Origin of the sequence: Paenibacillus sp. J14 (assembly GCF_000518465.1) — a bacterium.
In the GTDB taxonomy this organism is placed as follows: Bacteria; Bacillota; Bacilli; order Paenibacillales; family Paenibacillaceae; genus Fontibacillus; species Fontibacillus barengoltzii.
This window is the reverse complement of record NZ_JADQ01000003.1, coordinates 57,672-173,014: the sequence shown is the minus strand read 5'-3', so window position 1 is coordinate 173,014 and position 115,343 is coordinate 57,672. Positions and strand designations below refer to the sequence as shown.

Sequence of the window (115,343 nt, the reverse complement as noted above, 5' to 3'; positions counted from 1 at the left end):
CAGCAGCGAAAACCTGATTCTGTATTTCGGCTCTATGCTGATCGGCATCTTCGTTGGATTTTCCTGCTCCCGGCTGCTGCTGATGATCTTGTTCCAGATCATTGGACTTGAGGCTGCGGCAACGCTGCGCTTCTCCTCGCAGGCGCTGATACAGACCGTCGAGGTCTTTGCGGCGATCTACCTGCTAATTATGCTGATGAACTACACGTTCATCAAACGACAAAGCATTTTGTCGCTGTTCCGAGCGACATCCACTACGGAGAATGTGTATCGTAAAATGCCCTTATCCGAAATTGTCATCGGCATTCTGGGAATCGGGCTGATCCTTTATGGTTACCGGATTTCGGCGGATCTGTTCAGCGGCGACTACACGGAAATGCGAGAGCTCTTCCTCGCCATGATTCAGATTCTAGGTTCGGTGATCATCGGTACGTATCTGTTTTATAAAGGTTCGGTTAGTTTTATTTTCAATTTGGTTCGGAAGGCGAAAGGGGGATATCTCTCGTTAAATGAGGTGCTGTCCCTATCCTCAATTATGTTCCGTATGAAATCTAACGCGTTGCTGCTGACTATTATCACGACGGTGTCAGCACTGGCCATTGGTTTGTTGTCGCTCAGCTACATTTCTTATTACTCAACGGAAAAAAACGCTCAACAATCCGTACCTAATCATTTCGCGCTGTTAGATCCTAAGGACGTGGGTGCCTTCGAGCAGGCTCTGAAGGCGGCTGGCATCGAGACGCAGGAGACCCGGCGCCAGGTGGTTATCGCCGAAGCCGACCTCTCCAACCTGATTGGATCTGCGCTAAGCGGGCAGAATAGCCAACTGACAACGTTGGCCGTCGTAGATGAACAAGAAGTTGCCGGGGTGAATCTGGAGTCTAAAGAAGCGCTGTTGGCTGGTTCAAGCAATTTGCTGGAGCAGTTCATGGGATTGCGGTCAAAAGGGGAAATGACGATACAAGGGAACTCCCAATCCATTCCCGTGACTGTGATCGATACGATGAAGGATGCGATTGTATCCCTCCATTTTTCTTCTGCATTGCCGTCAGTCATCCTTGATCATGCCGACTTTGAGCAACTCATGCAAGATATGAATCGGGAACTTCAAAGCTCCTACCAAGTCTATTATGGGATCGATGTTGCGAGTCCCGACTTGATGGAACAAGCTTACCAGCTCTATCAGGAGTTAGACTTCGACAAGAAACCAGGCGCGATGTCTCAAACCGAGATCATTACGGAACAACGAAGCAACATGGGATTGATCATGTTTATTGTGGGTTTCCTCGGGTTAACGTTCCTGATCACTTCAGGCTGTATCCTATACTTCAAGCAAATGGGCGAAGGGGAAGAAGAGAAGCCAAGCTACACGATCTTACGCAAGCTGGGATTTACGCCAGGCAACCTGCTCCGAGGCATTCAATATAAGCAGTTGTTTAACTTTGGCATCCCGCTCGTTGTAGGTTTGTCGCATAGTTATTTTGCCGTCCGCTCCGGCTGGTTCTTATTCGGGACGGAGCTATGGATCCCGATGATCTTGGTCATGCTGATTTATACCATACTGTATTCGATTTTCGGATTGTTGTCGGTCCTTTACTATAAAAGAGTGATCAAAGAATCGTTATAGAACAAAGAGTATCCAAGCAAAGCAAGGCGGAAAAGTCCTCATTGGACATTTCCCGCCTTATTTCATGGGGTTAAGGTTTCTTTGGAAGACCGTAAGCTTCCCGAATCAGTGCAAAATAGGTATCGGCTAACACAACTTCAAATTCCGGTCCCAACGCTTCCGTGATCGCTACTACGTCCGACGGTCTCATGCTCCAAGCATTGACCCCTACAGAAACGAACATCGGCGAGTTCCCGTCCCAGGCAGCCTTCGCATCATTCAAAATGTTGATTCCATCTCTGACGGTGGCCGTGCCTTTGAAATATGAAACTGGTAGATTGCCGTTGACGATCTCTACGTAATTTTCGCTTCCGCCGCCAAGGAACAGGCCAGGGACTTTTAAATATTCCACATAGGCTTCGGCTTTAGACCCGGTGAGAGGAACGTCACGGGCGTCTTGACGGTTGATGACAAAAGGATACGACATGCCGGATTTCTTCAAATACGGGTAAGAATCCTTCATGAACTGGGCAAAACTCTCTTCCGGCCAAACCTGCGGACTGAAATAACCGGCTCCGGAAGGTCCGGCTACCAGCAGGTCATTCTCCGTAGCGGTGGACTGGTAATAGTCTAGGATTGCAGGGGCTGCATCAACGAGCAGCGGGCTGGCTGACCAGTTCATCGGCACTTGACCGCGGGCAGGATCCTCCCAAAGATTGCGCATATGATTTTGATCGTACTGCAGGTTATCTCCTTCACCAAACGTGAAGGTCACGTAGATTTTGTTGTTCAGCTTCGGTGTTACCGGCTTGATTGGCTTGACCGGCTTCGCTTTCGTCCCCGCCATGACCGTCATATTATGGAACCAGTCGGAAGGCAGGACATAAACGCCATAACTAGAGGTCAGGTCAACCCCGGCGATTTCGCCTTCAACGTCATTATCAAACCATCCCAAATACGGTGTTCCAGGCTCTACATCCGCTAAGATCTGTTCGAACAACGCTCTTTGTTCAGGTACTCCGCTGGAGAGCCAGAACACCATCGCTTTGTTGGCTACTGCATAATCGCGGAGGTAACCGAACGGCTCCTTCGTTTCCGAGGACAGCGGCTTCACATGGCTGGCAGAAACTTTAAATTGATTCCACATTTCGACGTTAACCGTTAAGTGCTGAGTCCCTGCCGGCGGAACAAATTCGTAGACAAAGTAGTTGCCGTTGTCGGCAAACCGGTGGTCTGCTCCCGGCAAAAACTTGGAGCCGTGACGGTCATACAAATACGGTTCTTCTTCCGGCGTACCGGTCTCAAAATGAACAATCTCCTGACCGTCTGCCAATACGCTGATCTCATGAACGGCAGGGCCCCAACCGTCCTGGGTGTATGCATCCTGGAACCGCAGGTAGACAGCCTCTCCGCCTAAGAACTCGGTCAAATCCAGTTCATACGTTCTCCGATTGCTGGCATCCCGGATTTGCTCCGGTTCGGTGAGCACCGTGCGGAACGAATCCCAGTTATCCGGAGGGAGCGGGATGGACGTATTCGGACTGAGACCTACCAGCATCCGCTTTGTCGTTTGACTCCATAAATGCTCGTACTGCCAAGTATAAGCCTCCATCCGATCTTCGAATTTCCCTTGCAAGTCCTCAACGACGCGCAAACGATAGGGGGCTGCAGCCAGTTCTTGGGCCAATTCTGGGCTCGCTACAACAGCGTCTTTCAAACCGGCGAGGGTCGTCGCTACATTAATTGAATCGGGCACGGCCGGGTCATAGATGATGATACCCTTAACCTCCTTGGCATACGCCTTGACAATGTCCAGCGGGTTTTCATGAATCTGATAAGGCACCTTGATATCGTTTAACCAAGGATCTTTCTCATTCTGCTGCACGTAAATTCGGGGTTCCTTGCGGTTAACGATCCCTTGAAGCGTTGTCAGCAGAAGCTCGATGTCCCCGGGCTTGTTGTACACTTGAGCTACATCCAAGCGCTTAACTTTGGCGAAGGTAGGGAGCTCCTGATTCTTCGGCCATACGATACCGCTCTTCTTGTTTAGATCCGCTGAAACCGAGCTGTCTGCGGAGGCTCCTAAAGGCAGGGTTAACGTACATACGACTGCTAAACCAAGCGTGATCCATTTGCGCAACATTATTTCGACACCTCTCTTCTTAGGATAAAATGCGAAGTGACTTGTCCCAATCAATCCTTCGATATACCACCTCCTGATCGATTTGGATGGGATTGGAATGGCTTACAAGCTATATTTAATATATGTTATTGTATATTTCAATAGCTTTGACAAAACTTCATAAGGATCGATAAAACTTTGCATATTCAGCGATGAGTTGACTTCATTCTAATGCGTTATCCGTCATCCTAGAGTCAAATCTTCGTCATTCAAAACACCAATCATTAAATATAGCAAATATATCCTATGGATGAATCTCACCTGGATTGAAATCGCTTGGTTTGATCGAAATTGCATGAAAAATGGAGATACAGGAGACGCTATTTTAGCGAAAAGGGGGATATAAATATGCCAAATCAGGAGCACCAAAACATCGAAACGGATGGGGATCCGCGCACGATCTATGAAGATACGAGCCCGCACATCCGAACTGGCTTTCTGCCGGGGCAGTCGGATGTGACCTCCGCCGAGCCCGAAAACAGCAATTCGGAGCAAGATCAAACGCAGTCTTAATGGAAACAGGCCTTTCTCCAAAAGGAGAGGGCCTGTTTTGTTATGAGATCTGGGCGGGAGGGAACGGTATTCGCTTGTTCTATTCTCAAATGCTGGAAATATTGATATACTGGGGGTAATCTGGGCTACTAATTTATGGGCAGGTGAAATTATGAAACCGATTACAGTCTACGATATTGCCAAAGAAGCGAATGTATCCGTTGCTACCGTGTCACGCGTCCTGAACAATACCGCACCTGTGAAAAAGGAAACCCGGGAACGCATCAACGAACTCATTAACAAATACCAGTTTCAACCTAATGCGCTAGCACGAAGTTTGTCGAAGAAGGAAACGGGGATGATCGGCATTATTCTTCCGGATATTACAAATCCGTTTTTTCCCGAAGTGTTGTCCGGGTTTGATCTGGAAGCGCGTAAGCAAGGGTATACTTACTTTCTGTGCGACACGGTCTCAGCCAGCGTGGACAGCGAAGAGCAATATGTCCGCGAATCGCAATATTTAAATGCGCTCGCAGAGAAACAGGTGGACGGGATCGTCATGATGGGAGGACGGGTAGATTTGGCCAAACCTGACACGCAACTGGTTGAGGAGGTAGCTGAGATCGGCAAAAGGCTGCCGGTTCTGTTGGTCAACGGCCGACTTCCTAAATCTGGCCTGAATCGTGTGGCCGTGGATGAACGGCATGGCGCGGAATTGGCGGCTGAGCATTTGATTGAACTCGGGCATCGCGACATCGCGATTGTAGGCGGCTACCGTCAGATGTCCAACACCCAGCAGCGGACGAGCGCTTTCTTGAAGAAAATGGTGCAGTCGGGGCTCGAGGTGCGCAAAGAGTGGGTGATGCATGGTGGTTTTTCCGTCGACAGCGGCATGATGTTTATGAATCAATTGCTTCAGATGCCTAAGCGGCCGACGGCGATCTTCTGTCTGAACGACTTAGTTGCGATCGGCGTGTTAAAGGCGGCGGTTAAAGCAGGGTTGCGTGTCCCTGAAGACCTCTCGATTATCGGATATGATGATACACCGTTTGCCTCCTACAGCACTCCAGAACTGACGACCATTTCACTGCATGCTCATGAGCTCGGTCGAACGGCGGGGGAAGTCCTGCACCAGATGATTACGAAGTCCAAGGTGAACAAAACGACCTTGCTGAAGCCGGAACTGGTTATTCGCGAGTCTACTGCGGCTCTTAACTAGGGTTAGGAGCTTTGCACCCGCCTCCGAAAAAAAGGAATTGACAACTTAAATTAGGCTGGGCTAGAATAACTGCAAGAAAGCCCTTACATTTCATTCGCAGGTAATTCTTCCTTTTTTCACCCTCCACTAAATGCAACGAAACTTTACTTCTTTTATCAACTCCGAAGAGAAGCATCAATCCGAACAATTCTTGGCGTAACAACCGAATCTTTGCGTTTGATTCAATGTGAAACCCGTTTCACTCTAATTTAATCGCTTAAAATGTAACGGGTTTCATGAAATGGGATTCATTAAAATTTAATAATACAGACGCTAGGAGTGGTCGCTATGAGTACGCGTATCGAATCCGAATCCGTTGTAAGTCTATCTGGCCAAGCGGTTAACATCCGTGGGGAGAGCGTGATCCTGCTTTGTGCTTCACTCTTTTATTTCCGGATTCCCCCCGAGTTATGGCAAGAACGGCTCCAGCAGGTGAGAGAAGCCGGCTATAACTGCATCGACGTCTATTTTCCTTGGAATTTCCATGAGCTTCAGGAGGGGACCTGGGAGTTCACCGGGATGCGGGATGCAGATCGGTTTTTGCAACTAGCCAGTGAGGCGGGATTATGGGTGATCGCCCGCCCTGGACCGTATATTTGCTCTGAATGGGATGGCGGCAGCCTGCCTGCGTATTTGTACGCCAAAAAGCCGGCTCTACGAATCAGAGATAATGATCCAGCGTTCTTGCAGCATGTGGCTAGGTGGTATGCGCAGATATTACCGATCCTTCATCGTCATGAAGTGACGAACGGAGGCAGCGTTATTTTCGTTCAGCTTGAAAATGAACTCGACTTCTATGATTGCTCCGACCCGGCAGGTTATATGGCGGCACTGCGAGACATGGCTGCAACACATGGTTTAACCGTTCCGCTGATTGCTTGTGCCGGTCAAGGCGGCTTAGTGCAGGCATCCGGGTTAACGGAAGGCATTGTGCCGACCTGTAACTTCTATCCGAATGATCGGGATCCTGATTTCGAGCACAAGGTGTTGCATTATCGGGAGGTGCTTCACAGACTGGGTCTTCCGCTGCTCGTTACCGAAACGAACCGGAGCCATTACTTGCTGCGCAGACTGCTGTCCGCTGGAGCCAAGCTGTTAGGTCCTTATCTGCAGGCGTCGGGCACCAATTTCGGCTTCACCAATGCGACGAATAACTGGGGGAAGCCGCTGGCTTTCTTGACCTCGGATTATGATTTCGGAGGCATGATTTCGCCGGAAGGCCATCTCCGTGAAGAAGTGAAGGAGGCGAAGCTTCTCTCCAGGTTAATTCGTGCCTATGGCCGTGCGATTGCAGAATCTGAGCCGGATTCCGAGAGCAAATGGTCTGTTGCTGGCGAGAAGGAGGGGGTATTTGGTCCGTATGTGCTGCGTCTGAAAGGCGGCGGAGAGCTGATTTTTGTGACCAATGGTGAAGAGCGGTCCAAGCAAATCAGCTTGCACCATGAGGATGCGAGCCAGGCTTCATCTACGGGGACATTGACCTTGGCTGCTTCGAGATCCTTGGCGCTGCCAGCAATGGTGCCGCTATCGAACTGGGGAGTTCCAGGACATCTCGTATCCTCCACAGCAGAGCTTTACATGGCAGAACAGCAGAAGGACGGGGTGGTTCTCGCGTTTCACAAGGAGGGGGATAACGCGGAGATCATCCTATCCGTTGATGTTGCCAATAATCCAATGACTGAGGGGATGCAGGTCATTCATCGCGAGGGTCAGCTGATCTTGCAACTGTCTGGAGCCGAGACGGCGTTATGTCGGTTTGAACTGAAGGAAGGGCAACGTTGTACGGTCATTGTCACAAGCCGTCTCAATGCGCTTCGGACCGAAGCGATTTATTTGGATGGGAGCATCACCATAACCGAGGATCCACCGGTCTCGAATGAACCTGACCCTGCGCCAGCAGCACTCGATTGGCGGTTTGTGGCGAGGAAGGGCTGGAAGGCGCCAATCCAAGCTGCGACGGCACAGACGAAAGGGGCGAAGGCCGAATTCTTGGAACGGCTTGGCGTTTACCGCGGATACGCCTGGTATGAGGCCGAGACCAATTGGGATGCCGATAAGCACCAGATGCATGGATTTCTGGTGCGTCAGGCAAGTGATGTCGTTTCGCTGTATGCGGATGGGACGTACCTCGGTACATTTACTCCCGGTGGAGCCAGCATGTTTGTCCCAGCAAGCGGACGAGAAGCGAAGAAGCTGCAAGCACGAGTGGAGATTTGGGGCCACAGCAACTTCGATGACCTCCGGCTCCCGGCACTGCGCTTGCCTTCCCTGAAAGGGTTCAAGGGGATTGCGACCATCACCGCTGTCCACAACATTACCTCGAATTGGCGCGTGCATCCGAAGGTCGACCGTTCGTGGCAAGACACGCTCACACAGCCGGACGAAGCGCTATGGCCCGTCGTTAGTTTTGGAAGCTGGTTGTCTGCGGACTATCCGTCCCAAATGATCTTCCGCAGAACGTATATTCCCGGGGCTGGCGGAGATTCGTGGACGCTGCATTTTCAGAACTTTCAAGGGTATGCGCGGCTTTGGGTGAACGGTATTGATGTCGGCCTTATCCATCCGCTGGATCCATTTATCGATTTGAAGCCGTTTGTTACCCCGGGACAGGAACTGCTCCTAGAGGTCTATTTGGAACGAACGATGGGACATCACACCGGTCAAGTGTTGGTCTATGAAGGGATTGAAGCTTCGGCGTATACGATCATGGCAGCGGAGGAAGCTGAGCTGAAGGCTGCAGCCGATCAAGAAATTGCCAACGCAACTCCGCTTGAATTACCGTTGACACTGACCTCCGGTGAAGCCGGATGGTTATTCGCTTCCATTCCGAATTCTGCACAAGGCAAAGGTTGGAGGGTCCGTGCCGCAGGCTCGGGATTAAAGCTTACGGTGTTTATGGAGGAGCGGATCGTCGGCAGGCTGTGGCTGCCAGGAGGGGAAGGAAGGCCGATGATGACCGGCGGCAGCGCGGACTCCTTTTATTTGCCGGGTCCATGGTTTCAGGCAGGCCAAGCGCAGCTGTCAATTTTTCTCGAAGCCGTGGATGAACAGGATGCAGGCAGCTTAGAGAAGCTGGAGTTTATTTCCGTATAGAAAGGGGGGAGGCCTATGGAAATCCCGACACCAACAGAGGTTCGCCAGCGGCCGCAGCTTTATCGGATGCGTCAACAAGGATGGTTCAAACGGTTATGGAGCAATAAAACGCTGCTTCTGATGTGTCTGCCGGCGATCATCTTCTTTATCATTTTCGCGTATTTGCCGATGCCCGGCTTGTATCTGGCTTTTATCAAGTACAACTATACAGATGGGATATTTAAGAGTCCGTTCGTGGGGTTCGATAACTTCAGATTTCTTGTAATGACGGGGGATTTGTGGCGGCTGACGTTTAACACGGTGGTTTATAACTTGGCCTTCATCCTGCTAGGGAACGTCTTGCAGATTACCGTTGCGGTGTTCCTGAACGAACTTCGTCTCAAATGGTTTAAAAAGCTAACTCAAACCTTGATGTTCCTGCCGCACTTTATTTCGGCGGTTCTGATTGGTCTGATCGCTTATAACGTGCTGAGCTACGACTATGGTCTGCTCAACAGCATTTTGACTTCGCTGGGATTTGATCCGGTAAAGACGTATTCGAACGCAACGATCTGGCCGTTTATTATCGTGCTGACCTACTTATGGCAATCGACAGGGTATGGATCGATCGTCTATTTTGCCGCCATTATGGGGCTGGATAACGAAATTGTCGAAGCAGCGGAAATCGATGGGGCCGGCGCCTTCCAGCGCATCCGATATATTGTGCTTCCTTGGCTGAAGCCCACCTTTATCATTCTGCTCCTGTTTTCGCTGGGCGGCATCCTGCGCGGGAACTTCGGCTTATTCTTCAACCTGGTGGGAGCCAACAACACCGCGTTGTACGCGACGACCGATATCATCGAAACGTATGTGTTCCGCGCTCTTATGACCAACTTCAACTTCTCGATCGGGAGCGCCGTCAGCCTCTATCAATCCGTGTTTGGATTTGTGGTGGTGATTACCGCCAACTGGCTGGTCAAGAAGGTTTCGCCCGACAACTCACTCTTCTAGGAGGTGCAAGGCATGGATGACGTTCATGAAACGCGAAGTATCCGCACCGATCTCGGCGGTATCATCGTCAAAATCGTCGGCTACTTGTTTATCGGCTTCTTCGCCTTATGTTGTTTGCTGCCCTTCCTGCTGGTCCTTGGCACATCCTTTACGTCGGAAGCGGCGATCAAACGGTTTGGTTTCAATTTCTGGCCCCGGGAATTCAGCACCTTCGCATACAAAATCGTCTTCGAAAATCCGGATCTCATCATCGGCTCATATCTTGTCACCATCGGTATCACGATCTGCGGTACCGCGTTGGGGTTATTCTTGGTGGCGATGACGGGGTATGCACTGCAACGGCCCGATTTTGCTTACCGGAACCGCATCTCTTTCTTTATCTACTTTACGACCCTGTTCAGCGGCGGACTGGTTCCGTTTTACTTACTAGTGACACAGTATTTGGGCCTGAAGGATAACTACTTGGCTGTCTTGCTGCCTGGTCTGCTTAGTCCATTCTTAATCATCATGATGAAAAGCTTTGTTCGTTCCATACCTCATGCGATCACGGAATCAGCCAAAATCGATGGGGCGGGGGATTTCACCATCTTTATCCGCCTGATCTTACCGATGACAACGCCCGCTTTGGCCACAATCGGCTTGTTTATCGCCTTGGGGTATTGGAATGAATGGTATAACTCCATGTTGTTCTTATCCCCGGACATGAAGTACCGCCCGTTGCAGCTGTTCCTATATAACGTGATCACCAGTGCGGACTTCATCCGAAATTCAGCCGCTGCGTCGAACGTGGAACTGCGTGATGTGCCGCTTGAATCGATGAAGATGGCGACGGCGATCGTGGCGACGGGGCCGGTGATATTATTTTATCCGTTTGTGCAGCGCTATTTTATCAAAGGCATCACCGTTGGCGCTGTCAAAGGCTAAGGCTTCACAATTTCAAATAGATGAGGGAGGTTGTGTGAATGGTTCGATGGAAGAAAGCGTCAATTTGGGTCATGGTAAGCCTGCTGGTATTGCTGTTGGCGTCCTGCGGCGGCTCTAACAACAATAAAGGAGCGGGCAGCGATGCGCCAAACAATGGGGGCAATGCGGCGAATACTGGTCAAGAGACGGATACGGGAATCGACACGTCCAAGTTCGTGAAGATCAGTTACCTCGTTTTGGGGGATAAGCCTAAGAACGGGCAGTTCGAAAAGGTGCTTGCCGAAGTCAACAAAATCATGAAGGAAAAAATCAACGCCGAGCTGGAATGGAAATGGATCGAATGGGCGGATTGGCAGACCAAGTACAATCTCGCGTTAGCCTCCGGGGAACCGATTGATCTGATTACGATCGGTACGGACTGGTTGGACACCTGGGGCAATGCGCAGCGCGGCGCCTTCATGAACCTGGATGAACTCCTGCCGAAATACGCGCCGGAAACGTGGAATTCCATCCCGGCAGAGGATTGGGAAGAAAGTAAATATGACGGCAAAATCGTTCTGATTCCTGAAAACGATTACACGCAGTGGGTTAACCACGGTTTCTTCTACCGCGGCGATTGGGCGAAGGAGGCTGGGATTACCGAGCCGATTAAGGATTGGGAAGGCATTGAGAAGTACTTGCAGTACATTAAAGACAACAAACCGGATGTGATTCCGTGGGACGCAGCGTCAGGCACGCAAACCTGGGGGGGATTTATCCAATCGTATACGGATGAACTGGAGCTTCCGATCTCGACGGGCTTCATGCCGGTATTTACGACCAAATCCTATGAAGAGCGCTTTACTGCTGTAAGTCCCATCTTTGAGGACGTATTCTTGGATTACGCCACGATGATGAAACGATGGGCGGATCAAGGCTTCTGGCGTGAAGACGCCCTAAATAACAAAAATAACAACCGCGATGCGTTGAAAGCCGGCTTGTCTGGGCTGGATCAACACCATACACAGACGTTCTCTGGACTTCGCGTCGAAATGGATAAAGCACAGCCGGGTTCAGAGTTGCAGATGTTCCCCTTCTCCCGGACACGCGGCACAAACCTGATGGAGCTGTCGATTACCCATGGCGGCACCTCCGTAGGCGCGCACAGCAAAAACCCAGAACGCGCGCTGATGGCCTATGATCTGATTCGTAATAATGAGGAGATTTATCATCTGATCAACTATGGAATCGAAGGCGTGCAATACGTGATCAAAGATGGCAAACGTGCTCGTCCTGAAGGTTATGATGAAGCAAGAGACGGCTTTTATTCCGATTTCTGGGGCGGCCGCGTCGACAAGTTTGAGATTCCTAGCGAAACGACGTGGGATCAAATCGAAGAGACGTTGTATGCGGAATACGATAAGATCAAGAAGCCATATGTGTACGGTCGCTTCGTATTTGATAAAACACCAGTAGAAGCCGAACTAACCGCAATCTCGCAGGTAACCGGGGAGCTTGGGCCGGCCATCGTGATGGGGAAAGCCGGAGACCCCGCGAAGGCGGTTGAAGAGTTCCGCAACAAGCTGAAGCAGGCCGGATACGATAAAGTGCTAGCCGAGCTGCAAAAGCAGTTGGACGCTTATAAAGCTCAGATCGGTGAATAATTGTTAGAAGAAAAAAACAGAACAGACCCGCAAAATCGCGGGTCTGTTTTTTGTGCTGCAAATAACAACTTCATTTTTTGAGCAGATTAATATGATCGAGGTCTGTACTGCTGTTAAATATAAATTCCAGCTTGTAATCGCCGCGGATATAAGTCAGCTTGGTTTGTTCCAGGTTCCCGTTGTGGATCGTACTGCTCGCGTCGGGGGTAAACCAGTTTTGCTTTAACATTTTTATGGTGATGCCACCGATATTCGTTTGACGTTCCACGTTGGTACCGAAATAGCGCATTTCCTGAAGCGTCCCATGTGAATAGGAAAAAGCGTATCCCGGATTGCCCATGTTCGCGCTGTACAAGTCAAAAGCCAAGTTTCCTTTGCCCTCGATGGAAGGCTCACCGAACAGTCTAATGACGTCCTTCTTGCTGCTTTTGCCCACTGTCAAGCCGGCAACAGCCCCGGGGAACTGACCTGTTAATGCGGGTTTATAGAAGCTGTTTAAGGTTTCCAAGGCATGAGCGGATTCTTCCTGTTGAATCTGAGCTGCCTTGAGTAGCGTTGGCTGTGCGTCGACAACACTGCTGGAGGTCGCCCAAGTGGCAGCACCCAAGATTCCTACGGCAAGAAGCGCGAGGACGACTTTAGGTTGGATGATTTTATGGTACATTAGAGAACTCCTTCCGGTCCAATGAAGTATGACGAGGTATATCGTTCATCCACATTCCATATCATAGGACAAACTGCGAGTGAACAAGTGTCGATATCGTTAAATAGAGATTGCAATTTCGCAAGAAAATGGATTTACATTTTTCAAAATGAGGCATATACTAAAACTATAAAGTTGCACACAGGAAACTTTAATGGATATAGACAACTTTAGTAGACGCAAGCGCAAGGGAGGGATTCACATGATGGAACAAAGTATTGCGCAACAAACGACTCCAGTCACCTCGAAAGGATTGGATCATCAAACGTCCGCACATGCCGCACTAGACGGCAGAACGAAAGGGATGAAACGGCTTCTTCCGTTTCTTGGACCTGCGTTTATCGCTGCGGTTGCTTATATCGATCCCGGTAACTTTGCTACGAACATCACCGCAGGATCGAAGTACGGCTATCTGTTGTTATGGGTGATTTTCGCTTCGAATTTGATGGCGGTGCTAATTCAGTCGTTATCAGCGAAACTTGGGATTGCCACGGGCAAGAACCTGCCCGAAGTTGCTCACGATCGATTTCCGAAGGGGGTATCGATCTTTCTGTGGATTCAAAGTGAGTTGGTCATTATCGCTACGGATCTGGCAGAATTTATTGGGGCGGCGTTAGGGCTTTATCTCTTGTTTGGTATTCCGATGCTGCCGGCGGCCGTGATCACCGCGATTGGCTCTTTCGCCATCCTCGAGCTGCAGCGTCGGGGATATCGTGCACTGGAAGCGGGTATCGCTGCCATGGTGTTGATCGTTGTTTTGGCCTTTGCCTTTCAAGTGATTGCGGCGAATCCGGATTATGCAGCCGTTGGAGCAGGCATGGTAACTCCCCGCTTTGATGGGGTGGACAGCGTTCTGCTGGCTGCAGGGATCTTAGGGGCAACCGTGATGCCTCATGCGATTTATTTGCACTCCTCGTTAACCCAAAATCGGATTGTGGGACGTAATGAGGCAGAGAAGAAGAAGATTTTCAAGCTGGAATTCATTGATATCGTCTTGGCGATGTTGATTGCCGGGGCCGTGAATATGGCGATGGTTGTGGTTTCTGCAGGGCTGCTCTTCAAAAACGGTCTTATCGTTGAAGATTTGGATGTCGCTTTCCATCAATTTGGCACAATCGCCGGACCGGTTACTGCCATTTCCTTCGGGCTGGGGCTGCTGATCGCAGGCCTGTCCAGTTCTTCGGTGGGGACGATGGCTGGGGATGTGGTGATGCAAGGGTTCATTAACAAACGCATTAACCTGTATGTACGGCGGGCGATTACAACCATTCCTCCGCTGGCAATTATTATATCTGGCGTGAACCCAACGAATGCTCTGGTGATGAGTCAGGTGGTATTGTCGTTTGGGATTGCATTTGCACTCATTCCTTTGATCTTGTTCACCTCCAACCGCAAAATTATGGGCTCCCTGGTGAATCATCGGGTGACCACCACGCTGGGATGGATGATCTCCGCTTTGGTCGTAAGCCTGAACCTGTTCCTGGTTGCTCAGATGCTGTTGTAAAGGGGTAGCCGCAAGGACTTCGATTTCCACGTTGAGGCGGGGATAGAGGTCCTTTTCTTGTTTCACAGGGACAAGCTAGAAAAAAACAAAAGCGAAAGAGTACCGACTGCGTGTGTGGTCTCTTTCGCCGTCTGCGTTAGAAGCACGTGAACGAGCGAATCCGATTTAAATCGATGCCGAAGTATCCCCAGAAGAACCCAAACCACCGGAATCCGGCAATCGAATTCCGTCCGACGAATACCGGGAAGAACCAGAATTGCTCCCCATTGTTCAGCCAGACATAGGTATTACGGAACAAGCAGCGTCTGATCCCGCCGGGATCGATAGCAAACGTGCCGACTTGCATTTGTGGGACAAATTGTGGTGGTGGAGAGGTTGGCGGTTGAATACCTCCAGGTGCTCCTCCCGGAGTACCGGGGAATCCTCCCGGACCTCCTCCTGGAAATCCCCCTGGAAACCCCGGCCCGCTAGGTCCCCCCGGTATTCCTGGAATCCCTCCGCCAGGTCCCGGCACTGGAAAAAATCCCATATGTGATCGCTCCCTTCAATGTATAGGCATAATCATCATATGCAAATGCGGAGAAGGCGGCTGGGCGAATGCCGAGGAAAGGAATTAAATTTTCTTTATTCTCCTTTTAACTCTAGAAACTGGTAAATTCGCGATTTGTATTGCTCCATGCTCTCGCAGCAGCCATACATCCGGTTGGCAATCGTCTTTCCATTTCCGAAGAAGAAGCGTTCGAACTGGTTTTGTCTGCCTCCAAACGCTCCGCCGCCCAGCTCCCAGGCCAGTCTGAAAAGGGCGATGCGATCCTTGGCCGGGCTGGAAATCCCCTGTAAATAGGCATTGAGGTACGCTTCGTTCTCCGAAAAGAAGTCTGCCCCAAACGGGTTCATGATCAGCTGGCTGGCGCTAATCGTACGGATCAACCGCAGCGCTTCTTCATGCAGATCGGGAAATTGGATGCCTGCGGCGGTCAGGGGGGCCAGTGCTGGAACGAAGTAGCCGGATGAGGTGAATGTCCCGTCAGTCTCAGCCGCCACCCGTAATGCTTTTAGATTCTCCAGCATCGCCATGAGTTTGGTGATGGATTGGAGGAACGTAGGCTCGCTATCCGCATTCTGCTCCTCGGCTAACACTTGCAACAGCCCTAGGAAAAACTCCGTTTTCGCAATGTACCGTGTGAGGATCTGGTGACCAACGTACGCATGGAAGTGCCCTTCACGAAACAACCGATCGCACAGCTCCTCTTTCCCAAAGAAAAATACCCGATCCCGCGGTACGAGAACTCGATCAAAAATCACCATCGTATCCATTTCCTCAAATCGACTGGAGAGGGGATGATCATAACTTGAATCAAACGCATGGCTCTCTCGACATATAAAGGTAATTCCCTCCACATCATTAGGCACGGCAAAAGCGAACGCGCTGGGATTGACCTGCCCGTCTCCCAACATGAACGTTGGCGTGGGGAGGACGAGGATTTCCTCGCAGGTAGGTCCCTGGGTCGCCATCAGAAAAGCTCCGCTAACGACAAGACCTTCAGGTTGGATCTCCACCACCTTGGCGGCCAGGGATTCTTCATGATCCACCGGTCCGGACATTTTGCTGATCATCGGCTGCACGAAGGCATGGGATAACGTGATATCATGCTCCCGACAATATTCGTAATACGTGCGCAGATTCCGTCCATACTCTGGCATGGCGGCCTCCAACAAGGAGCAAGCCGTATAAAACGACATCAATGCCGTGTTCATATAGTCGGGGGAACGACCGAGGAATCCATGATGCAAACCGGCCCATATCTCGGACATCCTCCTTCTGCGAACTAAGTCATCGGGTGTGGTCGGCGGCAAAAATGAAAGACCCACTCGCTCCTCGGTGGTTGGTGACACATAAGTCATGATGTCTCGCAGGTCGTCCTCGCATTGCTTGTCGTACATCGCAGCCTGCGTCCGGATCAACCCCCGAAAGGCAGGGTGCTCGGATAACGGAACGCTGACACGTTCGCCGTTGTACCATAGCCGGATGCGCTTGCGGTTGATCCGTTCGATGTACTGTTTTCCGTTTTTGATGGGCATCGTCTTCCTTGTCCCCTTTACACGTAATGAGTGTGGTTTGTATATATAGGGCTTGCTGAACACTTAAAAAAAACAACAAAAACCGCATAACAACAAGGATTCTAAGGCCCATTTGTCGAAATCATATGCAAAGGAAATGTTTGAAAACCACCTAAAACCTTTGCAGATGGAGTGACGAAGATGTTTAAGCCGACCGCGCACCTCGATAATCAATTGATCCTGCCCGGCGATTTCTTTCTGCCCTTTGGCGGAAAGCTGGACGAGGACAATCGCTGGGTCCAGTTGGCGCGGTTGGTGCCGTGGGCGGAGGCTGAGAAAACATACGGTCAATTTTTCAAAGACACCTTTCGCGGCCAGCAAACGATCAGTCTTCGGATGGGGCTCGGTGCGCTCATCATTCAGGAGCGAATGCAACTGACCGACAGAGAAACGTTGGAGTCGATCAGCGAAAATCCTTACATGCAATACTTCATTGGTCTGCCTGGATTCGTCATGAAGCCACCGTTCCATCACTCCATGATGACGCATTTCCGCAAGCGTCTGACGGACGTGCTGGCAGAGTTGAATGAGATCGTCGCCACCGAAGGTGCGAAGGAAACGAAAGATGATGATGACAGCAACGACGCGACCGGCGGCGGTAAAGGCCAAGGGAAGCGCTCGAAGAAGCGCGCCTCTGATGAAGAAGTCGAGCAGCAAACCATGTTTGCACAATCGCAAGTCGCATCGTCAGAAGCAGCGTCTCCCGTGGAGTCGATGGCTACAGAGTCAGAGGTTCCTGAAACGAATAAACTTGTTTGCGAAGCGCATCCGAAATCGACCGCAGAATGGGAAGCCCCTGAGCAGCCGAATCAAGGGACCGTGCTGGTGGATGCCACCTGTGCGCCGGCGGATGTGGCGTATCCGACCGATCTGAATCTGTTGAATGAAGCGCGGGAGAAGCTCGAAGCGATCATCGATACGCTGCATGAGCCGGTCATCGGACAAATGGCGAAACCGCGCACGTACCGGGAAAAAGCGCGCAAACAGTTTCTGGCCGTTTCCAAGCAACGCAGACCGGGGCCGAAAGTGATTCGCAAAGCGATCAGGAGGCAACTCGGTTACGTTGGACGGAACCTCTCCATCATCGCCGAGCAAGCCAAGTCGCAACCGCTCACGCTACTTGGCCGCAAAGCCTATCGCGACCTGCTGGTGATTCACGAACTGTACCGTCAGCAGCTTCACATGTACAACGAGCGTTCCCACCAGATGGAAGACCGGGTCGTCAGCATTCATCAGCCGCATGTCAGGCCGATCGTGCGCGGGAAAGCCAAGGCGCGCGTCGAGTTCGGAGCCAAGATCGCGGTAAGCATGACGAAGGGCTACGCGTTCCTTGATCGGCTATCTTGGGATAACTTCAACGAGAGCACGACGCTCATGGACGTGATCGAGAAGTATCGCAGCCGCATGGGATTCTATCCGGCTGTCGTCCAAGCGGATCAGATCTACCGCACACGCGAAAACCGGAGATTCTGCAAACAGCATGGGATTCGGCTCAGCGGACCGGCACTGGGACGCAAGCCGAAAAACGGCCCGACAAGCGAAGATAGGCAAGTGGCCAAACAGGATACCGGAGAACGAAACGCAATCGAAGGCAAGTTCGGAGAAGGCAAGCGCAAGTACGGGCTTGGCTGTATTCGAGCACGCCTCGCAAAGACAAGTGAATCCGTGATTACGCTGCAACTTCTGGTGATGAACCTGGAGCGCAGGCTCCGCGTTCTTTTTTGCCTCATTTTTACGCTGCTATCTCGCAGTCGCCTAGCCATGAGTTTCGGTTAAAGAATCGTTCAGCAAGCCCTATATAGTGCAGGGAAGTTTAGGAATGTGCCTCCTAAAAAACACAGGATCTTGCGCGATTCGCAAGACCCTGTTTCATTTTCCGTTAACTGGTGAAGATGTGGTTTCCGATTTGAAGCTTCTGCGGACGCGACCATATCCATTTGCTTGTCGCTGTTTTTGGATTGAAATAATATAGCGAACCGTAGGACGGATCCCAACCTCTAACCGCATCCAGTGCAGCCAGATAGGCTGTGCGATCCGGCGTTAGCCAGATTTGCCCGTCGTCGACCGCCGTAAAGGCGCCCGGTTGAAACACAACCCCGTTGATCGTATCAGGGAATAATGACGATTGAATCCGATTCATAACGACGGCACCTACCGCCACTTGTCCAGTATATGGCTCACCTCGAGCTTCACTATAAATCACGCGAGCCAACAGATCCATTTCGGTTTGATTCAGAGAATATTTTCTCAGCGCCTTCCACGTTTGGGGCCCCGCCACACCATCTACCTGGAGCCCATAACGCGACTGGAACGTACGCACGGCTTGTTGCGTTTTTGTCCCGTAATATCCAGTAAGCTGCTCATTGAAAATGCCCAACGCCTTCAGTCGATATTGAAGATCCCAAACATCGCCGCTCGTGGAGCCCAGCTTCACCGTACCGGAGGCTGCGGCCGCTGGTGTTGGTGTTGCTCCGCCCAACAAGCCTGCCGAGAGCATGATCACCAAGAGTAAAAGGAATCCTCGGAATTTATTCATTTCGGGTGACCTCCTTTCCCTACAACATTGTAGGGAAGAGCGCAGGGCGGGACAACCTACAACTTTTGGCATTCAGCGGGAAGTCAGGGAAGGAGTGAGAATAAAAACCCCCTTCAAACCTTGAAGGGGAGAACCGGTTCCAACTAGCTGGAGCTGTGTCTTCTCGATTTGTAATAGCCGGAGCCCACGCCCCCTTTCTTTTCCCCGCATCCTAGACTTAAGTCTAGGTTGGATACAGACTATCGCAGGTTTTGGTCGTTCCGTCGTTTAGACTATTATAAAAGATAATGGTCTCGGAAGAAGACCCAAATAAGCCGAGGGATGCATGGATGACGATAATGAAGGCAAACACGGAACAAGTGGACAGGTGGTATCAACAGGCCGAGAGTCAAGCCGCACGTTACTTTGACGTATTGCAGGAACACATCCGTTCGAAGAGTTACGTGCCCAGACTGCTTGATGATTTCATAGGGTGGAAAAAAAGGCACCTTCCGCGTCAGAAATGGCTCCCGATCTGGCGACGCGGTGTCAAATCGCCCGAATCATCGGAAGGTTCCCGGTTTTTCGCATGGCTGGCCCGTGCAGGGAAGCTGGATGATTATTTGGAGCGTAGCGTTTCCTATATGTATTTGCGGGATCTCGGTCAGGATTTATCCGATCCCCGAACCCGTACCAAGATCCAACGCATGGTAGGAAGGTTGAAGAAGACGCTTGTCTCACCGGAAGAAGCAACAGGCGGAACCGGATTCTCGCAAGAGATGATGAGCCTCGCTTCCGTCTATCGCTGGGCGCAGCGAGAGGGCGTCGAGGAAGCGGTCATTTGGGTAATGGAGCGGTTGAAGGGGGTGCGAACCTATCTCCCACCGGAAATGAACGCCGAGGAAGCCGAGCGTAAGCTCATCAAAATCATCTTGGGCGTCGTCGTACACGTGATGGACGAAATGGATGATCAAACTGAGACAGGTTGTGCAGAACGTTCACGCCGGCTCGGAGAGGCAATCAAGCTGGGATATTATTACGGGCTGACCTACCCGTTTATTGATGATCTGCTTGATTCCGGAGCCTTAAATGCTGATGAGCAGGACCAATATTCGCGGATGATCCGCAAGACGATCCGAACGGGGATTGTCCCTGAGCTTGGGGAGTGGAGCGGTCGCCATCATGAGCTCGTTCGATATATTCATACGGAGCTTCGAGAAGCGTATGAGTTTATCCGTGGTTATCAGAATCCGGACACGCAGAACGTATTTTTCGAGCAATCCAATATCTTCTTTGAATCTCAAGACGCCGATCGCTGCAAGACATTGGATGATGCACATTATTCTAACGAGGAACTATACCTGCCTATCATATTAAAATCCGCCTCGTCACGATTGATCGTTCGTTCTGTGATTTCCGCTCCGAAAGATGAGGGGTTTGACCAGCGTGTCTTCTATTATGGCCTTTACAATCAGTTGGCTGACGATTTTGCAGATATGGCCGCTGATCTTGAAGCGGGTGCGGTCACCCCTTATACGTATTATTTGACCTACCGGCATGAACGACCGGATTTGATCAATCCGTTTGAGTTGTATTGGGTGGTCATTTCGCATTTGATCCACCATGTCTACCGTTCGGAACCCCAAACTCGCGAGATCATTTTGGCACGCGCCATTAATGGACTTAAACGATACCAAAGACGGGTTGGAGCGGACCGATTTCATGAAGTGATGGCGATATTTACGCTTGGACATCCGGAGCTGGAGGGGCTGATTCAGCTTCTGGTTCATCGTGCGGTGGATGTCGATTTCTACGACAAATGGCTGCGAGACCAACTGCTGATTACGATGCGAACGAGCCGGCAAGAGCAAGAAGCGTTTGCTGAGCTTGTTCAAATGGCTCGCAAGCACGTAAATGCGATATTGCCAATCCCTAGTGCCGCATCTTCTTCAAATAGAGAAGATCCCCTTCTGGTGGAGACGGCCAATTACAGTCTGGAAGGAAGCGGGAAACGGCTCCGACCGATCATCGCTTGGGTGATGGGCGTGCAGGTCTACGGACTAGATCCGGCTGCATTATCCCCGTTGTTCCGGGCGCTCGAATACATGCATACCGCTTCTCTCATCTTTGATGACTTGCCGTCTCAAGACAATTCTCCATCCCGCCGCGGCAAACCAACGCTGCATGAAGTGCATAACAGTGCCATTGCGGAGCTAACAGGCATCTTCTTAATTCAGAAGGCGGTGGAAGAGCAGGCATCCTTGAAAGGTTTTGACAATGAATCTGTGCTGGTATTGCTGCAATACCTATCCCGGAAAGCCGGAGAGATTTGCATGGGGCAAGCGATGGATTTAAACGCCAAAGGCAAAGTATTAACCGTAGAGGAGCTTGACCGCATTTGCTTCTACAAGACGGGGATTGCGTTTGAAGCCTGTCTGGTGGCGCCGGCCATATTGGCACGGGCGAACGAAACGGAAATCGCCGTTCTCAAGAAATTTGCTTATCACACTGGCATCGCTTTTCAAATCAAAGATGATCTGCTGGATGGGGAAGGGGATTCGCGTTTACTCGGCAAACCGACCGGGAAGGACATCGAAAACGGCAACTCGACTTATGTGACTGTGTTGGGGACGGCTGCGGCCAACAAAGCGATGTGGGAGCATTATTGTTTGGCGATGGAAGCGCTCCAGGAGCTTCCCGAACCTCCGTCTTTTCTTAAGCAATTACTGCATTACATCATGAACCGGAAAGCATAAGCCAGTTGTCATTAGAGCCATTTGCATTGCTGTCAAACCTTGAACTCCTATCCTCATTATGTTAAAATACGACTATCTTTAATGAGGGAGCTGAAACGGATGGATATTTCTTGCTAAGAAGATGGAACCGTGATGCGAGCGTCATTCTCATGGTTTATTTCTTATGCAAGAAAGATATCTCATCCTTTCACTCCAATCGTATATTCTGAATCCATCCCCCGATGGCAGGGGAGGATTTTTTGAATATTTTTGGGCTGCAGGAAAGGGTTCTTTCTTGCAGTCCATTTTTTTATGCAGGAGGGATGTTGTTCATGTCATTAATTCATGTGAACCATCTAACGTTTGCCTATGAGGGCAGTTACGATAACATTTTTGAGGATGTCAGCTTTCGTATCGATACCGATTGGAAGCTGGGGTTTACCGGGCGGAACGGGCGAGGGAAGACGACCTTTCTGCATTTGCTGCTCGGCAAATACGAATACAGCGGACAAATTTCCGCGGATGTCAGCTTCGATTACTTCCCGTTTGAGGTTAAGCATCCGGAGAAGCATACGCTGGATGTTGTAGAGGAAATTGTTCCGTACTATGAGCTGTGGGAGCTCATGCGTGAGCTTTCTTTGCTGCAGGTGTCGGATGATGTGCTGTACCGTCCTTTCGAAACCTTGTCCAATGGGGAGCAGACCAAGGTGATGCTTGCCGCCTTATTTTTGAAGGAGAATCACTTCCTGCTGATCGATGAACCTACGAATCATTTGGACATGGAAGCGCGAGAGCTTGTGGGGAATTATTTAAACCGCAAGAATGGGTTTATCCTGGTTTCTCATGACAGGGCTTTTCTGGATCGTTGTGTGGATCACATTCTGTCCATTAACAAGACGAACATTGAAATTCAGAAGGGCAATTTCTCCGATTGGTGGGAAAATAAAAGGCGCCAGGACAACTATGAGCTAGCCGAAAATGAAAAGTTGCAGAAAGACATCAAACGCCTGTCGGAAGCAGCCAAACGGACGAGCAACTGGTCGCATAAGGTGGAAAGCTTGAAAAATGGCACGCGAAATTCCGGCTCCAAGGTAGATAAGGGGTACATCGGTCATAAAGCGGCCAAGATGATGCAACGCTCCAAATCGATTGAACAACGACAACAGAATGCGATTGAGGAAAAGTCGAAGCTGCTCAAAAATATCGAAACCTCGGACAGTTTAAAAATCGCCCAGCTGCCTTACCATAAAACGCAGCTTGCCGAATTCGACCGTGTTTCGATCTACTACGGTGAGAACCAGGTGTGCCAAGAGATCAGCTTTACGATCGAACGAGGCGACCGCATTGTGCTGACGGGCCGCAACGGCTCCGGGAAATCAAGCATGCTGAAGCTGCTTTGCGGGGAGGACATCGCTTATTCCGGTACGGTACGCCTAGGAAGCCAATTGAAGATCTCCTATGTGTCCCAACAAACCTCGTGGCTGCAGGGGAATTTAACCGATTTTGCCAGAGAGCATGACATTGATGAAAGCTTGTTTAAGGCTATTTTGCGGAAATTAGACTTCTCCAGACTGCAGTTTGAGAAAGATATGGCGGATTACAGCGGGGGACAGAAGAAGAAGGTGCTCATCGCCAAAAGCCTCTGCGAAAAAGCGCATTTGCTGGTTTGGGACGAACCGCTGAATTTCATTGACGTCATCTCGCGCATGCAAATCGAAGACTTGCTGCTGAGCTATGAGCCGACGATCTTGTTTGTGGAGCATGACCGCGAGTTTTGCGAGCGGATTGCGACCAAACACGTACAACTCTAAAGAAACACTTTCAACCGCGTTCATCGCGGTTTTTTATTTAAAAATTTTCAAATTCCGAATTGTAATTTTAAGAACAATATCTTATTATCATATCTATGATAATGATTCTCATTATCAGAATTATCGCTGAATGGGAGGTGAAATTCTGAATACTACCGCTGCGAATCAAAAGATGGGGAGTCTCTATTACCCCTTTATCCTCCTATTACTCGTCTTAATCGGGGTGTCTGCGGTTTTTTCCGTATCCATTGGTCAAGTCCATATTCCATTTAAGCAAGCGATGACCATTATGCTGAACTTCTTGTCACACGGTCAATGGGGGTCGCTGGAGCATATCGATAACCAATCCTACCTGAACATTATTTTGCAAGTTAGGATGCCTCGTGTCATCTTTGCTCTTCTCATCGGCATGGGACTCGCCTTGTGCGGAGCCGTGATGCAGGCCGTGGTGCAAAACCCGCTCGCGGATCCATACATACTGGGCATCTCGTCCGGCGCTTCGCTGGGGGCCACATTCGCCATTCTAATCGGCTTTGGCAGCGGCGCGCTGTTGTCTCAGTTCGGCGTTGCTTTTGGTGCCTTTGTTGGTGCGATGATCGCGTCGATCGCCGTGCTGATTCTCTCCAGCATTGGAGGCAAAGCGACATCGGTGAAGCTCGTGTTATCCGGGGTCGTGCTCGGCGCATTGTGCAGCTCCTTCTCCAGCTTGATCATTTACATCGCCAACGATGCCGAAGGGATCAAGTCCGTGACCTTCTGGGCGATGGGCAGCTTGGCTTCCTCCAGTTGGGACAAAACACCGATCTTGGCAGTGATCGTGATTCTAGGCTGCGGGCTGTTCCTGTTTCAACACCGCGTGCTGAACACGATGCTGTTAGGCGACGAATCTGCGATAACGCTTGGGATCAACTTAAGCATCTTTCGCAAATTGTACATGATCTTAACTGCGTTAATTACGGGTACGATGGTCGCTTACGCGGGCATGATCGGATTCGTCGGGTTAATCATCCCGCATATCGCCCGTGGCCTATTTGGTGCGGACCACAAGCGATTGATGCCGGGGACGTTGCTTCTAGGCGCACTGTTCATGATATGGTCGGATATTTTGTCCAGAACGTTGATCCATAATGTGGAATTACCCATCGGGATCATCACGTCGGTAATCGGGTCGCCTTTATTTATCTATATGATCGTGAAAAAAGGTTACAATTTCGGAGGTTAAAGCATGGAATTGACCGCGAAACACTTGGAGATCAAGATCGGAAAAAGAGAAATCGTCAAAAATGTTTCAATCCACGTTAAAAACAAACAGTTTGTCGGACTAATTGGCCCCAATGGATGCGGTAAATCGACGCTGCTCAAAAGCATCTACAAGAGCTTGGTCCCGCAGAAAGGCACCATTTTTCTGAATGATATGGATGTATTAAAGACTTCAGAGAAAAAGGTATCACAACATTTAGGCGTGGTCGGTCAATTTAATGAGATGCATTTCGATCTAACGGTGCAGCAAATGGTGATGTTGGGCCGGACACCTCACAAAAAATTGCTGGAGTCGGATAAGCAAACGGATTACGAAATCGTAGACGATGCTTTAAGGAGAACGAATCTGCTCGATTACAAAAACCGCAGTTATTTATCGCTCTCTGGGGGCGAGAAGCAACGGGTTATTCTAGCTAGAACGATTGCGCAACAGCCCAAATTCATGATTTTGGATGAACCGACGAACCACTTGGATATTCGTTATCAGCTAGAGATTTTATCTTGTGTAAAATCGCTTGAAATCGGTGTGTTGGCAGCGCTGCACGACTTGGAAATGGCCGCGCATTATTGCGATTACCTGTACGCGATCAAGGACGGCGAGGTTTATGCGCACGGCAAGCCGGCAGAAGTCCTGACACCGGAAGTGATTGAATCACTTTATCACATCAAATGCCAGACCTATATCAATCCGATTACGAACGGATTAAGCTTCGCATATGGAATTTAGAGGGGAGAACAAAGGATGAAGAAGAGAGTATGGTTTGCCTTAAGTTTAACATTATTGCTGGCATTAACGGCTTGTGGTGGGGGAAACACGAGCACGGGCAGCACGAGTACAAGCAGCGGCTCGGCGTCCGCACAAAATCAAACTGAAAATCAAGCTCAAAACCAAGCTCAGAATCAAGAAGCAGCTGCCACGCAATATCCCTTAACGATCGTGAACTACACAAAAGCGGAAGGCGGTACGGAGTGGAAAGAGAAGGAGCAAGTCTTCGACAAAGCTCCTGAACGGATCATGGCAAACACAAGACCCACCGCTGAATTTCTGTTGCATTTAGGGTTAGGCGATAAAATTGTCGGGGTTGGCGCAAACTTCGGTGCACCGGACCCTGCAGTGGAAGAGGAATACAACAAACTGAATATTCTGAGCGATGGATACGTTGGGAAAGAAGTGACCCTGGGAACGGATCCGGATTTGGTCTTTGGGCGCGGCGGTTTGTTTGAGAACGCCGATTGGGGTGTCGGCACCGTTGACGTGTTAAATGATATGGGCATCAATACGTATGTCTTAGAGTCTTCGATTACCGGGGGGACCTATGAATCGGTCTACAAGGATATCGAGAATTTAGGGAAAATCTTCAATGTGCAGGATAAAGCCAATGCATTTATACAAGAATTAAAAGCAAGACAAGAAGTGATCAGCACCAAACTGGCGGGCATTACCGAGGAAAAAACCTTCGCTCTATTATTTATGAGTGATCCGAATGAAGTCAGCGTCTACGCCGCCCATGCGGAAAGCTTCTTTAACGATGCGTTCCATATGGTGAAGCTGGAGAACGTCTTCGAAAATAACAGCAGCGACGAGGTTAGTGTGGAATCGCTGATCGGGGCCGATCCGGACGTTCTGATCGTACCAGATTGGAGAACCTATGACGGATCGGATCCTAACACGCTCAAAGAGGCGCTGTATAACAATCCGAAATTGTCCAACATGAAAGCGATCAAGAACAAACAGATCTATGCAGTTGACTACAACTATATGTTTGGTTATGGTTACAACACGATTGATGGCATGGAGCAGTTGGCGAAAGAAATGTATCCGGATTTGTTTAAATAAAATATAGGGAGATGCAAAAAGAAGGCAATCCGCATTTGCGGTTTGCCTTCTTTATTCTTGGTATATTACGCTTCAACCTTTTCCATTTTGGCTGCTTTGGCAACTTTTTTGACGTGGATTTTCTTCATCACGAAACGGGCGATCGGTTGAGCAATCAACATCTCAATCCAGAAAGCGATGCAGAAGTTTTTAGGCCAATGATGAAAGAACCCTTGGATCGGATCGAGACTGATATGACGTTGTCCAACCCACGATCCAATGACCGTCAAGCAGATCGACAATACAGAGACACTGAAGAAAATATTAAACAACGTTTTCGCATTAAAGCTGTCCGTCGGTTTCGTAAATTTAGCCATCAGTTTGCCTACAAGAGGTTTTGCTACAAAGTTGACCAAACACAGCACAATTATCCACATCAACGGGAGGATTTGCAGCGTCTTCAGGTAATTTGTCTTCGAGAACCCCATTTCAAACCCCATAATCAGCGGAGCGATGGTGTTGACCGAGATAATCGATACGATCAACATGTAAATTAGGCCTTCCTTTGCGTTCCAAGGTACTCTTATTTCATTAGGCATGGTTTCATCTCCCAAATCTCAAGTATTTCAGATGGCAGACGAGCAGATTTTGCACAAAAAAACGCACAGCCACCTCAGATGGCCCTGCGTTTTTGCTGCACACTGATACAAATATTTTAGCATTTTGTGAATGGATGATCAATGTTCAATTTTGTATCGTAGTTCTAAAACTCGATAATCGCAGCGTGGAGGCCATCAAAATGAAAAAACCGATGATTGGTGTATTGCCCTTATATGATGAACACAAAGAGAGTTATTGGATGCTCCCCGGTTATATGAAAGGTATCGAAGTGAGCGGCGGAATCCCCGTCATGTTGCCCCTAACGACAGACTCCGAGATCCTCTGGAACCTGGCCCAAACGATGGACGGCTTTCTTTTCACTGGAGGTCATGACGTAAATCCCGAGCTTTATCACGAAGAAACCATGGAGGTTTGCGGAACCCTCTGCAAAGACCGAGATACCATGGAATCCGTTCTATTTCAACATGTTCTTCAAATGGACAAGCCGGCATTTGGGATATGCCGCGGATTGCAGTTGTTTAATGTCCTGCTGGGAGGCGCGTTATACCAAGATCTTCCGTTGCAGTTTCAGCCCGAGACCCGTTCCTCGATTGTACATAAGCAAAAGCCGCCGTATTCTCAGCCCGTCCACCAGTTGAAATTGGCGGAAGGCACGCAGCTTCACCAAATTCTCCAGACGGATTCGCTGCGAGTCAACAGCTACCATCACCAAGGGATTAAAGAGCTGGCGAAGCCGCTGGTTGCCGCAGCAACAGCGGAAGACGGTTTAATTGAGGCGGTGGTGATGCCAAATCAACGCTTTATGATAGCGGTACAGTGGCATCCTGAATTTATGTATCAGGAAGATGAACCTAGCTTTAAACTATTTACAGCGTTTGTGAAAGCTTGTCAGGGAGAAAGATAAGTTCGTTTCGTCAGACTTAAACCAATGTACCGTGGCGTACACAGCTGACATAGCGTGTCGTGATTGCGATCAGGAAAGAGGATTTAGTATAATGTTCGTATTCTTGTAAATTCCAAAATTATCTAATCCTCGTAAAGGCAGGTGCATGCCATGAAATTTAGTGAATACCGATATGAACGGCCCGATGTCCAAGCTTTCCAACAGAGATTTAAGGAGCTTCTTCAAGGATTTGCAAGTGCGGAGTCTTACGAAGAGCAAGACCGGATCATGCGGGAAATCAATCAACTTCGCAGCGGCTTCGATACGATGCAGGAGATCGCCGGTGTTCGGCACACGATCAATACGAACGATGAGTTCTATAAAGCGGAACAGGACTTCTATGATGAAGCAGGCCCGGTTGTACAGGAATCGATTACAGACTACTACCGGGCCTTAGTTCACTCAAAATTCCGTGCCCAACTGGAGCAAAAATGGGGGCGTCAGCTGTTCCGGCTGGCCGAGCTGTCGTTAAAGACGTTTAGCCCTGAAGTCATCGAGGATCTGCAGCGGGAAAACAAACTGACCACCGAATACGCCAAACTGATCGCCTCCGCGAAAATCCCGTTTGAAGGGGAAGAACGCAACCTTTCCCAACTGATTCCGTTCCAGCAATCCACGGACCGAGAGGTTCGCAAGCGTGCAGCCGAAGCGGCGTACGGTTTCTTGGCCGAGCATGAGGATGAGCTTGACCGGATCTATGACGAGTTGGTGCAAGTACGGACCAAGATCGCCAAGAAGCTGGGATTCCGCAACTTTGTAGAGCTTGCATATGCCCGGTTATCGCGGACGGATTACGATGCCGAGAAGGTTGCGAACTTCCGAAGCCAGGTGCTCAAGCATATTGTGCCGGTTGCCACCAAGCTGAAGGAACGGCAAAAGCAGCGGATCGGCGTGGACCAGCTGCTGTACTATGATGAGAGCTTTGCTTTTAAATCCGGGAATGCAGTGCCGAAGGGCGATCCGGACTGGATTGTGAAGAACGGGGCGAAGATGTATCGCGAGTTGTCTCCGGAGACCGATGAATTCTTCACCTTCCTGACGGAAAATGGGTTGATGGATCTGGTCGCCAAGCAAGGGAAACGGGCCGGCGGGTACTGTACTTTTATTAGCGATTATAAGGCACCGTTTATTTTCTCCAACTTCAACGGCACATCCGGCGATATCGATGTGTTGACACATGAAGCGGGGCATGCATTTCAAATGTACGAGAGCCGCGGCTTTGAGGTGCCGGAGTATCAATTCCCAACGCTGGAAGCCTGCGAAATTCATTCGATGAGCATGGAATTTTTCACCTGGCCTTGGATGGATTTATTCTTTGAAGAACAAGTCGATAAGTACCGGTTCGATCACTTGGCAAGTGCCGTCATCTTCATTCCTTACGGCGTGGCGGTCGATGAATTCCAGCATTACGTGTATGAGCATCCGGAGGCAACGCCGGCGGAACGCAAGCAAGCTTGGCGGGAAATTGAGCGCAAGTACGTTCCTTACCGAAACTATGCGGATAACGCCTATTTGGAACGGGGCGGATTTTGGCATAAACAAGGACATATCTTCAATTCGCCGTTTTATTATATCGATTATACCCTGGCGCAGATTTGCGCGTTTCAGTTCTGGAAGAAGATGCATGAAGACCGCGAAGCGGCGTGGGCTGACTATTTGCGCTTATGCCAGCAAGGCGGCAGTCAATCCTTTACGGAGCTGGTTCAAACGGCCGGCTTGATTTCTCCGTTTGAAGACGGTTGCGTCACCTCGGTGATCGGCAGCATTGAAGCGTGGCTGGACGGGGTGGACGATAGCGCACTCTAATAAATTACCTATTCGACGTTTGCAAACGATTTGATTTGCAGACGTCTTTTTCTTTGAGAGATAATAAAGCAGATAAGACTTCATCGCCTGGAGGAATGAACGATGGATTATGTGAAACTAGGGAATACAGGATTAGACGTATCCCGAATTTGCCTGGGTTGTATGAGCTTTGGTGAAGTGGTGCCGGGATGGCATTCCTGGGTGATGGATGAAGAGAAGGCGCGCCCGATCATCCGAAGAGCGCTTGAGCTGGGCATCAATTTCTTTGATACAGCCAACGTGTACGCAGCGGGGACCAGCGAAGCGATCACAGGGCGCATTCTTAAGGAGTTTGCGAACCGTGACGAGATTGTCCTCGCAACCAAAGTATGGGGACGCATGCATCCGGGGCCAAACGGGGCCGGGTTATCGCGGAAAGCTATTTTAAGTGAAATCGACAAAAGCTTGAAACGGTTGGGTACCGATTATGTGGATCTTTATATTATCCATCGCTGGGATTACAACACGCCAATCGAAGAAACGATGGAAGCCCTGCACGATGTGGTGAAGGCGGGGAAAGCCCGGTATATCGGTGCTTCTGCCATGTATGCCTGGCAGTTCCAGAAGGCCCAGCATATTGCGGAGAAGAACGGTTGGACCCGGTTTGTTTCTATGCAAAACCACTACAACTTGATTTATCGGGAAGAGGAGAGGGAGATGGTGCCGCTCTGCCAAGATCAAAATATCGCCCTAACGCCTTACAGCCCGCTTGCTTCCGGACGTTTGATTCGCGATGCCTCGGTCACCACCCAACGCTCGGAAACCGATGTGATTCAAAAATCCAAGTATGATTCCACCGCAGCGGCGGATCGCTTTATTATTGTGCGTGTAGCAGAGCTGGCGGAAAAACGCGGTGTTCCTCGAGTACATATTGCGCTGGCCTGGCTGCTGCAGAAGGAACAGGTCGCTGCACCCATCGTAGGCGCAACGAAAGTATCGCATTTGGAAGATGCAGTGGGGGCGTTATCGGTCAAACTCAGCGAAGAGGAAATGGCCTATCTCGAAGAACCGTACGTACCGCATCCGGTGGTGGGGGCTGAGTAAGGGTCATCTCGCCGGATCGTACAGTTTACGCAAGCGATACGCGTTCATCGCGAATTCACGCAGCTCTTCCAGGATGGTGTAGTTCGCCCAAGCGCCCGCAAGCGCTCCAATCCCAGGCACCATCTGGAGCATTTTCCGGAAGTCGATTGCATCGCGATATTCAATCTGAAAGGTCTCCCAGTCCAATGTGTTGGCATATGGGGTATCGCTTGCCCATTGCTCTTGTTCGATATGCCACTGCTTGATGGAGTGTAGGATCTTAGCACGGTTATGCGGGCTGGCGAACGTCATTTGAAATACTTTGAGAATAAACACACGTTCGGAAAATACTTTCGTGTCATATCCATAGACATGAGCCAGTTCGAAAAGAAATTTCATTTTTATGGCAATGAATGCCGGAAAATCTACCGCATTCAGCACTAGACCGCCAGCTCCGGTTCCTGCGCCTTCGGCTACCGCAATTTTTTGATATAAGCGAAACAGTTGGTTCGCTTCTTGATCCGCGGTTTCCAGTTTAATTCCGCGCTGGACCGGACGCTTTGGCGTATATTCCGCCCCAAATAGCGCCGTGCGCACGATGGTGCGTATGGTGGTCGTAATGATCTGGTGCATTTTCGGCGGGATCAGTTGATTCACTCGCTGACTGATGGACTTTGACGTTTTCTCTAACCATCCCGCCGGCTTAAACATGTTGTGCTCCCATACGGCGATTTCCTTCCGCACCTGCTGTTCGTAACTCACCCAATCGCCCCCTTCAAAAGATCTCAGTTATGTTTAGTGTATCGAAGATCATCTTGAAATTGTATGGACCGAAGGCGGTTTGGGTTCCTTGACTTTAGTCCAGGATATCAAGGTGATTTTTTAGGGGGTAATGATAATAAGCCTAGGCATCCGTAATGTCATAACGGGCACGCCCCGTCTCTACTGATATGGTGTGACCGTCGATATGGGCTTGCTTCAACTCTTTTACCGGAATGAGATACGTATCCTGGGGAAGAGGAACCTCCGTGCCGCCAGGTTGGATGATCCAACCTTCACCCCGCAAATACAAGACAGGCCCGCCGGTATAATCATCAAACATATGGCTGTGATCGTCATGGATCCCTTTCTGTTCTAATTTCAGTTTGATCTCGTCGAGATCGCCTTGTTCTAGCTTGCGGATATGCAAATTGCCGCCGATATGCGCCTCAAGCCAATCCATCACAGGTTGAAGCTGCTCATTCATCTGCATCGGCTTCCTTTCGTTTGCTGTTTGCGTTTGACATGAGGGGGCCGCAGGATCCCTGAAAACCATCATTCATTTTCAGATCATTCAAGTGTTCGCGCATGTCTTCATCCCCCGGCAGATCCGCTGCCAGTTGGACCATTGGCGGACGAAACTCCACATGCCCGCGTTTGCCGGCTTTGCTCATCTTATTTGCACTCCTTCCACCATCTATAAAGGATAATACGGAATGTACGTAGTATGACCTTTGGTTGCCGAGCTTATCCTTTGTCTTTTTCCAGCAGTTTCAACAACGGACGTAACGCAACTATACAAACAACGGAAGCGTCTAACCTTTTACAAGACAACTAGAGAGGTAGACAGATGAAACTTAAAATGATGACGATGGTAGGTGCTGTTCTCAGCTCCATGTTTATTTTGGCAGGGAGTGCTGCAGCTGAAGAACGGTTTTCGGATCTCCAGCATGTGAAATGGGCGGAAGACAGCATTACCTATATGGCGGACAGGGGAACTGTTGCTGGAGTTGGAAATGGGAAGTTTGCACCAGAGAAACCAGTGACTCGGGCGCAGGCCGTAACTTTTCTCGTAAGAGAGCTGTATCCGGAGCAACTGCAATCCGGGGCGGTAAGCCCAAGTTATACGGATGTACAATCAACCCATCCTTTTTATCATGAAATTGGCATTGCCAAGCACTATGGGCTGGCCAGCGGGTTTCCCGATGGTTCCTTCCATCCAGATGCAGCGATGAGTCGTGCGGAGACCGCTGCATTTTTAACTCGCGCATATGCGCTTACGACAGGGGGGATGTCGGTTAGCTTAACAGATGTTCAGCACCATTGGGCGGCTGAGCCCATTCAACTCATGAGCTCCAATGGACTGATCGGCGGGTATACCGATGGCACGTATCGGCCAGATCGTTCCGTTACGCGGGCAGAGTTTTCGGTGTTTCTCGCCCGGGTGATTCGCTTTGAACGTGAAGCGGCCATCGCGTTGCAGGACTGGGACAAGTTGATCTCCTATATGACATTGAGCGAACAAGTGGGCCAAATGTTGATGCCTGACATCCGTCAATGGAATGGCCAAGCGACCACTACTGTAAATGAAGGATTAAAACGCACCGTTCAGGACTTGGATTTGGGCGGGATGATTCTTTTTGATAAAAACATCGTGAATGCCCGTCAGGTCGTGCAGCTCACCCATGATCTGCAAAAAGAAGCCGGAGAACTTCCGCTCTTTCTTGGCATTGACCAGGAAGGCGGCGTGATTAAGCGCATCCCCGGGGGGACGAATCTGCCAGGTCAGATGGCGCTGGGCGCATCCGGAGATCCGATACTGGCTAAAGCGGCGGGAAAGCTCACAGGGGAGGAGTTGCGGGCGCTGGGATTGCAGGTCAATTTTGCTCCGGTCCTCGATGTGAACAGTAATCCAGATAATCCCATCATCGGGATGCGTTCCTTTAGTGCGGACGCGGATTTGGTATCACGACTTGGTCTCGACACGATTCAAGGGCTGCGTCAAGCTGGGGTGATCGCAGCTGTGAAGCATTTTCCAGGGCATGGGGATACGACCGTGGACTCCCATTTGGGCTTGCCCGTCTTGACGCATAACCGGGAGCGGCTTGATGCGGTGGAGCTGAAGCCGTTTCGGACCGCGATTGAAGGCGGTGTGGAGATGATCATGACCGCACATATCGCCTTTCCGGCGATTGAGAATGAGCATGTGAGAAAAGCAAGCGGTTGAACGAGCTGTTAATGCGGGCGTTGATATTATTCTGATGCCGCAGGATCCGGAAGCTGCCCATGAAACGCTGGTTCAAGCAGTGAAGAAGGGGCGGATTCCGGTGGAAACGATCCACAAGTCAGTGAAACGTATCTTGGAGTTGAAAGCGAAATACGGATTATTTGATGAAGAGGATCCCCTTACTCAGAAGTTCAGCGCGCTCAAAACGATTGGTTCTGAGGAACATCGGGCGGTAGAGCGGGAAATTGCAGAGCGAGCAGTCACGGTCCTCGCCAGCCGTGATGGTGCAAATCCTGATTCCATTCAACCAAGTGACAGGGTTGTTATTGCGGCATCCGATCAGGAGCAAGCGGAGCAGCTCCAAAGACAGCTGACCCAAGCTGCCGGCAACCTGTCGCTAAAAACGGAGATTGCCGTGATGAGTCAAGGCAATACATCAGGGGCGCTTCAGACGATAGAGCAAGCGGATTATGTCATCTTAGCCTCCTATCAGTTCCGTAACGTAGCTAGTGAGTTCGGATGGTCCGATATTCAAACGGTGGTTGATACGCTAAACAAGGCAAATAAGCGGTACGTGCTGTTATCCCTTGGCAATCCGTACGAAACGATGTATGTGCAGAATGTGCGCTCAGCGCTTGCCGTTTACGGAACACAAGAGCCCAACACCCAAGCGGCGATCCAGGTGCTGCTTGGTCAGTTAAAGGCAGAGGGAGTCTTGCCATTGGGCGCGCAATCGAGGCAAAAATGAAAAATATAAGAAATGAAAAGAAAGAGATAATTTATTTTCTACCCTCGGTCGATATAAATCATAGAGAAAAAATTTTGTGGAGAGGGAAATCATTAACATGGCAGAGCACAAGGATCAGGAGAATGAAATCAAATCCAAGGAAAAATATACCACAACCCTGGAAATCACCTCCTTATCTGGGGAGCGAACCTTTCGACAAATCTCCTTCTTTAAAGAGGTTGGACAAGCTCCAAACATGGGAGACTTTATCCATCTCATCAAAACAGAGCTAGGGGAAGAAGTTGAAATCAGAGATTTAGCTCCCTACTGGGTGTTCAAAACCGTACTTGGGCATCCTACGAACATCAAAAATATTCGCGTCGTGCGAACGATGAAGGATAATACTTTTCAGAAGGTGACCTTGCTTTGAGATAGATTGAGGATGGATAACCCGTGCATGTGCGCGGGTTATTTTGTTTTTCCAGCCGCAACAACAAACTCCTTAAAAATAAGGAGTCAAACATAAAAAATCGAAAGTACCGGATCAAACGAGGCAATTTTATAATGAAGGTAAGTTTTCGAAAACGATAGATTCACCAGCTTTGTCTATCAAAATGACGTGCTATAATAGGGCGAAACTAAATGGAAGCCGAAGGTGAAAAGTTCATGAACTCCATTTTGCAACCGATTACAGCACGCTTGCGCAATCTGCGCCTGGTTCACAAATTGTTTATCGGCTATATCCTGCTGATCTGTATTCCGTTTGCCGTATTTGGATTTATCTTTTATAGACAGATGTACAACAATCAGCTGGATCACTTGAAGAGCGGGAAATCTCAGATGTTAGAGCAGTCTTACCGGAACTTGGAGGTCGATCTGACGAAAATCGAAGCGATGCATGCCCTGTTTCAAAACAACACCAGCCTGACGGATTACTTGGGAGGATTCAGCGCAACCGATTGGGCGGAGGCGTACAGGTACAAGCGGGAGATTAGTCCAACCTTCTCCTTTGCCTACATTTCCAACCAGCTGGTCGACAAAATTACCATGTATAAAGCGAATCCGGATCTTCCAATTCTTTCCCCTGAAGTTCAGGATATCGCCAGATTTACTGATACACCGCAGGCTGAGGAAGTTCAGCTTCTTACTCCGAACAAGGGGCTTTGGGCTTACGAGAAATCGGATTCGCTGAACGTGCTTCCCGCGATCCGCTATTTGCACAAGATGTACAATAACAGCTACACCCGTTCCATCGGCGTCTTGCAAATCTCGTTAAACGATGGCCTCTTTAAACAGTTCTTCGATGCCCAGCAGAGCCCGGAAGACGTATGGAAGATCGTGGCGGATGACAGCGGGAACCTGCTGTATGAAGAGCCGGACAGCAAGCTGAAGGAACGGGAGAAAAGGGAGATTCTCCATCAGCTGCCGCAAGCGGGGATAACCACCTTCTTCACGAAAGATCATCGATACTTGATAGGTGCCGCGAAAATAGAACGTTTTAACCTGACGGTGGTAAAGGTGTATGACACGCGAGATGCTCTGGATTTCTGGCAGACGACTGGACTTTCGCTTGGTGTGGGAATCCTCCTGCTTACCGGGTTATCCGTAGTCTATTTTACGATCGCCACGTCGATTACCTTGCGAATTGTCCGGTTCTCCCGCCACTTAAGAAGAGTGGAGGATCCGAAGCAAGCCGTATACTCCGGGGAAGGGGGTTCGGATGAAATCGGATTTCTGATTTCTTCCTACAACTTGATGATCGGCCGGGTGGATGAATTGACACAGATGGTGAAGCAAACGGAACTGCTCAAGAAGGAAGCGGAGATCAAAATGCTGCAGGCGCAAATCAATCCCCACTTCCTGTACAACACGCTGGAAACGATGTGTATGCTGGCTGCGCTGAACGAAGATCATGAGGTCGCGGAAATTGGCCAAAAGCTGGGGAAGCTTCTCCGATACAGCTTGTCCAAAACGAAGGACGTCAGCACCTTAGGTAAGGAACTGGAGAACGTTCGACATTATCTCGACATCCATCAAGTGAGGATGGGGGATAAGCTTCAAATCGATTTCCAGATTGATATGGAAGCGCTTCAGATTCCTTGCCCAAGATTTATCCTGCAGCCTTTAGTTGAGAACAGCCTTCTCCATGGGTTCAAAAACCTTAGAGGGCCGGCAAATCTGCGTTTGGAAATGACCCAGCAGGCAGCCGGTGTGGTGTTGAAAATAGCGGACAACGGAACCGGGATCCCGGCAGAACGGTTGTCACGCATTCATGAAGTATTGGAGGGCGTTCTGGCGGTCAACCAACTCTCTTCTTCCGGCGGGATTGGCTTGCATAACGTGAACGAGCGGCTGAAAGCTTTCTATGGAAATGAAGCCGGGCTTGCGATTCAAAGCATTGAAGGGCAAGGAACGACGATAACGACCTTTCTTGGACGTGAAGGAGGACGCCATGCTTAAGCTGATGATCGTGGACGACGAGGCTATTATTGTCAAAGGCATGCAGCATCTGATTCGTAAAATGAAGACGCCATTCACGGATATTGTAGGGGTTAGCGACAGTGTCGAAGCGCTGCGGATCGCAGAAGAGTTCCAACCGGACGTCCTGATTACCGATATCCAAATGCCGGAGCTGGACGGACTGGATTTGATCCTGGCCGTTACCGAGAAGCAGGCGGCGACTCGTTTTGTGATTTTGACTGGCTATGAAACCTTTGAATATGCCCGGAAGGCGATCCGTCTTCAGGTCAAAGATTATTTGCTGAAGCCGGTGGATCACCTGGAGCTGTCCAACCTCTTAAATCGATTGTCGATGGAGATTGTTGAGGAGCGGAAAACGCTCAAGGAGGAGAACACGAAGCAGAAGTCCGGCCAAGTCAATCATCCGGGAAGCAATTACAACATCCGGAGGTTTAAGAACTTTATCCAAAGCAACTATATGCGGGATATCTCGCTGGAAGACGTCGCGGAATATCTGGACCTTCATCCGAGTTATGTATGCAGTCTACTAAAGAAGGAGACGGATCAGACCTTTGTTCAGTATTTGCGAAGCCTGCGGATTGAGAAGGGCAAAGTGCTCTTGCGGGAACTGCCCCATCTTCCGTTAGAGCAGGTTGCCAATGCGATCGGCTTTAAAAGTCAGGCTCATTTTTACAAAGTGTTCAAGCAGGAATGCGGTGTGACGCCGGGAGACTACCGGGCGATGCAACAGTAGAACTTCTTAGCAAACCGACTTCCAGACACAAAGGGTGAGGCATGTGAACGTAGTAGAAATTGAAAAGCGTACCGTGAACTGGAGAATCGAAACCGGACACCGCTTTCGCGCACTGTGGAAGTATCGCTGGCTTTATCTCTTTATGATCCCGGGAATCGTGTACTTCATTCTCTTTAAATATGTCCCGCTGTGGGGGCTGATCATGGCTTTCAAGAATTATCAGCCATATGCGGGTCTGATGGGGAGCGAGTGGGTTGGTTTAAGGCATTTTGAAAGATTTTTTGGCATGGATGAGTTTTGGCAGTTGTTCCGCAACACGCTTCTGCTGGGCTTGTACAATACGGTGATCTTTTTCCCCGTCACCATCATTCTTGCTTTGCTGCTTAATGAAATTCGCAGTGAGCTGTTCAAAAGATTTGTCCAGACGCTGGTATATGTTCCGCATTTCCTATCCTGGGTGGTCATCGCTGGGATTACCTATGTGCTGCTTTCCACTGAAAACGGTATCATTAACAGCTGGATTACGAGTTTGGGCGGACAACCGGTAGAGTTTCTGACGAGTACAACTTGGTTTCGCCCGCTGATTATCCTTCAGCTCATTTGGAAGGACGCGGGGTGGGGAACGATTATTTTCCTGGCTGCTTTGGCTGGAGTAAATACGCAGCTGTATGAGGCAGCGAAAATGGACGGGGCGAACCGGTTCCGGTTGCTCTGGCATATTACGCTTCCGTCCATCCGCAGTGTGATCGTGATTCTGTTCATCTTGCGATTAGGCACGTTCCTGGATCTTGGCTTTGAACAAATCTTTCTGATGCTGAACGCGATCAACCGCGAGGTGGGTGAGGTGTTTGACACTTACGTATACCGCGTGGGCCTCATGCAGGGGCAGTTCAGCTACAGCACGGCGGTCGGGTTGTTTAAATCCGTGATCGGATTTATTCTGGTCATCCTCGCCAATAAAATTGCCAAATGGTTTGGCGAAGAAGGCATCTACTAGAAGGGAGGCAAGGAAATGCATACGCATCCAACCAAGTGGAGCCGGTTGTTTGACAGCTTCAATTATGTGCTGCTGGGGCTCGTGGGGCTGGCGATGTTTTTGCCGTTTGTGTATGTGCTGATCACATCTTTTTCAAATCAAAATGTCGTATGGCCCACGCAATTCTCCTTGGAACCCTATCGGTATATCTTCTCCACTCAAACGTTTATCCGCAGTATCGGCGTATCGGTGTACATTACCGTGCTGGGAACGTTTCTGAGTTTGTTAGCCACGGCGCTGATGGCTTATTCGCTGTCGTTTAAGTTTTTGCCGGGGCGCAGCGGGATCCTGCTGATGGTGCTGTTCACCATGGTGTTTCAGGGCGGGATGATTCCAACCTATTTCGTTGTAAAAAATCTTCATATGCTCGACAGCACCTGGTCTTTAATGATTCCAGGGCTGATCAGCGCCTTTTATCTGATTGTGATGCGGGATTTCTTCTCAACCGTGCCGATGGAGCTGATCGAATCGGCGAAAATTGACGGTGCGCATGAATTAACGGTGCTGTTGCGGATTGTACTCCCGCTATCCCTGCCGGCGTTGGCTGCCTTTGGGTTGTTTTACGCTGTAGGCATCTGGAATCAATACTTTAATGCCATTTTGTACATCAATGAACCGGATTTATGGCCTGTTCAGGTCATTCTCAGACAGATCGTCATTCTGGCCTCTGCTGGCTTAGGGGCGGGGGATGGCGGAGAAAGTGTGGCCTATTATGGCCAAGGCGTCAAAATGGCGGTCATCGTCGTATCGACGCTGCCGATCATGATCGTGTACCCGTTTCTGCAAAAACATTTCGCGAAAGGGGCTCTGTTAGGTTCGGTAAAAGGATAACCGGCAGAGCTCTTCAAAAGGGAGGAGATATCGATATGTTGCAAAAACCACTTCGTTGGAAAAGCTGGTGCCTCGGGGCGCTCGCCCTTATTCTGACCGGTTCGCTGCTTGCAGGGTGCGGCTCCAAGGAAAACAGCGCAGATTCGAGCAGCAGCGCCGCATCAAGCGATCAACCGCTGAAGATCAAAATGACCCTGAATTTTGACGGCAAAGAGGTTCCGTCCAAAGATAATGAAGTTGAGAAAGCGATCGAGCAATATACGAATACGGATTTAGATATCACTCATATTTCAAGCAACGATTTCTGTACCAAGCTCCCGGTGATGATCGCTTCCGGCGAATTGCCCCAAGTGCTTGCCAGCTGCGGTGCGCCCAATCAATCCTATCTCATTACGGCGGCCCAAAACGGCGCCTTCTGGGATATTACGGATCTGATTAAGGAGTACAAAAATCTGTCCTCCATGCCGCAGCTTGTCTATGACAACGTCTCCATTGACGGCCGGTTGTACGGGATTCCGCGTTTCCGTCCAGTCTCCCGGTACACCTCGGTATTCCGTCAGGATTGGCTCGACAATCTCGGGATACAGCCGCCGCAAACTATTGATGAGATGTACGAGGTCCTTAAGGCATTTACCGAGCAGGATCCAGACCAAAACGGCAAAAAGGACACGATCGGCTTAACGGCCATGATCTCCAACACGTCCTTGTCGTTTGATCTTGGGGTTGCCTTCGGCGCGCCAAACAACTGGGGCGAAGTGGATGGAAAGTTCGTGAAGGCCGAAGAGACACCCGAGTATCTGAACTATCTCAAGTTTATGCGCAAGCTGTTTGAGGAGGGCTTGATGAACAAGGATTTTGCTACGATTGATGTAGGTCAAAACGAAGGGAACTTGGAGAATGGCAAAGCGGGCGTGATTAATGCTACGACCAATAACGTATTAGGCTTCCAGACCCGCGTTGAAAAAGTAAACCCGGATGCTAAGCTCAATTTTGTCAGCGCTTTGGAAGGACCAAACGGAAGACGAGTTGCCGCCGACCGCGGCTCCAACGGGATTCTGATGTTCCCGAAATCCAGCGTCAAGAGTGAAGCCGAACTGAAGCAGCTGCTCACCTTCTTCGACAAGCTGGCAGATAAGCCCATGGCAGATCTGCTGGAATGGGGGATTGAAGGCAAGCATTACGAAATGAAAGATGGCAAGCCCGTTCGCACGAATCAAGAGCAGTACGACAATGAAGTATCGTTCCCTTACAATAAACCGCTGGTGACCGTTCCATTAACGGACATCAAAACTCCTGGTGATTTGGATCCGATCTCTGAGAAAGTGCTGCAGGTCGAGAAGGACAATGAGCAATATGCGATCAAGGATCCGACCATGAGCTTAGTGTCTGATACATGGGCAGAGAGAGGCGCAGAGCTCACGCAGATTCTGCTGGATGCCAAAGTTCAGTTTATTATGGGGAAAATCGATGAAAACGAATGGAAACGGCAAGTCGAGAAGTTCAAGCAATCTGGCGGAGACAAAGTGGCTGAAGAATATGCGCAAGCCTTCGCCAAAGCTCATTAATCAAGGAAACTGCGGGATGAGTGGAAATCGGAAAAATGCTTTGGAGGGAAATACTCATGGAACTTGAGGCGCAAAAACGACAAGCAGATCCTTGCTGGCTGCGATATGCGGCTGTGGATCACCCGGAAATGTTAGAGCAATACCAGAAATGGTGCAGGGAGCTGGTCACGCCTACAAATCCAAGTCCACTTCTGACAAGTGTGATCTACGAGCTTCAGAAGGGGATGGAATCGATGTTGCATATGAAACCTCAGTGCGTCCACGATCCCGCCGAAAAATTCTCGGTATGGCTTGGAGTCAGAGGACAATCGGATCAATTCGACGAAGCGCTAGCCCCGCTGGCTGAAGCATCCGAAGACAGTTATGTGATCAAAACGTTGTCTCAGGACGGAAGGAAACACCTGCTTATTGCAGGTGTTTCTGAGCGGGGTGCCTTATACGGGGCTTTCCATCTGCTTCGCCTGATGCAAATGGGGGAATCGATTGAAGCGTTGAATATTCAGGAATCTCCCGATAACGGTCTGCGGATGATCAATCAGTGGGACAACCTGGATGGCAGCATTGAACGCGGGTATGCGGGAGGCTCTATTTTTTACAAGAACAACGAGATTCAATCGGACCTGACTCGCGTGCAGGAGTATGCCCGGATGCTAGCTTCTACGGGAATTAACGCCATCGCCATCAACAATGTGAATGTGCATGAGCGTGAATCATGGTTAATCAAGCAGCCAATGTTAGCCGAGGTGGCGAGAATTGCGGACATCTTTCGGAAATATGGGATCACCACCTTTCTCAGCATCAACTTCGCCAGTCCGATCGTAGTGGGACATCTGCCAACCGCCGACCCGCTAGACGAGGATGTGATCGCATGGTGGAAAAAGGCAGCCGATGACATTTACGAGGTCATTCCCGATTTCGGTGGTTTTCTGGTCAAAGCCGATTCTGAGTCCCGCCCTGGTCCGTTCACCTATGGCCGGAATCACGTCGACGGAGCCAATATGCTGGCCGAAGCGCTGAAGCCGTATGGCGGCCTGGTCATTTGGCGCTGCTTCGTCTATAACTGCTTCCAGGATTGGCGAGACCGTACAACCGACCGGGCCAAAGCAGCGTATGACCATTTTAAGCCGCTGGACGGACAGTTTGAGGACAACGTGATTTTGCAGATCAAAAACGGTCCGATGGACTTTCAGGTTCGAGAGCCGGTATCGCCGCTGTTTGGTGCCATGCCGGATACTAACCAGATGCTGGAGCTGCAAATTACCCAGGAGTATACGGGTCAAGCCAGACATGTCTGTTATTTGGTTCCGCAATGGAAGGAAATTCTCGCGTTTGATACGTATGCTCAAGGCGAAGGATCTGAAGTTGCCAAAATCGTATCCGGTTCGCTGTATGGCCGGAAATTAGGCGGTGTTGCGGCGGTTTCCAATATCGGCGATGATCGGAATTGGACGGGGCATATTCTGGCTCAAGCCAATCTATACGGGTATGGACGTTTGGTCTGGAATTGCAACCTATCAGCGGAGCAGATCGCTCGAGAATGGATTGCGCTTACGTTTGGCAGCGGGTCTACTCAACGAACAGAGGTGATCCTCAACCTCTTGATGACCTCGTGGCTGACTTATGAGCAATATACCGCCCCGCTTGGCGTGGGATGGATGGTGAATCCCCATCATCACTATGGGCCGAATGTGGACGGATATGAATACTCCAGATGGGGTACGTACCATTTTGCAGATCGGGACGGGATCGGGGTGGACCGCACGGTGAAGTCAGGCACGGGCTATACGGCCCAATATCGTGAGCCGAATGCGAGCCGCTATGAATCGCTGGAGACGTGCCCGGATGAACTGCTGTTATTTTTTCACCATGTCCCTTATACCCATCGGCTGCATTCCGGCAAAACGGTGATCCAGCACATCTATGACACCCGCTTCGCTGGCGCGGAGCAGGCGCAACAGTTTCTGGACGCTTGGTTGACGCTGGAAGGGCAGATGGATGAAGAAGCGTTTGAGAACGGGCGGAGCCGTCTTCTGGAACAAGCGGAGCATGCCCGGGAGTGGCGGGATCAGATCAATACGTATTTTTACCGTAAATCCGGGATTCCGGATGAGCAGGGGAGAACAATTTATTAAATTCATGATGCAATAAGAAAGCGAGAGCAGATGGGATGAACTCAAAAATTCTTTTTAATGAGGGATGGACTTTTGCCAAAAGAAGTGTGGAACCTTCCGAGGTCCAACAAACGGCAATGGCAACTGAGGTTCAAGAGACCCTGAATCGATCGGAGCTGCAGGGGCTTACGTTTGAACCGGTTGATCTGCCCCATGACTGGTTGATCTATGATACGCTGAACCTTTATGAGAACAGCATCGGTTGGTACCGTAAAACCTTCTTTTATTCCGGCAGTACGGAAGAACAGGAGGTTGTGCTCGCTTTTGACGGCGTATATATGGATTCGACGCTCTATGTGAACGGTAAGCGGATCGGGGAATGGAAGTACGGGTACTCCTCGTTTGAACATGAGATGACAGAAGCGCTTGTGCTTGGGGAAAACGAAATCCTGGTTAAAGTCGTTCACTTAAGTCCCAACAGCCGGTGGTATTCCGGGGCGGGGATCTACCGTAATGTTTGGCTGAAGACCCGCAGCCGCAGCGCTTATATCGAAACGAACGGGATCTATGTATCTACCCGACGCGCGGGGCAGGAATGGCATATGGAAATCGAGACGGAGGTGCGGATCGAACCAGAGCGCTATCCAGAGTTGATGCTGACACACAACCTGGTTTACAAAGGGGTTGTCGTGCAAACCTCATCAGCAACACTTGTACCTGCAATTCAGCCGGGGACGGGGATTCAAAACGTTCAAACCCTGAAGCTGGCTGCTCCTCGGCTTTGGAGCCCTAATGATCCTCATTTGTATACGCTCATTACGGAGCTTTCCTTACCAACGTCAGGGGAGAGCGCAGGGAGGGAAGCGTCTTTAGTTATTGAAAAGGTGACCCAACCCGTGGGGTTCCGCGAAGTGATCATGGATCCAGAGAAGGGGCTTTTCATCAACGGAGCTCCCTTGAAGCTTAACGGGGTCTGCGAGCATCATGATCTTGGAGCGTTGGGAAGCGCCTTTAACCAAGAGGCGTTAAGACGCAGGTTTCGCCTGTTGAAGGAGATGGGCGTGAACGCGGTCCGTACCGCTCACAACATGCCTGCCCCAGAATGGATGGATCTGGCAGATGAAATGGGGCTGCTTGTGGTGTCAGAAGCGTTTGATACGTGGGAGCGACCGAAAACGACGTATGACTATGCCCGTTTTTTTAAGGAATGGGCCTTGCGGGATGTAGAGAGCTGGGTCAGACGGGATCGGAACCACCCCAGCCTGTTGATGTGGAGCATTGGGAACGAAATCTATGATACCCATGCAGATGAGAGAGGGCAGGAAATCACCCGGATGTTGATGGAAGAAGTGCATAAGCACGACCCTAAACAGAACGGGAAGGTGACCATCGGTTCAAACTACATGCCTTGGGAAAATGCCCAGAAATGCGCGGATATCGTGAAAGTGGCCGGATATAATTATGCGGAAAAATACTATGAACGCCATCATGCCGAACATCCGGACTGGATCATTTATGGCAGTGAGACATCATCGGTGGTGCAGAGCCGGGGGATTTATCACTTCCCGTTGGAGCAGTCGATTCTGGCGGATGACGATGAACAATGCTCCGCGTTAGGCAACAGCCCAACCAGCTGGGGAGCCAAATCCGCGGAGGCCTGCATCGTGGCAGAACGGGATACGCCTTTCTCGATGGGGCAATTTCTGTGGACGGGGTTTGATTATATCGGGGAACCGACCCCTTATCATACGAAAAACGCTTATTTTGGCCAGTTGGATACCGCGACTTTTCCGAAAGATTCCTATTACATCTATCAATCGGCATGGACGGATTACAGGGAGCGGCCGATGGTTCATCTCTTTCCGTACTGGGATTTTAGTCCGGGTCAACTCATTGATGTTCGAGTTTGCTCCAATGCCCCAAACGTCGAGTTGTTTTGGAATGGGGTCTCTCAGGGAAGCAGGACGATTGATCATCAGCACGGACGCGAGCTTGTTCCCACATGGAAAATCCCTTATCAACCCGGGGAAATTAAAGCGATTGCTTATAATGAGCAGGGCGAAATTATTGCAACGGACGTACAAAGATCCTTTAAAGATGCTGCACGCATCAAACTTAAATCCGATAAATCATGGTTACTGGCCAACGGTACTGATCTGGCATTCATTGAAATCTCTATGGAGGATGAAGAAGCTAATCCAGTGCAAAATGCGAACAACCGAGTGACTGTAGAGGTCACGGGAGCCGGGCGGCTCATTGGATTGGATAACGGAGACAGCACGGACTACGATCCGTACAAAGGCACGAGCCGGAGATTGTTCAGCGGAAAAGCGATGGCCATCGTAGCGGCTAACCCAACTCCAGGCACGATCGTCGTGAAAGTCAGCTCGAAAGGGATGGAAAGTCAGAGCATCAGTCTTGAATCTCGGCCGGTAGATCCGGGTTCCATCACAGGGATTTCCGCTCACCTTGGAAATCAGAATTTGCCGATTGTGATGGGGGATAGGGATGAAATTCCGCTGCGAAAAATCGAGATCCTCACGTTATCCGGACAACAGCTGACGGCCAGGCTTTCCGAAATCCAACTGGAAGCCAAGCTTTACCCGGCGAATACCACCTACACGGAAGTGGAGTGGAGCGTTGTTAACGATGCGGGGATTCCATCTAACCTTGCTCAAATCGAGGCGGATGGACGTCAAGCGAGACTACATGCTCTGGGGGACGGGCGCTTCCGCGTTCGTTGCACGAGCCGCAACGGTACAGACAAAACCAAGCTGATCTCCGAGCTGGAGTTTCAAGCAGCGGGGCTGGGTGAGGCGCAGAAAGATCCATATGGCTTTATCTCGGCAGGATTGTACGATTATCACTATGGCGAGATCGGAAACGGCAATGAAAGAGGCGTGGCAACCAGCAGAGACGGGGAATCTCGGGTCGGCTTCCGGAATCTTGATTTCGGCCTACACGGGTCGGATGAAATTACGCTGCCGATCTTTGCATTAACCAGCGAGCCTTATCTGATTCAAATCTGGGAAGGGATGCCAGATGAAGAGGGCAGCGAGAAGATTGCAGAAGTGATATATCAGAAGGAAACCCGGTGGAATGTGTATCAGGAAGCGACGTTTCGTTTGAAGAAGCGGCTTCGCGGCATCTCTTCCATTTGCTTTGTGCTGCAGCAGAAAATTCATCTCAAAGGGTTCTCATTCACTCGCCAAAATCGGGCTTTTCAACAGAACGCGGCTGCGGAATGTGATCATATCTACGGGGACAGCTTCCGAATCGAAGGGACCAACGTGGAAGGGATTGGGAACAATGTGTCGCTGGAGATGAAGCAGCTAGACTTTGAGGAAGAAGGAGCAACAAAGCTGTTGATTTGCGGACATTCACCCATTGATAAAAATACGATCCATGTGCAGTTCACTGCAAATGGCAAAGAACACCGTCAGTTAATCGAATTTACACAAACGGACGGGTACGAGATCAAAGAATTCCCGTTAGAGCGCGTGACAGGCGTTCAGGATGTGACGTTTATCTTTTTGCCGGGCAGTCATTTTGATTTCAGTTGGTTTCAGTTTGTAAAGTAGAAGATAACAGAATATATATTATGTTAACAATGGATCGACTTTTGCAGAACAATTCATAAAGATTGATTTCATCCTATAAAATGAGTTAAAGTTAGCGGTGGAGCCGATCCATCGTTTTTTTATTGCTGTCCGTTGAGGGGGGATATTGATGACAAACAAAGTCACACTCAGTAACTATAGCTGCCTTTGGCCTCAGGAATTTGAGAAAGATCGTCATCGCATACTGACTTTGCTGGGGGATAAGGTGAAGCGAATTGAACATGTAGGCAGCACATCAATTCCTGGCATGGCGGCGAAGCCGATTATAGATATTGCGGTGGCGGTAGAGCGACTGACTATAATCGATGATAGTGCCATCTCGCTGCTTAGCCAGATCGGCTTTGAATACGTTCCGAAAGAGGAGTTCCCCTATCGGCTGTTCTTTCGAAGAGGCGAGTGGGGGAAGGGCACGCATCATCTCCATGTGTATGAATATCAAAGTGAAGATTGGAAGAACATGATTTTGTTTCGAGACTATTTAATTAAGTATCCGGATGTTGCGGCTCAATATTTGAACTTAAAGCGTGAATTAGCCGAGATTTGTTCTGATCGACAAACGTATACGTTGCGTAAAGCACCGTTTATTCAGAACGTAATTGCATTGGCGAAAGAAGAATTCAATCGAAATGGAATCTAAGTGATTGGATTGTAAATATTACAAACTAAAGACAATCAAGAGCTAATCATGAGCTTTGACAGAGTTCATTATGATATCGATATACATATGTACAAAATACGGGTTTTGTGAAGATGTCATAACGAGAAGGCCGCAGGAGCCTGATTAACTGCTTCCCGGCGATCTTGTATGCTTGGATTTTACTTATCCATATTAATGACAGCTTTACGCATCTCTTCATCCGTTAAGTGTGTATAGATCATCGTAGTTTGAATCGAGGCGTGGCCTAACTGGTTCTTCAGCCGCGGCACATCGTTATTCTCCTGATGATAACGCGTTGCGAAAGAATGACGCAGTGCGTGTACGGTTAATGCCGGCTTCCCAAAAGCCTTCGCATATTTCTCGATTAGCTTTTCGATTGATCTTGGCGTTAATCGCCGGTTTTTGCCTTTACGTCCGATCGGTGCGCCCATAAATAAGTAGGTTTCGGATTTTTCCGGTTTATACCGCGCTTCACGAATATTTAAATAATTTTCCAGATCCAACTTCGCTTGTTCACTGAAATAGACGTATTGTTCCTTGTTCCCTTTGCGAATGACTCGTACCAAGCCTTTGTTCATATCGAGATCTTCCAGGTTGATGCCGGCTACTTCAGATAATCGTAATCCGGATCCCAGAATTAAGGATACGATAGCAGTATCCCGTTCGCGATTAAATTCGTGAAATTGATATAATCGTTTGTTCTCCCGGTTTTGCTCACCAAAATCATAAGCCACAAACTGCCGAAACAGCTCAAAATCATCGGCCCGCAAAATTTTGCCTTCAATCCGGTTGGCGATCGTTTCTTGGCTTTCTTTCAGCGCATTAAATTCAATCTTGGCCATCACATTACGCTCAAGATAAGGCTTCAGATCCGCGGTTTCCGCTTTATTCTGTAAATAATCAAACAGTGATTTAAGCGCTGATAACTTACGGTTGATCGTTAATTTGGAGTTGCCTAACTGATATTCTAGGAACGTCAGAAAGCTTTCGATTTCTCGAACCGTCAATTTTTCGAGTACAGACAGTTCAACTTCTTTCCGACTGGGAGCTGCGAATCGTTCAGCCACGAGCCAATCAAAGAAAATGATGTAATCATGACAATAATTCAGTAATGTGGTATGCGACAGTTTCCGTTTGCGCGTATCGATATATTCAGTCACGTACCAAGGCAAATCCGTTAATTTCTCATCAATGCGGCTCATATAATGAGCTTTGGTCGTTTTATCCATGTGGAACGCGCACCTCCTGTTTCTAGAATAATCCATATCTAATTATTCGTCAAATTATTATTTTACGTAATTATAAAGAGTGATGAATAAATCTCCGCCCACCTACCTCACTCTCTTCTGAATGATCTAAATCAACCTTCCACCAATGAAAAAATACTTATCAAAGTAGGCCTTCCTCTCCCTCAATTGTTACTCTTTAGTGACTATGTAACCCAAAAGTGTGTACTTTTCCCAAGATCACTCCTAGTCCATAATGACACTTGTGGCCACAATTTTATGAAATGATGAGGAGTGTGCGATGATGTCCACAATTACAAATCAAGTTATTCTCAATATTCGGTTCAAAATAAAACCAGGAATGAAAGAAAACTTCCGAGACCGTTTGTTCTCATTGATAAATGACTTCAGAAATGAGCCTGCTTTTATCAATGCCATTGTATCTGATGATATCGACCAGCCGAATGATCTCGTCATTTACGAGATCTGGCAAGGGACCAGGGAAACCTGGATTCAGAATGAACTTCCGAAGCCTTACCGTAGTGAGTATGAAGAGGCTCTTGCAGACCTCATTGATGATCGAACAGTCAGTTGGCTTGACCCGATCGGAGAATGGGGTAGCCAACTGACTAGTGTAACTCGATAAAGATCCTATTGAATTAAAACACGGGACAATGGACAATACATGTTGATTTGTCCCGTGCCTGTTGATTTTAGAACGTTCCTGATCACTCTAGATTCAAAATCGTAATCTCGCCTGGAACGTAGGATTGCTCCGCGTAATCCTCTCCCCAATCACACAGTAATTTCAAAATGGGTTCGAGGGATCGACCTAATGCTGTCATTGAATATTCCACCTTAGGCGGTACTTGGTTGTACATTTTTTTACTGATTAATCCGTCTGCTTCTAGTTCCCGCAGTGTTTGAATCAGCATCTTTTGCGATATCTGATTTATGAGACGCTTTAGCTCCCCTGTGCGTTTAGGCCCTTTTAACAAATAATACAGCACAAGCCCCTTCCACTTTCCTCCGATGAGATCTAGAGAAATTTCCAGTCCACAGTTATAAGTTTTCATTTCATACCGCCTCCCCACATGGTTCAAGTTGAGTTATTTCAAGTTGGTCAGATTAACTTCGTAACAACGCTTTTGGGAAGCACGGCCTGATTATAGGTAAAAGGGTAAGTTTCCACGTTATAGAGTAAATGGCCACAGGTGCTGTAGCATTTATCATATTTCAAATATTAGCATGTTTTATGGAAATAAAAAAAGCCGCATTTACGCGACTTTAAGTGTATATTTCCTTTTATCTCCCGACTAATATCATATATTTATAGCTTAGAAATCCAGAGTTGTGGGACTAGCTTAAAGGCTTCACCTTTGCGCTCTAAATAAGCTAAACCTGGAAACTCTAAATGGTTTCCTGCTACTAACTGTTTCCGATCAGCTACTTCAACAAATACTTTCTTTCTCGTGGCTGCAGCGAGATCTGGATCGACGTCGTGGATTACTCCAGCGGACGGCCACGCAGGTTGTATTGCTGGCAGGTGTACAATATCTGCCCAAATGAAAACCTCCACTCCCTCGCTTTCTACCACATAACCGGTATGTCCAGGAGTATGTCCCACTAGTGGCACAGCTGTAATGCCAGGAGCAACTTCTCCGGAAGTGATTTTTACCAAACGCTCAAGGTAAGGTTTTACGGATGCTCGAACCATTTCAAAAAACGGTTTAAGACTTTCCGGTGAACGTTGCTCACCTTCTAAAGTGAGCCAAAAATCTATTTCATCTTCGTGAACTACAAGTGTAGCATTCGGAAAAACGGATTCTCCGTTCTCATCCACGAGTCCTCCACAATGATCAGGGTGCAAATGTGTCATTAAGATTAACCCGATTTCTTCCTTTTTCACGCCTGCTTTTGCTAAAGAACTTGTAAGCCATCCTAATGTAGGACCAGCAGATCCTCCCATACCGGCATCGATTAAAATTGGAGGATGATCATCGCCCCGAATAAGAAACATGTTATGAGTAAAAATCGGATTATCAGTTCGGTGCGCTTCGCGCTGAAGATAAATCCTCACTTCTTTCGGGATCGAGTGAACGGTGTCATAATCGATTGGATTATATCCATCGCTTAATGTAGTAAGTGTCTTACTCCCAATCTTCCAATTTAGGTAAGCCCCCCAAGTCTTCATCCTTATTGATCAAAGAAAACCCTCGCTTTCTAAAAGACAATTTAATAATTAAATTATTGAATTTCTAAAGTATGACGAACAAAGGTCTCAAACCCAGTACGAGTAATAATACGCTCTTCCAAAGGTTGCAACATGATGATCCGTTCTGCGTTAAGATCATCTGACATAATCACAAAGGCTTCTGCCATATGGTCAGAGAAACCAGCGCCTAACATCTCTGCTTTCACATCAATCGGGGAAGCTTGTACATAGGATGCCCCTTGGACACCAGTTACTTGACCAATAATATCGGCTGCTTCAGTTAAAGTAAGTTCATCAGGGCCTTGAACCTCGCGAGCTTCGAAACCTTCTTTCATGGGTTTCAATAAGGAACTCGCAGCAACCGCTCCAATGTCGCTTGTCGCTATCATTGGCAATCGCAAGTTTCCTCGTAACTGACTGCTTGCGTTCCCCGTGTTATTAATCGCGGAGATTAATGGGATTGCATTCTCCATAAACCAACCTGGACGCAAAACAAGTACACGCAGCGAACTTTCTGCTTGTAATCGATTTTCCAGTAAGCGAAGTCCAGCAAGGGGTCCGGATGCATGTTCATAATTTGCCCCCCAACCACTTAAAGCTACGATATTACGTACGCCGTTTTGAACTAGTGCAGGCACAATGGCATCGATGACTGCTTGCTGATAAGCTGGGAAGTCTTCACTGTCAGCTATAAAGCCCGGTTGAAGCATAACATAGGCTGCTTCTGCTCCCTGAAATGCGCGCAGCATTGCTTCCTTATCCGTTGGTTCAGCTACAAAAGCCTCAGCTCCTCTTGAAACAAAAGGCTGCAACCGATCAAGACTGCGTCCCACAACTCTAATTTGGGCTCCTGCTTCCAATAAATTTAATGCAACAGCTCGTCCAGTATTACTTGTTGCCCCTGTAACGACGATCATGAGGACTTCCTCCTAATATTTGTATTCTGGCGTACTTCAAATTTTTTACGCCATTCACTTCAAGTTAAAGTCAATTGATTGGCTCGTGACTAAGTATAGAAGCAATCAACTTATTTGGACAAGGAGGCGCTTTTTCTTCTGATAGTCACTTTTTTGTAACTACATCAACTCCAACCTCAAATCGCATAGATCACTTCAGATGATTCTTTAACCTAAAAGGACTTTAAGGTATACTAAGCATCATTAATAATTTGTGGGAATACTTAGATGGAATTTCTGTAGGAGTATTCTGGGGGGAATGACTAACATGAACATGGAAACATCTGAAATTGACCAGCAGGTTTTGAATGAGATGAAGAGTGAATGTGATATCAATGTCAATGAAACTCTAAAAATCATCGGTGGAAAGTGGAAACTCAACTTATTATGGACTATTCATGATAAAAGCAAACGGTTTAATGAACTTCGAAGAGAGCTCACCGGCATCTCTCAAAAAATGCTCACGCAACAACTTAGAGAGCTGGAAGAAGCGGGATTGATCGAAAGACGTGTCATTCCCGACAAACCCCCTAAAGTCGAATATTCTCTATCCGAATACGGAAATACATTGGAGCCATTGTTTAATGTGTTAAACCATTGGGGGCTAATGCATAGAGTTCGTACAATGAATTCTCATCCAATTCATCAAGCAAATACAGAAGAGCTTTCACAGCTCGATTCTTAATGTGGAGCCCAAAATATCAAGGAGCAAAATCGCTGGGATCTTGCTCCTTTTCTTGACTAATCGTTCTCAAATCGTTTATGATACTCAACGAAAGTTAAGTTTCAATTTCAAAGAGACGGCTCACCCAAAAGAGAATGATCATTCTAGTAGGAGAACTGTTCTGGTGAACAATCAAAAAAAGAAATGGAGCGTGTACTCAATCATGACAACCGTACTTTATATAACAGCTCATCCTTTTACAAGCGATACGTACAGCTTATCTGTTGGTGAGCAATTCATCGAAACATACAAGGAAACCCACCCTAACGATGAAGTAATTCATTTGGATCTGTATCGCATGGACATCCCGCAAATCGATGCAGACCTGTTACGTCGTTGGGGGCAACCTCCAGCAGGTCCTTCCTTCGAGGAACTCAGTGAAGAATCGAAGGCCAAAGCAATCCGAATGAATGAAATCGTAGAACAATTTATGACCGCCGATAAAGTGGTGATTGTAAATCCAGTCTGGAACTATGCCTTCCCTCCGGTTTTAAAAACTTACTTTGACGCGATCACGGTTCCTGGAAGAACCTTCACCAGAGCCAATAATGGTCGCCGAGGATTAGGGGGATTAACCGGCACGCAGCAAGGCAAAAAAGTGGTACACATTCAGGCATCCGGCACCGTACTCTCTAACGGGGAGTTCCAAGACGTTGAATTTAGCCACAGCTACATCAAAGCAACCTTGAAATTCTTAGGCATTGACGATGTTCAGGTCATTTATGTTGAAGGAACCAGTGAAAAACCAGATCAAGCCGAAGCAATTAAAGAGCAAGCCCTTCAACAAGCCATCCAAATGGCCGGAACGTTTTAAGGCATATCACCCTCTAAAAAGCACAAAGAAGTCGCATATCCTGCGACTTCTTTTTTGATTAAAGCTTCTTCCCTGCCGGAACGGTAGGATTCCAACCAACCGATGCCGCTGCTTTCTTGATCCCTTGCGGATCGGAAATGTTAAGATTTGCGTCCAATATAGAGAAAATGCTGGCTGGTCCCGATCAGAAATTCATCTTGACTCAGGCGGTAGCCGATTTCAAGCCATTTTTGATACTCCGGCTCCTCGAGCTCGTTGATTTCAGCTTCCTTGCTGCCTAAGATGTTCTCAACTCCGGCAAAGATCAGTTCTGTTAAGCCAAAGCTTGCCATCAAATTTCTAGCTTCCGGATACCCTGAAAAATAGGCCGTAGTAAACCCCTGGGTTACTTGATTTACACCATGATTTAAATAATCGAGCAGTTGATCAACGGAATCAAACGGTCGCAGTTGGGCCAGATAATCCTGAAGCGGAGCGTAATTCGAGATAAACGAGGCAACAAGAAGGCCGCCCCGTTTTAACCGATTAAGTGCTTCCTCGACCGCTTTTTTTCGATCCTTCTCCTCCACCAAATGATACAACGGCCCCATCAGCAAAATAACATCAAATTCCCCATGAACTCCGCTTAAATCTAAGGCATTCCCATGAATATAATCCTTCAGAGCAACTCCTCGTTCCTTAGCTTTAGTCCGTGCTACCTCCAGATGTCGCATAGACAAATCTAACAGAGTGACCTCATGTCCCTGCTCAGCCAAATCAATCGAATATCTGCCTGGCCCTCCCCCGATATCCAATACGCGCAATTGCTCGCCGGTAATGTATTCGTCGAGATAACGTCTTGTGATGTCGTACTCGATTCGATGTCGTTCCAACCGCTCCCATTCGTCATATTGCGTATCATACCATCGCTCGATTTCTTCCATTTCCAGCCCCCCAAACCTGTGAATATTGAAAAAGATTATAATCCCTCTTCTCCGCAAACGCCACCGCAAATATCGCAAGGATGCCCCCGCTCACCGAATGAATATTTCGTCTGGGCGCGTCTCAAACTATCGCGGAGGAACGTTCCTGGTTCTTCACCGTACAAATGAAAGGGGATGTCGATGATGACCAAATCGAAACGCACTAAAAGCATGAAAAGTCGGAAGCAAGCACAAAACCCACATGGTCCTATTAAATCGCTGGAAGAACTGGCGGATGAATACGATCAAAATCCACCGCGCAAATCATAAACCGTTTTCCAGCTAAAAAATACCACCGCCTGTCCACTGGAATTGGGCTAGGCGGTGGTAAACATTTGTGTAACATTATTTCAACGCAGACTGAATCAGCAACACCAAGCTGCTGCGCGTCACCTTGGCATTAGAGGCAAGGCCAGCCAGATTCGCTTCTTTGCCGGAGAGGACAGCAATCGCTTCGGCGGCTTCCTTTGCAGTAAGCGTGCTTTTAGGCTGGAACGTCTTTTTCCCGAGCACTTCAAGCGCCCCTGCTTGCTTAAGCGCACTAACCGCAGTCACAGCCCAGCTTGGCACTTCCGAGATGTCGGAATATCCCGCAGCTTCAGTGGATTCCGGCACTTGGAACGCACGGCTGATCATAACCGCAAATTCAGCACGGGTTACCTCCGCTTGCGGACGGAAGGTGCCATCCCCATACCCTTTGACAATACCCGCAGCTGCAGCTTCATTGATTAGCGCAGCATGGGGATCTTCAGAAATATCCGTAAATGCAGGTGTTTCAGGCATCGTGCCTGGGGCAGTTGGCGAACTGCCGCCCGCTTCCGCTGGTAATGCGGCCCCTTTCAGATCTGTGATCCGCCCTTGCGTGAAGGCTTTTATCGTCCCCACTTTGTCGAGGTACTCATGGAACACTTCATAATCCACGAGGTTCAGCTCATAGAATCGACCGGCGTCCTTTGCTTGCTTCATCGACGCGTAGAAATCCCCGCCGCTCGCCATAAACGAGTTCGTGGCCACAATGTAGTATGCTTTGGGATCGATATCGGAATAAGTGCCATCTTCGTTTTGAATTTGGACTTTCACGATGCGTTGTCCGGATTGTGTCTTCTCACCCGTCACATCGTCGATCACTTCACCCGGTTTCGTAGAATCATAGTAGAAGCGCAGACCCGAAACTTGCGGGAAGCGCCCTTCCCCATTTTCGACACCGCTCACACCGTTCTCTAGTGCGGCGACAATTTCTTCTCCTGTCATTTTTAGTGCCGTTAGATTGTTTCCGAACGGCATGGTGGTGAGCAGATCCCCCAGGGTAATATCCCCGGCTTTAATTGAAGCGCGAATCCCGCCCCCATTTTGGATCGTGACATATCCTTTCACGTCGGATTCTTTCACGATGCTCTTCACTTTCGAGCGCATGCCATCCGCGATCAAGTCGCCGAGATTTGTCTCTTGCTTACGTACACTGCCGCGTTCGCCGTCCAAATCCGTTTCGGTCTTCCCGATCACCGTCTTCTTCAGCTCTTCCAGCGGAGCAGCATAATCCTTCAGCTTGGCTTCAGCTGCAGCATCGCTCTGTATCACATAGTTATCGGCATCATCTTTGGCATCCAGCGCAATTAACTCGCCTTTCCAAGCGGTTAGTTTTCCTTCGGAGTCAAAAGTGACATCCAGTTGACCTAAATTTTGATTATATTCGCCGGTCTGCACGATCAACGTAGGTTCTTCATCGGCATGATGGACCTCCGGAGCATTCAGAACGGTATGGGAGTGGCCGCCTACAATAATATCAATCCCATCGACGGCTTCAGCCAGTTGTTGGTCAACGGTATACCCTAAATGAGACAACACAACGATTTTGTTGATCCCTTCGGCTTCCAAAGCATCAACTTGCTTCTGTGTGCTTTCAACTTCATCCGCGAACTTGATGTCAGGACCAGGCGAGGATAACACGGAGGTTTCAGGCGTAGTTAAGCCAATGATCCCCACCTTCTCCCCGGCAATTTCCTTAATTACGGCCGGGTAAATTTGACCTGACTCTCCTGGTTTGCCCAGCTCGGAATGGCTTAACCCTTTCAGGTCCGCATCCGCACTAAAGTCCAGATTGGCACTAACAAATGGGAACTTGGCCTGCTTAATGAACTCGGCTAATGTACTTGGTCCTTTGTCGAATTCGTGATTCCCAAACGTCATGGCATCATATTTCAACTCGTTCATAAAGTACAGATCGGCCAAACCGTTAAATTGATTGAAATATAACGTTCCCGAGAAAACATCCCCTGCATCCAGCAACAACGTGTGATCGTTTCTTGCTGTGTTGATGGCCGTCACCCTGCGAGCGATGTTGTCCAGGTGGGCATGCGTGTCATTCGTATGTAGGACGCGCAGTTCGAAGTCCTTGGCCGCTGAACTACCGGATTCCGCCGCATTTACGGACAACCCCACCGCTCCAGAAGCAAGTCCTGCAACGAGGGTACTGATCGCCAGAAACTTGCCGACGGCTTTGTTTCTCCAAACCATTAATCTAATTCCTCCTCTACCATTTTTTGATACACTACTCTATTAAATATAAGTAGAAGAGTTTTTAAAGTAAATCATTTAAATCAAATTAATGATTATAATTTACAAATTTTCATGTTTCATGACATAAAAGAATAAAAACTTGGTGAATCGGGTATTTTATGATCGGCAAAAAGACTGAACTATAAGACAACAGGAGGTTACCTAATGGACAGTCAACGCGCGAAAGAGATTGTCGCTTCCCCTACTATGATCAACGTCACTTACGATGGAGAACCGGTGTACATTCAACATGTTGACGATAAGAAAGAAACCGCTCGGATTTATCCGCTTAGTCAACCGGAGAACGAAAAAGAAGTTGCATTATCCCAACTGAATGAACAATAAAACAAAGGCAGAAGGCTCTCGTTTGATGCGAGCTCCTTCTGCCTCTTTATTTTGCAAGCCATTTAACGTAGTTTACATAACATTTGTTATGTCACTATCATTTTCGATCGCACCAGCTAATACCATCGCATTGATGCCATTCACGAAGGCCTGACCGCTCGCTTTGATAATATCGGTGTCCATGGCACGTCCTGTGTAGGCTTTTCCTCCGGCCTCAAGTTGAATGTTCACCCGTCCGATCGCTTCCTTCCCATGGGAAATGCTGTTGATCTTATAGGAGGTCAGTTTGGCATCGATGCCAGTTAACGACTTGATCGCACTATACAACGCGTCGATCGGACCATCTCCAATTGCGCTGCCCTTCCGCTCTTGTACGTTGATCTTCAAGGTGACGGTGGCCGTTGGGCATATGTCATTCGTCACGACTTGGAACGACGTGAGCTCGAACAGCGGATGAGCAGCATCGCTTGGCTCTTGATGTTCACTCAGCAGGTAATAAAGGTCATGGTCGTACACTTCTTTTTTCGCATCAGCCAATGTCAAAAACCGTTGGAACAACCGCTCAAACCCTACGGTATCCGATGTATCGAAGCCCAGCTTCTCCACCGCGTGCTTCACCGCATGCCGACCCGAACGGGCCGTCAGGATCAGTTCCATACTTTCCGCCCCCACCTCTTCAGGGGACATAATTTCATACACCTGCTTATCCTTCAACAGACCGTCTTGATGGATTCCAGAGGAATGAGCAAACGCATTGTCGCCGGTGATCGCTTTGTTCACCTGCACATCGAGCCCCGTTAAATGGGTCAGCAACCGCGACGTACGAATCAGCTCCGTCGTATCGATGTTCGTGCGACAGCCGTACAGCCCCTCGCGTACCTTCAGTGCCATCACCGCTTCCTCCAGCGAAGCATTGCCGGCCCGTTCCCCCAGACCGTTAATGGTGCATTCAATTTTCTCGGCCCCGTTTTTGATGGCGCTTAAGGTATTGGCCGTAGCCAGACCGAGATCGTTATGACAATGGACACTGAGGATCACAGAATCGTCGAGGTTTTTCAGCCGCTCGTGAATGCGCCGGATCAGGTGGCCAAATTCCTCCGGCTCCGCGTAACCGGCGGTATCCGGAATATTGATCATCGTCGCACCGGCTTTGACAACGGCTTCGATCGTCTTCCACAAATATTCAAAGTCCGCCCGCGAAGCGTCCTCGGTAGAATATTGAACCTGCGGCAGCAGTGTTTTCGCATATTTCACCGCATCGACACCCATTTGCAGAACGGCATCTTTAGAGCGGTTAAATTTCTTCTCCACATGGACGTTAGAGGCGCCAAGCACGATATGGATTAACGGCTGTTCGGCCTCACGGATGCTTTCGTACACGGCATCGATGTCGGATTTTACCGCCCGTGCCAACGCGGTAATGCCTACACTGTCTCCTACGGTTCGGGCAATTTGCTGCACCGCCTGAAAATCACCTTGTGAGGACGCAGGGAAGCCGGCCTCAATAATATCTACACGGAGGCGCTTCAGCTGCTGAGCAAACTCCAGCTTTTGCCGTACGTTTAACTTGGCACCAGGGACTTGCTCCCCATCGCGTAACGTTGTATCCAGTACGATAATGTTGCGGTAACGTTCCATCTGAAAGTTCCTCCTTGATTTTGGAATTTGGATTGAATCTATGTGAAGCGGGGTTGATTAAACCCGGACTTTAATCAACAAAAAAACCCCGTCTCTGCTATAGAGACGAGGTTGAACCCGCGGTACCACTCTAATTCATTTCACATGATGAAATGATCTCTTTCGATGGCGAACACCATCTATCCTTGTAACGGCGGAATCCCGGCTTACCCTACATATCAGGCAGCTGTTCATAGACGAGTTCAACATGACGGACGCTGCCGTTTCGCACCACCCAACGGCTCTCTGAAAGGTCAAATCACGTTTACTATTTCTAATCAACACATTTGGCAATATGGAATTATTGGATATTATATGCACCTAATAACGGATTGTCAACATAAAGAGAAGAAATCCATTATTCCGACTGGAGTTTGTCTCGAAACTCTTGAAACTTCAGCAGAGCCAACTGTAGCTGTTCTTTGTAGGAGCTCCAATTTTTCTCGTCTTTGATATAACTTGAGGTGACGTTCAGCTCATCACACTGCTGAATCAGTTCTTGAATAAGCTCCTGATTATCTTGTGCAACGGTAAGTTTATTATGCGCATCCAATTTTTCGTTCAAGGAACTTAATAACTGATTGGTCTCGTCAATGACCTCATACATGGCAGAACGAAGTTCTGCGGGCACTGCCTGATCCAGAGACGGACTATCCGTGCGATTCATCGAGTAGAAAACAAACCAACTATTTTCGGAGTACCCGTCAATTTTTCCTTGAATGTAAGCCGATTCTTCTTGATCGAGCTCCACTTGGGAGATCCGTTCCAAAATGTCTGCCAAAAGAGCGAGTTGAGTCGAATATTGATGATAAAAAATATTGTGGTACAAGGTGTACGCCTCGGAATTCGGATCATCTTTCATAGGCTGACTTGTACACGAGGTGAGAATGATCGATAGAACGAAGGCGATCAAAATTTTGGGATACATTAAATCACCTCATGATACCGAAGCGTGCATATGTTTAGGCGCCTCGTCCCACGGCACAGAAAACGCTTGCCCCTTTGCACAAAAGATCGAGGACGAGGTATATGCCGGATCGGCATTTTTATTATAGTCCTTCTGGGCGATGATCGTCTCAGCTTGATGGCAAGGCTCATAACCGCCAAATTTCAGCATGATTGAACCTTTCCCGTGCGTCATCGCTGCCAGCTCTGTTGGATAATCCATAAATGTCGCTACCGGAACGACACCTGAAATCACAGCCGTCTCTTCTCCCGTCTCCGGCGGATCAAATCGGCCATGCGCTTGCTGGATATCGGTTAACACTTTACCAAGCTGATCTAAGGGCACTTTGATTTTAAAATGATACACCGGCTCCAGCAGCACATTCTCTGCCTGCTCCAACGCCTGCCGAATCGCGCGGTACGTCGCCTCGCGGAAATCGCCTCCGCTGGTATGTTTGTTGTGCGAGCGGCCGGTGAGCAACGTAACGCGCACGTCCGTCAATGGCGAGCCGGTCAACAGGCCGTGATGCTCTCGTTCCAGCACATGTTGGCCGATCATATTTTGATAGCCTACGGACAAATCATCCGCGTGACAAGTATTTACAAACGTCACTCCGCTGCCCCGTTCGGCAGGCTCCAGCCGCAAATGGACTTCGGCATAATGCCCTAATGGTTCGAAGTGACCGCAGCCCTTCACCGATGTAGATATCGTCTCTTTATACAAAATCTCCGGCGGTCCAAACGTAATCTTCATCCCAAATCGTCCCTGGACGACCTGCTGCAAGATCTCCAACTGAATTTTGCCCATGACATGGATATGCAGCTCCTGCAGCGTTTCATCCCAGCGGGTTCCTAATGTCGGGTCCTCGGCGTCCAGCAGCTGAAAGACGCGCAGGACTTCCTTCAGATGGAGCGGCGGTTCAAATTGTACCTTCGACTGCAACGTGGGGGCGAGCTCACGGCGAATCGGGTCAACCAACGCCCCGATGCCTTCACCGGAAGATAGCGCCGTCAAGCCGGTTACCGCGAACAGTTCTCCTGCTTGAACGGAATCGGCCTGCACAAACCGCTGTCCGTTGTATTTGCGAATGGCGGTTATTTTCTCCGTGCGTTGTTCGCCTTCCGGGCCGTAGGTGAGTTCATCTCTCACTTTTAACGAGCCTTGTAACGCCTTGATGAAGGTGATGCGCGTCGCTTGCTCATCATGGCGAATTTTGTACACCCGCCCCGCAAACGGAAGCATCGGATCATACCGGGTCACTGTGAGACGATCCAGCGCCTTCAGAAACACGTCAATGCCGATATCCAGCAGCGCAGATCCCCTAAGGCAAGGAAACACATGGCCGTGTTGAACCATCCGTATGAGATGTTCGTTCCATTCGGCATCGGATAAGGTCCCTTCCAAGAACGGTTCCAGCAACGACTCATCTCGTTCCGCAAGCCGTGCCTTATCCGTCTCGTCCAGTTGGCCGGTCGTTGCCCAAGCCGACAGATCCAGCACATCTCCGCTCAGCTCGCGGCGGATATCTTCCAGAACCCGGTCCGGGTCCGCTCCGGTACGATCCGTCTTATTGATAAAGAAAAACGTAGGAATTCCATATGCCCGAAGCAGCTGCCAGACCGTTTCCGTGTGGCCTTCCACCCCTTCCACCGCGCTTACGATGATCACCGCATAGTCGAGCACTTGCAAAGCCCGTTCCATTTCTGCGGAAAAATCGACGTGTCCCGGCGTATCCAGCAAAAAGTAGGTATTATCCCCGTATCTCATTTCCGCCTGGTCGGCAAATACGGTGATGCCCCTTGCCTTCTCGATCTCGTGACTGTCCAAGAAGGCATCGCGATGATCAACTCGGCCGCGGCTGCGAATCGTTTGCGTGTGGTAGAGCAACGCTTCAGCAAAGGTGGTTTTCCCAGCGTCAACATGCGCCAGAAGTCCAATCGTCTTGAACATAGCTGCGTCCCCCGCCGCTTAGTTAGTTCTTAAAGCTGTGGATCGGCGCCGGTATCCGGCCGCCCCGCTCAATGAATGGCGCACAGTTAAAGGCGTTAACCGGCATAATCGGCGCGTAGCCCAGCAAACCGCCAAACTCCACGACCTCGCCAACATCCTTGCCGATCACCGGAATAATCCGAACGGCGGTCGTCTTGTTGTTGACCATGCCGATAGCCGATTCGTCCGCGATAATGCCCGAGATCGTCGCGGCGCTCGTGTTCCCCGGAATCGCGATCATGTCAAGGCCAACGGAGCACACGCACGTCATCGCTTCCAGCTTCTCCAGCGTCAGCGCACCGCGCTGCACCGCTTCGATCATCCCGTGGTCTTCGCTGACCGGGATGAACGCACCGCTTAAGCCGCCAACGTAGGAGGAGGCCATGACGCCGCCTTTTTTCACGTTATCGTTCAAGATCGCCAGCGCGGCCGTCGTTCCCGGCGCTCCTGCTTCCTCCAAGCCCATCACTTGGAAAATCTCTGCGATGGAGTCGCCAATCTCCGGTGTCGGAGCCAGCGACAAGTCGATAATGCCAAACGGAACGCCAAGGCGCTTCGACGCTTCCTGTGCAACCAACTGACCTACCCGTGTGACTTTAAACGCTGTCCGCTTAATCGTTTCGCACAACGTCTCAAAGTCCTTACCTTTCACTTCCTCCAGCGCACGCTTCACGACCCCAGGGCCGCTGACGCCCACGTTGATGACGCACTCCTGTTCACCAACACCGTGAAATGCGCCCGCCATAAACGGGTTATCTTCTACCGCATTGCAGAACACCACCAGCTTGGCGCAGCCGATCGAACCCCGATCCGCTGTCCGTTCCGCGGTACGGAGGATGATGTCGCCCATCTTTTTCACCGCGTCCATATTAATCCCGTTGCGCGAGGAGCCCACGTTCACTGAGGAGCAAACCCGTTCGGTAACGGCCAGCGCTTCAGGGATGCTGTCGATCAGCACCCGGTCGCCGTTCGTAAAACCCTTCTGCACAAGGGCCGAGAAGCCGCCGATAAAGTTGACGCCTACTTCCTTCGCCGCCCGGTCCAGCGCTTCAGCCACCGGCACGAACGTATCCGTTTTCAGCCCGCCGGCAGCGATCGAAATCGGCGTTACCGAGATCCGTTTATTCACGATGGGCACGCCAAATTGCTTCTCCAGGTCCTCCCCGGTTTTGACCAGGTTTTCGGCAGTCCGGGTAATTTTATCGTAGATGTTCCGGTTAAAGACGTTCATATCCTCGTGAGCGCAATCCATCAGGCTGATGCCCATCGTAATCGTGCGTACGTCGAGGTTCATCTCGCGGATCATCGAATTGGTTTCTTGTACTTCAACGCGTGAGATCATAGTGTCCCTTCCCTTCCTCAGATCCGGTGCATCGTATTAAAAATATCTTCGTGCTGCAGCTTAATTTCCACACCGATGGAACGGCCCAGCTCCTGCAATTCTTCAACCAGCGTCTCAAAGCTCTTGGTCGGTGAAGAAATATCCACGATCATCATCATATTGAAATACCCTTGAATAATCGTCTGTGAAATATCAAGAATGTTCACATTGTGATCGGCCAAATACGTGCATACCTTGGCGATAATGCCTACTTTGTCTTTACCCAGTACGGTAATAATCCCCTTCAACCCAAGCTCCTCCTTTATGTAAGACTCCCGCCAGCGCGGACGAGTCATCTGCTTCGATTAATTATGGCAAAAGAACAGCGATTCTTCAATAAGGGCTTTCACTCGGTGACGCGGAAAAATAACGCAGCTCTGCCGTCGATATGGGCTTGCCCGGCGTTGCATCCTTTGCATGGTCAGCAGGGGTGCCGGTCATCCCTTCCGTCTCACATTCCTCAGGCTGGTACTTCCCCTGCTTCAACTTCAAATCAATAAAATCAACCACCTGCTGCAAGGAGGCGATTTGTTCAACGATGCTGGCCCGGTGCCGGATCATCTTCTCCACGAGCTCCGGGTAGTCCTCGGCATTCGCATCAGCAGACACCTTCAGGAAGGGGCGCATTTCGTCCAGGGGCATCCCGGTCTTTTTCAAACAAGAAATCAGTCGAATCGTATCCAGGTCCTCCTTGTGATAAATGCGATGTCCATTCTCCTTCCGCTCGGCTCGAGGGAGAAGTGCGATTTTCTCGTAATATCGAATCGTATCCTCGGATATCCCGGTATGCTCAGCAACTTGCTTGATCGTGAAACTGTCTGGACTGATGGATTGAACCGCCATCGCTTGATCCCTCCGTTAACCATCTTTTCTGCATTATACAACTTGGAGTCAGCTCCAAGTCAATATTCGGAATACTTGAAAATCAAGACTTGACTTGGAGTCGACTCCAAGATCTACAATCGGCCTGAAGTCAGTGAAGGGCTTCATAACAGTAAAGGAGGCTCTGTGAACATGAATCATGGAAATCAACCTATTGCTTTAATTACGGGGGCCAGCTCCGGAATCGGGCTGGAGTTAACGCGGATGCTGATCCAAGAGGGGTGGCAAGTGATCGGTTTAAACCGATCGGACTGGCCGGCGGATGATCCGAAGCTGCTAAGTGCTGCTCAAGCGGGACAGCTCAGAACTTACAAGACATCGGACTTATCGGATTTTGCTAGTCTGCGGCATACGCTGGAGCAGATTAAAACGAATGAAGCGTCGATTGATGTGCTGTTTAACAATGCCGGCCGCAGCTTCCCGGAGTTGGAGTATTCGAAGCAAGGACGGGAGCTTCACTATGAGCTGATGAGCGTTGTGCCATATATCGTCACCATGGAACTCAAGGATTTGCTGAAGCGTGGCCATTTCAAAACGATTATCAATACCTCGTCCGCAGTCATCAATCGGGTTAAAGCGTTTGACCCTAACCAGCTCGAGCGTCCGGTGAAATTCCGCAAGCTGTTAGGTCCGTATGCCACCTCTAAACTGGCGCTTACTTTATGGACCAAAGCGGTTGCTCCACAGCTCGCCGAAGAGGGGATCGAGATTCGGAGCGTGGATCCGGGAAGCAACAACACCTTACGTAAAGGGAAACGTTCGGGGCTTCCCATCTGGCTGAAACCGGTGATGAAGCTCTTCTTCTCCCCGCCGACCCATGGAGCTGGATTGCTGTATGCCGCAGCACAAGGCCAACATCGCGGGCAAACCGGTGTCTTTCTGATCAAAGATCAAATCGTGGATATGAAGTTTAGTGAACAGGCCCAGACGGTGCTTCGCCGAGTCCATACCCTCTATCAAACGGAGTATCTCCGGGAGCACCGCTAAATATGCGGTGTCTCCCTAGCCCCACTCTCTCTATTCCTTGGATGGAGAAGGATCGATTTGCTCCTTCGCTTTCAACCGTTCGATAAACTGTCGGGTTTGCCGTTCCTTGCGCTTACGTTCTTTCTCTTCACCTTTTAACGCCTTCAACAAGGAAACGCACATTCCGAGCATAATGACGGCAAAAGGCAGTGCCGCCACGATCGAAGCAGTTTGCAATCCGTTAAGACCTCCGCTGATCAGCAGGACCAAGGCGATCAAGGACTGCAAAATCCCCCACGTTAATTTCACCTTATTGCGAGGATGCAGCGTCCCCTTGGAGGACAGCATCCCTAACACAAAGGTTGCTGAATCCGCCGAAGTTACGAAGAACGTAATAATGAGCAACGTAGCTACTCCCGCAATCAACGTACCTAGTGGCAGTTGCTCCAACATGAGAAACAATGCGGTGGTCACGTCTTCCTGTACCGCTTGAGCCAATCCCGCATGTTGAAAGATCTCCAAATTCAATCCGGTCCCGCCGAAGACAGCAAACCATACAAATCCGAAAGCACTGGGAATGATAAGGGCTCCAAGCACAAATTCCTTGATCGTTCGTCCGCGGGACACTCTGGCGATGAAGGTTCCCACAAACGGGGCCCAAGCAATCCACCACGACCAATAAAACAGCGTCCAGTTCCCTACCCAGGTCCCTTGAGTAAATGGGGTCATGCGTAAGCTCATGACGATGAGGTTCTGCAAGTAATCCCCCAACGTGGTCGTAAACGTATCGAAGATAAAGGAAGTCGGACCTGCCAATAACACGAACAGAAGTAATGTAATGGCAATGATCAAGTTGGTGTTGCTTAACAGCTTAATGCCTTTATCGAGCCCGGTGGTGGCAGATAACAGGAACAAGACGGTCACAACCGCAATAATGATCGCTTGGGTCATTATCGCATTGGGGATCCCAAATAAATGATTGAGCCCGCTGCTAATCTGCAGAGTGCCTAAACCTAACGAGGTGGCTACACCGAAAACCGTTGCGATCACAGCGAGAATATCGATGATTTTCCCCAGAACGCCTTGAACCAGCTTCTCGCCTAAGAGCGGAATGAAGGTCATGCTAATCAGTCCGCGGTACCCTTTGCGGAATTGGAAATAGGCGAGGGCAAGCGAAATGAGCGAATACACGCCCCAAGGATGCAGACCCCAATGGAAAAACGAATATCGCATTGCCAGTCGGGCTGCTTGCGGGGTACCTCCCTCTGCCCCTTCGGGCGGGATTAAATAATGCGACAAAGGTTCGGCCGCTCCCCAAAAGACGAGCCCGATGCCCATCCCTGCGCTAAAGAGCATGGCAAACCAGGAGAGATTCGAATATTCGGGCTCATCGTCATCATCGCCCAGCTTAATCTGACCATGCTTGCTAAACGCCAAGTATAGCGAAAAAACAAGAAGTCCCAGCGTGGTCATTAAATAAAACCAGCCGAAACTTCCGATGGAAAAACCTAATACCTGATCCGCTGTCGCTGCCAAATGGTCTGGAGCAATAGCTCCCCAGAGGACGAACAACAGAATAATCAGAAAAGAAACGATAAATACCATTTGCCTTAACCCCCAGCCTCAGTCAAAGTAACATCCTGTTACAATTGTTTGCCGAGACTGGGGAATTATGCATGACCGTGGAAGGTTGGAAATAGCTCTACCGGAACTGCCGATTCCGTTTCGCTTCATATTGCTTCTTCAGCAAAGCGAAGACAACCGCATCCACAAATTGATTTTTCTCGAAGAACGTTTCCTTTAAATATCCTTCCTCATGAAAGCCCGTCTTCTCCAACAAGTACCTGGATCGAATATTGTCGGGGTCGATATAAGCCTCAATCCGATTCAGCCCTAGATCCTCGAAGCCAAAGCGCAGTATCTCCTGCAGCACTTCCGTCATCACACCTTGGCGCCAATAGTCTGGGTTGAGCTCGTATCCGACCTCTGCTTTGAAATGCTCCTTCGACCAGTTATGAAAACCACAAGTGCCGATCACCCGGTCGCTTTCGGCCTTAACCGTAATCGCCCAGCGAAAGCCCCGCTTCTCCAAATAGCGGCTGTTCCACTTCTGGATGAGTTCCTCGGCCTCTCGGAGCTCCACGAAACGATCCAAATCGTAATATTTGGTCACTTCGTCGTTGGAGAAATAATGGAACAAATCGGCGGCGTCCTTCGTCGTCAGCCTTCTGAGTACAAAACGTTCCGTTTCTAATTGAGGGAACATTTTCATAACGACCGGTCCTTTCCTCCTAAAATAATACGTAAATCTATTATAGGTGAAGGACCGCGCCAAAAGGAAGACTTAAAATCTTCAGAACTTCCGCTGCAAGCGCACTCTTCAAGCAGCAACCGTAAGTTTAATGCCAATGCCGAAAGGATCACTAAGCCGCAGCTCATTCCCCTCCCGCGTATAAACCACCCTGGCTTCATCTAACCGGCTTACAACGGCGTCCAATGCCGGAACGTCCGGCAGCTCTACCGTAAAGTAACGAATGCCCACCGCATCCTCCGGCGCTGGCGGTGCACCTTTGCCCGCCCACAGGTTTAAGCCGATATGGTGATGGTAACCGCCGGCCGAGATAAATAACGCCGATGCGCCGAAGTGAAGTGTGACCTCAAAACCTAATACGCCGCAATAGAACTGTTCCGCTACCTGTAAATCCCCTACGTGAAAATGCACGTGGCCCATGCGCGTACCTTCCGGCAAACCGTTCCACTGCGCATGTTCGGAGAGTTGTAACAGGTTTTGGATATCCACCGGATCGGTTATCATGTGAATTTCGCCGGATGCCGTTTTCTGCCAGGTAGCGCGGGGGCGATCGGCATAGATCTCAATGCCGTTCTGATCCGGATCACTTAGGTACAGCGCCTCGCTGACCAAGTGATCCCCCTGGCCCACGGGGATTTGATGCCGGATCAAATTGCGCAGAACAAGCCCCAAGGTCACCTGCCCCGGAACTAAGATGGCAAAATGGTACAGCCCAGATACAGACTGCTCCGGCAGCACGCGATAACGGGGATCTGCCTCCAGAATCAATAAAGGATGTTGGCCGTCTACGGTTAACTCGGCCACATGACCGCTTTTGCGCAACAGCCGAAGGCCGATCACCTCTTGATAGAAGGTGAGCGAGCGCTCCAGATCGCGAACTTTCAGTTGAACAACGCCCAGTTTTGTGGCGGGATGAATCGGTAAGGGATGAGCCAAGATCGATGTCCTCCTTCATAATTGAAAACAGTGTAAAAACAAATAAATGACCGTTAAGCAGGTGTAACAGAGGATGTTACAATTGCATCGTTGTAATCAGTATAGTTACAGGAGCCTGCATTGTCAATTTTTCGCTCAAAAAAAGCCCCCTATCGTTAGGGGGCTTCACTCCGTTGACCGCTAAAGGTGAATTTCGCGTTACACGGATGGATTGTTGACGACCGAAATTTCGTTCACCACATCCTGCAGCGTTACCGCCGCAAGCGTATTTTCCATTGCCTTCTGCGCCTTGGAGAAAATCGGTTCAATGGCCGCTTGAATATTCTTACCGACCAAGCAATCGGGGTTGGTCTGATCATGGACGGCAAACAATCCGTCTTCCTCCACAACATGCACGGCACGGTATACATCCAGCAGAGTAATCTGATCCAGCTGCCGTGACAGCTTGGCTCCGGCCACCCCCGTACGGACTTCTACCAAGCCCGCTTTGCTTAGCATACCCATAATGCGGCGGATGACAACTGGGTTCGTGTTCACGCTGCCGGCAATATATTCCGATGTGCAAATCTCGTCCTTACTGATTTCAAGCAGGGACAAGATGTGAATCGCCACAGAAAATCTGGAGCTAATCGTCATGATAAGCCGCTCCCCCTTTCCATCATCATGTAACCATATTAGTTACTTGAGGAGCGGAATGTCAACCGCCTTTCTCACCATGCAAACTCGCTGAACTTCCGTACCTCTATTATTTTCCGTCGAGCAGGTTCCCCAAGCCGCCGAGCAAGCTGCCTTCATCCTTGCGGCCTGAATAGCGGGATGCGGACAATACGCGATCTGCCAAACGGCTGAACGGCAACGATTGCACCCAAACTTTGCCGGGGCCGCGCAGCGTAGCGAAGAACAGACCTTCCCCGCCGAACAAGGCAGTTTTAACTCCTTTGACGAACTCGATGTTGTAATCGACCGAAGCCGTCATGGCCACCAAACAACCGGTGTCGAGGCGAAGCACTTCGCCAGGGGCAAGGTCTCTCTCGATGACCAAACCGCCGGAATGCACAAAAGCAAGCCCATCGCCTTCAATCTTCTGCATAATGAAGCCTTCCCCGCCAAAGAAGCCGGTACCCAGCCTCCGCTGGAATTCAATGCCGACGGATACGCCTTTGGCTGCGCACAGGAACGCGTCTTTCTGACAAATCACCTTCCCGCCAAGCATTTGCAGGTCCAGCGGGACGATTTTTCCAGGATAGGGTGAAGCAAAAGTAACGGCCTGCCGTTGATACCCGGCGTTGGTGAAGACCGTCATAAACAAGCCCTCACCGGTCAACAACCGCTTACCTGCCCCCATGAGCTTGCCCATGAGACCGCCGCCTTGATTGCTGCCATCGCCAAAAATCGTCTCCATCCGGATATCGGGATCCATCATCATAAAGCTGCCGGCTTCCGCTACGACGCTCTCTCCCTGATCCAAATGGACTTCCACACACTGCATTTCACTTCCAATAATCCGATAATCGATTTCATGTGCATTCATGGAACATACCGCCTCCTGATATGAAAAATGAACTAGCTCGCAACTTCACATTGTTTTAGATATGTAATGCCATAAATTAATCTTGCTTCAAAAGCGCGCGAATCACGGCGTAGCTGATCAGGCTGCGGTCCCGATAGACAGCGGTCACCGCATCGGGGTGTTCGCCGAGGATGCCTTTCTGCAAAATCGCTGCACCAAACCCGCGCTCTACCGCGCCATTAAACGTAAACGTAACGCAGTGTTCGGCGGCAAATCCGCAGACCACGACGAAGTCGGTGTCCTGCTCACGCAGAAGCTCCTCAAGGTTCGTCTTCCAGAACGAGTTATTCCATACCTTGGAGACCCGCAGGTCGGATTCAACCAGTTTGACCTCTGGGATAACGTCGTAACCTGGAGTTCCCACACCTCCATCCTGATCTTGGACCACCACAACCGGCCGCCCTGCTTCTCTGAACAAGTCTGCGACCGCATTAATGTACTCGCAAACCTCTGGGATTTCACTTTGGATGCGTGGATGGTTCAAAAAAGCCTGCTGCATATCGATGATTAATAAGGCAGGTTTCATGCTTTCCTCCTTTGCCGCCTGTATGGCAGACGCCCAATTTCCTACATTATACACGATCCATGAACTCATGCATCGGAGTTGACGATGAAGTTTTTTTTGCGATTCGAGGTAAAAACGGTTGACCCTCACATTAATGTCAGGGTTTATAATGAACCCAAGAAAGCAGGTGATTCAAAAGCGATGAGAATTGGTGAATTGTCCAAAGCTACAGGTGTCAGCATCCGCTCTGGTACTATCCCCTATCTTGGACGAGCTGCATGAGGAGTACGGCGGGGCCGTTCACCTGCTGAAGGTTGACTGTGATGAACTCCCGGATTTGGCGTCACAATTTGGTGTGATGTCGATGCCGACCGTGATCTTCTTTCATCAAGGCCGACCAGTGGAGAAGCTGATCGGGCTGCGGCCGAAGGATGCCTACAGAAATTTGATCGCGAAATACCCGTCGTCAACCGAATCCGCCTAAAGGAAAAGAGAAATGAAAACCAGCCAGCCGCTAAAGCTCAGACGACTGGCTGGTTTCTTTGTAAGCTGCTTTTCATTCATAGACGAGAATATCACGGAGTTGCTTCGCTTGCTCAATATAAGGCCCCTCCGCCAAATTGTTAAACGCTAAATGGGTGGCACGCAAGCTGAGCAGTTGGTCGCCCGGCTTGAGGCCAAATTGCTGCCAGGTGGTCAACGGCAGCGTAAAATATCCTTTGCTATTCAAGTACACCCAGCAAAACGTCCGTTCTTTCACGATAACCGGTTCCCCTTCCGGGATGGCGAATTGCTGAAGCTGAGGAATGCTGGCGAAGATCGGGGCCAGCGGCGAGTTGGCGATCAGTTCTTTGCACAGAACGCTAAAGCCTTTGGCCGTATTCCGGCCGGTCATCAGAATAATGTTGGAATCCGGTCGAATTTGGTACTCTTGCAGGGCTTGATCCGGAAGGTAAAACGATCCGTCGGGAAGAATCTTGCTCCATGCATAAAAGTACTTCCCGCCTTTGGCTTGCACTGCCATGTACATCATCCCCCGAGCAAATTGATGATTTCTATCGAACAGGATATTCAAAAAGCCGTCCATAGCTGTTTCGCGAGATGGATCCGACTCTTTGAATGTCTACCTAATAGAATAATCATCGCCCAATCGCAGGGATGGGAGATATGATATTCATCACCTTGCAGGTCGCTGATAAGTTTATGGATTTGTTTCGGTGAGATCCTCCATTTTTTCTGCAAAATAAAGTTTATGTGCCTTAAGTACGATAATCTTCAGCATCATGTACACCGGAATCGCCAAGATCATCCCCAGAATGCCGCCAAAATCACCGGCCACCAGCAACAAAACGATCGTAGTTAACGGATGAATATTGATCGTCTTGCCATATATGTAGGGAGAGATCAGGTTGCCTTCGATTTGCTGCGCAACCACCACAACCACGATAACCCAGAGCACCATGGTCGGAGACACGGTGAATGCCACGATCACACAAGGAATTGCCCCCAGCAGTGCCCCGAAATATGGGATGAAATTAAACAACGCCCCTACTACCGCAAGAAGCAGCGGATACGGCAACCCGATCATCCAAAAACCGATAAAGCTCATAAACGCCAGCAGCAACGCACTAATCATACGCCCGGCGATAAACCCTTTGAGCATGTTGTCGATTTCATGGATGACGTTGGCTCCATCCCGGCGGTAACGACTAGGCAGCATCCGCACCAGCATTGGCGTGACCCGTTCATCCTCCTTCAGCATGTAATAGAGCAGAATCGGAACAGTACCTACGACAATGACGAAGTCGTTCAGGAAGGTCACCACATGAGACAAGTAACCGGAAATGGCTTCCATAGCCGAGTTCAAATATTCCGTGACTTTGCTCATCAGTTCCGGACTGGTTTCATTCGTCACCATAGAGAGGTAGCGATTGTCGCGGATGTCGTTGAATTGGGTCTGCAGTCCATTGATCATTTTCGGCACATTGTTCATAAATTCAATGATCTGCTTCCGCAGCGGCGGCCAGACCACGATTAAGAAGATCGTAATAACTCCGGCGAATAATAAGTAAATGAGCAAAATCGACAGTACCCGGTTCAGTTTCTTCCGTTCCAGGAACTGGACGATCGGTCGCAGCAGATAATACAGAAATCCGGAGATCGTAAGTGGAACAATTAATATGGATACCAGCGTCACCAGCGGATTAAAGATAAAACTGACCTTGGATAACAAATAGATGATGGTCAGCACCATAATAATCCCAAGTGATGTGCGATAGAACGGATGTTGCCACAAGGTTTATTCCTCCTCCCCCACTCTTCCGCTATCCAACGGAAGTCAACGGTTTAAGCCTCCGGCAGCGTATCCCACGCAGCATCCAACAAGGTATCAAACAACTCGTCGTCCTCTTCGATCCGTTCGTCAACGGCAAGGAATTGCTCCTCAATGCCCGGTTCGTTGGCATAATGAAGGCTGTAATCCCAATCCGTCCCCTTCTCACTGTAGAAGGTAATTTCATAAGCAGCCTTATGCGAGCTTACTTCGAAAATAGTCTTGCCGATGTAGGAACCATCCTCCTCCCGGCGCATTTCTGCATGAACAATGGTCAATTCGTTCATCATGTACGTAACTCCTTTTTATGGGACAGTCTCTTTGCAATATCGTACCATGTTTTGGGGGAATATCAAATGTAGAAACGAAGGATCGCCATCGCGCGGCATTCCAATTTTGCTGGCAAATGGTGTATGATTAAGCATGTAATTAATTCCTAAAGTTTGGAGGAACCCGTAGATGTCCGATTTTCAAAAGAAACTGGAAAAATATGCAGAACTCGCTGTCAAAATTGGCGTTAACGTTCAACCCGGACAAAATCTGATTATCAACACGACCATCGATAGCGCGGAGCTCGTCCGTCTTATTGTGAAACAAGCCTATGAAGCTGGCGCTCGCTTCGTTAAAGTTAACTGGAGCGATGATGTGGTCACCCGTCTTCGCTATGATATGGCTGCCGAAGAATCCTTCCTGGATGAACCGAAATGGTATGCCGGCGAGATGTTGGAATACGTAGAGAACGGTGCCGCGGTGTTGCATGTCATCTCCTCCGACCCTGACCTGTTGAAAGGCGTGTCGACGCAACGGCTCACCAATCATCAGAAAGCATACGGCAAAGCGATGAGCAAGTACCGTGAAATGCAGATGTCCGATAAATTCAGCTGGTCGATCGTAGCTGTACCTTCCAAGGCATGGGCAGACAAAGTCTTCCCTAACCTTCCTGAAGAAGAACGTGTACCCGCGTTGTGGGAAGCGATCTTCCGTACGGTTCGCCTGGATCAGCCTGACCCGATCGCGGCATGGCAGCAACATATCGAGAACCTCACGCAAAAATCCGATTACTTAAATGCGAAACGCTACAAGAAGCTGCATTATAAAGCACCAGGTACCGACCTGACCATCGAGCTGCCGGAAGGCCATCTGTGGGTCGCTGCTGAGAGCATCAACGCCCAAGGTAACACGTTCCTGGCTAACCTGCCAACTGAGGAAGTGTTCACCGCTCCGCTTAAAACAGGGGTAAACGGCACGGTCTCCGCGACAAAACCGCTGAGCTACCGCGGCACGATCATCGACCGGTTCTCGTTGACGTTTGAGAACGGCCGAATCGTGGATTACAAAGCCGAAGTAGGTGCCGATGTCCTTAAACAGCTCGTGGAGCTGGACGAAGGCTCGCATTACTTGGGAGAGGTGGCATTAGTACCGCATAACTCTCCGATCTCGCAATCCGGTATTCTGTTCTACAATACACTGTTTGACGAGAATGCCTCCAACCACTTGGCCATCGGAAATGCCTACGCGTTTAACCTGGAAGGCGGCAAATCAATGTCCCAGGAAGAACTGGCACAACGCGGGTTGAACTCCAGCTTGGCGCATGAAGACTTTATGGTTGGATCCGCAGAGATGGATATTTTCGGCATCACGGCAGACGGCAAAGAAGAGCCGATCTTCATTAAAGGCAACTGGGCATTCTAATTGAAAAAACAATAAAACCGGATGCTCTCGATCCAAGAGAGTCATCCGGCTTTATTTTATTAAGCGCCCGCTTCTTCCAACGGCAAGAGCTGCTCGCGAATAAGCTTGACGCGAGAGATTCGTTTGTTGTCGGTCTCCTCCACCACGTACGTGATTCCGCCATATTCTACGGTTTGCCCGACCTGCGGAGGCAGGATATCGATCCTTGAATATAACCAACCGCCAATGGTGTCATAGTCGTCGGAATCCAGCTCCAGGCCAAATCGGTCATTGATGGACTCGATCAGCATAAGCCCGTCGATCGAATACACATTCGTGTCCAGCTGCTCGATGCCAGGACGTTCTTCATCGAACTCATCCTGAATCTCACCCACAATCTCCTCGACAATGTCCTCCAACGTCACCATCCCAGAGGTCCCGCCGTATTCATCGATCAGGATCGCGATTTGCGTCCGTCCCCGCTGCATGCGCTTCATCAAATCACTGATCGGAATCGATTCCGGGACGGCCATAATCGGACGTATTAGATCGCGGAAATTCCGGTTTTGGGAGCGGATCAGATCTTTAATATGAATAAATCCGATAATATGATCTTTATCATGATTGCAGACAGGATAACGTGTTCTTGTACCTTCCAAGGCGATTTCCAGGTTCTCTTCCAGCGAATGCTGCGTATACAAACAGATCATTTCTGTTCGGGGGATCATAATCTCACGGGCGGTTGTATCAGCAAACTCAAAAATATTGTCGACCAGCGACATTTCCGTACTATCGATCAAACCGCTCTCGCTGCTTTCCTTCATCATCACACGGATTTCTTCTTCCGTGTGCAGCGAGTCCTGCTCCGTTACAGGCGCAATGCGAAACAGTCGCAAGAGACCGGCGGAGAGCCCGTTTAACAGCCAGATGAACGGGTACATCAACCGGTAAAAGATGCTCATCGGCCAAGCGAGCCATAACGTAATAGTCTCGGCTTTACGGACAGCGATCGTCTTGGGGGCCAACTCTCCCAGCACGATATGCAAAATGGCGATCAAGAGAAACGAAACGGCTAACGAAATGATAAAACCCGGCCGTTCACCCAAGCCCATCATCTCGAACATCGGCCCTAAAATTCGGGCAACGACAGGCTCGCCAAGCCATCCAAGCCCAAGCGAACTGAGGGTGATCCCGACCTGACAGGCTGACAAGTAACCGTCCAGCTTGCTTAACAGCTCTTTCGCGATTTTCGCGCTCCTTCGCCCCTCCTCAGCTAACGCCTCGATGCGGGAGCTCCTCACCTTCACAATGGCAAATTCAGCCGACACAAAAAGTCCGTTAAGCAACACCAATAACACCATGAATCCTACGGAATAAAGACTCGGTAAAGGGTCACTCAATACGTTTCCTATTCCCGCCGATCCGGCGGCGAATAGGTGCACCTCCTTCGTGGATTAAAATCATCAATATTCAATTGCATTCGATATGAGAAAGACAGCTTTAATTTCCCAAGGGATTCATCTCCTTTATTTCCAAACCGTTACATTCGATATATGAATTCTTCTTAATTATATTATTATACACTACACAGTCAAACGCTGCGGTATTCCTAACGAACAGGCGTGGCAGGCTGGAAAAAATAAAAAAAGGCCCCCTTGAAATCCCAAGGGAACCAGAGTGCGCTTATCGAGTTGGCGGCGGGGATCCAATCACACCAGGATATTGATAAATCAACGGCTCGTCAAACGTCGCGTAGTCGAAATTGACCATCAGCAAGACGGTCCGCACGCCGGTAACCGGATCGCTAATAATGATATGATCGCGACCAGCCGCTTCCAGCACACCTTTAAAGACTTTAGCGTTCCATTCGCTGTTGTTCTCGTAGGTCATGTAAAACGTGCCAACTTTGCCCAAATTCAGACGGAAAATATTTTCAATGTAAGATTGCTCATACACCTGCGTCGGCATTGGCATCACCATTCCGGTGGGCGTCATCGGGCTTCCGCTGGATACTTGCGGCGGCATGCCAGTTCCGGTTGTCTGCGGATATCCGCCTCCCATCGGCATCATCGGATAAGTACTTTGGCCCGCAGGATACGCAGCTGGCCGGAATTGTTGAGTAAACATGAATTCCATTCCTCCTCAAAATTAATCAAGCGATACGATAGAGTTAATAGACGGATGGACAGTCTTGCCCGGATGGAGCAAAGAAGCAATGTGCCTTATATCGGCCGGTATTTTGTTGGTTATACCAAGTGCCAGGACAATCACCCGTTGGCCTGAAGAACCATAACGCATTCGACGCGGGCCAAATTCGTTCCCCGTTAATGACACGTTGGGCCAATTTGATATCCCGGTCGCGTGCGCGTTGATAGAAATACCCCTTGATCGTTGCTTCGAATCCGCCTGGACGTTGAAACACCATCCGATTCATGTCGCGAACATCCCGAAAGTCCAAGCAATCTGCCAAGATTCGGTTCACGCCGACATTGCCGACCATCAACATCCCTTGTTCGCCTTCTCCTTCCGCTTCTGCGCGCATCAGGCGCGCCAGCAGCTTCACATCTTCGGAGTTCGCTTTAATGACGGCCAAGTTGGGTCCTCCTCCCTCTCTGCTGAACGGTATATCTTATGTGCATCTGCCTATTTTGGTGCTAGAAGCTGGTAAAAATTCGGTGTCAAGGCGAGGAGTCAAGGTTTTATGTGAATACGGTTACAATCTTGAACATTTCGTGTCTATTTCTATGGACGCGCTTACATGAATAGCATATACTGTAGTTAAATAATGTTTTTTTATACGGTTTTGCTGGTTTGTTTATAAAACGGTTGCTTCATTATACCTTTTAGGAGGTTACCTCATGAAAATCGCGATTATTGGCGGCGGCCTGGCCGGGCTTACGGCTGCTGCATACTTGTCGGACAACGGCAATACGTCTGGTACCGTGTTTGAACGGAGCCCCCAGCTCGGCGGACGGGCTTTCACCTATGAGAAATCGGGATTTACTTTGAACTATGGAGCACACGCAGTGTACGGCATCGACAGACATACGCTCCATGCGATGGAAGAAGAGCTGCATTTGAAATTCCAGAGCAAACAGGTCGATAAACGTAAAGTGATGTACGCTAAGCACGGACGGTTAACCCCTGCCCCGCTGGATTTCGTAAACATTATGAAGACGAATGTGTTGACTCCTATGGAGAAAGTCCGGTTTGTCGCTGAAATCGCGGCCGTGATCGGTAACATCCATCATTTGAAGCAGTATCGGACGCTTGGCGAATATTTGGAGCATTCCCACGCCTCGGCAGACGTGAAGGAGTTGTGGGAGCATCTCGTGTGCTCCAACTTCTTTATTACACCGGAGGAAGCTCGCAAAGTGCCGGGTTCTGTCATCTCCGAGTACTATCATAACCTCTTCCTCTCCAGCCGACCGGTCAGCTACATTCTTGGCAGTTGGGCCACAATTACCGACCAACTGATCAATAAAATCAAAGACAATGAGTCTTGGGAGATCGCAGTGAAGGAGCCGGTCGAATCAATTACGATGGAAGACGGGAAATTCGTGTTAAACACGAAGACCAGACAGCAGCTTGTGTACGATCAAGTGATCTTCGCCATGCCAGTGCAGCAGGTAACTAAACTGCTGGAGGAAACGCCTTGGGCAAGTGCACTGGATCCGTACAAGAACAACACCTCAACCGAAGTGCTTGTTTACGATGTTGGCTTCTCGAAAGTCGTTGCCCGTCCGTTCCACTATATCAGCGACATCGATCATAAAATCTTTATCAGTGACGTCTCTGCCACAGATTTCACGGTGGCCCCTGTTCATGGCCAGTTATTGCAAGGTATCGCTTACTTGAACGATGACTTCCCTGATGAGGAGCAGAAGAAGCAATACCTTGAACAGAAAACCCAGCAAATGGAAGCTCTCTTTGATACGTACTATCCAAATTGGCGCGAGTTTGTTGAAGTCAAACGCGTGTCGAAGAAAGCGATGGTAGCAAGCGTCAAAAATATTTACACCAATCAGCTGCTGCCTAACCGTCTGGCAGGTGTGCCGTTCTTCTTCTGCGGCGACGGCTGCCAAGGGAAAGGTGAGTTAGCTGAACGCGCCTTTTCCAGCGGCCGGGCTGTAGCTCAGATGATCCTGGAACAAGCGAATACCAAGGCCTTATCCATTTAATCCAAACAAAAACAGAAGCGTACACAAGAGTCGGGATCGTCCGACGTATTGAGACGCTTCTGTTTTTTTGCTGTATTCCAATCTTACTCTGCCTGCCTTTCCTGTAATTATCGTGTGTCTTTCCTTCTTCTCACTTACCCGGAGCTATGAAATTTTCGGTATTCCTGCAGCTCAGTCCGATAGGTGCGAACAGACCGCTCGAACCCATGGTAACGACGGCCTTGGAAGGTCAGCTTGCCTTCGTCTCCTTCCGCACATTGTCCGTATTCCACGCCCGACACAGCAAACTCCAAACGATCACCGCTTTCGACCTCAAAGGTCATATAATACTTCGTGTCAGAACGGTTCACCGAGGTATCGGTGTCATGGCGGTGGCTGACCTCGGTCCGTTTTCCGACGATAACGGAATGGACGCTGAGTACAGGCTGCCGATGGTTTCCAATCGCGCGAAGAAGCCCTCCTGCTGCTGTCGCAGCCAAAATTCCGACGATGACAACAAACAAGATGGGCAGCGCCGTTTCCACTACCCCAAACATTTCCGTCCACGACTGCATCGCTTATCCCTCCTTCGAGAGGTTGCTCCGTACCGCTGTTCTCTCCTTTCCCCCTAAGTATATGCGGTCCCGAAAAAAACTTGTTATTCATCCTGTCCGGAAAATATGCCACTCTTGTCCAAGATATCTGAGAGAAAAGAAAAACCTCCGATTCGTAGTTACGAATGGAGGTTATTATGGTGTGAAACCAGAACGATCTATCTTAAGCATAGTACTCAAACATCAGTTGACGGGTCTCTTCAGCGCCATCGGCTTCCATTTCGAATGCTTCGTCAAGTCCTTTCTCTGCCCAACAAGCTTTGCAAGCTTCTTCTGTCGTGCATAGATGAGCATCTTCACAGGTGTAGCAGAACTGCAGGTAATTACGGGTTACAACCTCTTCTTGAACAGTTTTCATAAGGCTCCACTCCTATCATTATGGGAGCGTTCGCTCCGATTTTGACTTGCCTGTGATTGATCTTCCTTACAAGTTAAATATATCACAAAGTCTGGAGATAGTACGTGATTTATTTCACAATATAATGAACATGATCATCCTACTTATTTTTTATACAAAAAAGCATGGCTCTTACGCCATGCTTGCTTACAACCTTCGTTTCGTTTATAACACCTGCCAGGTTCGTCCCCCATCCTTCGTTTGCATCAGGAGCGAACGCTTCTGATTCTCTTGGGCAACGAGCAGCCACCCCACTCGGGAATTAAAGAACTGAAGCTTCACAATTTCAGGGTAGTCGATCATCGTTTCAACCAATTTGTTGCTTACCGGCAACGGCTCCCAGCTCGCGCCTTGGTTTAGCGTATGATAGACGGTTGAATCTAATATCGTCCAACCTTCGTTACGCGTCAGGAAAGTCGGGGCCAGCTTCTCGTTTAGGCCGGTTTGCCAGGACAACTGAAACGGCGCTAATGTCCAGGTGTTGCCGGCATCTTCCGTAAAGTAACCATTAAACTTAGTGGAATCTCCCCGGCTGCAGCCCACAGGTATCCACCCCTCTCGCACGCTGCCTGAGAAGAAGGATACAGGTCCAACTGTAAAGCTGTCGCAGGTTTTATACTTGTCCGGATTAAAGAAATGATCGTTTTGAGTCCAAATTAATCCACCGTTCTGAGTCGTATACAACGTTGGAAGTCCTTGATTGATTTCGGTTACAAAACCATGCAGCGGGCTCGTAAAGGCCATCGAAGTTTGCGTCCCAGGGATTAATGAAGGACTGTCCTTGTTCTCAAGCAGCAGTTGCATCGGATCCGTCCCTCCAAGCAGAACTTCAAAGGTTTGGGCCCCGTCATCCGTCTCATATAAAGATCGTGTTTTATTCTCTCGCACATTGCCCTCAGAGAGCAACCATCCATGATCCGGATCGGCAAAGACCATCGCCTTCACTTCCCCTGTTCCCGGGAACGAGGTCACCTTCCAAGTGGTTCCGCCGTCGGTTGTACGGAGGACAATCGTGTCTCCGGAACCGGCAGAATTGCGCACGATAAAGCCATGATTCGGATCTAGAAAAAAGATATCCTTGCCATACTCCGGCGTCGTAGCAAACGGTACGGAGGCGGCAGGTGAGATGTTCGTCCATGTTTTGCCGTTATCTGCTGTAATATAAAGTCTCAGCTCGTTACGCGTAATCCCCCACGCTAATCCCGTCGTTTCACTGAGCAATTGAAAATCGGTGAGACGGGTTTGAATCTGGTAGCGGTTATTCGTGTTCTCCGCCGGAGCGGCGGCAGGATTCCCCTGGTTCTCGGAAGCTGCAGGATTGATTACAGTAATCGTTTGTCCATCATCCTCAGAAGGCTCGTCTAGTACCGGAGTGGCAGCCGGAGGCGGCTCTGAATTGCAAGCCGTCAGAAGCAGCACCATACCCAGGGCGGTTCCGGCAATCTTAAGCCATAGGCTCAACCTGAACCACCTCGCTTTCTGCAGTTAGATATGCTTCATTATAACATACATGTTTTTCTCACCGTTACAATCGGGGGTCGTTCCCAAAGTTAACTGAGAAATGCTGATTGGGTTTATAGACAGCGAAAGCGTACCCTTTACTCTGTAAATATTCGATAACTTGGGGCAAAACCTTTACCGTCTGCGCCTTCTCATGCATCAGAATAACCTCAGTATCCCGGTGCGTTTGCCGCTTCACTTCTTTCAGAATCGTGCTTGGGCTGTTCGGGTATTTCCAGTCCATGGAATCGACTGTCCAATCCCACATCTTAAATCCCGCTTCCGCGATATCGCCGCGGAATTTCTCACCGATCTCCGGTTTGCTGCCGTAAGGCGCACGAATCAAGGTTGGTGAAGTGCCGGTAAGCTTCTCCATCAGCTTCTGTTCCTTCGTAAATTCTGCGATGAAGTTCGTCGACCCTTTGCCATTATATAAAATCTTCTTGTTGTGCGTCATGCTGTGCAAACCTATGTAATGTCCTTCCTGCAACACCTGGTTTACGATTTTCTCATTTTTGCTTACCTGATTCCCAATCATAAAGAAGGTCCCATGAATCTGATAATGCTCTAAAATATCGAGCAGCTGCTCCGTATACTTGCTAGGTCCGTCATCAAAAGTCAGATAGATGACTTTGGGCTTTACAGTCGTTTTTGACTGATTACTCTGCTGTGCTGGAGATTTTGCTTCGACCTCAGGTAGTACAGCTGGCGGAGCAGGTGCCCGTTCGGATTCCGCCTTCTGGGAAGCACCTTCCTCCTGGCTTGGAGTCCCCTTCGGCTCCGCTTGGGTGTTATCTGGTTCTGACGGAGTGCTGTTTGAATCTGCCGGTGTAACCGTTGGCTCCGTCGTTTGCTGTGAGGACGCAAGATTAACGCTCTGTCCCTTCTCCGTTTCCCCTGCAGATGCCAATTTTGCCGGGATGACCACCTGGGTTGGTGATTTATGCGGAAGGGATCCGTTGATCATCGGGGTGACTGCTACCGCAGTCAAAGCAAGGGATGATGCCGTCAGCACGAGAGCAGCTGTGATAATCAGTCTCGTACGTCGAATCATTTTGGAATGTGTGTTACGCTCTCCATGCTTGTTACTTCGTTTCCCGTAAGGCGACATCTCATTCACCGGATTCCTCTCTCTCTTTTTCTATTTAATAGAATAATATAAAGTGAGAGTTTCGTCCTTACAGAATCGTTAATCGCTGGTTACAATGTGATAACAACTTTCAAAAAACGACACTTAGTTAACATAACAATATTTATGTTTATAATTGAAAGGGAACATAAGAAAACCGCCTTCCATTAGAAAGCGGCTCATTGGATGTAAAATCCGATATTATCTATTCATCCATCTTCAACACTTCTGACTCATAGGACTGAAAAGCATTTTCCAAGCCGATGATCACATCTTTGATCTTCATATAACCTCTGGTATACGGAATAGAATCTCGGATCTCTTCCCACAAATAATGGTACTTGCGCATATCGTCAGTCTCACATACGGCGAAATCCGTATAGTCCTTCCCAGGTAATGCTTCTGCATCGAAAAAGCGAACCCTCACATGCGGATGATATTTATCGATAATCTCTTGTAAACCCCCCGCATACTTCCTGCGTTCCTCTCGTGGTAATGCCAGCCAAGAAGGGTAAAATTCCAATAACACAATCATCATGTAATGCACTTGAAGTCCCACCTTAATTTAGAAAATGATTGTGCTTATTTTATTATTTAAAATGCGAACATTCCAGATTTTACTTTAAATTTAGAACTTTCTTCGGGTACAATGGTTGTAACCCAAATACATAACGCGCTTTCATTCTATGATGAAACGAAGCGCCCTGAAGTGCTTGCATCCTGAAGGTTAAGAAACCCACCAACGGTGCAAGCTAAAGCATGGAGAACACGACGAGGAGATGAAAAACATGAAAAACAAGATGAGTTCCAGCCGGGTTGTCATTATCGGCACCGGAGCAGTTGGTGCAACTACCGCTTATACGTTGCTCTTAAGAGAACGGGTGTCCGAGCTGGTCTTGATCGACGCCAATAAGGAGAAGGCGCTGGGCGAAGCTCTGGACATGAACCATGGTCTTCCCTTCACTGGTGGTGTAAAGCTATGGGCTGGAGATTACAGCGATTGTGCGGAGGCTGATGTCATTGTTATCGCCGCAGGCGCTTCTCAACGTCCAGGCGAGACGCGGATCGATTTGCTCAAACGAAATGCCGTTATTTTCGACAGCATTATTCAGAATATTGTGAAATACAATAATCACGGCATCATTCTCGTAGCAACGAACCCCGTCGACATTCTGTCCTACGTTACATTGAAGAAAAGCGGATTCCCGTCCAACCGTGTCATCGGCTCCGGTACCCTGCTGGACAGCGCACGTTTCCGTTACCTCATTGGACAGAACAAGAAAATTAACCCACGCAGCATTCATGCTCATATCATCGGCGAACACGGGGATTCCGAGGTTCCGCTCTGGAGCTTGGCGAATGTCGCCGGCATCGGCTTGGAATTCTCTGATGAAGATCGTGAAGAAATCTTCAATAATACGAAAAACGCTGCATACGAGATCATCAACGCCAAAGGGGCTACATACTACGCGATTGCGCTGGCGTTAGACCGCATCATCGTCTCGATATTGCAGAACGAAGGCTCCGTTCTGAACGTCTCGACATTGCTGACGGATTATAACGGTGTCTCCGATGTTTACCTTGGGGTACCGAGTATCGTTGACCGCTCTGGCGTCCGTGAAGTGCTGGATTTGAAGCTGGATAGTGAAGAGTTAACTCGGTTCCACGCTTCGGCGAATAAGTTGAAGGCGGAAATCGCCAAGCTGGATCTGTAATCCTCACCCATAAAACGCAAAAGAACGTCCGAACTGCTTATCTGCGGTTCCAGACGTTCTTTTTTATTTATTTCATCCCATTAATCATTATAATTCACTAGGTTAATTCATAAGCTGAGTGATCTCTGCACGTTCTGCTTCGCTAATCTGTCGCTGAATCAATGCCCCGCCTTCAGCTCATCAACATGTTTCACATGCTTATGGTTTAGGGCAATAAAAAATACCGACAACAGGACGAAACCGGCGCCAACGAGGAACGGGACATGTGGATTAAACCACTCAGCCAGTTTGCCTGCCATATACGGTGCGACCGCTCCGCCCAGAAAACGGAGGAAGCTGTAGGCAGCCGATGCTGTGGAACGCTCAACAGGTGCCGCGTTCATAACGGCTGTTGTGATCAGTGTATTGTTGTTCCCCAGCACTGCCCCGGCGGCAATGACAGCTATGATAATCACCCATTGATGGTTCGTCCAAATGCCCATCACAAGCATCATCAGTGCGTAGAGGGACAGCATCACTGCCATCGATTTTACCGTACCAAACTTCTCCTGCAGCTTTGGTGCAGTAAATACGGAGGTGATCGCCAACAAAATCCCCCACGCCAAGAACACGTAACCTAGTCCATGTTCATCCAGCCCCATCACGAAGGGAGCATAAGCCATCAGCGTAAAGAAACCGATGTTATAGAAGCAAGCAGTTAAGCCGAACACCACTAGCGAACGATGGCGCATGGCCAGAAACGGAGCCGCCAATGAAGTACGAGATGCCTTTGAGCCGGTACTTGCGGACGAATTAGGCATGAGGGTGCTAAGTCCAATGAAGGCGATCACCATCAGCGAGGCGACCCCAAGAAACGGTCCGCGCCACGACACCGCACCGAGCCAACCGCCAACGAGCGGGCCAACCGAGATGCCGAGACCTACTGCAGCTTCGTACAAAATGACCGCTCTGGCCGTCCCGGTGCCGGATAATGTGACGATAGCCGACAAAGCGGTAGCGACAAACAAGGCGTTTCCAAGTCCCCAGCCGCCGCGCAATCCGATGATCGTCCAGACATTACCAGCTAATCCGCCGAGCGCGGAGAAGACCGCGATCAAAATGATGCCAGAAAGCAAGGTCCACTTCATGCCAATGCGCGAAGAAAGTGTGCCTGTAATTAACATTGCGACCGCCATGACAGCATTATAGCTGGTGAACAGTAACGTTACCTCGCTGGGGGTTGCGTTCAAACTGTTCGCGATCGCCGGCAGGATCGGATCAACCAATCCGATGCCCATAAAAGCGATGATCGCGGCAAAAAAAACAGCCCAAACGGCCTTGGGGTGTTTGATAAGACTCGCCTGCTCGAGTTCTAAACGCTCCTTCGTTTCTACGTACTGAATGGTGTTTGATGATGACATAAAGACTCCTTTCCCGGGTTATAAAAATGATTTAAAGGAATGCCTGATCACATCTCCCCGACTGATAATTCCAACAAGCACTCCGTTGCGTTCGACCGGGAGCTTCTTAATCTGTTTCTTCCCTAAGATCGCCGCAATGTTCTCAATTTCCTCATCCCACGGCACGGTGTAAACTTTCTTCTTCCCGATTTCCATGACGTTGAGATCAAGCAGGCGCCGTACACGCTGTTCAAAATCTTCATGGTCTCCTTTAAACACAGCAACGTAATAAATTGAATCTACCACAACGTCGCGATGTTTACCGATGTAACGCATAATATCGCCATCACTAATGTAGGACACGATCTCATTGCGTTCATTAACGATCGGAAGTCCACTGATCCGGTATTCCATGAATCGTTCAATCACAGAACGTACCGTATCGGTTTCTTTGACTTTGTAAACGTGTTTGATCATGATCTCATGCGCTTGCATGGTTATCCCCCTCATGTAATTGTATTATACAACTATATAAATTGTTGTCAATTGCTTGAATGCATAAAAGCGCTTTCTGTTTAGGAAGCCCGCATTCATTTAATTTCTTTTCCATTCTATGATACGATAAAAATATCCTATCTGGCTGTGAGGTATTTAAAATTATGGATGACAAATCACTAGAAACAATCGAACTGGAACTTGCCGTCCTTTATCGACGAATGACTACTGTAACGGCTTCCCGCAAAAACGGGAGTCTAGACCGTGCCGCATATCTGCTATTACATCGGATCTATGATCAAGGTGCGGTAGGTGTCAAAGCTTTGGCCGAAGAATTTCAATTAGACATCTCAACCGTCAGCCGCCAAGCAGCGGCTTTAGAACATAAAGGATATGTCCGACGAATCCCGGATCCGGCGGATCGGCGCGCCTTCTTCATGGAGATCACGGAGCTCGGTTTGAAGGAGTTTACAACTTACAAGGCCAACCGGTTAGCACGGATTCAAGAACTGCTGGAAGACTGGCCGGCGGAAGACACCGTGACGTTTGCTGCTTTGTTGCAGAAATTTAATCACGAATTGATGAAGTTAAACGCAATAGCGCGAAATTAGTTTACATAATATCTATTACGTAACTTACTGGAGGTTACTCTGATGAATCACGTCGATTTACCAGTTGAAATCATCGAACGTACGGAATCCCCTCGCGGGGAAATCCAGCTCCAACGTCGCGGCGAGGAGTTTGAAATTATTAGCAACGGCACCTTTCTGATGGCGACGTATAACGGTGAGTCTGAGCGCTTGCTGGTCCGCCGCGCGTTAGAACTCGTGCCCTCCCCCGAGAAGGTGCTGATCGGCGGCTTAGGGGTTGGATTTTCGCTGCAGGAAGCCCTTCTCGATCCCCGCGTAATGGAAGCCACCGTAGTGGAGATTGAAGACAAGGTGATTGAGTGGAACCGGACGGTTTTGGCGCATGTAAACGATGAGGCCTTAGCGCATCCGAGAACACGGTTGATTCATGGAGATCTGGTCGCCTGGATTCGAGAAACGGCGGAGACCTTTGATCTGATCTGTCTGGACATTGACAACGGTCCGGATTGGAAAGTGTTTGACGCCAACGCGTCATTATACGATGAAGCCGGTCTGGCTGCGCTGCAAAGCCGGCTGCGGCCCGGCGGCTGCCTCTCCTTCTGGAGTGCTACCCCTTCCCCGGATTTCGCCCTTCGGCTCAAGGAGGCGTTCGGAGAGGTAGAGATCCGTGAGGTACCGCAAACGCACGGGGAGCCCGATTATATTTTCTATGTCCGTGGATCTCACTGCTAGTCAGCCATTCAGGAGGTGCCTCTATGCAAATTCAAAAAGTGATCGACCGCAAGAAATTGGATGAGAAGGTCGTATCCATGCCCTGGTTCGTGCAGCAGTTTATCGATTATAAGCTGCCTGATCTTTCCCCTTCTACACTTTTAGAGTATGTACGGGATTACGAACAGTTCTTCAGCTGGCTTCGAGCGGAGGGGCTAACTGCAGCGCAGACAAATGCCCAAGTGACCCTCCACGACCTGGAGATTCTACATATGGAGAGCATTGTGGGGTATCGGCTTTACTTAACCACACGAACTGAAAGCACGAACTCCAAAATTACAGTCTCACGCAAAATGTCTTCCTTACGCTCGTTGTTCCACTACCTCAGTCAAATTGCCGAAGACGAGAACTTCTACCCGCTGCTAAAACGAAACATTATGGCGAAGGTAGAGATTAAACGAATCCATAAACCGAAGGATACCGCGGCTAAACTTAAAGGCAAAATATTGGAAGAAGACGAGTTAACCGAATTTATTGCCTACATCGCCGAAGGATATGGGCGGGATGTAGCAGACAATAAACAGGCGCTTTATGCGTATGAGCTGAACAAAGAACGCGACGCCTGCATCGTCAGCTTGATTCTGAACTCCGGATTACGTGTCTCTGAGGTCGTTAACCTGAACATCGATGATTTGGATCTGGCAAATAAGCTGGTTTATGTATACCGGAAAGGTAACAATGACGAGTCATTCAAAACGCCGGTGTACTTCCGAGAGCAGTGCAGGGACGATTTAGCTGCCTATCTGACGCTTCGAACATCGCGATACCGTACACCCAAGCGGGAGAAGGCCCTGTTTGTGGCTATACCCAACGGACAGAAAGAAGGGAAACGGATGACGAAACGCGCGATTCAAGCGATGATTATCAAGTACGCCAAACGTTTCGGCAAGCCGTACCTGACGGTTCATAAGCTGCGGCATTCCTTCGCCACCGACTATTATTTGCAGAATGATATCTACAAGACCAAAGAGCAGCTCGGTCACGCGTCGACGGAAACAACCGAAGTGTACGCACATCTCACGGACAAGACGATGTCCGAAGCGATTGAGCGCCGGGTCAGCAGCTAGCATTAGGTATAATCACAGAAGGACTTCCCATCTCAACGATGGGAAGTCCTTTTTTGGCTCCGCCTACATCAAGTTATGTCGGATGTACGCTGCCATTTGCTTAATCTCATCCCGTTGAAACCGGCGGATCCCAGACGGATTAGCGGCGAAGTTCGCCTCCTTCTGGACAACCGCGATGACTTGCTGCAGTTCCTGGATCAACGGCTCGTCCTCTGTGGAGCGCAACAAGACCATTTTCGGATACCTTTCCCGCTTAAAGCCTTCAACCAGAATCAAATCATATTGAGCAAAATGCTCAATCAGCTGAACCAGCGGTGTTTCCTGCTCCTCGAACACGGCCGTTCGCCATGGCGAGGTAATCGCCGCCCCCGCTGCTCCTGCCGCTCGGAAACGAAACGAATCCGTTCCCTCTCGATCGGCTTCGAAACCGTGCAGGTCATGTTTGATGACAGCTACACGAAGATTCATATCATTAAATATCTTCACCAATCGGGTGATGAGCGTTGTTTTTCCGCTGTTTTTATAGCCGACGATTTGTACTACCGATGCCACGCCCGTTTCCTCCCTCGTCCTTCCTATGAACACATTCCATTAGAAATCGCTGCCTGGCAGCTTCAGTACGGTTACCCGCTCGCCTGCCTGCATCTCCGTGTTAGAAGGAGGAATCACGATTAGTACGTCGCTGTCCTTGATCGTGATCATTACGCCCGATTCATCCAGCTCCGCAGGAATTGCGTAGAGCTTGCTTTCCCGCACCTCCAACCGGCCGCGGACAAACCGGGTAAAGTTGTTGATCTTTCTGTAAGGACGGGCGAGCTCAGCGGTGAACTCAGGTAAAAACGGCTTCGCAACCCCCATCATCCGACCGATTGCCGGACGCACAAACAGCTCGAAGCCCACAAAGCAAGCCCCGGGATTGCCAGACAAAGCGAACAATAGCTTGCCATCCTTTACTGCGGCAGATGTGACACTGCCTGGACGCATCGTAACTTTGTTGAATAACATCTCCACGCTGTCGCTCGACAACAGGTCGGCCATGATATCATAATCACCTACAGACACACCGCCGGTGGTTACGACCAGATCATACTTGGCGATCGCTGCTTCCACCTGCGCTTTCGCTTGGGCCAAATCGTCCTCGATGGCCTCAAACAGGATCGGTTCGCCGCCTGCTTCGATAATTTGACTATACAACATATAGGTATTGCTGTTACGGATTCGACCGTCCTGAAGCGGTTCATCGATGCGCAGCAGCTCCGAGCCGGTGGAGAAGACAGCAACCTGCGGCCGTTTCTTCACCGGAACGCGGTGAATGCCAAACGTCGCCAGCACCGACAGTTCACCAGCGGACAACCTGCGGCCAGGCTCAAGAATCACATCGCCCTGCGACAGCTCCAGACCCACTGGCGTGATGTTCTTCCCGGATTCAATTTCCCGGATCAATTGGATGTAAGGCTTGCCTTCCCGAGTCACGGCCTCCGTCATCTCAAACATCACCACGGCGTCCGCTTCATCGGGTACTTTCGCCCCGGTCATGATTCGGGCAGCTTGTCCGGGTTTCAATTTCACGTTGGGAACGGAGCCAGCAGGAATCTCATCAACCACTTCCAAGTAGACCGGATGTTCAGTATGACAACCCACAGTATCTTGGCTCAAGATGGCGAACCCATCCATCCCTGAACGCCGAAAATGGGGATAGTCATGAGGCGCAGTTACCGGCTCCGCCAAAATTCGACCTAACGCCTCCGGCAAGGGAACTATCTCCGATTCGATCTCCTTAGCGTAGGACAGAACGATCGCCTGGGCTTCAGGCACGGGCAACGCTTTGCGGCGAAATTTCGCCTGGTCCGTTGTCTTCATTGGGGATCCACTCCATTCCCTTGCTGCTCCTGTAAATATTGATCCAGCATTTCGGAGGTTTTCTTGGCAATCTCCCTAATTTCTTCTTTGCTTAAATTGTCGTAATGAATTCCCATGACCACGGTAACCGTTCGACCAAGCGCCTTGGATGCGCGGCGGGCATAGCCCTCGGTTAAGGTGTGTTCTTTATGCCCCGGTACGGCAGAGGTCAATACTTCGATGTCTCCCCCTGCTTGATAAGCGGTGGACGCCGCTCCGATATGGGAGACGCCTCCAGTCATTAGCAGCAGTAAATCGCGGCCAACCGGAATCGCTTCCAGCCTAATATCTTCAAAAGCCAATTTCCGCAGCTCCTTCCACTTGCAGTATGCCCTTTATTTTAAAGGATTCCGCGGATTTCGTCCAAGGTTTGAACCCCTTCCGCCTGCATCCAGGCCGTTAGGCCAGCAATTAGCTGTTCTCCCGCTCGAAGATGCACGAAGTTATGCGTCCCCACCTGAACAACGGCTGCGCCGGCCATAATAAACTCAACGACGTCCTCTGCGCTGCTGATGCCGCCCATCCCCATCACCGGCAGGGTGACGGCTTGACAGACTTGATGCACCATCCGCAATGCGATTGGCTTAATCGCCGGGCCGGACAGACCCGCATACAGATTTTCGAACACGCTCCGCCGCTTGGAAATATCGATTTTCATCGCCGAAAACGTATTGATCAGCGAGACGCCATCCGCCTGTTCCTCCTGGCACATCACCGCCATTCCTACGATATCCTCGGCATTCGGCGACAGCTTCACGATCAGCGGCAGCGTCGTCGCTGCTCGAACCTCGCGAACAACCTGCCGGGCGATCTCCGTTTTGATCCCGTAAGCCATGCCCCCAGCTTTGACATTCGGACAGGAAATGTTCAGCTCAATCATATCCACTGCGGTTCTGCCTTCTCGTCTCCGCCATGCCGCATCCTCATCGATGAGCCTCGCGCCTTCCACATACTCTTCGATCGTATTTCCACCCAGGTTTACGATTCGAACCAAGTCCAGTTGCTCCCATCTCGGACATTCTTCACGCAGGAAAGCGTGGATGCCCGGATTTTCCAATCCCACGCTGTTTAACATCCCAGATGCTGTCTCAGCTACACGAAAACCTTCGTTCCCTCCCTTTGGATGCAGCGTCAAGCCTTTGCCAGATAACCCGCCTAGTTGATTAATATCGTAAATCGCACCATATTCCTTACCGAAGCCAAACGTTCCAGAGGCCATTACAATCGGATTTTTAAAAGAGACTCCGGCGATTTGGCACGATAAATCCGTCATGCGAACACCACCTCTTCCGCCAAAAATACCGGCCCGTCCGCGCAAGCCTTCTTCCGGCCATCTCTACATTTCACGCTGCAGACCAGGCATGCGCCGATTCCGCACGCCATCCGATTCTCTAAGGAGACGTATACGTTCGCCTGACCGCCGCTTTCCTCCTGTTTGCGCTGCACGGCATGCAGCATCGGGTGAGGTCCGCAAGCGATCACCGTATCGTATTTGCGAAAATCCACTTTCTCTAGAATTGAGCCGCCTACATCCACCGTTACGTTACCGCAGGCCAAAGCACGGAACGCCTCTACCATGTACGGCTCACGGCTGAAGCCGAGATATACGTCTGCTTGCGGTGCTTTCCTCAGCGCATAATAGAAAGGAGCAATTCCGATACCGCCGCCTACAAAGGCGATTCTTCCCACAAGCGGCGGAAACCCGTTCCCAAACGGCCCGTCCAAGGTCAAGCGGTCGCCCGGCTTCAGTTCAGATAACCGAGTCGTCCCTTCTCCCGCAACCTGAATCAAGAAATCCAGTCGATCTTCTTCAAGATCAAAAATGCTGATCGGTCGGGACAATAACGGGTAACGTTCCCCGGCGCGCAACATGTAGAACTGCCCCATTTTTCCCGTAAATCGCCCTTGTACCGACAGTTTGAGCACTCCTGGTGATATTTCCTCGTTCGCCACTACGATTGCCATAAGCTCCCCCCACCCATTTGATTACACTTCATCAAAGGATGCATTTTTTTAGCGGGATCGTCTGTGACATCTCTCACAACAGTCTTAAGCGGTAATTCGCGCGATTTTGCAACATCCATTATGATCTGCAAAAGTTAGGGGATACTAGAGAACATATATAGTTTTGGGATGAAGGGGGACTTCAAATTGCTTATACAACTGAAGAGAGCTCTGGTCTGCTGCATGACCGCTTCTCTGATCTTGGCAGGCGGGAGCGAACTGTATCCCGTCAAAGCCGATACGGCACGGGATCTCGAACTCAGGGGCCCAGCATCTCAAGGGGATCAGGCGGACAAAAAAGATCCATTTATACCTGCCGGTGCCGCGTCAGCCGATCTTGGCGAACTGCGCCGCAAATATTCAGAAACCTTCATCTTCCGGGGGCCGGAGGTGAAGCAGATTGCGCTGACCTTCGATGACGGGCCGGATCCGCGGTTTACACCGCAAATTTTAGACGTGCTTCACCGCAAAGGGGTCAAAGCCACCTTCTTTGTGGTTGGGGCACGAGCAAAGAAGTTTCCCGGCTTGTTGAGGCGGATGAGTCACGAAGGCCACCTCATCGGCAACCATTCCTATAGTCATCCGAACTTCCGTAACCGCTCCATTAAGCAGTTCCAGAGCGAGATTTTGCGCACGGAGAAAATTATTCAGAACGTCGTTGGATACCGTCCCCAATTGATTCGGCCGCCTTATGGGGAAATTAAGGAAGAACAGGTCAAATGGGCGAAGAAGAACGGTTACACCCTCGTGAATTGGAATGTGGATTCCCAGGATTGGAAAGGGATCGACGAAAATAAAGTGATCTCCAATGTGATGAGCACGGCGGGACCCGGCTCGATCATCCTTCAGCATTCAGGCGGCGGCGTCGGCTCCGACTTAACCGGCACCATTCAGGCTTTGCCGAAGATTATCGACGCCCTGCAGGCACAAGGGTATCAATTTGTTGATCTTTCTGAGCTGCTGCATACGACCAAATACCGCTGACCCGTGACGAATCGTCAATTCTCCAGATCAACCAAAAAGTCGGCCAGGATACATCCTGACCGACTTTTTGGTTCACACCGATGTTTAATTTATTACGTAAAGCTTCACATCTTGAAACCCAAACGATTTCGCATTTGCCGCACTGCCTGGAATAAAGATATCGATCCGATTGCCTTTGATAGCGCCCCCCTGGTCAGTAGCCGTAGCTACAAAAGCTTGATCCGGCAGCCCATCATGGTTATGCCCGGTTACCAACACCTTCGTGCCCATCGGAATGACCTTGGGATCAACCGCGATGGTGCCCAGCTTCAGCGGGTTGCCGAAGTAGTCAACCGCGCCCCATTTTCCATTCTCGCTAGCAGATGCCGAATACGCCGAAGCTTTCACATTAATCGTTTTCGAGTAAGTAAAGGTTTTCCCCCACGCTTCAACCACGTTCCCAGTGGACATCACTTTCAGCTTGGAAGCGGATGCGGTTGTCGTCGCTGCGCTTTCCTTCTTCTCCGGAGCAGCAGAAGCTACTCCTGCCGATTGCGATTGAACGCCCGGAATGGTGATTTTCAATCCAGCGTATATATTACTTGGATTGATGGATGGGTTGGCAGCCATGAGTTTATTCATGTCTACGCCATATTTTTTGGCAAGAAGATAAAATGTATCTCCTTCCACGGCATTATGTACCGCGTCTGCATGGACGGATATCGTCTGCATCGGAATCGTAAGGCTTACGGCAATCAGCGCCGTTGCTGCAAGTTTAGACCAAATACGAGTATTCAAGTGAATTGCCCTCCTTTTTACTGCGCCTGCGGAGTTAGTTGTCGGATTCGGGAAAAAGGATCATTCCCGGCGCATCGCCTCGATACGCTTCACCCCAAGAAAACAGTCAGCTTGACCGCTTCTGCTTTCATCTTTCGTCCCCCGCACCTCAAGTTCAGGTTTCGGCCTACTCAATATATCACAATTTTGTAACCAATAGGCCAGGTAAATCCCACCAAATGGCGGAATCCCTTGACTGGACTGGTTACATTTTTGTGTTCAAAAGTAAAAAGCGTGTAAACTTAGAGCATAGGGTCGATCCCTCCGAGGACAAAAAAAACCGCCCGAATCCTCGAACGGTTCCTCAAATTTATAATACTTTGCTTAAAAAGTCCTGCGTCCGCTGATGCTTTGGCGCCCCAAACACCTCTTGCGGCGTGCCTTGCTCCAAAATGACGCCTTGATCCATAAACAGGATGCGATCGCCGACCTCACGGGCAAATCCCATCTCATGCGTAACGATAACCATCGTCATGCCGCGCTCAGCCAGGTTCTTCATGACGTCAAGCACCTCTCCGACCATTTCCGGGTCCAGAGCTGACGTTGGCTCATCAAACAGCATCACATGCGGCTCCATGGCCAATGCGCGGGCAATCGCAATCCGCTGCTTCTGACCTCCGGAGAGCTGCGCCGGATAAGCATCCCGCTTATCCTCCAGTCCAACCGTGCGAAGCAGATCCATAGCGATCGCTTCCGCTTTGCTTTTATCGAGCTTCTTCACGCGAATTGGCGCTAGCGTAATGTTGTCGAGTACGGTTTTGTGCGGGAACAGGTTAAAATGCTGGAATACCATCCCCATTTTCTCGCGGGTTTTATTGATGTCATGTCCTTTGGCAGTGATGGAAGCACCCTCAAAGGTGATCTCCCCTTCGGTCGGAACCTCTAACAGATTCAAGCAGCGGAGAAACGTACTCTTCCCCGATCCACTCGGACCGATAACAACGACAACTTCGCCTTTGGAGATTTCCAGATCGATCCCGCGCAAAATATGGAGTTGGCCAAATTTTTTATGCAAACCTTTAACGGTGATCACTGGTCTTCAACTTCCTTTCGAACACGCCCAAAATCCGAGACAGCGTGAATGTCAGAATAAAGTACATGATGGCGATGATTAAATAAGGAGTCATCCCGTCATACGTAATCGTCACGACCGACTGCGCCTGATAGATCAGCTCAGCGGTACCGATGATCGAGACGATGGACGATTCTTTAATGATCGTGATAAACTCGTTGCCAATCGCTGGGAGCACCGATTTGATCGCCTGCGGAATAATGATGTGACGCATGGCCATCCCTTTGGTCATCCCTAAAGAACGAGCGGCTTCTCCCTGCCCCCGATCAACACCTTGAATGCCGGCACGAAAAATTTCTGCCAGATAAGCCGAACTGTTAATGGATAAAGTAATCGCGCCTGACTGAAGCGGGCTGAAATTAATATCAAACATAAATGAGAACCCGTAGTGAATAATCAACAGCTGCACCATCATAGGGGTGCCGCGCAAAAATTCCACCCACGCATGCCCTAGAAACCGCAGTATCCCCCATGGCGACATCCGCACCAGCGCGATCAACAACCCAAGAATAAAGCCGCAAAAGACACTGATCGCTGCCAAGAGCAGGGTATATTGTACACCGGCCAAGAAGTAACTGCGATATTCCATAAACATTGAAATTAAGTCCATAACGCCTTCCTTCCTCCTCCTTCACCTCAAACCTTTAAGCAAAAAAACAGAAAATAGCGAAAGCTTCGCTATTTTCTGTGGATGGATATCGTGATTATTTTTCGGCTAGTTCACTAGCTTCAGCAACGAATTGATCAATGCTGCCTGCACTAATCAAGCGATCAAGCGTCTTATTGACTTGATCCAGCAGCTCTTTGTTGCCTTTCTTAATGCCAATCACGTAGCCTTCATCCTCAGTTACCGGCTTGGCATCAGTGATAACCAGGCCTTTGACGTTTTTGACAAACGATTCTGCAACAGGACCTTCCAAGATCGCAGCATCAACACGGTTGGAGTTCAACTGCATAATGATATCATTGATTTTGGCCAGCGAAGTCAACTTCGCATTCGGGATTTCCTTGGCCATCTCTTCTTGAATAGACCCTTGCTGAACACCGATTTTCGCACCTTCCAGCGATTCCATTGTGCTGAACTTGTCTTTGTCCGCTTCACGGGCTACCACAGCTTGCTCTGCTTTGTAGTAAATTTGCGACATATCAATTTGCTCTGCACGTTCTGGAGTTGGGCTAAGACCAGAAATGACAAGATCCACACGTCCACTGGACAGCTCGTTCAGCAACGTATCGAATTTCAAGTCTTTAATCTCCAGCTCCGCGCCCAGATCCTTGGCAATTTCCTTAGCGATTTCTACGTCGAAACCAACAATTTCGTCTTCCCCTTGATCGTTCTTGATATGAAACTCATATGGCGGGAAGTCCGCACTCATGCCTACGATCAGTTTCTTAGCCGGTTCGGTTTGATCCCCACCTGCTTGAGTCTCATTTTGGTTCGCAGCTTGACCGGCGTTGTTTGCCGCGTTGCCGCTGTTATTTTTTTCCTGACCACAAGCGGCCAGCACCATAGTCACCATCAAGACCGCTATGAATAACATGCCCCATTTTTTCATGCTTTTCTCTCCTATTCTGCTTTTCTTTTTATCACACGACGATGATTACTGGGCTAATTATAAATCAGAATGCATATATATGCAAAACAATTTTCATGATATTCAAAAGTTTTCACAGAACTGCCCTTTAACACCTCGTAAATCTTATTTATCATACTTTGGTCAATTCAAATCTGAATTATGTTACCCATTTGGTTCATGCTCCTTGCTGCCTTGGGGAATAATGAACATCATCACAACCCTAGCGATTTACGAGAGGAGGCGCCAATCTGTGCTGCTTGAAGCGCTCTACCACGTGCCCCGGGACAAATGGGCGTATGCCTATGACTCATCGACGATCCATCTTCGCATCCGGACGAAACGGGATGATGTGGAGCAAGTGTTGGCCATGACCGGGGACAAATACGATTGGACAGGAACCTACCAGGAGCTGCCGATGGAAAAAACGGCTCATGATCGCATGTTCGACTATTGGGAGGTCGCGGTGCGTCCCAAGTTCAAACGTCTTTCTTATGCCTTTAAGCTTACGGCGGGAACTGAAACGGTGTACCTGCTGGACACAGGCATTCAATCGGAGGCTCCTCAACCGCCGGGGGAATGCTTTGAATTTCCGTATATTCATGAGAACGAAGTAGTCCGAGTGCCGGAATGGGCAAAGCAAGCGGTCTTCTATCAGATTATGCCGGAGCGGTTCGCCAACGGAGATCCCTCCAATGATCCCAATCCAGTTGAAGCCTGGGGAGGCATGCCGACCCGTGAAAATTACTTTGGCGGCGATTTGCAGGGGATCATTGACCACTTGGACGATTTGACCGACCTAGGTATCACAGCGATATATCTTACTCCGATTTTTTTGGCTCCATCCAACCATAAATACGACACCGTGGATTATAAACAGGTTGATCCTCATTTTGGAAACAACGACTTGCTGCGGGAGTTGGTGGAGCAATGTCATCAGCGTGGGATCCGGGTCGTGTTGGACGCGGTCTTTAATCATTGCGGGGAGCATTTTCCTCCATTCCAGGACGTCCTCAAACATGGTGAAGCCTCCCCGTATGCCGGTTGGTTTCATGTCAACCAGTTCCCGGCGAGGGTAGAGAACGGGATCCCGACGTATGATACGTTTGGGTTCTTCCCCAACATGCCGAAATTTAATACCGCCAACCCGGAACTAAAAAAGTATTTACTTGAAGTCGCCGAATATTGGATTAAGGAGATCAAGTTGGACGGTTGGCGGCTTGACGTCGCCAATGAAATAGATCATTCGTTCTGGCGGGAATTCCGTCAGGTCGTCAAACAAGCGAACCCGGAAGCTTATCTGATTGGTGAGGTATGGAGCGATTCCTTGAACTGGCTGCTGGGGGATCAATTTGATTCCGTGATGAATTACCCCTTTGCGGATAAAGTGCTGGAGTTTTTTAACGGCGGTGTAGACGGGGCGGCCTTTTCCGATGAGATGGGTGCGCTGATCATGCGATATCCGCATCAAACGAATGAAGTGATCTTCAACATGCTGGGCAGCCATGATACCCCTCGCCTGCTGACCCGTGTCGGCGGCGACAAGCGCAAGCTCAAGCTCTGCGTGGTGTTTCTGTTTACGTATATCGGAACGCCTTGCTTGTTCTACGGCGATGAGATCGGTCTTACTGGCGACGGGGATCCGGATTGCCGGAAGTGCATGGAGTGGGATCACAACAAGCAGGATCGTGAGCTGTATGATTTCTACAAGCTGATGATTAGGCTGCGAAAGCAGCATCCGGCGCTTCGTCACGGTCATTTTCGGTTTCTGCACGCGGAACCAGGGGATCCGTGTATCGTATACGAACGAATGGATGAGAAGATGCATTTTACCGTGTGGATGAACAATACCCCCAAGCCAGTCACCCTCACCCATCCGATGCAAACGAGCGATTGGCGGGACGCCCTTACCGAAGAAGCCGTGACACCAACGAACGGGGTCATGAGCATTTCCCTGGATCCTTACGGCTTCCGCATTTTGTATCGGCACATTCAAAAATAATGACAAAAAGCGGACGAGCGACTCGTCCGCTATTTCTTTAGGCTCTCATAAATGTGAATATATTGTCTTGCCGATGCATCCCAGCCGTAATCACCGGCGAATGCATTTGCTGTTATCCGATGCCAATGCTCAGGCTGGCGGTAGAACGACACCGCCCGGCGAAGCGTGTACAACATATCATGCGCGTTATAGTTATGGAAGGTGAAGCCGTTGCCTTCGCTTGTAAATTCATTATAGGAACGCACAGTATCGTTGAGGCCGCCGGTTTCTCTTACAACGGGGATTGTGCCGTACCGCAGCGCCAATAGCTGGCTGATGCCGCAAGGCTCAAACCGCGATGGCATTAGGAAGATGTCGCTGCCGGCATAGATGCGCCGAGATAACGCATCGCTGAACTTGATTTGGACCGAAAGCTTCCCGGGATGACGCCATGCCGCTTCCCGGAACCAATCTTCATATGCGGGATCCCCGGTGCCAAGCAACACAAATTGCACATCGTCTGTGCTAAGCCATTCATCTAACACCCGAATGACCAGATCCAGCCCCTTCGGCTCGACCAGACGAGTAACCATCGAGATCAGCGGCGTATCCGGTGTTTCCGGCAGGCCCAGCTCCCGCTGAAGCACCGGTTTATTGGCGCGTTTCTGCTCCAAATTGCGACTGTAACGGGCGAATAGCTCCAGATCGGTCTCCGGATCATATAGTCGGGTATCGATCCCGTTTACGATGCCTGACAACCGACCGCTGATCGAGCGAAGCAGGCCGTCCAGCCCATAACCGTAGTGCTCGGTCTTGATCTCTTCCGCATAAGTGGGACTGACCGTCGTCACATGATTGGCGTAGACTAAGCCGGCTTTCATAAAGCTGACTTGATCATAATACTCGACGCCGTCCGGTGTGAAATAGTCCCAAGGGAGCCCCAACAGATCTCCCAGAATCTCTTTCGGAAAAATCCCCTGATATAACAAGTTATGTATGGTATAAACGGTTCGAATATTCCGGTATTCGTGCCGATCGCGGTAATGCTCCTTTAACAAGAGCGGGATCATCGCCGTATGCCAGTCATGGCAATGAATAATGTCCGGCATAAACCCGGTAAGGGGAAGCAGCTCCAGCATCGCCCGATCCAGGTACGCGAACCGCTCGCCGTCATCCCAATGACCATAAATCCCTGTTCTGCCAAAATAGTCTTCATTATCAATCATGTACACGGGAACCCCTTCCCATTCCAGCCGGGAAATGCCGCCATACTTCTTCCGCCACCCCACCGGAACCGTACCGGTGCCAAGATGATGCAGACGCTCACGGTAAACTTGCGGCAGCTCGCGATATCTTGGCATGATGACCCGCACATCATGGCCCGCTTCAATCAGTGCCTTGGGCAGTGCCCCAATCACGTCAGCCAAGCCTCCGGTCTTGATAAACGGTGCGACTTCGGCCGCAGCAAACAAAATCTTCATCGTTTCACCCTCCTTCTTGGCGTTTGACGCTTCCACACGGTCATGCTCAGCGGAGGAAGCGTAACGGTCAGGCTTTGAGGCCTGCCGTTCCAAGCCGTTTTTTCGCTTAATTGCAGCTTGGGCTGCGGGTAGCCGAACCCGCCGAATCGAACATCATCACTGTTAAAGACAAGCTCGTACCGTCCAAGCAAAGGGACGCCAACACGATACTCCCTCCGCTCCTCCGGCAGAAAATTCAGCAGCACCAGCAACAGCTCCTGCGGTCGCGTTCCTTTTCGCACATACCCAATGACACTTTGCTGATCATCATCCGGAATGATCCACTGAAATCCCTCAGGCACATGATCCTGCTCCCACAGCGCCGGCTCTTGCAAATAAAAGTGATTCAACGCCTGGCAATACCCATGGATCTGCCGATGTGACTCGTAATCCAACAGGAACCAATCCAGCTCCCCTTGATCACGCCATTCGATAAATTGGCCAAATTCTCCACCCATAAATAACAGTTTTTTCCCTGGAGTGGTCAGCTGATACCCGAGTAACAGGCGAAGGCCGGCGAATTTTTGCTCGTAGGTACCCGGCATTTTGTCCAGCAGTGATTTTTTGCCGTGTACCACCTCGTCATGGGAGAGCGGCAGCGTAAAATTCTCCGAATAGGCGTACCAAATCGGGAACGTTAGCAAGTGATGACGGTGAGGTCTCTCGCGGAACGGCGTCTCGAAATAATCCAACGTATCGTTCATCCACCCCATATTCCACTTGTAATTAAAGCCAAGCCCCCCTTGATGCGCAGGGGCGGTCACTAACGGCCACGCGCTGGATTCTTCCGCCATCATCAAAGCATGCGGAAAATAACGGAACACGGCCGTGTTGAGCTGCCGTAAGAATTCGATCGCCTCCAGATTTTCGGTACCGCCCTTTTCGTTACGTGCCGCCGCCCAGGACGGCTTCTCGAAATCGTAACGAATCATGCTGGTCACGGCGTCGACTCTCAGCCCGTCGAAATGATACTTTTCAAGCCAATATATCGCGCTGGAGATCAAAAAAGAACGCACCTCGGGTTTACTGAAATCAAAACTAAGGGTCCCCCATCCGGGTTTCTCCGCTTTGGCCGGATCGGCATACTCGAACAAGGGCGTTCCGTCAAATAGACGTAATCCGTGATCATCTTTCGTAAAATGGCCCGGCACCCAATCGAGCAACACGCCAATCCCAGCCTGATGACAGCAATCCACGAAATACATTAAATCCTGCGGTTCCCCATACCGGCTGGTTGGGGCGAAATAACCGGTCGCTTGATATCCCCATGATAAATCATACGGATGCTCACAGAGCGGCATGATTTCGATATGCGTATACCCCATCTCTTTGACGTAGGGGATTAGCAAATCCACCATCTCTCGGTATGTATAAAACGAGCCGTCAGTCTTTTGCCGCCAGGTCCCGAAGTGAAGCTCATAAATGTTGAGCGGCTGTGCGTAAGGTGCGCTGCGGTTCTGAATCCACTTCTCATCTCCCCAGATGTAGTTGTCCAATTCCGTGATGATGGAAGCTGTTTTCGGCCGCACTTCCGCATAAAAAGCATAGGGATCTGCCTTTAAGCGGGTCTTACCATCCGGTCCGGTTAAAGCATACTTGTAAAAACTTCCAACCGGAACATCCGGAAAAAAGCGAGTCCAAATTCCCGAATCGGGTATCTTATATAGTACATCACGCGTCCCTTTCCAACCGTTCCAGTCGGCGACAACGGCGACTTGGCATGCATTCGGGGCCCAAACAGTAAAGCGAACTCCACGTCTTCCCCCTTCGGTTACGGGATGGGCGCCAAACGTGCGGTAGCTTTGATACAATGTCCCCTCGCGGAACAAGTAAATATCCGTGGGAGATACGGCGGAAGCCCATGCTGATTCGGTCCTGGCATCAAACAAATCTGTCACCACCTTTACACCAAATGAAAGAACGTCAATTATTTTTAGAAATTCAAAAAAAATTTCAGTATTTACATCAAAAAGATGTATTACTTTCGGATATTTTCCATATTTTATTTCATCTACATTATATCCTAATGTATGTGCCACACAGACCAAAACATGCGGGAGGGAAATGAAATGAGGAAAAAGGACTGTATTGCAATGCTTCTTGCCGGCGGAGAGGGGCGACGATTATCTCCGCTGACCACCAAGCAGGCGAAACCGGCCGTGCATTTTGGCGGACATTACCGGATCATCGATTTTCCTCTCAGCAACTGCGTCAACTCCGGAATTGATACGATCGGGGTTTTGACGCAATACGAAGCGGCTTCGCTCCATGAGCACATCGGTGAAGGAGAACCATGGAAGCTGAAGCACTCCGAGCATGGCGGGATCACTTTACTGCCAGCGTATCGGGAAGGCGTTGAGGAATATACAGGTACGGCGGACGCCATCTACAAGAATATGGCTTTTGTCGACGGTCATTCGCCCAAATACGTCCTGATCCTTTCGGGAGACCATATTTACCATATGGACTACCGTCACATGTTGGATTTCCATCTCAGTCACCAGGCCAAAGCAACGATTTCAGTTATGCCAGTACCCTGGGAAGAAGCCCATCGCTTTGGTGTCATGACGAAGGATGAACACAACCGGATTACGGAGTTCGCGGAGAAACCGGCGCAACCTGCGAGTAACCTCGCTTCCATGGGTATTTACTTGTTTGAGTGGGAGTTCTTAAAGCGCCAGTTGGAGGAAGATGCCGCGGACCCGAACTCCAGTCATGATTTCGGCAAGGACTTAATCCCTAAAATGTTGGCAGGCAGCGAGCCGCTGCACGCGTATGAATTCAAGGGGTATTGGCGGGATGTCGGAACGGTTCAAAGCCTATGGGAAGCGCATATGGATTTGCTGGTTGAATCCTCCGAATGGAAGCTTCATCGTGAGGATTGGCCCATGTTTACTCGAGAACGGCCGCTCATGCAAGGATGGGTTAAAAAACGTCACACTCCCGCCCCTTCCTCCCTCATTCATGATCACTGTTCACTCGAAGGCTATGTAGAACGTTCAGTTATTTTTGCTGGAACAGAAATTGGCCGGTATTCCCGCATCAAGGACAGCGTCATCATGCCGGGCGCGAAAATCGGCCGCAACGTCCAGATTGAGCGGGCGATTATCGGCGAAGGCGCGATCATCAAAGACGGTGCCGTCATTAAATCGGAGCATGGAGACATCAGCGTTGTGGCCCCGTACGAAACCGTGTTTGCTAAACCGGCAAGCCGACCTCAACCCTCCCGTCTGCTTCAAGAAGTGTACGACAACGCCCCTCGGCTTCGGGCCGAAGGGTTGCTCTCCTAACCCAAAAGGGACCGCTTCGAAAGAATCCATGGATGATCTTTCGAGGCGGTCCCTTTGGTTTCTAGCTGTGCTATTGTCAAAAGTTAGAGTTGGGCATATATATCAGCGTCCAACTGATACAAGTTAAATTCTCTTCCGTTGTTGCTGCCCGTTCCTTGGAGCTGATACCCTAAGCCCTCGTATAACTGAACAAGCTTCGGGTTCTGGTTCCAGCAGTCTAACCGAATGCCAGGACGACCCAGCGCCTTGGAACGTTTCGCTGCATAGCGTAAAATTTCACTGCTCAGCCCGCGTCCGCGGTAAGACAACCGGATCGTAAGCCGGTGCAGGTAACTGTAACCGGGAACGTTCAGCTCACCCCAATAATCGGGATCTGAATCCTGCAGCGTAAACAAAGCCACCGGTTCGCCTGACTCATGCAGCAGGTATATTTCACGGTCTGCCAAGTACGACCGAATCAGTTCCGGCGTAAACTGCAGCGGGTTCCATTGATTCACACCATTTTCTTGCATCCAAGTCGCGGCTTCAACTAATATCTCCTGCACTGTCTCCAAATCCTCTTCGCCTGCCAGTGAGATGTCAAGCGTTCCCTGAGCGGTTTCTAGTTGATCGATAAGCTGTGTCATAGTAAGTCCCTCTCTCCACAAGTTTCTTTCTCTCTTTTTATATCACTATTAAGGTTTTGTCTCCGATTCGGTTACAGCTTCTTCCGTTCGGGTATCGCTTAACAGCGGTAAGATGACTGAAACGGTTGTCCCAACGCCAAGCTCACTCTGAATTTCCATTTCCCCATGATGCAGCTCAACCAACTGCTGACTGATCGCCAGCCCCAGCCCGGTACCGCCGCCTTGGTGATTCACCTGGAAGAATCGATCCTTCACTTTGTTTAAATATTCCTCACTGATGCCAATCCCCGAATCGATGACATCCACTTTCACGCGTTCATCATCGATACGATCAATCACCAGATGAATCCAGCTTTGTTCATGGGAGAACTTGATCGCATTGTCCACTACGTTGAGGAACACTTGCTTCAGTCGGTTGCCGTCGCCTCTTACCAAAGCGGTGCCGTCCGTTTTATCCTCGAGCTTCAGCTGAATATGCTTCTGCTCCGCTTTGGCCCAGACGTTGAGCATCGTCTCTTGAAGCAGCTCTTTGAGGTTCACCTCTCCGATTACGAGCTTCATCTCGTTGGATTGCAGCTTCGAGAAATCAAGGATCTCCTCCACGAGGCCAATCAAACGATCGGTCTCTTTCGCGATAATCCCCATCCCGATCTTCGTCTCCTCTGGATCGAAGCCGCCGGAGGTTAACGTCTCGCTCCAGCCTTTAATCCCCGTCAACGGCGTGCGCAGCTCATGTGAAATTGATGAGATAAAATCGTCCTTGATCTGATTGCTGCGGACGATCTCCTCGGCCATATAATTCAAGGTAGCTGCCAGTTCACCAAGCTCATAACGGTAATTGCCCTTGATTCGCGCATCGAACTTCCCTCGGGCCATTTGCGCCGATACGGCACGAATATTATTAATGGGCTTAACAATCGAGTTCGCCAATCCGATGCTAAACAGCGTAACGATGGCCAGTACAGCCGCTGAAACCGCAATCGACATGAAGGTCAAGTTCAGCAGCTTGGAATTGACTGACTCCATCGAGGTGACGTAACGGACGATGTATTGCGTATGCCCTTGGATCTGCAGCGGCCTTGAAACGGCCATCACCAGCTCGCCGGTCGTCGGTTGCCGCCCGATCCATTTGCCAACGTTCCCGGCTAACGCTTGCGGAACATCGCTGGTTTGAATCGCCTTATCAGCTTGGAACGGATTGGTGCTTGCCTTCACCTCGCCGTTGCGATCCAGAATCATCAGCTCGGTATTATCCAGCTCAAAGGTGCGGAGCATTTCCGTAAAATAATCCGGATCCCCCTCCGCATTCAATCGGACGAACTTCTGGAAGTAGTCCGAAGCCCACATCGAGTGATTGGACATGTGATTATAGATCGTATCGTAATAATACATGCGAATGGCCAATGTGAAAATCACCTCGACCATAAACAAGGTTACGAATACAACGATGAAATAGTGTAAGACGATTTGCCGTCCAATCCCTTTCTTGATCATTGTCCCTCGCCTTTCCACTTATAACCGTGCCCCCACACGGTTTGCAGGAAAGCCGGTTCGGACGGATTCGTTTCAATCTTCTGCCGCAGACGACGAATATTCACATCCACGATCTTCGGATCGCCCATATATTCCTTGCCCCAGACGTGATCCAACAGGACGTCACGGCTAAGCGGGGTATTCTCCTTCTCCAGGAAAAACTGAATCAACGAAAACTCTGTCGGGGTCAGTTCAATCAGCTGCCCGTTCTTCTTAAATTGCTTGGAGATCAAATCCAGTGTAAACGGTCCGGACGTAAACGTCACCTTCGCACTGCTCTCACGGTAAACATTCACCCGGCGCAGCAGGGATTGAATGCGTGCGATCAGCTCTGTTGGGCTAAACGGCTTGCTGACATGATCGTCCGCGCCCACGGACAACGCGTAGACCTTATCCTGCTCCTGCACTTTAGCGGTGAGGAAAATAATCCCGATCCGTTCATTCGTTTCGCGGATCCGCCGGCACACCTCAAAACCGTCAATCCCCGGCACCATCACGTCGAGGAGCGCGATGTCAATGTCCGGAACGCTTTGCAGCTTGCTTAACGCTTCGTTGCCGTCCGCCGCTTCGAGTACATCGAAGCCGTTCCGCTTCAAGTTAATGACGATAAAACTACGGATAGACTCTTCGTCCTCCAAAATCAGCACTTTGCTCAATTTGGTTGCCCCCTCTTTCAAAAAACGGCTTAACGTTTAATTTCCGTCTCGCCTTTGTTGACTTTTAAATCCGTATGACTGAGGAACCCGATCGCCTTATCGGCATCCCGTGCGAGCAGCTCCCAATCTCCTTTATTGCGCTCCCATTCCGACAGCGTAAAGAAGCGGATTTCCGCGACAGGCTCATTTGTATCGATCTTGACGAAAATGAGGTGCTCATTTTTGTCGGACTTCGTATCGATCGTTACATTGCCTTGCCATTCTTTCGGGAAGTTGAAGTAGAAACGTCCAGCCATATCCATGTATTGCTGCATGACGAATTTGAGGCCTTCGTTCTCATCCCACTGGTAATAGGAGAACAGCCACGGAATTTCATCAAATGAAATATACTCCCAGCCTTTGGGCTTCTCCAACATGCCGATTTCCAGCAGTCCATCATTGTTAACGTCACCGCTGAGAATCGGATACCCTTTGAGCGTCATATCCTGTGAAGGCAACAGGTTAACAAGCTCCCCGTCCTTCATCACAATCACCGTCGAGAAGGCGGAATGGGTTCCCACCGTTGCATCAAGAATAATCCCCTTCAGGTTAGGCGTAATGTTGCCGCTGACCGCATTATAATACTCGCTAATCGGATCGTCGAGTTCCAGATGGCTTAGTTCTTTAAACGATCCATCATACTGATACGTCGTCACCGTCGTATACTGCTCGCGTTTTAAGTTCACGACCGTGATATCAGGAATGTTATCCTGATTTAAATCGTCCACCATAAAGTAGTTGTACGGTAACGCAATTGCCTTCTCGACTTCACTGCCATTGTAAGTATATACGGTTAATCCTTTCTGCAGTTCATCGGAGCCGCTGGAGAAACCAGCGATAATCTCCAAATTGCCGTCGCCGTTTAAGTCCAGAATATCAAACGTTTCGAGGACCTGGCCTTCGCCGTCAAAGCGAACCTTCAGTGCCCAGGAATTGCCCTGATGCTCTAAAATCATGCCGTGGATCCGCACCGCTTCATCCGGTGTCTCATAGAAGACAACCGCCTCCTTGATCCCGTCGTTGTTCAGGTCAGGTGTGCGAATGGAGCTGATATTGCGGACGTCCCGCGGTGAGACGATCTCTCCGCCTTTCAGTTCGGCCTTAATGACGCTGATTAGCGAGGCACGGTCGGTGGAGAGCTGCGGCGTTTGCATCAAAGACTTCGGATCGCTGATCACGCTGCAGCCGCTAAGGATTAGAAGCAGGCAAGCTCCCGCCCAAGCTAATAATCTCCTCTTCGTCAACATACTCATCACTCGTTTCATACCAGATCAATCAGGCGTTTCTCTTCCATCGAGAGCCGCCGTCCGGACACGTCAAGCTTGATCTCTCCTTCAGACAGTCCCCAGATCCGGGTGCAGTAACGCTCTGCCAATTCCAGCGGCAATGCCGTAATAACGATCTTATTTTGCTGGGTGCACAGCTCTTTTAACGTCTCCAATACGCGTTCTGCCGACTTAGGATCCAGCCCGATCACCGGCTCGTCCGCCGCCAGGAAGCTAGCCCCATGAACCAATGCCCGGCAAATAGCCACACGTTGGCGCTCGCCGCCGCTCAACTTCCCAGCTTTAACATGGGCTTTGTCCAGCAGGCCGTACTTCTCCAACTCGTCCATCGCGCCCATGTAATCGTCCGATCGTACCATCCCGGTCAGTCGGCGCAGAAGCGGAGTTTGACCCGCTTGTCCGATCAGGACATTTTTGAGCGCGGTTTTCTCCGGATACAAGGAAGGGTTCTGTTCGAGATAGGCGCATTGGGAGCGGTATTTCTGTGAACCGCGTCCGCCGCCTTCAATCACTTTATCCCCGTTCCAGGTATAATCGCCCCGGTTCCAACGTTCTCGCAGCGCCAAGCAACGAAGAAGCATGCTTTTGCCGCTGCCGCTGGCCCCTACAACGCCAATCATTTCCCCTGCACCAAACTGGACGGTAATATCGCGAAGCACCTTCTTCTTATTTCCATCCACCGATTTCTGCAAGTGGTTGACTCTGATCATGTCCGATTTCTCCTTTTACGATTAAGAGGTACTCAAGTTGTTAATCACTTTTTTGAACTAACATGAAATTTGCATTACCTTTTCTTACCCTTTAGTGTATTGGAAAAATCAACGAAAATCCATTACAGCCTGTTCATATTTACGCTTTTTTTGTAACGTTCCGGCCGAAACACCAGCCCGGATGCGGAAAACAACAGATATGCCGACCCCAGAAGCATAAACAACATCGGAGCCGCTCCTAACTGCATGGCCGCTCCACCGAGGTTCGGGCCAATGATGCTGCCAAAGTTAAAATGAAAGGATGCAATCACATTGGCCACCGGAAGTAAATGACGCGGGAGCAGATCCGCTGCATACGCCAGGCCTAACGAGAAGAACGAACCCACCAAGCCGCCTGCACCCATGAACAGTAGCAGCAACGCCATAAAGTGATTCCCCGCCAATGGAACCGCGAGAAACAGAAGTCCGCCGGTGAGTCCTGCGGTCATCAGCACTTTTTTGCGGCCGAACCGGTCGCTTAAGATGCCCAGAGGGAGCTGAAGAATCAAACCGCCGATGCCAAAGAACGGCAGCAATGCCGCGATATCCGCCGCACTAAGCCCTGAACGTAAGCCGTATATCGGAAAGTTGCTGTTCATCGAAGCTTCCATATAACCATATAGCAAGGCAGGCAGCAAGGCGAACCAAGCCATCCGGTAGATCTGCGGAACCTTGCGCGGAGCACCGGCTTCCTCCTGACGAACGGGTTCCGGTGCTCGATCTGGCAAATATATAGCGGCGAGGATCACGATCATGAGGAACAGGATCGCCAGCAAGACGAACGGAACGGCTTGCCCGTAATCCAGCAGTCGGATGCCCAGCGGTCCAATGCTGAAACCTAATCCGTAGGACATCCCATACAAGGAGATGTTCCGGCCTCTTTTGTCCGGAGGTGAAACAAGAATGATCCAGAGCTGCGAGGTAAAATGAATCGCACTATCCCCGATCCCCACAAGCAATCTTAGAATAAACCACAACCTTAGATCGGAGACCAGCGAAAACACCGGCAAAGCCAGCATAACGAGAACGACGCCGCTCAGCAGTAAGAGTTTAAACCCGGTTCGTCGCAGCAGCTTCTCCGCCACCAGCGACATGGCAAACGATCCGACATAAAGAGCTGCAGCATGCAATCCATTTACGGAGGAGGAAATCCCCCTTTCTTCCATAAATATGGACAACACTGGCAGCAGCAGTCCTTGACTGAGCCCCGCGATAATAATGACAGAGATCAGAATAAAGGTTGGGGTAAATATGCGGTGATGCCTTCTGATCGAACTTTCCAAATGAAAAACACTCCTTAAAAAACAAAGAAAAATCGTCAATATGTTGACGACTTTTCCCCAAATAATATTTTCCGAATAATCCTTTAACATTATAGTAGACAATCCACTACCGAACAAGCCATAATGAATCTGAATGCAAAGTTCTTTGGGAGGTTAGTTCAATCATGGCCTATGACGTGAAAGTGGACCATTCCTTGGTCTACGAACTGATCAGCAGCTTTATGATATATACTACACAAAAATGGGTGAACAATCTCGATGTAGGCTTGGAATGGATAGCTGAGGTAGACACTCGCCTCACGCCGGAGGAGCGACTTCAATTTGTCGAAGCAGCCAAGTACCCGTTCACAGACTACGACGTTTTGTACGTTTGGGCCTTGGAGCGAAAAGGAGCGACCGATATCCCACAATTTCTGAACGACATTGCAGAAAGCTCTGTCGAGTCCCTATACGATCGTACTAAAACCTACATTCCCACTGTGAATAGTGAGACAATCGCGCGAATTCAAAGCAACTATATCCCGCTGCTCAAATGCTGGCATCGGCTGTATATGAGCCCTATCGAGCATCAATTTCTTCCGCTGCTGGAGGAAGATGCAGCCGAGAAGCATACACTGCTGCAAAAGATGGACACCGACGCGCTGATCGAATACGCCTCCGGCGGGTTGGTGCTGGAACCTTTGAAGCCGATCTCGTTGGTCGTGTTAACCCCTTCGATCCATTTTCGACCGATAAATACATACGTTTTCTACGAAAACGTGCTGTTCATCCAGTACCCGCTCGATATTCCGGAGCTTGATGAGGATGAACCGCCGATGGTGTTAAAACGGTTGACCCGTGCCTTGGCCGAACCGCAGCGTTTGCGCCTACTCCGCTATGTTGCCGACGAACCCAAATCGATGCAAGATATGCTGAAGGATCTAGGCGAACCTAAGGATCAGCTGATGCACGACTTGATGCGACTCCGGGTCGCCGGACTGCTGCGCATCCATCTGCTCGCCCAAGATACGGAGAAGTTCAGTATCCGTCCAGACGGAGCGGCGGAGCTCCAGATGTTCCTAGAATCCTATATCCGGCTGTAGTTGTGAACTAAGCAAGGCAGTTGGCTTTGGCGGGACGCTTCCGCTTGTGTTAGGATAGAGCTATACGTAGAGACAAGCGTTTCTTGGATAAGGAGTGACCCGTAAGATATGAAAACGCCCTTGACGCAACAAATTATTTTTGATCTGGATGATACCTTAGTTTATTGCAATAAATATTTTGATCTAATTCTAGACCAATTCGCTGACCTAATGACCGATTGGTTTAAGACATTCGGTATTACGTCAAATGAGATCCGAGAGAAGCAAACGGAAATTGATGTAGCCGGAGTCCATCAAATCGGTTTTGCCAGCTCGCATTTTCCCGAATCGTTGGTTGACACCTACCGCTATTTCGCTAGAGTTACGGGACGACAGACTCTTCCGGAGGAAGAAGAACGGCTGATGAAGCTGGGGCTTAGCGTTTATGAGCAACCTATCGAACCGTATCCCGGCATGGTCGAAACCTTAAATCTACTGCGCAGTCAAGGTCATGAACTGCACTTGTATACCGGCGGAGATACCGAGATCCAACAGCGTAAAATCGAGCAGATGCGATTGGCCGAGTATTTTGAGGATCGGATTTACATTCGCCAACACAAAAATGCGGAAGCCTTAGAAGAAATTCTTCAGTCGCGGCGGTTTGACCGTTCCCGAACCTGGATGATCGGCAACAGCCTGCGGACGGATGTCATGCCAGCCCTTTCCGTCGGAATTAAGGCGATTTACATTAAAATCCCCAACGAGTGGTTGTACAATATTGTGGAGCTTCAGCATGACAGGGATTCGGAAATGCATACCGTTACGTCCTTGGTCGAAGTTCCGCTCGTGATTTTTAACCATACACATCAAACTCAAAAACAAAAACGGACCTTATAAGGTCCGTTTTTTGTCTTCGCTTAAGTTCGGGAAGGCTCCGCCTCCATGAGCTCCAGCTTGCCAGATGTGCGATCAACCAAAGCGATGCGGGCTTTGACTTCGCTTCCCTCGCGTTTGAAAGTCAACAGCTGAGTTTGGCCTTTCGTCAACAGCGCGTTTAGCATCGCCGGCGAGATTTTCTTGCCGCCGAACTCCTTCCAGATAACGAAGCCGCAGCCCTGCTTGTAGTGCGTGCAGCCAAAGCCCCTGCGACCTTCGATGATTTGACCGTCGCAGCCTTCGCGCGGGCAAGGTGCCAACGGTTGAAGGGTGCCTGCCGGCAGCTGCTTCGTGGTCGCTTGCGCTGTACGACGCCCGCCTGCTCTTGTAGAAGAGGCGGATCGTCCCGTTTTGCCGCCGCTGCTGCTTCGGCTTCCGCGCCGGCCACCCTTCTCCGTCTCTGCCGACGTGAACATCGAGGCGTCCGCTTTCTGCTGCGTTCGCACCTTCTCGATAATCGAGATGGTGAATCGGCGCACGTTCTCCATAAACTGCTCCCGCGCCGCTTCTCCCTTGGAAATCTGGTATAATCGACGCTCCCATTGCCCCGTCATCTCCGGCGAGGTCAGCAGCTCGACACCAGCGCGCCGAATTAGCTCAACGGCGGTCCGGCCTTTTTGCGTCACTGTGATCTTTTTACCCTGCATCGTGATATATCCCACGTTCTTTAACCGCTCAATCGTTGCTGCCCGAGTGGCCGGAGTACCGAGACCCGCATCCTTCATCGCTTCGCGCAGCTCCTCGTTCTCCAAATTTTTCCCGGCGCTTTCCATCGCTTTAAGCAGCGTGCCTTCGGTATAATGCTTTGGCGGCTGAGTTGCTTTCTCCTTCGCCTCGGCGTCTGTACATTGCACTGGACGGTTACGGTCGATCTCGAACGGTTCGCTGATCAGCTCTTCGGTTTCTTCTTCCTCGTCTTTCTTCTTGGCTCGTCCTTTTCCGGCTTTCGCTCCGTCATCACCAGGAAGACATACCTTCCACCCCAGCGACAACAGCTCCTTCACGTTGGTTTTAAACGTTTCGCCTTCCACCTCAGTGAGTACAGTGTGTTGTTTATATTCTGCCGCCGGATAGAAATGGGACAAGAAGCGCCGGATCACAAGATCGTAGATGTTCTGCTCCTCTTTGCTTAACGTGCCCGGACGCCGAAGCGTCGGAAGGATCGCATGGTGATCCTCTACCCGAGACGGATTGCACACCGCCTTGTTGCCGACATGCACCAGGTTCGGACGTCCGCCTTCCGCCAGCTCCTTATAGCTCGACGATTTCAGCATATGTAGCACCTTGTGCATCCCATCGATATTTTGCTCGGTCACATAGTTGGAGCTTGTCCGCGGATAGGAGATCACCTTATGGCGTTCATAGAGCGCCTGGGCAATGTCCAGCGTCTTCTTGGCAGAATAGCCGAACTTTGCATTTGCCTCCCGCTGCAGCAACGTCAAATCGTACAGCTTGTACGGATATTCTTTCGTGTCTTTCACTTCGTATTCGGTGATGCGCCCTTCCTTGCCGCGAACCTTCTTTGCAATGGCCTCCGCCTTCTCCTTATCCGTCAACCGGTCCCCTTGCCAGCTTCCGGTATACATACGGGTATCCTGCTTAAATTCCGCTTTGATTTCATAATAAGTCAGTGAATCAAAGTTTTCGATTTCCTTCTGCCGGTCATAGATCAGCGCCAGCACTGGAGTTTGGACCCGGCCGACGGACAGCAGCTCCCGATGTTTAGTCGTAAACGCACGCGTCGCGTTCATTCCGATCAGCCAATCTGCTTCACTGCGCGCCCGCGCGGCCTGCGTTAAGTTCTCGAACTCGGACGCTTCATGCAGCTCGGCAAACCCTTTGGCAATACTTTCATTGGTCAAGTCGGAAATCCACAAGCGCTTGACAGGCTGGGTTAACTTGAGCTGCTGTTGGATTAACGCAAAGATGTACTGTCCTTCGCGGGCGGCATCGCATGCATTTACAATCGTATCACAACGTTTTGCGAGCTCGCCGATCGTCTTCAACTGATCTTTTGTGCGCGGATTCGGCACAATCTTGAATCGATCCGGCAGAATCGGCAGGTCGTTGAAATTCCAGCGTTTGTACTTTTCGTCATAGGCGTCCGGTTCGGCCAAACCTAATAAATGACCTATCGCCCAAGTAATGATGTAGCGCTCTCCCTCCAGGTAGGATCGGTGGTTTTTCGCCTTCGGCTCAATTACAGCGGCGATCGTCCGTCCCATATCCGGTTTTTCGGCAATTACGAGCGTTTTCATGCTTTCGGGCCCCTCTTCCTCTGTCTCTCAAATCTAAAAAAGAGCCGCGCTACGCGCAGCTCTAGTAAGCTAGTACCTATTATAGCATATTGACCCAGGGATCGTCCTGTCAAAATGTTGCGGCTCGTTGGTGAGATTATACCAGCACCGTCGAACCCATCAGATATTTATCGACTTCGCGTGCCGCAGCTCTGCCTTCGTTGATCGCCCATACGACCAAGCTTTGGCCCCGGCGCATATCGCCTGCGGCAAACACTTTATCGACATTCGTTTTGAATTGGCCGTATTTCGCTTTCACATTCGTCCGGCGGTCTCGTTCAAGACCCAGCTCATCCGCCAGCGTCGATTCTGGACCGTCAAACCCGATAGCAATCAGCGCCAGTTGCGCTGGGAAGACGCGCTCAGTGCCTGGGATCGGCTGATAGATTTTCCGTCCAGTCTCATCGACGATCCGCTGAATTTGCACCGTGTGCAGCTCTTTCAGGTTGCCGTTTTCGTCGCCTACAAATTTCGTTGTCATGATCGAGAATTCCCGTGGATCTTTACCGAACAACGCTTTGGCTTCTTCCTGGGCGTAATCGAGCGTGTACACGTTCGGAAATTGCGGCCAAGGGTTGTTGATCGGGTCCCGTTCCAGCGGAGCTTTCGCATGGGTACCAAATTGCGTCACACTGCGGCAACCGTGGCGAAGCGCCGTCGCTACGCAGTCCGAGCCAGTGTCCCCGCCTCCGATGACGATAACATCCTTTCCTTCTGCGGACAAAAAGTTCCCGTCGGTTAACCCGGAGTCCAGGTAGCTCTTAATCGTCCCGTTTAAGAACGGCATCGCATAATGCACCCCGTTCAAATCGCTGCCTTCGATATTAAATTCACGTGGTTTGGTTGCCCCGCCGCACAGTACCACCGCGTCATATTCATCTACAAGCTGCTGGGCTTTAATATCTTTGCCGATTTCCGTATTTGTTACGAATTTCACGCCTTCGGCAGCCAACAAATCCACGCGGCGCTGTACAACTGCTTTGTCCAGCTTCATCGTTGGAATCCCGTATACCAGAAGACCGCCGATTCGGTCTGCACGTTCATAGACCGTTACTTCATGGCCCGCTTTGTTTAATTGGGCAGCGCAAGCAAGACCTGCAGGTCCGGAGCCAACAATGGCCAC

General features: G+C 49.7%; 105 protein-coding genes, 1 riboswitch and 1 other annotated feature (2 of these 107 cut by a window edge). Of the genes, 46 read left to right on the top strand and 59 right to left on the bottom strand.

Annotation, left to right across the window (positions count from 1 at the left end):
* Positions 1–1,627, top strand: partial view of an ABC transporter permease gene (locus tag M891_RS0102230; RefSeq protein ID WP_028537660.1) — the 3' portion only. It extends 311 nt beyond the left edge of the window; 1,627 of the gene's 1,938 nt are visible here — the last part of the coding sequence; the start codon falls outside the window, past its left edge; the stop codon is at positions 1,625–1,627.
* Between the two features lie 70 nt (positions 1,628–1,697).
* On the opposite strand, the gene M891_RS0102225 is transcribed toward M891_RS0102230, so the two are convergent.
* Complete coding sequence (locus tag M891_RS0102225) at positions 1,698–3,749, bottom strand: GxGYxYP domain-containing protein (protein ID WP_028537659.1); 2,052 nt, start codon at positions 3,747–3,749, stop codon at positions 1,698–1,700.
* Between the two features lie 387 nt (positions 3,750–4,136).
* On the opposite strand from M891_RS0102225, the gene M891_RS25195 reads away from it, so the two are divergent.
* From M891_RS25195 to M891_RS0102195, 6 genes are all read left to right on the top strand, one after another.
* Positions 4,137–4,301, top strand: coding sequence for a hypothetical protein (locus M891_RS25195; protein WP_157268743.1), 165 nt, complete (start codon positions 4,137–4,139; stop codon positions 4,299–4,301).
* A gap of 151 nt (positions 4,302–4,452) precedes the next feature.
* Positions 4,453–5,499, top strand: coding sequence for a LacI family DNA-binding transcriptional regulator (locus M891_RS0102215; RefSeq protein WP_016312169.1), 1,047 nt, complete (start codon positions 4,453–4,455; stop codon positions 5,497–5,499).
* Positions 5,500–5,826: 327 nt separating this feature from the next.
* Positions 5,827–8,631: a beta-galactosidase gene (locus M891_RS23170; protein WP_051416806.1), complete on the top strand. Its 2,805-nt coding sequence runs from the start codon at positions 5,827–5,829 to the stop codon at positions 8,629–8,631.
* Positions 8,632–8,697: 66 nt separating this feature from the next.
* The gene (locus tag M891_RS0102205) at positions 8,698–9,621 is read left to right on the top strand and encodes an ABC transporter permease (RefSeq protein WP_036624835.1); all 924 of its coding nucleotides are present in this window, start codon (positions 8,698–8,700) and stop codon (positions 9,619–9,621) included.
* 12 nt (positions 9,622–9,633) lie between these two features.
* Complete coding sequence (locus M891_RS0102200) at positions 9,634–10,545, top strand: carbohydrate ABC transporter permease (protein ID WP_016312166.1); 912 nt, start codon at positions 9,634–9,636, stop codon at positions 10,543–10,545.
* 38 nt (positions 10,546–10,583) lie between these two features.
* Positions 10,584–12,188 carry a DUF3502 domain-containing protein gene (locus M891_RS0102195; protein WP_028537658.1) on the top strand — a complete coding sequence of 535 codons (1,605 nt, stop codon included), beginning with the start codon at positions 10,584–10,586 and terminating at the stop codon, positions 12,186–12,188.
* 70 nt (positions 12,189–12,258) lie between these two features.
* On the opposite strand, the gene M891_RS0102190 is transcribed toward M891_RS0102195, so the two are convergent.
* Positions 12,259–12,852, bottom strand: a complete 594-nt coding sequence (locus M891_RS0102190) for a YjgB family protein (RefSeq protein WP_028537657.1) — start codon at positions 12,850–12,852, stop codon at positions 12,259–12,261.
* Positions 12,853–13,093: 241 nt separating this feature from the next.
* On the opposite strand from M891_RS0102190, the gene M891_RS0102185 reads away from it, so the two are divergent.
* Complete coding sequence (locus M891_RS0102185; protein WP_016312163.1) at positions 13,094–14,395, top strand: Nramp family divalent metal transporter; 1,302 nt, start codon at positions 13,094–13,096, stop codon at positions 14,393–14,395.
* Positions 14,396–14,531: 136 nt separating this feature from the next.
* Here M891_RS0102185 and M891_RS0102180 read toward each other — a convergent pair whose 3' ends face one another.
* Both M891_RS0102180 and M891_RS0102175 read right to left on the bottom strand, forming a co-directional pair.
* Positions 14,532–14,924 (bottom strand): hypothetical protein, encoded by a 393-nt coding sequence (locus M891_RS0102180; protein ID WP_028537656.1) that lies wholly within the window; start codon positions 14,922–14,924, stop codon positions 14,532–14,534.
* Between the two features lie 95 nt (positions 14,925–15,019).
* Positions 15,020–16,477, bottom strand: a complete 1,458-nt coding sequence (locus M891_RS0102175; protein ID WP_028537655.1) for a 4-hydroxyphenylacetate 3-hydroxylase family protein — start codon at positions 16,475–16,477, stop codon at positions 15,020–15,022.
* Between the two features lie 180 nt (positions 16,478–16,657).
* On the opposite strand from M891_RS0102175, the gene M891_RS0102170 reads away from it, so the two are divergent.
* The gene (locus M891_RS0102170) at positions 16,658–18,292 is read left to right on the top strand and encodes an IS5-like element ISPaen2 family transposase (RefSeq protein WP_009225464.1); all 1,635 of its coding nucleotides are present in this window, start codon (positions 16,658–16,660) and stop codon (positions 18,290–18,292) included.
* A 103-nt stretch (positions 18,293–18,395) separates the two neighbouring features.
* Here M891_RS0102170 and sleB read toward each other — a convergent pair whose 3' ends face one another.
* Positions 18,396–19,052 carry a spore cortex-lytic enzyme gene (sleB, locus tag M891_RS0102165; RefSeq protein WP_016312160.1) on the bottom strand — a complete coding sequence of 219 codons (657 nt, stop codon included), beginning with the start codon at positions 19,050–19,052 and terminating at the stop codon, positions 18,396–18,398.
* A 329-nt stretch (positions 19,053–19,381) separates the two neighbouring features.
* Between sleB and M891_RS0102160 the strand changes: the two genes are divergently transcribed.
* From M891_RS0102160 to M891_RS0102140, 5 genes are all read left to right on the top strand, one after another.
* On the top strand, positions 19,382–21,787 hold the full coding sequence (locus M891_RS0102160; RefSeq protein ID WP_157268741.1) for a polyprenyl synthetase family protein: 2,406 nt from the start codon (positions 19,382–19,384) through the stop codon (positions 21,785–21,787).
* Positions 21,788–22,098: 311 nt separating this feature from the next.
* A complete protein-coding gene (locus tag M891_RS0102155) occupies positions 22,099–23,577 on the top strand; it encodes an Lsa family ABC-F type ribosomal protection protein (RefSeq protein WP_028537653.1) in 1,479 nt (492 codons plus the stop codon).
* A gap of 130 nt (positions 23,578–23,707) precedes the next feature.
* Complete coding sequence (locus M891_RS0102150) at positions 23,708–24,799, top strand: FecCD family ABC transporter permease (RefSeq protein WP_232228266.1); 1,092 nt, start codon at positions 23,708–23,710, stop codon at positions 24,797–24,799.
* A gap of 3 nt (positions 24,800–24,802) precedes the next feature.
* Positions 24,803–25,564, top strand: coding sequence for an ABC transporter ATP-binding protein (locus M891_RS0102145; protein WP_028537651.1), 762 nt, complete (start codon positions 24,803–24,805; stop codon positions 25,562–25,564).
* Positions 25,565–25,579: 15 nt separating this feature from the next.
* Complete coding sequence (locus M891_RS0102140) at positions 25,580–26,674, top strand: ABC transporter substrate-binding protein (RefSeq protein WP_028537650.1); 1,095 nt, start codon at positions 25,580–25,582, stop codon at positions 26,672–26,674.
* Between the two features lie 65 nt (positions 26,675–26,739).
* Here M891_RS0102140 and M891_RS0102135 read toward each other — a convergent pair whose 3' ends face one another.
* Entirely contained in the window at positions 26,740–27,201 is a 462-nt protein-coding gene (locus M891_RS0102135; RefSeq protein ID WP_232228265.1) for a hypothetical protein, read from the bottom strand.
* A 251-nt stretch (positions 27,202–27,452) separates the two neighbouring features.
* Here M891_RS0102135 and M891_RS0102130 point away from each other — a divergent pair, with 251 nt between their 5' ends.
* The 3 genes from M891_RS0102130 (at position 27,453) to M891_RS0102120 (ending at position 31,106) form a co-directional block, all read left to right on the top strand.
* On the top strand, positions 27,453–28,178 hold the full coding sequence (locus tag M891_RS0102130) for a gamma-glutamyl-gamma-aminobutyrate hydrolase family protein (protein ID WP_028537648.1): 726 nt from the start codon (positions 27,453–27,455) through the stop codon (positions 28,176–28,178).
* 150 nt (positions 28,179–28,328) lie between these two features.
* A complete protein-coding gene (locus M891_RS0102125; RefSeq protein ID WP_028537647.1) occupies positions 28,329–30,023 on the top strand; it encodes a M3 family oligoendopeptidase in 1,695 nt (564 codons plus the stop codon).
* A gap of 102 nt (positions 30,024–30,125) precedes the next feature.
* A complete protein-coding gene (locus tag M891_RS0102120) occupies positions 30,126–31,106 on the top strand; it encodes an aldo/keto reductase (protein ID WP_028537646.1) in 981 nt (326 codons plus the stop codon).
* A 3-nt stretch (positions 31,107–31,109) separates the two neighbouring features.
* On the opposite strand, the gene M891_RS0102115 is transcribed toward M891_RS0102120, so the two are convergent.
* The 3 genes from M891_RS0102115 to M891_RS0102105 form a co-directional block, all read right to left on the bottom strand.
* Entirely contained in the window at positions 31,110–31,847 is a 738-nt protein-coding gene (locus M891_RS0102115) for an EcsC family protein (protein ID WP_028537645.1), read from the bottom strand.
* 142 nt (positions 31,848–31,989) lie between these two features.
* Positions 31,990–32,331, bottom strand: a complete 342-nt coding sequence (locus M891_RS23165) for a hypothetical protein (RefSeq protein WP_051134907.1) — start codon at positions 32,329–32,331, stop codon at positions 31,990–31,992.
* The gene (locus M891_RS0102105; RefSeq protein ID WP_028537644.1) at positions 32,324–32,518 is read right to left on the bottom strand and encodes a hypothetical protein; all 195 of its coding nucleotides are present in this window, start codon (positions 32,516–32,518) and stop codon (positions 32,324–32,326) included. Before M891_RS0102105 ends, M891_RS23165 begins: the two co-directional genes overlap by 8 nt.
* 176 nt (positions 32,519–32,694) lie before the next feature.
* Between M891_RS0102105 and M891_RS25975 the strand changes: the two genes are divergently transcribed.
* From M891_RS25975 to M891_RS0102050, 11 genes are all read left to right on the top strand, one after another.
* Complete coding sequence (locus M891_RS25975) at positions 32,695–34,071, top strand: glycoside hydrolase family 3 N-terminal domain-containing protein (RefSeq protein WP_028537643.1); 1,377 nt, start codon at positions 32,695–32,697, stop codon at positions 34,069–34,071.
* A gap of 34 nt (positions 34,072–34,105) precedes the next feature.
* Positions 34,106–34,819 (top strand): hypothetical protein, encoded by a 714-nt coding sequence (locus tag M891_RS25970; protein ID WP_028537642.1) that lies wholly within the window; start codon positions 34,106–34,108, stop codon positions 34,817–34,819.
* A gap of 97 nt (positions 34,820–34,916) precedes the next feature.
* The gene (locus M891_RS0102090) at positions 34,917–35,228 is read left to right on the top strand and encodes a hypothetical protein (protein WP_028537641.1); all 312 of its coding nucleotides are present in this window, start codon (positions 34,917–34,919) and stop codon (positions 35,226–35,228) included.
* Between the two features lie 236 nt (positions 35,229–35,464).
* Positions 35,465–37,258, top strand: coding sequence for a cache domain-containing sensor histidine kinase (locus M891_RS0102085; RefSeq protein ID WP_176222375.1), 1,794 nt, complete (start codon positions 35,465–35,467; stop codon positions 37,256–37,258).
* Positions 37,251–38,012, top strand: coding sequence for a response regulator transcription factor (locus M891_RS0102080; RefSeq protein ID WP_028537639.1), 762 nt, complete (start codon positions 37,251–37,253; stop codon positions 38,010–38,012). Before M891_RS0102085 ends, M891_RS0102080 begins: the two co-directional genes overlap by 8 nt.
* A 73-nt stretch (positions 38,013–38,085) precedes the next feature.
* Positions 38,086–39,009, top strand: coding sequence for an ABC transporter permease (locus tag M891_RS0102075; RefSeq protein WP_232228271.1), 924 nt, complete (start codon positions 38,086–38,088; stop codon positions 39,007–39,009).
* Between the two features lie 15 nt (positions 39,010–39,024).
* Entirely contained in the window at positions 39,025–39,879 is an 855-nt protein-coding gene (locus tag M891_RS0102070) for a carbohydrate ABC transporter permease (protein ID WP_028537637.1), read from the top strand.
* 35 nt (positions 39,880–39,914) lie between these two features.
* Positions 39,915–41,444, top strand: a complete 1,530-nt coding sequence (locus M891_RS0102065; protein ID WP_051416805.1) for an extracellular solute-binding protein — start codon at positions 39,915–39,917, stop codon at positions 41,442–41,444.
* Positions 41,445–41,500: 56 nt separating this feature from the next.
* On the top strand, positions 41,501–43,576 hold the full coding sequence (locus tag M891_RS0102060; RefSeq protein WP_028537635.1) for an alpha-glucuronidase family glycosyl hydrolase: 2,076 nt from the start codon (positions 41,501–41,503) through the stop codon (positions 43,574–43,576).
* Positions 43,577–43,611: 35 nt separating this feature from the next.
* Positions 43,612–47,136: a glycoside hydrolase family 2 TIM barrel-domain containing protein gene (locus M891_RS0102055; protein WP_028537634.1), complete on the top strand. Its 3,525-nt coding sequence runs from the start codon at positions 43,612–43,614 to the stop codon at positions 47,134–47,136.
* A 148-nt stretch (positions 47,137–47,284) separates the two neighbouring features.
* Positions 47,285–47,812: a GrpB family protein gene (locus tag M891_RS0102050; RefSeq protein ID WP_028537633.1), complete on the top strand. Its 528-nt coding sequence runs from the start codon at positions 47,285–47,287 to the stop codon at positions 47,810–47,812.
* Between the two features lie 179 nt (positions 47,813–47,991).
* Here M891_RS0102050 and xerS (M891_RS0102045) read toward each other — a convergent pair whose 3' ends face one another.
* Positions 47,992–49,062, bottom strand: a complete 1,071-nt coding sequence (gene xerS, locus M891_RS0102045; protein ID WP_028537632.1) for a tyrosine recombinase XerS — start codon at positions 49,060–49,062, stop codon at positions 47,992–47,994.
* A 301-nt stretch (positions 49,063–49,363) separates the two neighbouring features.
* On the opposite strand from xerS (M891_RS0102045), the gene M891_RS0102040 reads away from it, so the two are divergent.
* Positions 49,364–49,705: a putative quinol monooxygenase gene (locus M891_RS0102040; protein ID WP_028537631.1), complete on the top strand. Its 342-nt coding sequence runs from the start codon at positions 49,364–49,366 to the stop codon at positions 49,703–49,705.
* An 82-nt stretch (positions 49,706–49,787) separates the two neighbouring features.
* Here M891_RS0102040 and M891_RS0102035 read toward each other — a convergent pair whose 3' ends face one another.
* The 3 genes from M891_RS0102035 to M891_RS0102025 form a co-directional block, all read right to left on the bottom strand.
* Positions 49,788–50,135: a winged helix-turn-helix transcriptional regulator gene (locus M891_RS0102035; RefSeq protein WP_028537630.1), complete on the bottom strand. Its 348-nt coding sequence runs from the start codon at positions 50,133–50,135 to the stop codon at positions 49,788–49,790.
* A gap of 254 nt (positions 50,136–50,389) precedes the next feature.
* Positions 50,390–51,253: an MBL fold metallo-hydrolase gene (locus tag M891_RS0102030; RefSeq protein ID WP_036699209.1), complete on the bottom strand. Its 864-nt coding sequence runs from the start codon at positions 51,251–51,253 to the stop codon at positions 50,390–50,392.
* 53 nt (positions 51,254–51,306) lie between these two features.
* Complete coding sequence (locus M891_RS0102025) at positions 51,307–52,191, bottom strand: NmrA family NAD(P)-binding protein (protein WP_016312135.1); 885 nt, start codon at positions 52,189–52,191, stop codon at positions 51,307–51,309.
* A 307-nt stretch (positions 52,192–52,498) separates the two neighbouring features.
* Between M891_RS0102025 and M891_RS23155 the strand changes: the two genes are divergently transcribed.
* The gene (locus M891_RS23155; RefSeq protein ID WP_016312134.1) at positions 52,499–52,915 is read left to right on the top strand and encodes a winged helix-turn-helix transcriptional regulator; all 417 of its coding nucleotides are present in this window, start codon (positions 52,499–52,501) and stop codon (positions 52,913–52,915) included.
* A gap of 202 nt (positions 52,916–53,117) precedes the next feature.
* Positions 53,118–53,768 (top strand): FMN-dependent NADH-azoreductase, encoded by a 651-nt coding sequence (locus M891_RS0102015; protein ID WP_028537627.1) that lies wholly within the window; start codon positions 53,118–53,120, stop codon positions 53,766–53,768.
* Between the two features lie 140 nt (positions 53,769–53,908).
* On the opposite strand, the gene M891_RS0102010 is transcribed toward M891_RS0102015, so the two are convergent.
* Positions 53,909–54,691: a class I SAM-dependent methyltransferase gene (locus tag M891_RS0102010; protein WP_028537626.1), complete on the bottom strand. Its 783-nt coding sequence runs from the start codon at positions 54,689–54,691 to the stop codon at positions 53,909–53,911.
* 183 nt (positions 54,692–54,874) lie between these two features.
* Here M891_RS0102010 and M891_RS25680 point away from each other — a divergent pair, with 183 nt between their 5' ends.
* Positions 54,875–55,000 (top strand): DUF6254 family protein, encoded by a 126-nt coding sequence (locus tag M891_RS25680; protein ID WP_232228264.1) that lies wholly within the window; start codon positions 54,875–54,877, stop codon positions 54,998–55,000.
* Between the two features lie 75 nt (positions 55,001–55,075).
* On the opposite strand, the gene M891_RS0102000 is transcribed toward M891_RS25680, so the two are convergent.
* The gene (locus M891_RS0102000) at positions 55,076–57,244 is read right to left on the bottom strand and encodes a 5'-nucleotidase C-terminal domain-containing protein (protein WP_028537625.1); all 2,169 of its coding nucleotides are present in this window, start codon (positions 57,242–57,244) and stop codon (positions 55,076–55,078) included.
* 207 nt (positions 57,245–57,451) lie between these two features.
* Here M891_RS0102000 and M891_RS0101995 point away from each other — a divergent pair, with 207 nt between their 5' ends.
* Positions 57,452–57,631 carry a small acid-soluble spore protein H gene (locus tag M891_RS0101995; protein ID WP_028537624.1) on the top strand — a complete coding sequence of 60 codons (180 nt, stop codon included), beginning with the start codon at positions 57,452–57,454 and terminating at the stop codon, positions 57,629–57,631.
* A 72-nt stretch (positions 57,632–57,703) separates the two neighbouring features.
* On the opposite strand, the gene M891_RS0101990 is transcribed toward M891_RS0101995, so the two are convergent.
* From M891_RS0101990 to M891_RS0101965, 6 genes are all read right to left on the bottom strand, one after another.
* The gene (locus tag M891_RS0101990) at positions 57,704–59,269 is read right to left on the bottom strand and encodes a 2-isopropylmalate synthase (protein WP_028537623.1); all 1,566 of its coding nucleotides are present in this window, start codon (positions 59,267–59,269) and stop codon (positions 57,704–57,706) included.
* 98 nt (positions 59,270–59,367) lie between these two features.
* Positions 59,368–59,599: a binding site (T-box leader), on the bottom strand.
* A 67-nt stretch (positions 59,600–59,666) separates the two neighbouring features.
* Complete coding sequence (locus M891_RS0101985) at positions 59,667–60,236, bottom strand: hypothetical protein (RefSeq protein WP_028537622.1); 570 nt, start codon at positions 60,234–60,236, stop codon at positions 59,667–59,669.
* 9 nt (positions 60,237–60,245) lie between these two features.
* A complete protein-coding gene (locus M891_RS0101980) occupies positions 60,246–62,204 on the bottom strand; it encodes an elongation factor G (RefSeq protein WP_028537621.1) in 1,959 nt (652 codons plus the stop codon).
* A 22-nt stretch (positions 62,205–62,226) separates the two neighbouring features.
* A complete protein-coding gene (locus M891_RS0101975) occupies positions 62,227–63,585 on the bottom strand; it encodes a PFL family protein (RefSeq protein ID WP_009226123.1) in 1,359 nt (452 codons plus the stop codon).
* Positions 63,586–63,602: 17 nt separating this feature from the next.
* Positions 63,603–63,872, bottom strand: coding sequence for an ACT domain-containing protein (locus M891_RS0101970; protein ID WP_009226124.1), 270 nt, complete (start codon positions 63,870–63,872; stop codon positions 63,603–63,605).
* An 85-nt stretch (positions 63,873–63,957) separates the two neighbouring features.
* Complete coding sequence (locus tag M891_RS0101965; RefSeq protein WP_028537620.1) at positions 63,958–64,467, bottom strand: MerR family transcriptional regulator; 510 nt, start codon at positions 64,465–64,467, stop codon at positions 63,958–63,960.
* 171 nt (positions 64,468–64,638) lie between these two features.
* Between M891_RS0101965 and M891_RS0101960 the strand changes: the two genes are divergently transcribed.
* Positions 64,639–65,493, top strand: coding sequence for an SDR family NAD(P)-dependent oxidoreductase (locus M891_RS0101960; RefSeq protein WP_028537619.1), 855 nt, complete (start codon positions 64,639–64,641; stop codon positions 65,491–65,493).
* A gap of 30 nt (positions 65,494–65,523) precedes the next feature.
* Here M891_RS0101960 and M891_RS0101955 read toward each other — a convergent pair whose 3' ends face one another.
* From M891_RS0101955 to M891_RS0101930, 6 genes are all read right to left on the bottom strand, one after another.
* The gene (locus M891_RS0101955; protein ID WP_028537618.1) at positions 65,524–67,077 is read right to left on the bottom strand and encodes a glycine betaine uptake BCCT transporter; all 1,554 of its coding nucleotides are present in this window, start codon (positions 67,075–67,077) and stop codon (positions 65,524–65,526) included.
* Positions 67,078–67,174: 97 nt separating this feature from the next.
* Positions 67,175–67,744 carry a GNAT family N-acetyltransferase gene (locus M891_RS0101950; protein ID WP_009226127.1) on the bottom strand — a complete coding sequence of 190 codons (570 nt, stop codon included), beginning with the start codon at positions 67,742–67,744 and terminating at the stop codon, positions 67,175–67,177.
* A 108-nt stretch (positions 67,745–67,852) separates the two neighbouring features.
* Positions 67,853–68,722, bottom strand: coding sequence for a VOC family protein (locus tag M891_RS0101945; RefSeq protein ID WP_028537617.1), 870 nt, complete (start codon positions 68,720–68,722; stop codon positions 67,853–67,855).
* A gap of 195 nt (positions 68,723–68,917) precedes the next feature.
* Positions 68,918–69,355, bottom strand: a complete 438-nt coding sequence (locus M891_RS0101940; protein WP_009226129.1) for an Rrf2 family transcriptional regulator — start codon at positions 69,353–69,355, stop codon at positions 68,918–68,920.
* Positions 69,356–69,464: 109 nt separating this feature from the next.
* The gene (locus M891_RS0101935; protein ID WP_009226130.1) at positions 69,465–70,250 is read right to left on the bottom strand and encodes a TIGR00266 family protein; all 786 of its coding nucleotides are present in this window, start codon (positions 70,248–70,250) and stop codon (positions 69,465–69,467) included.
* A gap of 76 nt (positions 70,251–70,326) precedes the next feature.
* Entirely contained in the window at positions 70,327–70,815 is a 489-nt protein-coding gene (locus M891_RS0101930; RefSeq protein ID WP_016312120.1) for a cysteine hydrolase family protein, read from the bottom strand.
* A 190-nt stretch (positions 70,816–71,005) separates the two neighbouring features.
* Here M891_RS0101930 and M891_RS23150 point away from each other — a divergent pair, with 190 nt between their 5' ends.
* The gene (locus tag M891_RS23150; RefSeq protein ID WP_009226132.1) at positions 71,006–71,278 is read left to right on the top strand and encodes a thioredoxin family protein; all 273 of its coding nucleotides are present in this window, start codon (positions 71,006–71,008) and stop codon (positions 71,276–71,278) included.
* Positions 71,279–71,350: 72 nt separating this feature from the next.
* Here the strand turns inward: M891_RS23150 and M891_RS0101920 are convergent, their stop codons facing one another.
* The 3 genes from M891_RS0101920 to M891_RS0101910 form a co-directional block, all read right to left on the bottom strand.
* Complete coding sequence (locus M891_RS0101920; protein ID WP_028537616.1) at positions 71,351–71,818, bottom strand: hypothetical protein; 468 nt, start codon at positions 71,816–71,818, stop codon at positions 71,351–71,353.
* A gap of 177 nt (positions 71,819–71,995) precedes the next feature.
* The gene (locus M891_RS0101915) at positions 71,996–73,090 is read right to left on the bottom strand and encodes an AI-2E family transporter (protein ID WP_028537615.1); all 1,095 of its coding nucleotides are present in this window, start codon (positions 73,088–73,090) and stop codon (positions 71,996–71,998) included.
* Positions 73,091–73,140: 50 nt separating this feature from the next.
* Positions 73,141–73,416 (bottom strand): hypothetical protein, encoded by a 276-nt coding sequence (locus M891_RS0101910; RefSeq protein ID WP_016312116.1) that lies wholly within the window; start codon positions 73,414–73,416, stop codon positions 73,141–73,143.
* 169 nt (positions 73,417–73,585) lie between these two features.
* Between M891_RS0101910 and M891_RS0101905 the strand changes: the two genes are divergently transcribed.
* Positions 73,586–74,818 carry an aminopeptidase gene (locus M891_RS0101905; protein WP_028537613.1) on the top strand — a complete coding sequence of 411 codons (1,233 nt, stop codon included), beginning with the start codon at positions 73,586–73,588 and terminating at the stop codon, positions 74,816–74,818.
* A gap of 59 nt (positions 74,819–74,877) precedes the next feature.
* Here the strand turns inward: M891_RS0101905 and M891_RS0101900 are convergent, their stop codons facing one another.
* From M891_RS0101900 to M891_RS0101890, 3 genes are all read right to left on the bottom strand, one after another.
* Complete coding sequence (locus M891_RS0101900) at positions 74,878–76,158, bottom strand: hemolysin family protein (RefSeq protein WP_174844448.1); 1,281 nt, start codon at positions 76,156–76,158, stop codon at positions 74,878–74,880.
* 322 nt (positions 76,159–76,480) lie between these two features.
* Positions 76,481–76,924 (bottom strand): spore coat protein GerQ, encoded by a 444-nt coding sequence (gerQ, locus tag M891_RS0101895; RefSeq protein ID WP_016312113.1) that lies wholly within the window; start codon positions 76,922–76,924, stop codon positions 76,481–76,483.
* Between the two features lie 43 nt (positions 76,925–76,967).
* Complete coding sequence (locus M891_RS0101890) at positions 76,968–77,390, bottom strand: cell wall hydrolase (RefSeq protein ID WP_016312112.1); 423 nt, start codon at positions 77,388–77,390, stop codon at positions 76,968–76,970.
* A gap of 265 nt (positions 77,391–77,655) precedes the next feature.
* On the opposite strand from M891_RS0101890, the gene M891_RS0101885 reads away from it, so the two are divergent.
* A complete protein-coding gene (locus tag M891_RS0101885) occupies positions 77,656–78,978 on the top strand; it encodes a phytoene desaturase family protein (RefSeq protein WP_028537611.1) in 1,323 nt (440 codons plus the stop codon).
* Between the two features lie 134 nt (positions 78,979–79,112).
* Here the strand turns inward: M891_RS0101885 and M891_RS0101880 are convergent, their stop codons facing one another.
* The 5 genes from M891_RS0101880 to M891_RS0101860 form a co-directional block, all read right to left on the bottom strand.
* Positions 79,113–79,532, bottom strand: coding sequence for a DUF2500 domain-containing protein (locus M891_RS0101880; RefSeq protein WP_028537610.1), 420 nt, complete (start codon positions 79,530–79,532; stop codon positions 79,113–79,115).
* A 202-nt stretch (positions 79,533–79,734) separates the two neighbouring features.
* Positions 79,735–79,929: a hypothetical protein gene (locus tag M891_RS0101875; RefSeq protein ID WP_016312109.1), complete on the bottom strand. Its 195-nt coding sequence runs from the start codon at positions 79,927–79,929 to the stop codon at positions 79,735–79,737.
* A 204-nt stretch (positions 79,930–80,133) separates the two neighbouring features.
* A complete protein-coding gene (locus M891_RS0101870; protein ID WP_232228263.1) occupies positions 80,134–81,429 on the bottom strand; it encodes a WD40/YVTN/BNR-like repeat-containing protein in 1,296 nt (431 codons plus the stop codon).
* 64 nt (positions 81,430–81,493) lie between these two features.
* Positions 81,494–82,579 carry a polysaccharide deacetylase family protein gene (locus tag M891_RS0101865; protein WP_028537608.1) on the bottom strand — a complete coding sequence of 362 codons (1,086 nt, stop codon included), beginning with the start codon at positions 82,577–82,579 and terminating at the stop codon, positions 81,494–81,496.
* Positions 82,580–82,802: 223 nt separating this feature from the next.
* Entirely contained in the window at positions 82,803–83,144 is a 342-nt protein-coding gene (locus tag M891_RS0101860; RefSeq protein ID WP_028537607.1) for a darcynin family protein, read from the bottom strand.
* 241 nt (positions 83,145–83,385) lie between these two features.
* On the opposite strand from M891_RS0101860, the gene M891_RS0101855 reads away from it, so the two are divergent.
* A complete protein-coding gene (locus M891_RS0101855; RefSeq protein ID WP_028537606.1) occupies positions 83,386–84,312 on the top strand; it encodes an L-lactate dehydrogenase in 927 nt (308 codons plus the stop codon).
* A gap of 158 nt (positions 84,313–84,470) precedes the next feature.
* Here the strand turns inward: M891_RS0101855 and M891_RS0101850 are convergent, their stop codons facing one another.
* Positions 84,471–85,712 (bottom strand): MFS transporter, encoded by a 1,242-nt coding sequence (locus M891_RS0101850; RefSeq protein WP_028537605.1) that lies wholly within the window; start codon positions 85,710–85,712, stop codon positions 84,471–84,473.
* An 18-nt stretch (positions 85,713–85,730) separates the two neighbouring features.
* Positions 85,731–86,186 (bottom strand): CBS domain-containing protein, encoded by a 456-nt coding sequence (locus M891_RS0101845; RefSeq protein ID WP_016312104.1) that lies wholly within the window; start codon positions 86,184–86,186, stop codon positions 85,731–85,733.
* Positions 86,187–86,350: 164 nt separating this feature from the next.
* On the opposite strand from M891_RS0101845, the gene M891_RS0101840 reads away from it, so the two are divergent.
* Genes M891_RS0101840 through xerS (M891_RS0101830) form a run of 3 tightly spaced genes read left to right on the top strand, consistent with a single transcriptional unit; the run spans position 86,351 to position 88,614 of the window.
* Positions 86,351–86,797: a MarR family winged helix-turn-helix transcriptional regulator gene (locus M891_RS0101840; protein ID WP_028537604.1), complete on the top strand. Its 447-nt coding sequence runs from the start codon at positions 86,351–86,353 to the stop codon at positions 86,795–86,797.
* A gap of 42 nt (positions 86,798–86,839) precedes the next feature.
* Positions 86,840–87,508 (top strand): spermidine synthase, encoded by a 669-nt coding sequence (locus M891_RS0101835; protein WP_028537603.1) that lies wholly within the window; start codon positions 86,840–86,842, stop codon positions 87,506–87,508.
* 23 nt (positions 87,509–87,531) lie between these two features.
* Positions 87,532–88,614 carry a tyrosine recombinase XerS gene (gene xerS, locus M891_RS0101830; RefSeq protein ID WP_028537602.1) on the top strand — a complete coding sequence of 361 codons (1,083 nt, stop codon included), beginning with the start codon at positions 87,532–87,534 and terminating at the stop codon, positions 88,612–88,614.
* A gap of 63 nt (positions 88,615–88,677) precedes the next feature.
* Here the strand turns inward: xerS (M891_RS0101830) and mobB are convergent, their stop codons facing one another.
* Genes mobB through M891_RS0101805 form a run of 5 tightly spaced genes read right to left on the bottom strand, consistent with a single transcriptional unit; the run spans position 88,678 to position 92,478 of the window.
* Positions 88,678–89,166: a molybdopterin-guanine dinucleotide biosynthesis protein B gene (gene mobB, locus M891_RS23145; RefSeq protein ID WP_036699205.1), complete on the bottom strand. Its 489-nt coding sequence runs from the start codon at positions 89,164–89,166 to the stop codon at positions 88,678–88,680.
* Positions 89,167–89,205: 39 nt separating this feature from the next.
* Entirely contained in the window at positions 89,206–90,474 is a 1,269-nt protein-coding gene (locus tag M891_RS0101820; RefSeq protein WP_028537601.1) for a molybdopterin molybdotransferase MoeA, read from the bottom strand.
* The gene (locus M891_RS0101815) at positions 90,471–90,815 is read right to left on the bottom strand and encodes a prenylated flavin chaperone LpdD (RefSeq protein WP_016312098.1); all 345 of its coding nucleotides are present in this window, start codon (positions 90,813–90,815) and stop codon (positions 90,471–90,473) included. The genes M891_RS0101820 and M891_RS0101815 overlap by 4 nt, the downstream gene beginning before the upstream one ends.
* 38 nt (positions 90,816–90,853) lie before the next feature.
* On the bottom strand, positions 90,854–91,786 hold the full coding sequence (locus M891_RS0101810) for a dihydroorotate dehydrogenase (RefSeq protein WP_028537600.1): 933 nt from the start codon (positions 91,784–91,786) through the stop codon (positions 90,854–90,856).
* Positions 91,783–92,478: a dihydroorotate dehydrogenase electron transfer subunit gene (locus M891_RS0101805; protein ID WP_028537599.1), complete on the bottom strand. Its 696-nt coding sequence runs from the start codon at positions 92,476–92,478 to the stop codon at positions 91,783–91,785. The genes M891_RS0101810 and M891_RS0101805 overlap by 4 nt, the downstream gene beginning before the upstream one ends.
* A gap of 186 nt (positions 92,479–92,664) precedes the next feature.
* On the opposite strand from M891_RS0101805, the gene M891_RS0101800 reads away from it, so the two are divergent.
* Positions 92,665–93,501: a polysaccharide deacetylase family protein gene (locus M891_RS0101800; RefSeq protein WP_028537598.1), complete on the top strand. Its 837-nt coding sequence runs from the start codon at positions 92,665–92,667 to the stop codon at positions 93,499–93,501.
* Between the two features lie 84 nt (positions 93,502–93,585).
* Here the strand turns inward: M891_RS0101800 and M891_RS0101795 are convergent, their stop codons facing one another.
* The 4 genes from M891_RS0101795 to M891_RS0101780 form a co-directional block, all read right to left on the bottom strand.
* On the bottom strand, positions 93,586–94,278 hold the full coding sequence (locus M891_RS0101795) for a 3D domain-containing protein (protein WP_051416803.1): 693 nt from the start codon (positions 94,276–94,278) through the stop codon (positions 93,586–93,588).
* An 8-nt stretch (positions 94,279–94,286) separates the two neighbouring features.
* Positions 94,287–94,455, bottom strand: a riboswitch (cyclic di-AMP (ydaO/yuaA leader).
* A gap of 172 nt (positions 94,456–94,627) precedes the next feature.
* Complete coding sequence (locus tag M891_RS0101790) at positions 94,628–95,350, bottom strand: amino acid ABC transporter ATP-binding protein (protein ID WP_028537596.1); 723 nt, start codon at positions 95,348–95,350, stop codon at positions 94,628–94,630.
* Positions 95,337–95,999 carry an amino acid ABC transporter permease gene (locus tag M891_RS0101785; protein WP_028537595.1) on the bottom strand — a complete coding sequence of 221 codons (663 nt, stop codon included), beginning with the start codon at positions 95,997–95,999 and terminating at the stop codon, positions 95,337–95,339. Before M891_RS0101785 ends, M891_RS0101790 begins: the two co-directional genes overlap by 14 nt.
* 94 nt (positions 96,000–96,093) lie before the next feature.
* The gene (locus M891_RS0101780; RefSeq protein ID WP_036699202.1) at positions 96,094–96,945 is read right to left on the bottom strand and encodes a transporter substrate-binding domain-containing protein; all 852 of its coding nucleotides are present in this window, start codon (positions 96,943–96,945) and stop codon (positions 96,094–96,096) included.
* A gap of 271 nt (positions 96,946–97,216) precedes the next feature.
* Between M891_RS0101780 and M891_RS0101775 the strand changes: the two genes are divergently transcribed.
* On the top strand, positions 97,217–98,965 hold the full coding sequence (locus M891_RS0101775; protein WP_028537593.1) for an alpha-glycosidase: 1,749 nt from the start codon (positions 97,217–97,219) through the stop codon (positions 98,963–98,965).
* 29 nt (positions 98,966–98,994) lie between these two features.
* Here the strand turns inward: M891_RS0101775 and glgA are convergent, their stop codons facing one another.
* Complete coding sequence (gene glgA, locus M891_RS0101770; RefSeq protein ID WP_028537592.1) at positions 98,995–100,425, bottom strand: glycogen synthase GlgA; 1,431 nt, start codon at positions 100,423–100,425, stop codon at positions 98,995–98,997.
* On the bottom strand, positions 100,422–102,353 hold the full coding sequence (glgB, locus tag M891_RS0101765; RefSeq protein ID WP_051416802.1) for a 1,4-alpha-glucan branching protein GlgB: 1,932 nt from the start codon (positions 102,351–102,353) through the stop codon (positions 100,422–100,424). Before glgB ends, glgA begins: the two co-directional genes overlap by 4 nt.
* 180 nt (positions 102,354–102,533) lie before the next feature.
* Here glgB and M891_RS0101760 point away from each other — a divergent pair, with 180 nt between their 5' ends.
* A complete protein-coding gene (locus M891_RS0101760; RefSeq protein ID WP_028537590.1) occupies positions 102,534–103,754 on the top strand; it encodes a glucose-1-phosphate adenylyltransferase in 1,221 nt (406 codons plus the stop codon).
* Positions 103,755–103,837: 83 nt separating this feature from the next.
* On the opposite strand, the gene M891_RS23140 is transcribed toward M891_RS0101760, so the two are convergent.
* The 6 genes from M891_RS23140 to M891_RS0101730 all read right to left on the bottom strand — a co-directional run bounded on the left by M891_RS23140 (position 103,838) and on the right by M891_RS0101730 (position 109,926).
* The gene (locus M891_RS23140; RefSeq protein ID WP_016312086.1) at positions 103,838–104,380 is read right to left on the bottom strand and encodes a GNAT family N-acetyltransferase; all 543 of its coding nucleotides are present in this window, start codon (positions 104,378–104,380) and stop codon (positions 103,838–103,840) included.
* A gap of 48 nt (positions 104,381–104,428) precedes the next feature.
* Positions 104,429–105,874 (bottom strand): sensor histidine kinase, encoded by a 1,446-nt coding sequence (locus M891_RS0101750; RefSeq protein ID WP_028537589.1) that lies wholly within the window; start codon positions 105,872–105,874, stop codon positions 104,429–104,431.
* The gene (locus tag M891_RS0101745) at positions 105,871–106,569 is read right to left on the bottom strand and encodes a response regulator transcription factor (protein ID WP_028537588.1); all 699 of its coding nucleotides are present in this window, start codon (positions 106,567–106,569) and stop codon (positions 105,871–105,873) included. Before M891_RS0101745 ends, M891_RS0101750 begins: the two co-directional genes overlap by 4 nt.
* A gap of 29 nt (positions 106,570–106,598) precedes the next feature.
* Positions 106,599–107,855 (bottom strand): hypothetical protein, encoded by a 1,257-nt coding sequence (locus M891_RS0101740; RefSeq protein WP_232228262.1) that lies wholly within the window; start codon positions 107,853–107,855, stop codon positions 106,599–106,601.
* Between the two features lie 14 nt (positions 107,856–107,869).
* Complete coding sequence (locus tag M891_RS0101735) at positions 107,870–108,604, bottom strand: phosphonate ABC transporter ATP-binding protein (RefSeq protein ID WP_028537586.1); 735 nt, start codon at positions 108,602–108,604, stop codon at positions 107,870–107,872.
* Positions 108,605–108,726: 122 nt separating this feature from the next.
* Positions 108,727–109,926: an MFS transporter gene (locus M891_RS0101730; RefSeq protein ID WP_028537585.1), complete on the bottom strand. Its 1,200-nt coding sequence runs from the start codon at positions 109,924–109,926 to the stop codon at positions 108,727–108,729.
* A 164-nt stretch (positions 109,927–110,090) separates the two neighbouring features.
* Here M891_RS0101730 and M891_RS0101725 point away from each other — a divergent pair, with 164 nt between their 5' ends.
* Complete coding sequence (locus M891_RS0101725) at positions 110,091–111,008, top strand: helix-turn-helix domain-containing protein (protein ID WP_028537584.1); 918 nt, start codon at positions 110,091–110,093, stop codon at positions 111,006–111,008.
* Between the two features lie 108 nt (positions 111,009–111,116).
* Positions 111,117–111,884, top strand: coding sequence for an HAD family hydrolase (locus tag M891_RS0101720; RefSeq protein WP_028537583.1), 768 nt, complete (start codon positions 111,117–111,119; stop codon positions 111,882–111,884).
* 20 nt (positions 111,885–111,904) lie between these two features.
* Here the strand turns inward: M891_RS0101720 and M891_RS0101715 are convergent, their stop codons facing one another.
* Positions 111,905–114,181 (bottom strand): type IA DNA topoisomerase, encoded by a 2,277-nt coding sequence (locus M891_RS0101715; protein WP_028537582.1) that lies wholly within the window; start codon positions 114,179–114,181, stop codon positions 111,905–111,907.
* A 136-nt stretch (positions 114,182–114,317) separates the two neighbouring features.
* Positions 114,318–115,343 carry the 3' portion of a glutamate synthase subunit beta gene (locus tag M891_RS0101710; RefSeq protein WP_028537581.1) on the bottom strand. It continues 462 nt past the right edge of the window, so 1,026 of the gene's 1,488 nt are visible here — the last part of the coding sequence; its start codon lies beyond the right edge, outside the window; its stop codon occupies positions 114,318–114,320.

Excerpts from the sequence above, each read along its gene's own strand:
- M891_RS0102225 (WP_028537659.1), bottom strand. The coding sequence starts at position 3,749 with ATGTTGCGCAAATGGATCACGCTTGGTTTAGCAGTCGTATGTACGTTA.
- M891_RS25195 (WP_157268743.1), top strand. The coding sequence starts at position 4,137 with ATGCCAAATCAGGAGCACCAAAACATCGAAACGGATGGGGATCCGCGC.
- M891_RS0102215 (WP_016312169.1), top strand. The coding sequence starts at position 4,453 with ATGAAACCGATTACAGTCTACGATATTGCCAAAGAAGCGAATGTATCC.
- M891_RS23170 (WP_051416806.1), top strand. The coding sequence starts at position 5,827 with ATGAGTACGCGTATCGAATCCGAATCCGTTGTAAGTCTATCTGGCCAA.
- M891_RS0102205 (WP_036624835.1), top strand. The coding sequence starts at position 8,698 with ATGCGTCAACAAGGATGGTTCAAACGGTTATGGAGCAATAAAACGCTG.
- M891_RS0102200 (WP_016312166.1), top strand. The coding sequence starts at position 9,634 with ATGGATGACGTTCATGAAACGCGAAGTATCCGCACCGATCTCGGCGGT.
- M891_RS0102195 (WP_028537658.1), top strand. The coding sequence starts at position 10,584 with ATGGTTCGATGGAAGAAAGCGTCAATTTGGGTCATGGTAAGCCTGCTG.
- M891_RS0102190 (WP_028537657.1), bottom strand. The coding sequence starts at position 12,852 with ATGTACCATAAAATCATCCAACCTAAAGTCGTCCTCGCGCTTCTTGCC.
- M891_RS0102185 (WP_016312163.1), top strand. The coding sequence starts at position 13,094 with ATGATGGAACAAAGTATTGCGCAACAAACGACTCCAGTCACCTCGAAA.
- M891_RS0102180 (WP_028537656.1), bottom strand. The coding sequence starts at position 14,924 with ATGGGATTTTTTCCAGTGCCGGGACCTGGCGGAGGGATTCCAGGAATA.
- M891_RS0102175 (WP_028537655.1), bottom strand. The coding sequence starts at position 16,477 with ATGCCCATCAAAAACGGAAAACAGTACATCGAACGGATCAACCGCAAG.
- M891_RS0102170 (WP_009225464.1), top strand. The coding sequence starts at position 16,658 with ATGTTTAAGCCGACCGCGCACCTCGATAATCAATTGATCCTGCCCGGC.
- sleB (WP_016312160.1), bottom strand. The coding sequence starts at position 19,052 with ATGAATAAATTCCGAGGATTCCTTTTACTCTTGGTGATCATGCTCTCG.
- M891_RS0102160 (WP_157268741.1), top strand. The coding sequence starts at position 19,382 with ATGACGATAATGAAGGCAAACACGGAACAAGTGGACAGGTGGTATCAA.
- M891_RS0102155 (WP_028537653.1), top strand. The coding sequence starts at position 22,099 with ATGTCATTAATTCATGTGAACCATCTAACGTTTGCCTATGAGGGCAGT.
- M891_RS0102150 (WP_232228266.1), top strand. The coding sequence starts at position 23,708 with ATGGGAGGTGAAATTCTGAATACTACCGCTGCGAATCAAAAGATGGGG.
- M891_RS0102145 (WP_028537651.1), top strand. The coding sequence starts at position 24,803 with ATGGAATTGACCGCGAAACACTTGGAGATCAAGATCGGAAAAAGAGAA.
- M891_RS0102140 (WP_028537650.1), top strand. The coding sequence starts at position 25,580 with ATGAAGAAGAGAGTATGGTTTGCCTTAAGTTTAACATTATTGCTGGCA.
- M891_RS0102135 (WP_232228265.1), bottom strand. The coding sequence starts at position 27,201 with ATGTTGATCGTATCGATTATCTCGGTCAACACCATCGCTCCGCTGATT.
- M891_RS0102130 (WP_028537648.1), top strand. The coding sequence starts at position 27,453 with ATGAAAAAACCGATGATTGGTGTATTGCCCTTATATGATGAACACAAA.
- M891_RS0102125 (WP_028537647.1), top strand. The coding sequence starts at position 28,329 with ATGAAATTTAGTGAATACCGATATGAACGGCCCGATGTCCAAGCTTTC.
- M891_RS0102120 (WP_028537646.1), top strand. The coding sequence starts at position 30,126 with ATGGATTATGTGAAACTAGGGAATACAGGATTAGACGTATCCCGAATT.
- M891_RS23165 (WP_051134907.1), bottom strand. The coding sequence starts at position 32,331 with ATGAATGAGCAGCTTCAACCTGTGATGGATTGGCTTGAGGCGCATATC.
- M891_RS0102105 (WP_028537644.1), bottom strand. The coding sequence starts at position 32,518 with ATGAGCAAAGCCGGCAAACGCGGGCATGTGGAGTTTCGTCCGCCAATG.
- M891_RS25975 (WP_028537643.1), top strand. The coding sequence starts at position 32,695 with ATGAAACTTAAAATGATGACGATGGTAGGTGCTGTTCTCAGCTCCATG.
- M891_RS25970 (WP_028537642.1), top strand. The coding sequence starts at position 34,106 with ATGCCGCAGGATCCGGAAGCTGCCCATGAAACGCTGGTTCAAGCAGTG.
- M891_RS0102090 (WP_028537641.1), top strand. The coding sequence starts at position 34,917 with ATGGCAGAGCACAAGGATCAGGAGAATGAAATCAAATCCAAGGAAAAA.
- M891_RS0102085 (WP_176222375.1), top strand. The coding sequence starts at position 35,465 with ATGAACTCCATTTTGCAACCGATTACAGCACGCTTGCGCAATCTGCGC.
- M891_RS0102080 (WP_028537639.1), top strand. The coding sequence starts at position 37,251 with ATGCTTAAGCTGATGATCGTGGACGACGAGGCTATTATTGTCAAAGGC.
- M891_RS0102070 (WP_028537637.1), top strand. The coding sequence starts at position 39,025 with ATGCATACGCATCCAACCAAGTGGAGCCGGTTGTTTGACAGCTTCAAT.
- M891_RS0102065 (WP_051416805.1), top strand. The coding sequence starts at position 39,915 with ATGTTGCAAAAACCACTTCGTTGGAAAAGCTGGTGCCTCGGGGCGCTC.
- M891_RS0102060 (WP_028537635.1), top strand. The coding sequence starts at position 41,501 with ATGGAACTTGAGGCGCAAAAACGACAAGCAGATCCTTGCTGGCTGCGA.
- M891_RS0102055 (WP_028537634.1), top strand. The coding sequence starts at position 43,612 with ATGAACTCAAAAATTCTTTTTAATGAGGGATGGACTTTTGCCAAAAGA.
- M891_RS0102050 (WP_028537633.1), top strand. The coding sequence starts at position 47,285 with ATGACAAACAAAGTCACACTCAGTAACTATAGCTGCCTTTGGCCTCAG.
- xerS (WP_028537632.1), bottom strand. The coding sequence starts at position 49,062 with ATGGATAAAACGACCAAAGCTCATTATATGAGCCGCATTGATGAGAAA.
- M891_RS0102040 (WP_028537631.1), top strand. The coding sequence starts at position 49,364 with ATGTCCACAATTACAAATCAAGTTATTCTCAATATTCGGTTCAAAATA.
- M891_RS0102035 (WP_028537630.1), bottom strand. The coding sequence starts at position 50,135 with ATGAAAACTTATAACTGTGGACTGGAAATTTCTCTAGATCTCATCGGA.
- M891_RS0102030 (WP_036699209.1), bottom strand. The coding sequence starts at position 51,253 with ATGAAGACTTGGGGGGCTTACCTAAATTGGAAGATTGGGAGTAAGACA.
- M891_RS0102025 (WP_016312135.1), bottom strand. The coding sequence starts at position 52,191 with ATGATCGTCGTTACAGGGGCAACAAGTAATACTGGACGAGCTGTTGCA.
- M891_RS23155 (WP_016312134.1), top strand. The coding sequence starts at position 52,499 with ATGAACATGGAAACATCTGAAATTGACCAGCAGGTTTTGAATGAGATG.
- M891_RS0102015 (WP_028537627.1), top strand. The coding sequence starts at position 53,118 with ATGACAACCGTACTTTATATAACAGCTCATCCTTTTACAAGCGATACG.
- M891_RS0102010 (WP_028537626.1), bottom strand. The coding sequence starts at position 54,691 with ATGGAAGAAATCGAGCGATGGTATGATACGCAATATGACGAATGGGAG.
- M891_RS25680 (WP_232228264.1), top strand. The coding sequence starts at position 54,875 with ATGACCAAATCGAAACGCACTAAAAGCATGAAAAGTCGGAAGCAAGCA.
- M891_RS0102000 (WP_028537625.1), bottom strand. The coding sequence starts at position 57,244 with ATGGTTTGGAGAAACAAAGCCGTCGGCAAGTTTCTGGCGATCAGTACC.
- M891_RS0101995 (WP_028537624.1), top strand. The coding sequence starts at position 57,452 with ATGGACAGTCAACGCGCGAAAGAGATTGTCGCTTCCCCTACTATGATC.
- M891_RS0101990 (WP_028537623.1), bottom strand. The coding sequence starts at position 59,269 with ATGGAACGTTACCGCAACATTATCGTACTGGATACAACGTTACGCGAT.
- M891_RS0101985 (WP_028537622.1), bottom strand. The coding sequence starts at position 60,236 with ATGTATCCCAAAATTTTGATCGCCTTCGTTCTATCGATCATTCTCACC.
- M891_RS0101980 (WP_028537621.1), bottom strand. The coding sequence starts at position 62,204 with ATGTTCAAGACGATTGGACTTCTGGCGCATGTTGACGCTGGGAAAACC.
- M891_RS0101975 (WP_009226123.1), bottom strand. The coding sequence starts at position 63,585 with ATGATCTCACGCGTTGAAGTACAAGAAACCAATTCGATGATCCGCGAG.
- M891_RS0101965 (WP_028537620.1), bottom strand. The coding sequence starts at position 64,467 with ATGGCGGTTCAATCCATCAGTCCAGACAGTTTCACGATCAAGCAAGTT.
- M891_RS0101960 (WP_028537619.1), top strand. The coding sequence starts at position 64,639 with ATGAATCATGGAAATCAACCTATTGCTTTAATTACGGGGGCCAGCTCC.
- M891_RS0101955 (WP_028537618.1), bottom strand. The coding sequence starts at position 67,077 with ATGGTATTTATCGTTTCTTTTCTGATTATTCTGTTGTTCGTCCTCTGG.
- M891_RS0101950 (WP_009226127.1), bottom strand. The coding sequence starts at position 67,744 with ATGAAAATGTTCCCTCAATTAGAAACGGAACGTTTTGTACTCAGAAGG.
- M891_RS0101940 (WP_009226129.1), bottom strand. The coding sequence starts at position 69,355 with ATGACGATTAGCTCCAGATTTTCTGTGGCGATTCACATCTTGTCCCTG.
- M891_RS0101935 (WP_009226130.1), bottom strand. The coding sequence starts at position 70,250 with ATGAATGCACATGAAATCGATTATCGGATTATTGGAAGTGAAATGCAG.
- M891_RS0101930 (WP_016312120.1), bottom strand. The coding sequence starts at position 70,815 with ATGAAACCTGCCTTATTAATCATCGATATGCAGCAGGCTTTTTTGAAC.
- M891_RS0101920 (WP_028537616.1), bottom strand. The coding sequence starts at position 71,818 with ATGGCAGTGCAAGCCAAAGGCGGGAAGTACTTTTATGCATGGAGCAAG.
- M891_RS0101910 (WP_016312116.1), bottom strand. The coding sequence starts at position 73,416 with ATGATGAACGAATTGACCATTGTTCATGCAGAAATGCGCCGGGAGGAG.
- M891_RS0101905 (WP_028537613.1), top strand. The coding sequence starts at position 73,586 with ATGTCCGATTTTCAAAAGAAACTGGAAAAATATGCAGAACTCGCTGTC.
- M891_RS0101900 (WP_174844448.1), bottom strand. The coding sequence starts at position 76,158 with ATGGTGTTATTGGTGTTGCTTAACGGACTTTTTGTGTCGGCTGAATTT.
- gerQ (WP_016312113.1), bottom strand. The coding sequence starts at position 76,924 with ATGTTTACTCAACAATTCCGGCCAGCTGCGTATCCTGCGGGCCAAAGT.
- M891_RS0101885 (WP_028537611.1), top strand. The coding sequence starts at position 77,656 with ATGAAAATCGCGATTATTGGCGGCGGCCTGGCCGGGCTTACGGCTGCT.
- M891_RS0101880 (WP_028537610.1), bottom strand. The coding sequence starts at position 79,532 with ATGCAGTCGTGGACGGAAATGTTTGGGGTAGTGGAAACGGCGCTGCCC.
- M891_RS0101875 (WP_016312109.1), bottom strand. The coding sequence starts at position 79,929 with ATGAAAACTGTTCAAGAAGAGGTTGTAACCCGTAATTACCTGCAGTTC.
- M891_RS0101865 (WP_028537608.1), bottom strand. The coding sequence starts at position 82,579 with ATGTCGCCTTACGGGAAACGAAGTAACAAGCATGGAGAGCGTAACACA.
- M891_RS0101855 (WP_028537606.1), top strand. The coding sequence starts at position 83,386 with ATGAAAAACAAGATGAGTTCCAGCCGGGTTGTCATTATCGGCACCGGA.
- M891_RS0101850 (WP_028537605.1), bottom strand. The coding sequence starts at position 85,712 with ATGTCATCATCAAACACCATTCAGTACGTAGAAACGAAGGAGCGTTTA.
- M891_RS0101845 (WP_016312104.1), bottom strand. The coding sequence starts at position 86,186 with ATGCAAGCGCATGAGATCATGATCAAACACGTTTACAAAGTCAAAGAA.
- M891_RS0101840 (WP_028537604.1), top strand. The coding sequence starts at position 86,351 with ATGGATGACAAATCACTAGAAACAATCGAACTGGAACTTGCCGTCCTT.
- M891_RS0101835 (WP_028537603.1), top strand. The coding sequence starts at position 86,840 with ATGAATCACGTCGATTTACCAGTTGAAATCATCGAACGTACGGAATCC.
- xerS (WP_028537602.1), top strand. The coding sequence starts at position 87,532 with ATGCAAATTCAAAAAGTGATCGACCGCAAGAAATTGGATGAGAAGGTC.
- M891_RS0101820 (WP_028537601.1), bottom strand. The coding sequence starts at position 90,474 with ATGAAGACAACGGACCAGGCGAAATTTCGCCGCAAAGCGTTGCCCGTG.
- M891_RS0101810 (WP_028537600.1), bottom strand. The coding sequence starts at position 91,786 with ATGACGGATTTATCGTGCCAAATCGCCGGAGTCTCTTTTAAAAATCCG.
- M891_RS0101805 (WP_028537599.1), bottom strand. The coding sequence starts at position 92,478 with ATGGCAATCGTAGTGGCGAACGAGGAAATATCACCAGGAGTGCTCAAA.
- M891_RS0101785 (WP_028537595.1), bottom strand. The coding sequence starts at position 95,999 with ATGGACTTAATTTCAATGTTTATGGAATATCGCAGTTACTTCTTGGCC.
- M891_RS0101780 (WP_036699202.1), bottom strand. The coding sequence starts at position 96,945 with ATGAAAAAATGGGGCATGTTATTCATAGCGGTCTTGATGGTGACTATG.
- glgA (WP_028537592.1), bottom strand. The coding sequence starts at position 100,425 with ATGAAGATTTTGTTTGCTGCGGCCGAAGTCGCACCGTTTATCAAGACC.
- M891_RS0101760 (WP_028537590.1), top strand. The coding sequence starts at position 102,534 with ATGAGGAAAAAGGACTGTATTGCAATGCTTCTTGCCGGCGGAGAGGGG.
- M891_RS23140 (WP_016312086.1), bottom strand. The coding sequence starts at position 104,380 with ATGACACAGCTTATCGATCAACTAGAAACCGCTCAGGGAACGCTTGAC.
- M891_RS0101750 (WP_028537589.1), bottom strand. The coding sequence starts at position 105,874 with ATGATCAAGAAAGGGATTGGACGGCAAATCGTCTTACACTATTTCATC.
- M891_RS0101740 (WP_232228262.1), bottom strand. The coding sequence starts at position 107,855 with ATGTTGACGAAGAGGAGATTATTAGCTTGGGCGGGAGCTTGCCTGCTT.
- M891_RS0101735 (WP_028537586.1), bottom strand. The coding sequence starts at position 108,604 with ATGATCAGAGTCAACCACTTGCAGAAATCGGTGGATGGAAATAAGAAG.
- M891_RS0101725 (WP_028537584.1), top strand. The coding sequence starts at position 110,091 with ATGGCCTATGACGTGAAAGTGGACCATTCCTTGGTCTACGAACTGATC.
- M891_RS0101720 (WP_028537583.1), top strand. The coding sequence starts at position 111,117 with ATGAAAACGCCCTTGACGCAACAAATTATTTTTGATCTGGATGATACC.
- M891_RS0101715 (WP_028537582.1), bottom strand. The coding sequence starts at position 114,181 with ATGAAAACGCTCGTAATTGCCGAAAAACCGGATATGGGACGGACGATC.